This is a genomic window from Tautonia marina (assembly GCF_009177065.1).
GTDB lineage: Bacteria > Planctomycetota > Planctomycetia > Isosphaerales > Isosphaeraceae > Tautonia > Tautonia marina.
In genome coordinates this window covers 57,672-173,014 of sequence record NZ_WEZF01000002.1, presented here as the reverse complement: position 1 = coordinate 173,014, position 115,343 = coordinate 57,672, and the positions used below count along the sequence as shown (strand labels likewise).

At 61.8% G+C, this 115,343-nt stretch carries 89 protein-coding genes (2 of these 89 cut by a window edge); 48 read left to right on the top strand and 41 right to left on the bottom strand.

Translation table 11 applies throughout. The features are described from left to right. Positions 1-33: the beginning of an HAD-IIA family hydrolase gene (locus GA615_RS03205; protein WP_152049820.1), read on the bottom strand. 762 nt of this gene lie to the left of the window's left edge; the window shows 33 of its 795 coding nt (coding positions 1-33); it begins with the start codon at positions 31-33; the stop codon falls past the left edge of the window. Positions 34-274: 241 nt separating this feature from the next. On the opposite strand from GA615_RS03205, the gene GA615_RS03200 reads away from it, so the two are divergent. From GA615_RS03200 to GA615_RS03180, 5 genes are all read left to right on the top strand, one after another. Further along, positions 275-1,921: a M20/M25/M40 family metallo-hydrolase gene (locus GA615_RS03200; RefSeq protein ID WP_152049819.1), complete on the top strand. Its 1,647-nt coding sequence runs from the start codon at positions 275-277 to the stop codon at positions 1,919-1,921. Positions 1,922-2,716: 795 nt separating this feature from the next. Then, positions 2,717-3,784, top strand: coding sequence for a DUF1559 domain-containing protein (locus tag GA615_RS03195; RefSeq protein WP_152049818.1), 1,068 nt, complete (start codon positions 2,717-2,719; stop codon positions 3,782-3,784). 44 nt (positions 3,785-3,828) lie between these two features. Continuing rightward, positions 3,829-4,056, top strand: a complete 228-nt coding sequence (locus GA615_RS03190; RefSeq protein WP_152049817.1) for a hypothetical protein — start codon at positions 3,829-3,831, stop codon at positions 4,054-4,056. Positions 4,057-4,099: 43 nt separating this feature from the next. Further along, the gene (locus GA615_RS03185) at positions 4,100-4,363 is read left to right on the top strand and encodes a hypothetical protein (protein WP_152049816.1); all 264 of its coding nucleotides are present in this window, start codon (positions 4,100-4,102) and stop codon (positions 4,361-4,363) included. 18 nt (positions 4,364-4,381) lie between these two features. Beyond that, the gene (locus GA615_RS03180; protein ID WP_152049815.1) at positions 4,382-7,081 is read left to right on the top strand and encodes a Kelch repeat-containing protein; all 2,700 of its coding nucleotides are present in this window, start codon (positions 4,382-4,384) and stop codon (positions 7,079-7,081) included. Here the strand turns inward: GA615_RS03180 and GA615_RS03175 are convergent. Both GA615_RS03175 and GA615_RS03170 read right to left on the bottom strand, forming a co-directional pair. Next, positions 7,060-7,965 carry a PP2C family protein-serine/threonine phosphatase gene (locus GA615_RS03175; protein ID WP_152049814.1) on the bottom strand — a complete coding sequence of 302 codons (906 nt, stop codon included), beginning with the start codon at positions 7,963-7,965 and terminating at the stop codon, positions 7,060-7,062. The genes GA615_RS03180 and GA615_RS03175 overlap by 22 nt on opposite strands. A 263-nt stretch (positions 7,966-8,228) precedes the next feature. Further along, positions 8,229-8,963: an SGNH/GDSL hydrolase family protein gene (locus GA615_RS03170; protein WP_152049813.1), complete on the bottom strand. Its 735-nt coding sequence runs from the start codon at positions 8,961-8,963 to the stop codon at positions 8,229-8,231. Positions 8,964-9,401: 438 nt separating this feature from the next. On the opposite strand from GA615_RS03170, the gene GA615_RS03165 reads away from it, so the two are divergent. Together GA615_RS03165 and GA615_RS03160 are read left to right on the top strand one after the other, a co-directional pair. Further along, positions 9,402-10,418 carry an SDR family oxidoreductase gene (locus GA615_RS03165; RefSeq protein ID WP_152049812.1) on the top strand — a complete coding sequence of 339 codons (1,017 nt, stop codon included), beginning with the start codon at positions 9,402-9,404 and terminating at the stop codon, positions 10,416-10,418. 166 nt (positions 10,419-10,584) lie between these two features. Further along, positions 10,585-11,814: a glycosyltransferase gene (locus tag GA615_RS03160; RefSeq protein WP_152049811.1), complete on the top strand. Its 1,230-nt coding sequence runs from the start codon at positions 10,585-10,587 to the stop codon at positions 11,812-11,814. Between the two features lie 28 nt (positions 11,815-11,842). On the opposite strand, the gene GA615_RS03155 is transcribed toward GA615_RS03160, so the two are convergent. Further along, positions 11,843-12,784, bottom strand: a complete 942-nt coding sequence (locus tag GA615_RS03155; protein WP_152049810.1) for a bifunctional riboflavin kinase/FAD synthetase — start codon at positions 12,782-12,784, stop codon at positions 11,843-11,845. Positions 12,785-13,380: 596 nt separating this feature from the next. On the opposite strand from GA615_RS03155, the gene GA615_RS03150 reads away from it, so the two are divergent. The 6 genes from GA615_RS03150 (at position 13,381) to GA615_RS03125 (ending at position 22,607) form a co-directional block, all read left to right on the top strand. Next, the gene (locus GA615_RS03150; RefSeq protein WP_152049809.1) at positions 13,381-15,999 is read left to right on the top strand and encodes a heavy metal translocating P-type ATPase; all 2,619 of its coding nucleotides are present in this window, start codon (positions 13,381-13,383) and stop codon (positions 15,997-15,999) included. 115 nt (positions 16,000-16,114) lie between these two features. Next, positions 16,115-19,099, top strand: a complete 2,985-nt coding sequence (locus tag GA615_RS03145) for a DUF1553 domain-containing protein (protein WP_152049808.1) — start codon at positions 16,115-16,117, stop codon at positions 19,097-19,099. Positions 19,100-19,130: 31 nt separating this feature from the next. Continuing rightward, the gene (locus tag GA615_RS03140; RefSeq protein WP_152049807.1) at positions 19,131-20,426 is read left to right on the top strand and encodes a DUF1501 domain-containing protein; all 1,296 of its coding nucleotides are present in this window, start codon (positions 19,131-19,133) and stop codon (positions 20,424-20,426) included. Positions 20,427-20,843: 417 nt separating this feature from the next. Further along, a complete protein-coding gene (locus tag GA615_RS03135; protein WP_152049806.1) occupies positions 20,844-21,848 on the top strand; it encodes a DUF1559 domain-containing protein in 1,005 nt (334 codons plus the stop codon). After that, the gene (locus GA615_RS03130; RefSeq protein ID WP_152049805.1) at positions 21,838-22,257 is read left to right on the top strand and encodes a hypothetical protein; all 420 of its coding nucleotides are present in this window, start codon (positions 21,838-21,840) and stop codon (positions 22,255-22,257) included. Before GA615_RS03135 ends, GA615_RS03130 begins: the two co-directional genes overlap by 11 nt. An 86-nt stretch (positions 22,258-22,343) precedes the next feature. Beyond that, complete coding sequence (locus tag GA615_RS03125) at positions 22,344-22,607, top strand: hypothetical protein (protein ID WP_152049804.1); 264 nt, start codon at positions 22,344-22,346, stop codon at positions 22,605-22,607. A 72-nt stretch (positions 22,608-22,679) separates the two neighbouring features. Here GA615_RS03125 and GA615_RS03120 read toward each other — a convergent pair whose 3' ends face one another. The 12 genes from GA615_RS03120 to GA615_RS03065 form a co-directional block, all read right to left on the bottom strand. After that, complete coding sequence (locus GA615_RS03120) at positions 22,680-23,402, bottom strand: DUF1990 family protein (protein ID WP_161602139.1); 723 nt, start codon at positions 23,400-23,402, stop codon at positions 22,680-22,682. Between the two features lies 1 nt (position 23,403). Continuing rightward, on the bottom strand, positions 23,404-24,030 hold the full coding sequence (locus GA615_RS03115; protein ID WP_152049802.1) for a DUF1990 family protein: 627 nt from the start codon (positions 24,028-24,030) through the stop codon (positions 23,404-23,406). A gap of 77 nt (positions 24,031-24,107) precedes the next feature. Then, positions 24,108-25,163, bottom strand: a complete 1,056-nt coding sequence (locus GA615_RS03110; protein WP_235905042.1) for an extracellular solute-binding protein — start codon at positions 25,161-25,163, stop codon at positions 24,108-24,110. Positions 25,164-25,348: 185 nt separating this feature from the next. Beyond that, positions 25,349-26,431 (bottom strand): twin-arginine translocation signal domain-containing protein, encoded by a 1,083-nt coding sequence (locus GA615_RS03105; RefSeq protein ID WP_152049801.1) that lies wholly within the window; start codon positions 26,429-26,431, stop codon positions 25,349-25,351. Between the two features lie 180 nt (positions 26,432-26,611). Then, positions 26,612-27,010, bottom strand: coding sequence for a hypothetical protein (locus GA615_RS03100; protein WP_152049800.1), 399 nt, complete (start codon positions 27,008-27,010; stop codon positions 26,612-26,614). 203 nt (positions 27,011-27,213) lie between these two features. Then, positions 27,214-28,572, bottom strand: a complete 1,359-nt coding sequence (locus tag GA615_RS03095) for a DUF1501 domain-containing protein (RefSeq protein ID WP_152049799.1) — start codon at positions 28,570-28,572, stop codon at positions 27,214-27,216. A 187-nt stretch (positions 28,573-28,759) separates the two neighbouring features. Beyond that, complete coding sequence (locus tag GA615_RS03090) at positions 28,760-29,593, bottom strand: metallophosphoesterase family protein (RefSeq protein WP_152050091.1); 834 nt, start codon at positions 29,591-29,593, stop codon at positions 28,760-28,762. Between the two features lie 14 nt (positions 29,594-29,607). Beyond that, positions 29,608-30,864 carry a DUF790 family protein gene (locus GA615_RS03085; protein ID WP_152049798.1) on the bottom strand — a complete coding sequence of 419 codons (1,257 nt, stop codon included), beginning with the start codon at positions 30,862-30,864 and terminating at the stop codon, positions 29,608-29,610. Between the two features lie 63 nt (positions 30,865-30,927). Further along, a complete protein-coding gene (locus GA615_RS03080) occupies positions 30,928-31,371 on the bottom strand; it encodes a hypothetical protein (RefSeq protein ID WP_152049797.1) in 444 nt (147 codons plus the stop codon). 58 nt (positions 31,372-31,429) lie between these two features. Next, complete coding sequence (hemW, locus tag GA615_RS03075; protein ID WP_235905040.1) at positions 31,430-32,614, bottom strand: radical SAM family heme chaperone HemW; 1,185 nt, start codon at positions 32,612-32,614, stop codon at positions 31,430-31,432. Positions 32,615-32,768: 154 nt separating this feature from the next. Continuing rightward, positions 32,769-33,044 carry a NifU family protein gene (locus tag GA615_RS03070; protein ID WP_235905038.1) on the bottom strand — a complete coding sequence of 92 codons (276 nt, stop codon included), beginning with the start codon at positions 33,042-33,044 and terminating at the stop codon, positions 32,769-32,771. A 106-nt stretch (positions 33,045-33,150) separates the two neighbouring features. After that, positions 33,151-33,525, bottom strand: a complete 375-nt coding sequence (locus GA615_RS03065; protein WP_152049796.1) for an RNA recognition motif domain-containing protein — start codon at positions 33,523-33,525, stop codon at positions 33,151-33,153. A gap of 553 nt (positions 33,526-34,078) precedes the next feature. Between GA615_RS03065 and GA615_RS03060 the strand changes: the two genes are divergently transcribed. From GA615_RS03060 to GA615_RS03030, 7 genes are all read left to right on the top strand, one after another. Next, positions 34,079-35,305 (top strand): DUF1573 domain-containing protein, encoded by a 1,227-nt coding sequence (locus tag GA615_RS03060; RefSeq protein ID WP_152049795.1) that lies wholly within the window; start codon positions 34,079-34,081, stop codon positions 35,303-35,305. Positions 35,306-35,524: 219 nt separating this feature from the next. Further along, on the top strand, positions 35,525-37,108 hold the full coding sequence (locus tag GA615_RS03055) for a multiheme c-type cytochrome (protein ID WP_152049794.1): 1,584 nt from the start codon (positions 35,525-35,527) through the stop codon (positions 37,106-37,108). 160 nt (positions 37,109-37,268) lie between these two features. Then, on the top strand, positions 37,269-37,601 hold the full coding sequence (locus GA615_RS03050; protein ID WP_235905035.1) for a DUF962 domain-containing protein: 333 nt from the start codon (positions 37,269-37,271) through the stop codon (positions 37,599-37,601). Positions 37,602-37,820: 219 nt separating this feature from the next. Beyond that, on the top strand, positions 37,821-38,204 hold the full coding sequence (metG, locus tag GA615_RS03045; RefSeq protein ID WP_235905032.1) for a methionine--tRNA ligase subunit beta: 384 nt from the start codon (positions 37,821-37,823) through the stop codon (positions 38,202-38,204). A 48-nt stretch (positions 38,205-38,252) separates the two neighbouring features. Further along, positions 38,253-38,999, top strand: a complete 747-nt coding sequence (locus GA615_RS03040; protein ID WP_152049793.1) for an alpha/beta hydrolase — start codon at positions 38,253-38,255, stop codon at positions 38,997-38,999. A gap of 12 nt (positions 39,000-39,011) precedes the next feature. Continuing rightward, complete coding sequence (gene recN / locus GA615_RS03035; protein WP_152049792.1) at positions 39,012-40,763, top strand: DNA repair protein RecN; 1,752 nt, start codon at positions 39,012-39,014, stop codon at positions 40,761-40,763. Positions 40,764-40,766: 3 nt separating this feature from the next. Continuing rightward, the gene (locus tag GA615_RS03030; protein WP_152049791.1) at positions 40,767-42,521 is read left to right on the top strand and encodes a hypothetical protein; all 1,755 of its coding nucleotides are present in this window, start codon (positions 40,767-40,769) and stop codon (positions 42,519-42,521) included. Between the two features lie 162 nt (positions 42,522-42,683). Here GA615_RS03030 and GA615_RS27335 read toward each other — a convergent pair whose 3' ends face one another. Next, on the bottom strand, positions 42,684-43,358 hold the full coding sequence (locus tag GA615_RS27335) for a hypothetical protein (protein ID WP_201750096.1): 675 nt from the start codon (positions 43,356-43,358) through the stop codon (positions 42,684-42,686). Between the two features lie 101 nt (positions 43,359-43,459). On the opposite strand from GA615_RS27335, the gene GA615_RS27330 reads away from it, so the two are divergent. After that, the gene (locus GA615_RS27330; RefSeq protein WP_161602137.1) at positions 43,460-44,050 is read left to right on the top strand and encodes a hypothetical protein; all 591 of its coding nucleotides are present in this window, start codon (positions 43,460-43,462) and stop codon (positions 44,048-44,050) included. 844 nt (positions 44,051-44,894) lie between these two features. Continuing rightward, positions 44,895-46,523, top strand: a complete 1,629-nt coding sequence (locus GA615_RS03020) for a DUF6541 family protein (protein WP_161602136.1) — start codon at positions 44,895-44,897, stop codon at positions 46,521-46,523. A gap of 219 nt (positions 46,524-46,742) precedes the next feature. On the opposite strand, the gene GA615_RS03015 is transcribed toward GA615_RS03020, so the two are convergent. Further along, complete coding sequence (locus tag GA615_RS03015) at positions 46,743-48,128, bottom strand: MBL fold metallo-hydrolase (RefSeq protein WP_152049788.1); 1,386 nt, start codon at positions 48,126-48,128, stop codon at positions 46,743-46,745. 278 nt (positions 48,129-48,406) lie between these two features. Here GA615_RS03015 and GA615_RS03010 point away from each other — a divergent pair, with 278 nt between their 5' ends. Further along, entirely contained in the window at positions 48,407-48,931 is a 525-nt protein-coding gene (locus GA615_RS03010; RefSeq protein ID WP_152049787.1) for a hypothetical protein, read from the top strand. Between the two features lie 116 nt (positions 48,932-49,047). Then, the gene (locus GA615_RS03005) at positions 49,048-49,887 is read left to right on the top strand and encodes an Ldh family oxidoreductase (protein ID WP_161602135.1); all 840 of its coding nucleotides are present in this window, start codon (positions 49,048-49,050) and stop codon (positions 49,885-49,887) included. A 108-nt stretch (positions 49,888-49,995) separates the two neighbouring features. On the opposite strand, the gene GA615_RS03000 is transcribed toward GA615_RS03005, so the two are convergent. After that, the gene (locus tag GA615_RS03000) at positions 49,996-50,445 is read right to left on the bottom strand and encodes an ACT domain-containing protein (protein WP_152049785.1); all 450 of its coding nucleotides are present in this window, start codon (positions 50,443-50,445) and stop codon (positions 49,996-49,998) included. A 215-nt stretch (positions 50,446-50,660) separates the two neighbouring features. After that, positions 50,661-53,207: a hypothetical protein gene (locus GA615_RS27760; RefSeq protein ID WP_201750095.1), complete on the bottom strand. Its 2,547-nt coding sequence runs from the start codon at positions 53,205-53,207 to the stop codon at positions 50,661-50,663. Positions 53,208-53,623: 416 nt separating this feature from the next. On the opposite strand from GA615_RS27760, the gene rsgA reads away from it, so the two are divergent. After that, positions 53,624-54,778, top strand: a complete 1,155-nt coding sequence (gene rsgA / locus GA615_RS02985) for a ribosome small subunit-dependent GTPase A (RefSeq protein WP_152049784.1) — start codon at positions 53,624-53,626, stop codon at positions 54,776-54,778. Positions 54,779-54,801: 23 nt separating this feature from the next. Here the strand turns inward: rsgA and GA615_RS02980 are convergent, their stop codons facing one another. Beyond that, positions 54,802-55,794 carry a sugar phosphate isomerase/epimerase family protein gene (locus tag GA615_RS02980; protein WP_152049783.1) on the bottom strand — a complete coding sequence of 331 codons (993 nt, stop codon included), beginning with the start codon at positions 55,792-55,794 and terminating at the stop codon, positions 54,802-54,804. Positions 55,795-56,601: 807 nt separating this feature from the next. On the opposite strand from GA615_RS02980, the gene GA615_RS02975 reads away from it, so the two are divergent. Next, positions 56,602-57,891, top strand: a complete 1,290-nt coding sequence (locus GA615_RS02975) for a Gfo/Idh/MocA family protein (RefSeq protein WP_152049782.1) — start codon at positions 56,602-56,604, stop codon at positions 57,889-57,891. A gap of 258 nt (positions 57,892-58,149) precedes the next feature. Here the strand turns inward: GA615_RS02975 and GA615_RS02970 are convergent, their stop codons facing one another. Further along, positions 58,150-58,473 (bottom strand): RNA recognition motif domain-containing protein, encoded by a 324-nt coding sequence (locus tag GA615_RS02970; protein WP_152049781.1) that lies wholly within the window; start codon positions 58,471-58,473, stop codon positions 58,150-58,152. A gap of 513 nt (positions 58,474-58,986) precedes the next feature. On the opposite strand from GA615_RS02970, the gene GA615_RS02965 reads away from it, so the two are divergent. Further along, positions 58,987-59,517 carry a hypothetical protein gene (locus tag GA615_RS02965; protein WP_152049780.1) on the top strand — a complete coding sequence of 177 codons (531 nt, stop codon included), beginning with the start codon at positions 58,987-58,989 and terminating at the stop codon, positions 59,515-59,517. A gap of 186 nt (positions 59,518-59,703) precedes the next feature. Here GA615_RS02965 and GA615_RS02960 read toward each other — a convergent pair whose 3' ends face one another. Next, on the bottom strand, positions 59,704-60,123 hold the full coding sequence (locus GA615_RS02960; RefSeq protein WP_201750094.1) for an RNA recognition motif domain-containing protein: 420 nt from the start codon (positions 60,121-60,123) through the stop codon (positions 59,704-59,706). Positions 60,124-60,548: 425 nt separating this feature from the next. Between GA615_RS02960 and GA615_RS02955 the strand changes: the two genes are divergently transcribed. The 3 genes from GA615_RS02955 to GA615_RS02945 all read left to right on the top strand — a co-directional run bounded on the left by GA615_RS02955 (position 60,549) and on the right by GA615_RS02945 (position 62,881). Further along, positions 60,549-61,694 (top strand): NAD(P)/FAD-dependent oxidoreductase, encoded by a 1,146-nt coding sequence (locus tag GA615_RS02955; protein WP_161602134.1) that lies wholly within the window; start codon positions 60,549-60,551, stop codon positions 61,692-61,694. 155 nt (positions 61,695-61,849) lie between these two features. Continuing rightward, on the top strand, positions 61,850-62,212 hold the full coding sequence (locus GA615_RS02950; RefSeq protein WP_152049778.1) for an STAS domain-containing protein: 363 nt from the start codon (positions 61,850-61,852) through the stop codon (positions 62,210-62,212). A 219-nt stretch (positions 62,213-62,431) separates the two neighbouring features. Further along, complete coding sequence (locus GA615_RS02945) at positions 62,432-62,881, top strand: YybH family protein (protein ID WP_152049777.1); 450 nt, start codon at positions 62,432-62,434, stop codon at positions 62,879-62,881. 133 nt (positions 62,882-63,014) lie between these two features. On the opposite strand, the gene GA615_RS02940 is transcribed toward GA615_RS02945, so the two are convergent. The 5 genes from GA615_RS02940 to GA615_RS02920 form a co-directional block, all read right to left on the bottom strand. Continuing rightward, positions 63,015-63,857, bottom strand: a complete 843-nt coding sequence (locus GA615_RS02940) for a 3-keto-disaccharide hydrolase (protein WP_152049776.1) — start codon at positions 63,855-63,857, stop codon at positions 63,015-63,017. A 168-nt stretch (positions 63,858-64,025) separates the two neighbouring features. Next, complete coding sequence (locus tag GA615_RS02935; RefSeq protein ID WP_152049775.1) at positions 64,026-64,604, bottom strand: HD domain-containing protein; 579 nt, start codon at positions 64,602-64,604, stop codon at positions 64,026-64,028. 31 nt (positions 64,605-64,635) lie between these two features. After that, positions 64,636-65,952: an amidohydrolase gene (locus GA615_RS02930; RefSeq protein WP_152049774.1), complete on the bottom strand. Its 1,317-nt coding sequence runs from the start codon at positions 65,950-65,952 to the stop codon at positions 64,636-64,638. A gap of 129 nt (positions 65,953-66,081) precedes the next feature. Beyond that, a complete protein-coding gene (locus tag GA615_RS02925; protein WP_152049773.1) occupies positions 66,082-66,402 on the bottom strand; it encodes a tetratricopeptide repeat protein in 321 nt (106 codons plus the stop codon). Between the two features lie 219 nt (positions 66,403-66,621). Continuing rightward, positions 66,622-68,979, bottom strand: a complete 2,358-nt coding sequence (locus GA615_RS02920; protein ID WP_152049772.1) for a carboxylesterase family protein — start codon at positions 68,977-68,979, stop codon at positions 66,622-66,624. A gap of 473 nt (positions 68,980-69,452) precedes the next feature. Here GA615_RS02920 and GA615_RS02915 point away from each other — a divergent pair, with 473 nt between their 5' ends. Then, on the top strand, positions 69,453-70,034 hold the full coding sequence (locus GA615_RS02915; RefSeq protein ID WP_152049771.1) for a hypothetical protein: 582 nt from the start codon (positions 69,453-69,455) through the stop codon (positions 70,032-70,034). 134 nt (positions 70,035-70,168) lie between these two features. Further along, a complete protein-coding gene (locus tag GA615_RS02910; protein ID WP_152049770.1) occupies positions 70,169-71,875 on the top strand; it encodes a glycosyltransferase family 39 protein in 1,707 nt (568 codons plus the stop codon). On the opposite strand, the gene GA615_RS02905 is transcribed toward GA615_RS02910, so the two are convergent. Next, positions 71,864-73,843, bottom strand: coding sequence for a S9 family peptidase (locus tag GA615_RS02905; RefSeq protein WP_152049769.1), 1,980 nt, complete (start codon positions 73,841-73,843; stop codon positions 71,864-71,866). The genes GA615_RS02910 and GA615_RS02905 overlap by 12 nt on opposite strands. 213 nt (positions 73,844-74,056) lie before the next feature. Here GA615_RS02905 and GA615_RS02900 point away from each other — a divergent pair, with 213 nt between their 5' ends. Together GA615_RS02900 and GA615_RS02895 are read left to right on the top strand one after the other, a co-directional pair. Further along, complete coding sequence (locus GA615_RS02900) at positions 74,057-74,338, top strand: hypothetical protein (RefSeq protein WP_152049768.1); 282 nt, start codon at positions 74,057-74,059, stop codon at positions 74,336-74,338. Between the two features lie 143 nt (positions 74,339-74,481). Further along, complete coding sequence (locus GA615_RS02895) at positions 74,482-77,292, top strand: heparinase II/III family protein (protein WP_152049767.1); 2,811 nt, start codon at positions 74,482-74,484, stop codon at positions 77,290-77,292. On the opposite strand, the gene GA615_RS02890 is transcribed toward GA615_RS02895, so the two are convergent. Then, positions 77,275-78,192, bottom strand: a complete 918-nt coding sequence (locus GA615_RS02890) for an alpha/beta hydrolase (RefSeq protein WP_152049766.1) — start codon at positions 78,190-78,192, stop codon at positions 77,275-77,277. The two genes, GA615_RS02895 and GA615_RS02890, sit on opposite strands and share 18 nt — an antisense overlap. A 29-nt stretch (positions 78,193-78,221) precedes the next feature. Continuing rightward, positions 78,222-78,893, bottom strand: a complete 672-nt coding sequence (locus tag GA615_RS02885) for a class I SAM-dependent methyltransferase (RefSeq protein ID WP_201750093.1) — start codon at positions 78,891-78,893, stop codon at positions 78,222-78,224. 260 nt (positions 78,894-79,153) lie between these two features. On the opposite strand from GA615_RS02885, the gene GA615_RS02880 reads away from it, so the two are divergent. The 5 genes from GA615_RS02880 (at position 79,154) to GA615_RS02860 (ending at position 87,458) form a co-directional block, all read left to right on the top strand. Next, positions 79,154-79,756 (top strand): FHA domain-containing protein, encoded by a 603-nt coding sequence (locus GA615_RS02880; protein WP_152049765.1) that lies wholly within the window; start codon positions 79,154-79,156, stop codon positions 79,754-79,756. A 415-nt stretch (positions 79,757-80,171) separates the two neighbouring features. Then, positions 80,172-81,458, top strand: a complete 1,287-nt coding sequence (locus GA615_RS02875) for a hypothetical protein (protein WP_152049764.1) — start codon at positions 80,172-80,174, stop codon at positions 81,456-81,458. A gap of 198 nt (positions 81,459-81,656) precedes the next feature. Further along, a complete protein-coding gene (locus GA615_RS02870) occupies positions 81,657-82,658 on the top strand; it encodes a 3'-5' exoribonuclease YhaM family protein (protein WP_152049763.1) in 1,002 nt (333 codons plus the stop codon). A gap of 74 nt (positions 82,659-82,732) precedes the next feature. Continuing rightward, entirely contained in the window at positions 82,733-85,006 is a 2,274-nt protein-coding gene (gene rnr, locus GA615_RS02865) for a ribonuclease R (protein WP_152049762.1), read from the top strand. A 1,090-nt stretch (positions 85,007-86,096) separates the two neighbouring features. Further along, a complete protein-coding gene (locus tag GA615_RS02860) occupies positions 86,097-87,458 on the top strand; it encodes a hypothetical protein (protein WP_152049761.1) in 1,362 nt (453 codons plus the stop codon). A gap of 93 nt (positions 87,459-87,551) precedes the next feature. Here the strand turns inward: GA615_RS02860 and GA615_RS02855 are convergent, their stop codons facing one another. Beyond that, positions 87,552-88,751 carry a DUF362 domain-containing protein gene (locus GA615_RS02855; protein WP_152049760.1) on the bottom strand — a complete coding sequence of 400 codons (1,200 nt, stop codon included), beginning with the start codon at positions 88,749-88,751 and terminating at the stop codon, positions 87,552-87,554. Between the two features lie 45 nt (positions 88,752-88,796). Beyond that, entirely contained in the window at positions 88,797-89,657 is an 861-nt protein-coding gene (locus tag GA615_RS02850; protein WP_152049759.1) for a M28 family metallopeptidase, read from the bottom strand. A gap of 404 nt (positions 89,658-90,061) precedes the next feature. Here GA615_RS02850 and GA615_RS02845 point away from each other — a divergent pair, with 404 nt between their 5' ends. From GA615_RS02845 to GA615_RS02820, 6 genes are all read left to right on the top strand, one after another. Then, on the top strand, positions 90,062-90,700 hold the full coding sequence (locus GA615_RS02845; protein WP_235905029.1) for a TetR/AcrR family transcriptional regulator: 639 nt from the start codon (positions 90,062-90,064) through the stop codon (positions 90,698-90,700). Positions 90,701-90,726: 26 nt separating this feature from the next. Continuing rightward, positions 90,727-92,130, top strand: coding sequence for an efflux RND transporter periplasmic adaptor subunit (locus tag GA615_RS02840; RefSeq protein ID WP_152049758.1), 1,404 nt, complete (start codon positions 90,727-90,729; stop codon positions 92,128-92,130). Positions 92,131-92,333: 203 nt separating this feature from the next. Then, positions 92,334-95,531: an efflux RND transporter permease subunit gene (locus tag GA615_RS02835; RefSeq protein ID WP_152049757.1), complete on the top strand. Its 3,198-nt coding sequence runs from the start codon at positions 92,334-92,336 to the stop codon at positions 95,529-95,531. 86 nt (positions 95,532-95,617) lie between these two features. Next, positions 95,618-96,538: a PP2C family protein-serine/threonine phosphatase gene (locus GA615_RS02830; RefSeq protein ID WP_152049756.1), complete on the top strand. Its 921-nt coding sequence runs from the start codon at positions 95,618-95,620 to the stop codon at positions 96,536-96,538. A gap of 172 nt (positions 96,539-96,710) precedes the next feature. Further along, entirely contained in the window at positions 96,711-98,924 is a 2,214-nt protein-coding gene (gene nuoL, locus GA615_RS02825; protein ID WP_235905026.1) for an NADH-quinone oxidoreductase subunit L, read from the top strand. A 47-nt stretch (positions 98,925-98,971) separates the two neighbouring features. Continuing rightward, complete coding sequence (locus GA615_RS02820; protein WP_152049755.1) at positions 98,972-100,666, top strand: complex I subunit 4 family protein; 1,695 nt, start codon at positions 98,972-98,974, stop codon at positions 100,664-100,666. 101 nt (positions 100,667-100,767) lie between these two features. Here the strand turns inward: GA615_RS02820 and GA615_RS02815 are convergent, their stop codons facing one another. The 4 genes from GA615_RS02815 to GA615_RS02800 form a co-directional block, all read right to left on the bottom strand. After that, positions 100,768-101,418 carry a queuosine precursor transporter gene (locus GA615_RS02815; protein WP_390622213.1) on the bottom strand — a complete coding sequence of 217 codons (651 nt, stop codon included), beginning with the start codon at positions 101,416-101,418 and terminating at the stop codon, positions 100,768-100,770. 255 nt (positions 101,419-101,673) lie between these two features. Further along, positions 101,674-101,925, bottom strand: a complete 252-nt coding sequence (locus GA615_RS02810) for a DUF4175 domain-containing protein (protein ID WP_161602133.1) — start codon at positions 101,923-101,925, stop codon at positions 101,674-101,676. Between the two features lie 22 nt (positions 101,926-101,947). Continuing rightward, positions 101,948-102,307, bottom strand: a complete 360-nt coding sequence (locus GA615_RS02805) for a PspC domain-containing protein (RefSeq protein WP_152049752.1) — start codon at positions 102,305-102,307, stop codon at positions 101,948-101,950. A gap of 236 nt (positions 102,308-102,543) precedes the next feature. Continuing rightward, positions 102,544-103,983, bottom strand: coding sequence for a Gfo/Idh/MocA family protein (locus tag GA615_RS02800; RefSeq protein WP_152049751.1), 1,440 nt, complete (start codon positions 103,981-103,983; stop codon positions 102,544-102,546). A gap of 176 nt (positions 103,984-104,159) precedes the next feature. Here GA615_RS02800 and GA615_RS02795 point away from each other — a divergent pair, with 176 nt between their 5' ends. Beyond that, on the top strand, positions 104,160-105,422 hold the full coding sequence (locus GA615_RS02795) for a DUF6807 family protein (protein WP_161602132.1): 1,263 nt from the start codon (positions 104,160-104,162) through the stop codon (positions 105,420-105,422). Positions 105,423-105,455: 33 nt separating this feature from the next. On the opposite strand, the gene GA615_RS02790 is transcribed toward GA615_RS02795, so the two are convergent. Beyond that, positions 105,456-106,763 carry an SGNH/GDSL hydrolase family protein gene (locus GA615_RS02790; RefSeq protein WP_161602131.1) on the bottom strand — a complete coding sequence of 436 codons (1,308 nt, stop codon included), beginning with the start codon at positions 106,761-106,763 and terminating at the stop codon, positions 105,456-105,458. 157 nt (positions 106,764-106,920) lie between these two features. Between GA615_RS02790 and GA615_RS02785 the strand changes: the two genes are divergently transcribed. Then, positions 106,921-110,424, top strand: coding sequence for a glycosyltransferase (locus GA615_RS02785; RefSeq protein ID WP_161602130.1), 3,504 nt, complete (start codon positions 106,921-106,923; stop codon positions 110,422-110,424). 28 nt (positions 110,425-110,452) lie between these two features. Here the strand turns inward: GA615_RS02785 and metF are convergent, their stop codons facing one another. Continuing rightward, positions 110,453-111,376 carry a methylenetetrahydrofolate reductase [NAD(P)H] gene (gene metF, locus GA615_RS02780; protein WP_152049747.1) on the bottom strand — a complete coding sequence of 308 codons (924 nt, stop codon included), beginning with the start codon at positions 111,374-111,376 and terminating at the stop codon, positions 110,453-110,455. A gap of 369 nt (positions 111,377-111,745) precedes the next feature. On the opposite strand from metF, the gene GA615_RS02775 reads away from it, so the two are divergent. Continuing rightward, positions 111,746-113,251 carry a phenylacetate--CoA ligase family protein gene (locus GA615_RS02775; protein WP_152049746.1) on the top strand — a complete coding sequence of 502 codons (1,506 nt, stop codon included), beginning with the start codon at positions 111,746-111,748 and terminating at the stop codon, positions 113,249-113,251. Here the strand turns inward: GA615_RS02775 and GA615_RS28635 are convergent. Together GA615_RS28635 and GA615_RS02765 are read right to left on the bottom strand one after the other, a co-directional pair. After that, positions 113,187-113,684 (bottom strand): diacylglycerol kinase family protein, encoded by a 498-nt coding sequence (locus GA615_RS28635; protein ID WP_152049745.1) that lies wholly within the window; start codon positions 113,682-113,684, stop codon positions 113,187-113,189. The two genes, GA615_RS02775 and GA615_RS28635, sit on opposite strands and share 65 nt — an antisense overlap. Further along, positions 113,681-115,343: the 3' portion of a hypothetical protein gene (locus tag GA615_RS02765; protein ID WP_152049744.1), read on the bottom strand. It continues 2,033 nt past the right edge of the window; the window shows 1,663 of its 3,696 coding nt (coding positions 2,034-3,696); its start codon lies off the right edge, out of view; it ends in the stop codon at positions 113,681-113,683. Before GA615_RS02765 ends, GA615_RS28635 begins: the two co-directional genes overlap by 4 nt.

Sequence of the window (115,343 nt, the reverse complement as noted above, 5' to 3'; positions counted from 1 at the left end):
GCCATCCATGTCAATCACGAAGCTGACGGGCATGAGCCGGAATTCTCCAGACGGATCGGCCGCCCTCCCGCAGGAAAGGATCAGGGATACCTGCTCGACGGCCGGTGCTGGCCCTTATCCTAGCCGAACCGTGCCGGGGCCACCACGCCCCGTTCCGGTCTTCACCAATGCGTCATGATTGCGGCCGGGGACTGTTGGAACAGCCGAACCGCTCGATATCCTAGGAGCTTCGGATTCTCGACGCCGTCATCTCAACCGGAGTGAAACACCCCTGATGCACGTTCCAGTGTTACCCCGTCTCGCGCTCGTCCTCGGGGTCTGCGTCCCCTTCGAACCGCTCCGAGCGGATGCCCCCGTCGTTTCCGAACCGGCCGCGCTGGTCGAGGCGGCTCCTGCGACGGAAACCATCATCGAGCCGGAACTGGCCGGACACCTGCAATTTCTCTCGTCCGACCTGATGAAGGGGCGAGACACGGCCAGCCCAGAGATCAGGATCGCCGCGGAGTATCTCGCAACCCGCCTTTCAACCCTCGGAGCCGAGCCCGTCGGTGACCTCGACGGCGACACCCCGACCTACTTTGCCCACTTCCCGCTCGAATTCACGACCCCAGAACTCGAAGGAACCGAGCTGACCCTCACCATTGAACAGAATGGTGCAGTCCGAGAAATCGCGGGGAAGGTCAAGGACGATTTCATTTTGGTCCCGAGAAATCTGGCCCCGGGAGCGATCGAGGCTCCGGTGGTCTTCCTCGGCTACGGGCGAACCGGCACCGGTGATGAGCCGAATGATTTTGATGCGGTGGAGGTCAAGGACCGAATCGTGCTGGTCCTGGACGGGCTTCCTCCCGGAGAGAAGCCGGAAGATCAGGGCCGCCGCAATGCTCAGGTGTCTGGGGCCAGTTCGTTCACCAAGCTGCAGGCGGCCCGGGAGCGAGGAGCGCTGGCCCTGCTGGTCGTTCATCCGTTCGATGCCGAGGAGCCTCGTCCCTACGCGGAGTCGAACCCCTTCGCCCTCCGGATGTTCGGCCGCCGCTCGATGACGCTCGGCGCATCGTCCAACGAAGGGACCCCGTTGTTGTTCCTCGAAGACCATCTCCGCGATGCGATCCATGAGTCGCTCACGCTGGCCGACGATCCCCTCACCCCCCGAGAACTCGACGGCACGCGGGCCCGCTTTTCCTTCGCCAGCACGGTCGAGCTGATCGAAGACCGCAACGTGATCGGCATGTTCCCCGGTCGCGATGAGGAGCTCAAGCACGAGGTCGTCGTTTATAGCGCCCATTACGATCACGTGGGCGTGGTCAACGATGAGATCCACAACGGAGCCGACGATAACGGATCGGGGACCAGTGCCTTGCTGGAGGTCGCCCAGGCAATCGCCCAGGGACCAAGGCCCCGACGCTCGGTTGCGTTCCTCTGGGTCTCGGGCGAAGAAAAAGGGTTGCTCGGCTCGCGCTGGTGGAGTGAGCACATGACGCTGCCCGAAGGATTCGAAGTCGTGGCGAATATTAATATGGACATGGTGTCGCGCAACGATCCGAATCGGGTGAGCCTTACCCCTTCTCCAGAGCATCCCGACTACTCGACGATCATTCCCGCCGCCATCGCCGCGCTTGATCTGGAAGGGATGGAAGCTGACTTTGACGCCGACCAGTTCTACGCCAGAACCGACAGCTTCAACTTCGCCCGCCTGGGGATTCCGGTCATTTTCTTCTTCGCCGGAATCCACGACGATTACCACCGCCCCGGAGATGATTTCGAAAAGGCGGATGTGGGGAAGGCTATTCGCATTTCCCGAGCCGCGTACCGGCTTGGCTGGGCGATCGCCGAAGCTGATGAACGACCTCGAAAAATTTCCCCAGCCACCGAGGAGCAAGACGCCGAGGCCGCGCCGGGCGAGGAAGTCCGTGGGGATCGTTGACCCACGAATGGTCCCATCCTCATGAGCCGTCGCATCGTCCTTCATCCCACCACGACCGATCGAGAAACCCACCTCGGTCGGGCGTGGTGTTTTTTATTGATCCCCGCCCCACCGGTTATCAGCCCTGGCCTGTCTACCGTTCCCCCCCGAGCCTTCGGACGCCATCGCCCCTCCATTTTTCCGATCTCAGGAACTCCCTCATTGACAGGGGAGGGGGAAGGATCGTATCGTACGAACTCGTTGAGACTGAGTCTCAGTATTGCGGTGAGCTCTGGGGCGTTTCCGCTGCGATGACATCGTGGCTGGGAGACGTTCGCAAGGCAATCGCGTTCCATGACGGTTTCGAACCCGATGTTGGCCTCTCGGGGAGCGCTCCGGAGGCCCTTCTTCAGGAGTTTTGTTGAGACGAAGTCTCAATGTCATCGTTCGGGGTGAAATGATTCGGTGCTGGTCCCGCCGGATTGTGAGCATCCCGGAGCGTTGGTGAGGAACGGTCATCTTCATCGACACACGCGACACGCGGAGACGAGGTTTGAGCGTGTCGACCCCTGAGCCACCGTCATGCTGCCGGAGCCATCCGGTTTCGTGACGGCCGGCACGACTGCCGGGGAGGCATCCGGCCCGGTTGTTCCGGGAGGATGCGGGACCACTCCCCGGCGGCGTGCCTCCCGGGCCGATCAGGCCGGTAGAGGCTTCAGGAGCCGTTGCATCACGGTCCCGAGGGTGGGCGTTGCATGACGCAACGACCCAAGATGATTCAAGCAGATCCCCAAGTGATCCCTCGGAATCAACACGATGAACACACGTTGGACGCGTCATCGAAGCGGTTTTACGCTGATCGAGTTGCTGGTGGTGATTGCCATCATCGGGGTGTTGATTGCCCTGCTCCTTCCGGCGGTCCAGTCGGCCCGAGAGGCGGCTCGGCGGGCGCAATGCGTCAACAATCTCAAGCAGATTGGTCTGGCATTGCACAATTATGAGAGCACCAATCAGGTCTTCCCGGCGGCCATGCACGGCGGGTTTGGCCGCGTTTACGGCAATTTCACGGGGTTTCATTCGATCTTGCCCTTCCTCGAACAGTCGGCGTTGTCGTCGGCCTTCAACTTTGATCAGGGGCTCTACGCCGCCGGGATCGGAACCTATTTCGGATGGTCGCTCCCCGATCAGACCACGGGCATTGCCACGCAGGTGAGCACCTTCCTCTGCCCGTCGAACCGGACGCAGGGCGACGTGGGATCGACCTTTCAATTCGGGGCGGTTTCCTGGGAACTGAGCCAGGTTGCGGTGACGGATTACGTGTTCAGCGCCGGGTCCGACAACTACGTTTCGCAACCCTTTCTGAACCGGAACCTCCGAGGCATGTCGGGAATTGACGTCTTCACCCGGCTGTCGGACGTACGAGACGGGACGAGCCAGACGATGCTCATGGGTGAGGCCGCTGGCGGAAACGACGCCAACCCGTTCGTTGCCGTGGGCTTTGCCGAGAACCGGGTCTGCGTCCCCCTGGAACAGTTCGATCAGGCTCAGCACTTCGACAACGTGATGTTCATGGCGTTTGGTCGTCGACGAAGCTGGGGATCGGAGTACATCGTCGGGGGGTTGATGGGCAAAACGACCGACCGACTGGGGACTTTTTACGGCGTGAACGATTGCGGATATCCTTCGACAACCGATCATTTCGCTCCTGCCAACACGCTTTCCGGGCAAACCTTGCCGAACTTCCGGAGCGTGCATCCCGGGGGAGCGAACTTCTTGTTTGGTGACGGAAGCGTGAAATTCATTAAGGACACGATCAACCCGCTGGCCTACACCGCACTGTCCACGGTCGCGGCGGGTGAAGTGATCTCGTCCGACCAGTATTGATTCCTCGGTCGTTTCGCAATTCGCATCCTCAAGGATTTGCCTTCATGAATGATCGAACCTCAAAGGTTGGCCTGATCGGTGTGATCCTGCTGGGGCTTGGCGCCTCGGGATGTGGCGATGCTGCCGGGAGCGGGAATCGTTCGCCACGATCCGACGAAAATCCTGCCGCGTACGAGCAAGCGATTGCTCAGGCAGAACAGACCGAGCGGGAGGCTCGTGAGGCGGAAGCAGCCGCCCTGGGGAAGGCGGCCCAATCCCTGCCAGAAGAGTGACTTCGAAGATCACGGTCACACTCCCTGAGAGGATGAATTAGGCATGAACATCTTCCGGTGTCTTCCTGCCCTGGCAATCGTCCTGAGCCTCGGTTCCGGTTGCGAGCCACGTGTGGGATCGCGGTCGCCGACTCCCGATCAGGATCCCGCCCGTTATGCTCGTGCCTTGCAAGACGAAGCCAGGGCGCAACGTGAAAATCAGCAAAACGAGGCGCGATTCCTCCGAGGGCCGAACCTCAAACTCGCCGATGCCGATTCTGCGCCGACTCCCTCAACGTCTCGCCATCCCCTGACCGATACCCCCTAACGCACCAGAGGTTTTTCCATGAATCGATCAGTCAACCGGCGGACCACGATTCCGCGGGTCATCGCCCTTCTCGCGCTCCTGACGACGGGGCCATCAGCCTCGGCACACTTTCTCTGGCTCTCGGCCGAACAGGAGCCGAGTGATTCGGTGGTTGTTCATGCGTTTTTCGCAGAGCAACCCGTTCCAGAACTGCCGATGTTTCTGAAGTATTTGGACAGGGCGCGTTACTCGATCAACGGCGAATCGATCACCCTTGATCGAGGCGAGGAGACCGAGTTCGCCCGATTCCCTGAGCATCCGCCTCGGGCGGTCGATGCCGAGCTGGAGTTCGGCCTCATGACCCGAGACGAGGTCACCTTCCGTCTCATGTATACCTCTCGACTTCAGCTCGGACCGGTTCCGGCCGGAGCGACCGAATCGAGCGGCGGCTTGCGGATGCACTGGGTCGGGGATCCGGAGACTCCGGGAATGATTCAGGTTCGATTCAACGGCGAACCTGCTCCTCGGGCCGAAGTCAAGCTGTTCCACGAAGATGGCGATCTGCGCACCTTGGTCGCGGATGACCAGGGCCGCATCCGTTCCCCCGAAGTCGTTCAAGGGAAAGCCGGTCTGCTGGCAAAGTGGGTTGATGGGATCGCCGGTGACCTGGACGGTGCCCCCTATACGGAATCGCGGCACTATGCGACCCTGACGGTGACTCCGATTCTCGACACCCAGGACACCCAGGCCGTGGCTGAGACCTGCCGACTGACCAGGCCCTTCGCCTTAATCCCCGAGCCGATCAATAGTTTCGGCGGGGCAGTCGTGGGTGATTCGCTTTATGTTTACAGTGGTCATACGGGGACCACGCATCGATACCACACTGGCACAACAAACCCGCACTTCTACCGGCTCAACCTCCGGGATCGAACCACCTGGGAGGAACTTCCCTGTGGTACCGCGCTTCAAGGGGTTGCGCTGGTCCCTCACAACGGCACCTTGATTCGGGTCGGTGGGATGCTGGCTCGCAATGACGAAGGGGAGCCGCACGATCTGATCTCCGTCGATGAGGTGGCTCGATTCGACCCCGAGACGAAGGAGTGGACCGAACTTCCTCCGCTGCCGGAACCTCGGTCCACGCACGATGCCGCGGTGCTGGGGGATCACCTGTATGTGGTCGGTGGCTGGTCGATGACTGGGGGAGACTCCAATGGAGCATACTTCCTTGATGATGCGTTGCGCCTCGATCTGACCAACCCCGAGGCCGGTTGGGAAGTCTTGCCGCCACTCCCGACCCCTCGACGAGCGTTGGCGGTTGCGGCACACGATGGAAAAATCTTCGTGGTGGGCGGCCTGCTGGAGAACAGCGACACGACGCGAGACGTCTTGATCTTCGACCCCGAAGCCGAGACCTGGACCCAGGGCCCAACGTTTCCTGGTGAACCGATTCAAGGGTTTGCTCCCTCGGCCTTCAGCGTGGGCGGCCGACTGCTGGCCAGCGGTGGCAACGGGACGGTGTACCGGCTTTCCGAATCGGCCGACGCCTGGGAAAGCGTTGCCGAACAGGCGGTTCCCCGGATTACCCATCGCCTTTTGCCTGGCATTGATGACGATGTTCTGATCGTCGGGGGGAACTCTGCGGGCGTCCCCATTCGATTCATCGAGTCGATTTCCCTTGAGGGTTCTGCGCCGGCGGCGAATGCGGTGACCTGGTCAATCCACCTGCCGGGAGAGGCGGCCCAATCGCACGCGGTCGGCATGATCGGATCACAGGTAATGCTTGCCGGAGGCAATCGAAGCACAAAACCACATGTGTTCAAGGCTGATCTCTTGACGGATGAGGTGTTTACGATCCGTCTTGATGGGACCGAAGCCGAGTCGAATGCGGCTCTTCCCTCGGCGAGGCAGTCAAGTGTTGTCGTTGCGGTGCCCGATGGCCGACGGTTCGACACCTATTTGCTGGGCGGAATCGCCGATGATGGCGAAGTGGTGCGGACGCTCGGCTCGGTCGTTCGACGGAAGGCGTCGGAATCGACGTGGGAATCCCTTGAGGTGACGATTCCCGATGATCGCGGCATGTTCGGCGCGACGGTGCACGACGGGGCAATCTGGGTATTCGGCGGCAGTCTCTTCGACCCCCGGCCCGAGGCCGAGAATCGGAGCTTCCCGACCGAGGTGCTTCGCTGGGAACTCGAACGCGAGGGAAGCACGTTTGACGTGACCGGCCATCGGATTCCGAGGGCTCGTCGATCCTTCGCCGGGGCCGAACTCGACGGGAACTACTACCTCGTCGGCGGACTGAGAGAGGATCAGAAGCTGGTCGAGGTTGGTGATGTGTTCAACTTTGAGACCGGAGCATGGCAGACCATTCCTGCTCCCAGGCATCCTCGCGTCTTCGCCGACCTGGTTGTTCTGGAGGGCAAGCTTTACCTGGGAGGCGGCTTCGCGGCCGACTCGACCGGTCACTTCGAGCCGGCCCAATCGATCGAGGTGTACGACCCCGAGACCGGGGTCTGGAGCACCATGCTGGAGGACCTTCCGATCGAGGTGAAGGCCGCTCGACTCATGACCACGAGCGATCGACTGCTCCTGTTCGGAATTGATGCGAACGATCCGACCCGAGCTCGCGTTGCCCTGTTGGCACCACAACCCCAGACGCAGGCAACCCTGGAAGTGAACGCGGCCTCGCCCGCCCCACGTCCCCGCAACCTCGGGAATCAGGACGACGCGACCCGATAATCGGCCACGATGACGGTAATGTTGTCCCGCCCGCCGGAAGCTAAGGCCGCGTCGACCAGACGGTCGCACGCGGCTTCCGGATCGGTTTCGTCGGCAAGAATTCGGGCGATCTCGGCATCATCCACCTGATCGCTCAGCCCGTCGCTGCAGAGCAACAGCCGGTCGCCGGAGTGCAATTCGAGCCGGTGAATCTCGGCCTTGATCCCCTGATCGGGTGAGCCGATGTAGTTGGTCAGCACATTCCGCATGCGGTGCGACTTGACCTCCGACTGCGTGATTCGCCCCGTGGTAGCCAGGTCCTGCGCGACGGTGTGGTCTCGGGTGATCTGCTGCAGGGTGCCACCGTGGGAGAGGTAGACTCGAGAATCTCCCACGTGAATCACGAACAGCCGAAGTCCCACGCTGTAGGCCACTGAAAGCGTGGTCCCCATGCCTTCCTTGGTAAGATCCTGAGAGGCCTGGGAATAGACTCGATGATTGATCTGCTTGATGTAACTGCGGCAGGTTTCGACCAGTTCCTCGATCTCATTGGGGCCGGAGACGTCCAGGTACCACTTGGCCGCGTCTCGGAGCAGTTCCAGGCCGGCACTGATTGCCAGGAAGCTCGCATCCTCGCCAGAGGCCATGCCTCCCATGCCATCGGCTACGGCGAGCAGGTGGCCGCCCTCCTCTCGGAGCAGAGGAATCCGCAAGGAATCAAGGTTCGTTGCGTCGATCTTGATCGCGCGGCGGAGCCGGGCAACGAGGAAGTGATCTTCATTATTCTGTCGAATTTTCCCGACGTCACTCCGAGCTGCCGAGGTCACCTCGACCAGCGGCGGCAACGCCGGGGGAACCGCGGGAAAGTCGCCTGTGTCGAGGATTTTCGGATCTGTCGTATCCATAAATTTCGAGTCCCGTTCCGTTCCCCGAGATGATGAGCAACGTCGCTCGGATTCATCTCGTCGGAACGGTTCGAACCGATTGTGTCAGGAATCGCCGGGAACGCAAGAGCATCGTTCAGGCTCGAATCGACCTGAGATTAAGATGGGTTCGAACGCGGTTCGCACGAGTTGGAATCCACCGAGACGCGACCACCGGAAACCACCTCCGGAGACGATCCATCCCTTGGGGTCGAGTGAGCGTCAGAGTCTGTCGTGCGAGTGCCTTAGCGGGCGGACGAAGGGTCGATCGACTCACTGAGCAGGGGAGCGACTGCATTGGCCCAGATGGCATATCCCTTGTGGCTCAGATGCAACCCATCGGCAACGTACAGTTCGGGGTTCATGGCTCCGTGATCGGTGAGCATCGGGCTGGCGACATCGAGATAGTGGAGGTGGTCGACGGTGTCGCAGGCCTCTTGAATGAGCGTATTCGCTTGTTGCATCGACGGCCAGTCATTTTTTCGGGCAAGACTCGGCTTGATGGAAAGAAAGACAACCGAGGCGTCCGGCGATCGGGAGCGAATGCGATCCGCAAGCGTGAGGAAATCATTCCGAACACGTTCTGGCGACTTGCCGGCCGCGATGTCGTTATCTCCCGCATACACAAACACCCGCCGAGGACGGACGGGAGTCACGAGCCGATCGGCGTAGTGAATCACGTCTGAGAGTTGCGAGCCCCCAAACCCTCGATTCACGAGCCCTTGCTCAGGGAACCAGGCATCCAGATCCCAGAGCTTGATGCTGGAGCTTCCGAGAAAGAGGATCGCACCCGGCTCGGGAGGACTGTCGCGGTCGGCTTGTTCGAACGCCTCGATTTCTTCGGCGAATCGCGAGGGGTCCGGGTTGGCGGGACCATCGTCTGCTCGAAGTGACGCGAAGGTCGGCAAGACCCAGACGAGCGTCCCGAGGACAACTCGCGAGAGCCGGACGGAGGGATGTGGATGGAGCGAATGCGCCATGGCCAGAAGATCCTCGACGAAGATCAGGAAGAGCGCTGATCCTTGGATGCCTTGAAGCGAGAACGATGAGCCGAACCCTCCTCAGGCGTTCGGCCCGACGGTCAAGGGTCGCGGGAGTGACCTTGCCCGATCGGTGGTGAACCTCTGCGACGTGACTCGCCTCCCTCATCGACCGCAGGTCCGAGCCCTGGGAGGCGTGAGAGCGTTCTCAAACGTGTCCCGCGAACCAATCGGGGCACGCGACTTGCTCGCATCATCCCCAAGTGCTTCGGGTTTCTGCAATGCCAAAACCAGGGATGCACCGTTTCCTCCGAAGGTTGCAAGCCCGTCCCCGTTCATCAATTCGATGTTCTGAACAAAAGGATGAACGGTCTTCGACATCTCTTGATCAACGAGAAGTGATGTTCCCGCGCCCTTTGAAATGATTGAAGGAACACAATGAGACACAAAGCAACACATGCGCCGGTCGTTGTGATTACCGGAGCTTCGGCCGGGGTGGGACGGGCCACGTCCCGAGCCTTCGCGGATCGGGGAGCGCGAATCGGCCTCATTGCCCGGGGCAAGGAGGGGCTGGAGGCGACCCGGCGCGACGTTGAACGTCGGGGAGGACGGGCTCTGGTTCTTCCTTGCGACGTGGCCGATGCCCAGGCGGTTGACGACGCGGCGGCGACCGTGGAGCAAGAGCTGGGGCCGATCGACGTCTGGGTCAACAACGCGATGGTCTCGGTCTTCTCCCCCATCGAGGAGATGACCCCCGACGACTACCGCAGAGTGACCGAGGTGACGTACCTCGGTTCGGTCCACGGGACGCTTGCAGCCTTGAAGCGGATGAAACCGAGGGATCGGGGCAAGATCGTTCAGGTCGGCTCCGCCCTCGCCTATCGGGGCATTCCGCTCCAGTCGGCCTACTGTGCGGCCAAGCATGCGATCCAGGGTTTCAACGACTCGCTTCGAACTGAACTCCTGCACGATCGGAGCAACGTGCGCGTCACTTCTGTTCATCTCCCGGCGATGAACACGCCTCAGTTTCGCTGGGTTAAAAGCAGACTCCCCCGCAAGGGGCAGCCGGTGCCTCCCATCTATCAGCCTGAAATCGCCGCCGAGGCGATCGTTTGGGCCTCAGAGCACGACCGCCGCGAGTTGCATGTCGGGTTGCCCACCATTCAGGCCATCCTGGGGAACAAGTTCCTCCCCGGACTGGGGGATTGGTATCTGGCCCGCAACGGAGTCGAGGCCCAGATGGGAGACGAACCCCAGGACCCGAACCAGCCGCACAACCTCTGGGAGCCGCTTCCCGGCGATCGAGGAGCCCACGGCGTGTTTGATGAGCAGGCCAGGGACCGCCGTTGGGAACTTCAGCTCTCGATCCATCGCAACGCGATTCTCGGCGGGCTTGCCCTGATCGGGGGGCTTGCGGCCGGTCTGGCGTGGTCCCGCTCCTCACCCACGACCTGACCGAGCCGACCGGGGGCCGTCTTGCCGATTGACGTGAAACTCCACGTGCCGGGCCTCGATCGCGGTTGACCGATCGGTTCGGTTGGGCAAGTCTAAGGGGAATCGAGGGCGTGCGAACGTCCCGGATGGGTTCTCCTCGGACAATTCGAATCGGACGGGACGCATCATGGACGAGACCCCGAATCGCTCGGAGGCCGGGGTTGCTGCCGATCCTGGATTCACGCTCTACATCGACGCCAACCCGCTGGCCGATCGGCACCTGACGGGAATCGGCCGCTACACGGCCCGAGTGGTGCTGTCGCTGGCGCGTCTCGTCCCGTTGCGGTTCTTCTCGAATGGGAAGGAACTGTTGCTCAAGGGGGAGCTTGACCCGAACCTCGACCAGGATCTCGGCGCCCTCGGTCGATGGATCTGGTCGAGCCGACGGGTTCCGCTCGCTCCTCCTTCGGCTCGAAGCGCGGGCCTGTTCGGCTGCCTGAGGCCGGTTGAGAAGCTTTTCCCGGTCGAGATGAGCATCCTGCACGACTTCACCCCGCTGGTGGTGCCCTGGACCCATTACGAGAAAACGCGGGGGATGTTCCGCGGCTTCTTTGCCAAGAGCCTGCTCTCGTCCGACTGCGCTCTAGCTGTCTCGCACGCGACCAAGGCCGACGCGGGCTGGCTGACGCCGTTTCCGCAAGACCGGATTGTCGTGGCTCACTCGGGGCCGAGTCTTTGCGTCGAATCCCACTGCGACGACGGCCCCGCGGAACGTCGGCCGGACGTCGGCCTGGTCGTTTCGACCCTTGAGCCTCGTAAGAATCCGTTCTTTCTGCTCGACTGGTTCCGCGATTCCGATGCCCTTCCCGAAGGGGCCGAACTCTGGTGGGTCGGGCCGCTCGGATGGCTCACCTCCCGCAAGGCATTGGAGAAGTACCGGCGCCTTCCCCGAGGCCGTCGGGTCCGGTTCCTCGGAGTCGTGCCCGATCGGGAACTTTGTCGGCTCTATCGAACGGTCGGTTGGTCGATCTATCCGTCGCTCTACGAGGGATTTGGGTTCCCGGTCCTTGACTCGCTCCGCCATGGCACCCCCGTGCTAGCGAGCTACAACAGCGCCCTCCGTGAATTCGACACGCCGGGCATTCACTTCTTCGATCCGTCCGACCCGAGCACCGTGGATCGCGCCTGGCACGACTTCCGGCGATCATCGCCGATCACCATTCCCCAGGCTCCGCTCGAGGCCCACTATCGCTGGGACCGGGTGGCGGAGACGATTGTGGAAACGCTGACCAAATTGTTGAGTCGTTCCGAACCGTCTCCCTCCGTGGTGGCAAAGCATCTTCGGGTCGATGCCGGGACGCTTGACGGCGGTCAATCGGTCGGGAGAAGTGCACGGGAGCGAATCGGTTCGAGTTGAGTCGAACCAGATCGGTCCAGAGCGTCGGTCAGACGAGCCGATGGTCGGCGATCACCTTGCGGGCCTCGGCCACGTCGCGGCCCATCTGGGCGAGCAGCGGGTCAAGTCCGTCGAAGGCCATCGACGGTCGGAGGCGGGCGAGCAGGTCGAGTTCGATGCGGCGGCCGTACAGGTCGGCGTCGAAGTCGAGCAGGTGGGCCTCGACGGTGCGGACCTCAGCGCCGAAGGTCGCATTGGGGCCGATATGAGTGGCCGAGGGGATCGGCTCGGGAACGCCGTCGAGCGTGGCGAGTGTTGCGTAGACGCCATCGGCGGGGATCAAGGTGTCGATCCCGCCCAGGTTGGCCGTTGGAAAGCCGATGGTTCGCCCTCGGCCCTCGCCCCGGACGACCGTCCCGCGAAGCCTGTGGGGACGGCCGAGCAAGATGCTGGCCTCGTCGGCCCGACCATCGAGAAGAGCATGACGAATGCGGGTCGAGGAGACGATCCGTCCGGTGTGCTCGGAGGGGGAGGCGATCTCGAACCGCAGTCCCGCATCGGCGCACCAATCATCGAGCGTTTCGACCGTTCCCACGCGATCGCGACCAAAACCAAACGTCGGCCCCTCGACCAGCCCAACGGCGTCGAACTGCTCCCGGATGACCCGGTCGAAGAATTCCCTCGCGGTCAGCCCGAGTAACCAGGGGCCGGTTTTGAAAATGGCAACCGCGTCGACGCCGGCCTTCGAGAGCAAGTCGGCCTTGCGTTCGGTCCAGGTCAGGGGGGCAGGGGCCTGATCGGGGCGGAGTACGGCAATCGGGTGCGGGTCGAAGGTCAGGGCGATTGCCGGAGCGTTCAGCGCATCGGCGACGGATCGAAGCTTACCGATCAACTCGGCGTGGCCGCGATGCACTCCGTCGAAGTTCCCGATCGAAAGGACCGAACGACGCAGCGAATCCGGGACGGGACGCAAACTCTCAAGGGTGATCACCAACCGTTGGTCCTCGTTTCGGAAACGGCAGGCAATGCCGATCGCAAGGGTGGCCAGCCCGGCGGAGTTCCAACACAGATCATCCGTCGGGTGGGGTGCAAGGTGGGTTGAACCGCCGTGGTTCGAGGGAAAACTATTATCGCGAGGCCCGTTCCGGCGGGTCAATGCCGCCCATGAGGGTTGAGCGGATCGTTCAGGCCTTTTTTCCGGTCACCGCTGGTCCGACGTCCTGAGCATCCGCAATAATAGTCTGGTCATTGGTGCAGCGGCCTGTCAGGCTTCCAACCCTTTTTCCCCCTTTTTCGCTGGCCGGTGATCGAACTGCTCAAAGCTACGGCCGCTTCAAAGGGACGCGATTTCCTCAGCGACCCCATCCCAATCGGTACTCTGCCAGGGAAGCGGGTTCCGGTCTGGAAGTTGCAATCGCCCTGATTCACGGGACGACCACGGACAGACCTCAGACCAGCGAGCCTGAATCGCAAGACTGAGGCAGGTTTCCGGATTCCCAAATCGTTCAGGCACGTCGAGGCTATAGGACCGATGAGCGTGAGCGAGGGCGAGGGACTGCAATCGGGCCAACTCTCCTGGGAGGAGTCATGACCGAAACCGATGGGACGCTCATTCGCCTGAACATCTCAGGCATGACCTGTGACCATTGCGTCCGGGCGGTTCGCAAGGCCATTGAAGCCGTTCCGGGCGTGCGATCGGCCCAGGTTGACCTGAGTTCCGGGTCGGCCCAGGTCCGAGTCATGCCGGGATGGGTGGACAACACCGGCCTGACCTCGGCCGTGTCCAAGGCGGGTTACGAGGCCCAGATCGACGCCTCCTCGGGCTCCGACCATCCGGTCGATGCCTCCGAGGGCGGCGATTCGGAAGCCGGCGCCGAGGACCCCGACCCTGACGGAAAAACTCCAGCTCCCGTGGCAAACCAGCCGCTTGTCTCGATCGGCCTGGTCCCCCAAACCCCTCGCTCCGGCGGGGCCGAGCATGACGATGAGGGCTCGGCCCAGGAACTGGCCATCTCGGGCATGCATTGCGCCAGTTGTGTTGTTCGCGTGGAGCATGCGCTGGCCAGCGTTCCCGGAGTGAGCGACGCCCGGGTGAACCTTGCCACCGAACGAGCCTCGATCCGCATCGACCCCTCCCGATTCGATCCCCGATCGCTCGAACGCGCTGTCTCCGAGGCCGGTTACGAAGCCCGTCCGATCGACACCAGCGCCGACCCGACCCAGACCGCCGCGGCCATGCGCCGGGAACGGGAGGAACGGATTGCGTCCTGGCGACGCCGGCTGATCGTTGGGGTGATCTTCGTGACCCCCTTGATCATCCTCGGCCTCGGCCCGATGCTCCTTGGCGGTGCCTGGCATCATGCGAAATGGGTGGGATGGGCCATGCTCGTTCCCGCCACGATCCTTCAGGTCTATCTCGGGGGGCCGTACATCCGAGGTGCCCTCGGCCGGCTTCGGCACGGATCGACCAACATGGACACGCTGATTGCCCTAGGCACCTCGACGGCCTTTGTCTACAGCCTGTATCACCTGCTGATCGGTGACACGCGGCAGGCCCACTTCTTCATGGACGCCGGGATCATTCTGACCCTCATTACCCTTGGTTCGTTTCTGGAGGCCCGATCGAAGGGGGCCGCGGGGCAGGCGATTGAGCGCCTGCTCGACCTCGCCCCCAAGACGGCCCGGATCGTCCGTGATGGCGGGCGAGAAGAAGACGTGCCGCTCGCTCAGGTCACCCTCGGAGACGTCGTCCGCGTCCGTCCTGGCGAGGCGATCCCGGTCGATGGCGAGGTGGTCGAGGGTGCGTCGGATGTCGATGAGTCGATGCTCACCGGCGAGTCAATGCCTGTCTCCAAAGGGCCCGGCGACCGTGTGGCCGGAGCCTCTCGCAACGCCGAGGGAACGATCCTCGTTCGCGCCACCCGCCTGGGCAAGGACAGCGTGCTGGAGCAAATTGTCACCCTGGTTCGGGAGGCTCAGGGGTCGAAGGCCGGAGTCCAGCGCCTGGCCGACCGGATCTCTTCGGTCTTCGTGCCGGTCGTGCTGACGATCGCCGTACTGACCTTGCTCGGCTGGGGAACGATTCGGGGAGACTGGCGGTTCGGGGTCTTGAACGCCGCGGCCGTCCTGATCATCGCCTGCCCCTGCGCCCTTGGCCTGGCGACACCGGTGGCGGTGGCGGTGGCAACGGGCAGGGGGGCCCGTGAGGGCCTGCTCGTTCGAGACGCCTCGGCCTTCGAACGGATGGACCGGATTCGGGCCGTCGTGCTCGACAAGACCGGCACCGTCACTGAGGGGAAGCCGACCCTCGCCGAGGTCTTCCCCCAGCCCGGTTGGGACCACGACCGCTTGCTCCAGATCGCCGGCGCCGCCGAACGCGGTAGCGAGCATCCGCTTTCCCACGCCCTCGCCGAGTATGCCGGAACCGCCCGGGTCGAACAGTTTCGGGCCGTCCGGGGAGGAGGGGTCGAGGCCACGGTCGATGGCGCTCGCGTCCTCGTCGGCGCGCCGGCGTTTCTCGATCAGGAAGGCGTCTCCGTGCCCGAGCCAGAGGACCTGGGCCACGGTCGAATCGTCGTTCACGTGGCCGTGGATGGAGCCTATGCCGGTTCGATCACCTTGACCGATGCTCCCAAGCCCCACGCCCGAGAGGCCATCACCGCGCTTCGTGACCAGGGAGCTGAGGTTTACCTTTTGACCGGCGACCACTCCTCAACGGCCAATGCCGTGGCCGAGGAGGTTGGGATTCCGATCGATCATGTTTTCGCCCGCGTCCTTCCTGATCAAAAGGCCGACCGCGTGGCGTCGCTTCGTCGTGAATCGGCCGGGTCTGATGCGTCGGCCAAGGCCCGAGAGCGCCGGGTGGCGATGGTCGGCGACGGCATCAACGATGCTCCCGCCCTCGCCGCGGCCGATGTGGGCATCGCGCTCGGTTCCGGCACCGACGTGGCCAAGGCCGCGGCCGATGTGGTGATCGCCACCGGAGACTTACGAGGCGTGCCCCGCGCCCTGGCCCTGGGACGGGCCACCTTGCGAGCGATCCGCCAGAACTTGTTCTGGGCCTTTTTCTACAACGCGGTCGGGATTCCGGTCGCGGCCTTTGGCCTGTTCGGTACCTACGGCCCCATGTTCGCGGCTCTGGCCATGTCGCTCAGCTCGGTCACGGTGGTCACTCGTGCTCGCCTGATCAACTTGGCACGGCTTTGATGCCCTTCGGTGCCTGTTAAACACTTGGGTGACACCGATTGCTCCTTCGGTTATCATTGAAGCTCTCTGATGTCCTCCTCGTGCGAACCTGGATTTTTTCTTGGGAATCAATCGGATGTTCGACCCCTTGCGCCTCGGGCGACGGTGCCTGCTTCCTCTGATTCTGGCCGGGCTTGTCCTCGGATTGCTTGGCCGTGATGGGATTCGGGCAGAGGAACCCACTGCTCCGCCGGTCGATATTGCCTCGGTTCCCTCCGATCTCGTTCGGGTCGAGTTGTGCGAGGATGGCATTCCGGCAGACCGTGAGTGGCCTTCCGGTCATCCCGGGTCTTCAGAACAGTACGAGATTCCCGCCTTTGGGATTTTTCGGCTGCCCCATCGCTACATTGAAACCGGGGTTCGAGCCGACCGCGCCAACCCGCTCCTAATTCGTGCCAGTGCCACCGTGACCTTGCCGGAAGGGCGGCATCGCATCCTGCTGCGGGCTCGGGGAGCATCGCGGCTGTTTGTGGATGGAGCGCTCCTGCTTGCGACGCCCTTCCCGCCCCCGATCACCGACGGTCATTCGCCGATCCCGGACGACTTCCTTAATCTCGGTCCTGACTTCCGCTTCGCCCCTCCCGGTAACCGCGAAGACTGGACCACGATCGAAACCCCTGGCGGTACGCATCTCGTCATTCTGGAAACGCTCATCGGCGGCCGTCGAGGGAATAATCCGTTGCGTCCCGAGCCGGGGGAGACCGTCGTGGCCTGGTCCCCCGAGGGTTCGGAATCGTTCCGGTTGCTCACTCCCGATGCCGAGACGACAATCCCGTACAACGATCTCGGGTGGACTGCCTTTGCGGAGGAGGAAGAGGCCCGGCTCAGCCAGATGGACGCGGAACGCCGAGCGATGGCCTTCCAGCAACACGCCCCGGAGTGGGCGGCGCGTCGCGATCATGCCCGCCGATGGCTTGAGGCAACCCCCGAACCGACGATCCCCGATTGCCCCCCCGGTTATCCCGCGTCGAACGCGATCGACCACTTCCTGGCTGTGGCCCATCAGGCTGCGTCAGTCGGGGCTTCCACGACTGGGACGATCGATTTTCCGACCGAAATCCGCCCGATCCTCGCCGCTCGGTGTTTCTCCTGTCACCAGGGCGAAACGGTTCGCGGCGGCCTCCGGCTCGACACCGAGGCGGGAGCCCTTGCCGGGGGTGATTCCACCTTCCCGGCCGTTGTGCCCGGCGATCCCGACGAGAGCGAACTGATCCTCCGCGTCACCAGCGACGAGGATCTGGATCGCATGCCACCGACCGGACCTCCGCTCAGTGAGGCCGAAATCAACAGCCTTCGGACCTGGATTCAGGAAGGGGCGTCCTGGGCGGCTCAATCGGCCCCGATTCCGTTCACACCTCCGGCAGACGACCTCGCTTTTCTCCGTCGGCTCTCGCTCGACACGGTGGGGGTCATCCCGACCGAGGAGGAAGTTTCCCAGTTCCTCGCCGATCCTCCCGACACCCGGCGCACCCTGGCCATCGACCGCCTGCTCCATGATCCCCGATGGGCCGATCACTGGGTCGGCTACTGGCAAGATGTTCTGGCGGAGAACCCGAACATCCTCAACCCGACGCTCAACAACACCGGCCCGTTCCGCTGGTGGATTTACGAGGCGATGCTCGACAATCGCCCCGTCGATCAGTTCGTCACCGAGCTGATTCGGATGGAAGGGAGCCTCCGCAACGGTGGCCCGGCCGGCTTTGGCATGGCCACGGAGAACGATGTGCCGATGGCCGAGAAAGGAATTATTCTCGGCTCAGCATTCCTCGGCATGAACATGACCTGCGCCCGTTGCCACGACGCTCCGGCCCATGAATGGACCCAGGAACAACTCTTTTCGATTGCCGCCATGCTGGCCGAGGAGCCGATTACCGTCCCTCGCACCAGCAGCGTGCCGAAGGACGCCCTGCACGGTCTGGGCCGTGCTCCACTGATTGAGGTCACGCTGGAACCCGGCACCGAGGTTTCCCCCGCCTGGGCATTTCCGAAACTGATTCACGAAGATGCGTTGCCGCCCTGGCTCTCGAACGACGCTGGCCCTCGGGATCGCCTCGCCGCGTTCATCACTGCCCCCGAAAACGAGCGCTTTGCGCAGGTGATCGTCAACCGCCTCTGGGCCCGGCTCATGGGTCAGGGACTCGTCGATCCGGTCGATGACTGGGAAAAAGCAGAGGTGTTGCATCCTGAGTTGCTCGAATTCCTCGCCCGAGAGCTTGTTCGAGGCGGTTACGACCTGAAACATCCGATCCGGTTGATCCTTCAGTCCGACGCCTATCAGCGGGCCGCCAATCCCGACCTGACGGAGCCCGACCCCACCTTCGCCAGCCCTCCCCGGCGTCGGCTCTCGGCCGAGCAGATCGTCGATTCGCTGTTTCTTGCCACCGGCAAACCGTTGAAGACCGAGGAGATCAACCTCGACGTTGATGGCGGACGACCAATCATTAGCTCGATCAGCCTTGGTGTCCCAACACGAGCCTGGCAATTCGCCTCGACCTCGAACGAACGCGACCGCCCAAGTCTGGCCTTGCCGCGTGTTCAGGCCGTGGTTGACGTTCTTCAGGCGTTCGGCTGGCGACCGACGCGGCAAAATCCGCTCACGGTTCGGGAGACATCACCCAACGTCCTTCAGCCGGCCATTCTTGCCAACGGTACCGTGGGTGTCTGGCTCTCTCGACTCTCCGACGACCACGGAATCACCGCCCTTGCGCTCGAAGATCAACCGATCGAAACCCTTGTTGATCGGCTGTTTCTCCGCATGTTCACCCGTGCCCCCACGCCCGAGGAACGCGAGGAATTTGTCTCGTACCTGAGCCCCGGTTATGACACTCGGATTGTCGATCCCATGCCCTCATCCGGCCCGGCTCCAGCCCGGACGCCCCCCCGCTACGTCTCCTGGTCAAACCATTTGACCGAGGAGGCCGACGCCATCCAGCGGCGGCGGGAAGCCGAGGCTCGTCTCGGAGCCCCGCCCACCGATCGACTTGATGCCGACTGGCGTCTTCGCCTGGAAGACGCCCTCTGGTCCTTGATCAATGCTCCCGAATTCCTGTTCATGCCCTGATCGGTTGTTTCGACCGAGGAGATCCTCCCCCATGCGTCCGACCCTCCCGGCTCCCGACCGCCGATCGTTTCTCGCCGCGTCCGCCGCTGGGGCCATCTCCGCCGCGCTTCTGCCCGGTGCCTCGGCCCGAGCGGCCCTCGACACCACTCCCCGAGGATCGGCCGAGCATTGCATCTTCCTCTGGCTTGCCGGTGGTATGGCTCAGATCGACACGTTCGATCCCAAAGGACTCGGTGATCCCAAAGAGCGGAAACCCGGTTCCGCCTACGAGTCGATCCCAACGGCGGTGCCGGGCGTCCGTGTCTGTCGCTTCCTCGAACGAACGGCCCGCGTGATGGATCGCGTCACGGCCGTCCGCACCGTTCATCATGAGATGATCGACGAACACGCCGCCGCGACCAACCTCGTGCACACCGGCCGCCCGACGATCGGAACGCTCATGTATCCGTCCATCGGCTCCGTCGTCGCGCACCAGCGCGGAGCGGCTCAGGATGGAGTGCCGCCGTATGTCCTGATCGGGTTCCCGAATGTCAGTCGGGGGCCGGGCTTCCTGGGACCGGATGCCGGATACGTTTACCTCACCGAAACCCGATCCGGCCCGGCCGGTTTCCATCGCCCCGAAACCGTCACCGACGACCGCCAGCTCAATCGGGAACGCCTCCTCGGTGTGCTTCGCCAGAACGCCCAGCACGACGAACCCCTGGCCCAGTACGATCGTGCCGTGGCTGAGAGCTTGAAATACACTGGTCCACGCTTTACCCAGGTCTTCCAGCTCGACCAGGAACCCACCGAGCTCCGGGAATCGTACGGGGGCGAGTTCGGTCAGCGTTGCTTGCTCGCCCGTCGGCTCGTCGAATCTGGCGTCCGCTTCGTTGAGGTTTCTCACAATCTCGGTTTTCTCAACGGCACCGGCTGGGATACCCACAACGAAGGGCAACTGAAACAACATCTCCTGATCGAGGAACTCGACTCGGCCCTCTCAGCCTTGATCCTCGATCTGGAACACCGACAGATGCTCGACAAGACCTTGATTGTCGTCGCCAGTGAATTCGGGCGCCCCGCCGGGTTCGATGCCGGTGGTGGTCGGGGGCACCAGAGCGCAGCCTTCACGCTTGTTCTCGCCGGAGGCGGTCTCAGACATCAAGGTGCCTTCGGCACCACCGACGACCTCTCAAAGACGATCCTCGACCACCCGGTCTCCCTCCCCGATTTCCACGCCACCATTCACGCGGCCCTGGGCATCGACCCCGAAACCATCCTTTCCGGCGGTCCCCGTCCCGTTCCCATCACGGACGGGGGCCAGCCGATCCGCAACCTTTTCGCCTGATCTCCCCGCCTCCGTTTTCAGCGTCCACTCCAATCTGCCCTGTCAAACGCCCGACGTTGCCCGTCGGGCGTTATTGTTTCCTCCGATCGGGCGGACCGATCACCTTTGTCGTGCACCTTTCTCGGATCTCGGAGGTCACTCCCTGTTGACCAAGGTTGGGGCAAGCCCTTGTTCGCATGCGAGGAATGCCGAAAAGATTTTTTGGGTCCCCAAAAAGTTTTTCTTTCTCTTAGAGAGAATCCGGGTATCATGGACCTGAGACCTGCTCAATTCATAAGGGCAGTTGTCGGGTGATGCTGCAAGGAGGCGTCGGGGGCACCGACGCGATCGTTCGAGCGATTCGAGACGGAGGCGTCGACCAGCAACCCTTGCGAGTCATCCGACGCTGCCGAAAGACTCCTCCGATGGAACCTTCACATGACGATCCCACACCATCGTGACTCAGTCGAGAAACGGCGGCGACCGATCGCGCCAGGCTTCACGCTGATCGAGTTGCTGGTGGTCATCGCGATCATTGGCATATTCATCGCCCTCTTGCTCCCTGCGGTGCAATCGGCTCGCGAGGCAGCGCGTCGGGCGCAATGCACCAACCATTTGAAGCAAATTGGTCTGGGTATGCACAATTATGAGTCGGCGTTTGGATGCTTTCCGCCAGGCTATCTCACACGTTCCGGTGGGGGTGGGGTGCATGGTGTGCCCGATCCGGCCACGCTCGATGCTGGGCCGGGATGGGGATATGGGGCGGTCCTGCTCCCTTATCTTGAGCAACAACCGCTCGCTCAGGCGATGAACTTCGACCTGCCGTGTGCGTTCCCGGAGAACATCACCGCAACAACGACTTCGGTGGAGACGTTTCTGTGTCCGTCGGTCAGCGAACCCAGTCGACGCTTCGACGTGCTCGACCAGCCTGGAACCGTACTCGCGCGGTTCGCTCGGTCGCATTATGTCCTCAATTCCGGTCGAGACGAGGCCTGGACCTACACGATCGAGGACCAGGGGCGGATCGCCGATGGTCCCTTCTTCCGCAATTCCAGCACCACCGTCGCCGAGATTCGCGATGGTCTTGCCTACAGCATGTTCATGGGTGAGCATTCACCGATTCTCAGCGACAAGACCTGGGTGGGTGTTGTTCCTGGTGCAGTGGTTTGCCCAACGCCTCGGTTTGCCTTTTCCGTGTGCGACTTTGCTGCCACGCTCGTGTTGTCTCACAGCGGGCCGGCGTCGGAGGAGGATTTCGTCATTCACCCGCCGAATTCACGATCTGCTCACGTTTGTCAGATGTACTCGGAGCATCCCGGAGGCAGCAACATCCTCTTCGGTGATGGAAGCGTTCGATTCGTCAAGGAAACCTGCAACCAGCTTGCCTGGGCGGCAATCGCCACGATTCGAGGAGGGGAGGTCGTCAGTGCCGATGAGTTCTGAGCTCAGGCCCCACAGAGTTGATCTGCGGCGAAGGCGAACCCGGTCGGTCATTCTCCCCCTTGTGATTTTCCTTCCGCCGGCCGTGCTGGGGGGCGGATGCTCCCCTCCCCAGGTCGACCCGGAGCATCGCGAACTGATTCTTCGTCTGGCCACTGCAACCTCGGCAAGGGATTCGCAACTGCTTGAAGCCGTGGCAGAGGACCTGAAGGCCCACCGCGCGGCCGGAACCCTCGGTGGGGCTCAACACGCCGCCTTCGAGGCAATCGTCACTGCCGGCCGCACCGATGATTGGGACCAGGCCCAGCGCCGGGCGTATGCGTTGCGTGACGCTCAGCGACCGACTCAGGCCGAGGTTGATCGCCTCAAATCCCGCCCGCTCCCTCCTCCCAAACGTCTGAACGACGGGTGATGATTGTTGTCTTGGCGCGGGGTTTGCAATGAAAAGCAAAGCGACAATGCCTGTCATCTGCCCACGTCTCAGGAGGTTCCGAGACCATGACCCCGCCGCGCGCCGAGTTCGAGATGAGTGTTTACCCTCATCAGCATGAGGAGGGTTATCTGACCAAGGTCATCGAGCATTACACCAGCATGGTGCCGTCCGGCGTGTATCTGGCAACCGCCTTTGGAGCCGTCGGCCTGTCACTGGGCCTGCGACTGTCGGGACACCGCAACGCTGCGATGTACGTCGGTCTCTGGCCTCCGACGATTTTGCTCATGGGTGTTTATAACAAGATGGTTAAGTTGCACGGTTCTCAGTAGGTGCTGCCGCTCCTTTGAACCGGAGTTTGCACGGGGGAGCATCGACGGCTCCCCCGTCATGCTTCCTCCCCCTCAGTCCGACAACGGCTCCGAGCTGCGTTGCGGGGTCAGGTCGCCTCGATGGGCGAGCATGCCAGGCTCGGACAGAGGTTGTGTGTTTGCGTCTCTGGCAAGGTGACGAAGCCGAGCAGGGGCCCTCAGCCGCCAGCGATGGCGATACCGTTCGCCGAGGATTCGGAATCCGAGCCGGCTCCACCAGTTCGGAAAATCCCCCAGGCGCCAGTGGGCCTCGATTCGGAAGTGGATCTCACCGGTCTGGTGATCCTTGGTCAGCAAGAACCACTCGAAACCACGTTCGATGTGCCCGGCCAGGGTATCGTAGCGAAACCCGAAGGCGGTCATCCCCTCCTCGGTTTCCTCTCGAAGATGAGTGATCCGACACCCTCCGAGAAACCGGAAGCCGAGGACCTTCAGTTCGAGCAGCATATTTCGACCCTGGGGATCGGCCTCCGGGTCGAAGTGACCTTCCACGATCGTCGGATCGGAAAAATCATAATTGATCAGCCCGGCTCGGGCATGAGCGTACAGCCCCTTCACCAGGGGAGGGCCTTCCGGCTCGAAGCCGAGGCTGTCGTGCGATCCATCCACCGTCCAGCCGTGCTCAACTGTCATCTGCTCGGGTGGGTCATCGAAGTTGACGGGCCGGTGGGCCAATTCGTCGAGCATTGTCCGCAACTCAAGCTCCGACCAGCCCCGACCAAATCGCCAGGGCCAGGGCGCGCATGCTCGCGCCATCTCATCCTCCCTCAACGGTCGTGGGGCAGGTCGGCTCATCCGGACCTCCGGGACGATCGGCAGGGGTCTCCTCGACCGACACCGTGCGGACCTTCACGGCGTCGAGTACCCGCCCTCCGCACGCTTCGGCCAGGTTGCCAATGAAGTTGATCCAACAACGCGACTGCATTTGCTTGCCCATCAACAAAAAGCCGGTGAAATTCATGAGCCCATTGGCTCGGGTCCGGCTGACAATGCTGAAGCTCGGTCTTCCCTGGTCATCGCGGCCGGCGACAAAGGTGATCCGGCCCAGTTCGGGATGCCCGCTCATCGTCCGCAGCGTGAGGCTCCGATCGTCGACATGAACCACCTTCACACGGCAATCACCAACCAGGGAAAGCCGGATGTCGAGGACGTCTCCCACCTTCAGCGGTTCGCCCGCTGTGCTCGATGGGCACTCGAACCGAGCCGTCTCGGGAGGTGCAAATGTGACGAAGTCGGTCCTGACGCGATCGGCAAGCTCCTCGGGCGTGCAGTCGATTCCGTCGAACACGGCAACGTATTCGCGCTTCAGCAGGGGACCGTAGCCCTGTGAGGCAAACACGATCCCCTGGTCATTGGGCTGAGCCTGAGTCAGGCGGAACACCATCGGGTCTCCGGCGGGGCGGTACGATCAATCCATCATCCGCTCCCATCCTCAGCAACTTGTGGGCCAAGAGGCGCCGGCTATTGCGTGGCAAATTCCTCTCGGATGAACTGCGCGACCTCGTCCCAGCGGGCCGCGGCGGCCTCGAAGTCGACCGTCATGGCCTTGATCGTCCTCGGCGTCTCGACCCGAGCCGAGGCATCGGTCGTCTCAATCAGCGGGATCTGAGCGCTCGGCCCCGCAGCTAGAATGGCCTCGACCTCCGGGCTGATGATCGCGCTGGCCAGGTCGTTGGCGGCCGATGGGTGGGGCGACCCCTTGATCCTCGCCAGGGTATTCGGGATGAACAGCGTTCCGAGCCCGCCTTCGCCTTGATCTGGGTAGACGATCGTGACCGGAGCGCCCAGTTGCTCGATCATCACCATCGCATCATCCGTGTCCGTCATGCCGAAGGCAAACCGGCCGGAGGCGACATCCTGCGCCACCTGCTTGTTCCCGGCGAGAATGGCCACGTCATTGGTCTTCAGATCGTGAAAATACCGCTTCGCTTGCGATTCGCCCCAGACCTCAAACAAACAGGCCGCGTGCGAGGCGGTGGTCCCGAACAGTGGCTTGGCGATGGCGGTCTGTCCCTTCCACCTCGGATCGGCCAGATCACGAATGCTTGTCGGTCGATCCGATTCCGGCACCAGGTCCGTGTTGACGATCAGGACCCGGGCCCGGCCGGCGAAACCGTACCAGGTGCCGTCGTCGGCCTTGTACTGCTCGGGGATCGCCTCGGCGTGTTCCGGGGTGAACGGCTCAAGCAAGCCGAGGCGATGGAGCCGGAGTGTGTTGAGGATCTCATTGTTCCAGAACAGATCGGCGCGGGGTCGATCAGCCTCGGCAATGATCGCGTTGGTCAGGCCGACCGTCTTGGTGCTCTCGACATCATACTTCGCATCGACCTGAACCCCCGATTCCGACTCGTACTCTCGGAGGATCGGCTCCGAGAATTCCCGGTCGAGCGCGGTGTAGACAACGACTCGACCGGTCTCATTCTCGGATGTCGATCCCGTGCAACCGCAAAGTCCCACGACCGAGAAGAGCACCAGCACCGGACAGGCCAATCGGGTGAGTCTCGTTCCCCTCATCATGACCACTCCTCAGCAAGACTCCGCCGACCGACACGGCCTCACCACCCACCGGCACCTTCCCGGAGGGAATCGTACCTCCAGTCTCAATCAGGACGTGGTCTGTGTCAACGAATTCGTTCGGTGTCGAGGGCCAATCCGAGCGACTCCGATTGGCCCTTGAGTCCACCGAAGCGACCCCAGCGACTTCAGGACAGGCGGCGCAGCTTCGAAACCCGGCCGGTTCGAACCCATTCGGCGACGAAGATATTCCCGTCCGCGTCGAAGCTCGCGTCATGCGGGTGAACGAAGCGGCCGGGCCGCCAGCGATCCGGCTGCGTGCGGACTTTGAAGCCGTCGAGAACCTCGGCGGTCCACTCAGGGTCGTATCCCAGGTGGTTGATCACGTTGTTCTCGCGGTCAAACAGGCTGACCCGAGCATGCAGGTCGGGCACAAGCAGCAGATCCCCTTGAATGTCGAAGTGGGCCGGGAAACTGACCTCGTCGAGGATCGATCGGAATTCCCCCTCGGGAGAGAAATACTGGAGCCGAGCGTTCGCGCGGTCGGCGACCACCAGTTCGGGCGTTCTGCCGGCGCGGTCGTCGAACCAGAGGCCGTGAGGGGTGCGCATCAGGCCGGGTTCCTCGCCGGTCCCTCCCCAGGTCCGAACCCATTCGCCCTTCTTGTCATACTGATGGATGTAGTTCGATCCGTATCCGTCACCGACATAGAATCCACCGTCGGGCGCGAAGGCCACGTTCGTCGGGCTAAAGCGAGCCTCGGGATCGGCATAGACGCCGGGTTCCTCAGGCTTCTCCTTGATCCAGACCACCTCCCCCTTCAGGTCGGTTTTCACCACGAGGTTGACCGGGAACATGAAGGCAAGATAGAGATATTCCTGCCCGTCCTCCTCGCGGATGTCGATGCCGTGACCCCCGCCGTGGTACTCCTTCCCGAACGATCGGACAAACTTCCCGTCGGGATCAAAGACCACGATGGTGTCCTGGGCCATCTCCGGAGACGACGGCCGATCCGCCCCCGCCCGATGGGTGATGTAGATCAGGCCGTCTCGATCCACCGCAACGCCATGCGTTTCAAACCAGCTGATATGATCGGGGACCTCTCCCCAGCCGTGAATGCACTCGTACTGATACGCTCCCGAACCGACCACGGGCCGGGACGAATCGGACGGCTTGTCGTGACCGAACGAAACCTTCCCGGCGGTGGCGGCCAGGCCGGCGGCTCCTGCGACCTTGAGAAACGATCGGCGGGACGGGTGCGGGCTGATCATCGTCGGAAGCTCCCTGGGCATGGGTGATCGTCGTCGTTGTTGCTGCGGAGTGAAACCGCCTCGGACGGCCCGATCGTACCCGACGCTCGAGGCTTGCGGGAGAGGCTGCCCGCGGCCTCTCTTTGTGCAGGTCGGCCCGGTCTGGTCGGCTCGGGTCCGGGGCAAGCGTTCCCACGCCGGTCAGGCCGTCAGCAGCTTCACCCCGACGAAAATGATCGGAGTGAACCCGACCAGCGACGCCACCACCCCGAAGATCGTCCAGCGATCGACTATTCCCCGGACCACGATCCGAGTCGCGCACATCAGCCCCCCAACCACCGAAAGCGTCAGGCTGGCGGCTCCCCCGGCAAGGACGACCACGACCGAGCCCAGACTGCTGGTGATCCCTTGCAAGAGCAGCACGTCCGTCGTCTGATCATAATTCGACCAGATCAACCGAAGGATCAGGCCGATCATTCCCCATCCGACCAGGCCCAGCGCTGCGAGCAGCGGCCCGAGTCGCTCCTTCGAGGCGGAGGAAGCGTGGCTGAACCCGGCCACCAGATCCTCACGGTCACGCGGCGAGGGGGGATATCCCATGACTCCCTGTCTCCAATCTTCGAGAATGAACGGTCTCTCCGATTCGATCGTACCGTTCCTTCCTCTCTTTCTGGGACAGGCGAGGGATTCTGTGCCAGGCAGACCCTCGAACTTAAAAAAAAACGAGTCGGCAGCCCCAAAGGCTCGCCGACTCGTTTTCGATCATTGCACGGCAAGGTCGGAGGACCGGAGCCGACCTCAGGTCAGACCAGTTCCCGGATGGCGGGCATGTCCACCGGATACTGCGGACGGCCCGCCGGGTCGATGACCGTGTCACGCTCGACATCGATGCCGAGGCAGTGGTAGAGGGTGGCCAGCACTTCCTTGAAGTGGACCGGACGTTCGACGGCCTGCTCACCCAGGCGGTTGGTGGCGCCGATCACCTGACCAGTCTTCAGGCCGCCACCTGCGATCCAGGCGGCTCCGACCTGCGGCCAGTGGTCGCGGCCGGCCTGGGGATTGATCTTCGGCGTCCGGCCGAATTCGCCCCAGGCAATCACGACAGTGTCGTCGAGCATCCCGCGAACTTCCAGGTCTTCGACGAGGGCTGAGAGGCACTGGTCGAGTTTCGAGCCGTGATCCCGAACCAGGTCGAAGTTCGCCCCGTGGCTGTCCCAGCGGCCATAGCTCAGGGTCACGCAGCGGACCCCCGCCTCGACAAGCCGACGAGCCATCAGGAGCTGATCGTTGCAGGTCGGGGCACCATCGTACTGATACTGGTACGGTTTGCCGTCGCCGTACCTGTCGCGGACGCGCGGATCTTCCTTCGACAGATCGAGCGCGTCGACGAGCTTGCTGGAGCTGAGCACGTCGAAGGCCAGCGAGGTGGCCGAATCGACCCCTTCCAGCGCTCCGGTCGCATCGACATGGCGACGCAGTTGATCAAAGCTGTTGAGGAGGCTGCGGCGGTCGGCCAGACGCTCGGACGTAATGCCGTTGAGCGTCATGTTTTGCAGCGCCGAGCCATCGGGCTTGAACGGGGCGTACGCCGGGCCGAGGAACCCGGCCTCGCCGGCGTCGCTCCAGGGAACGTGCCGGGTCGTCTCGGCCAGGCCGACGAAGGGCGGGACGGCCGGATCAACCGGCCCGTGCATCTTGCTCACAAACGAGCCGATGCTCGGCCAGCCGCCGATGGCCTGCTGGTCATCGAACTTGTAGCCGGCGTTGCACTGATACAGGTCGTGCCGTCCGGTGGCACCGACGACCGACCGAATCAGGGCCGCGCGGTCCATCAACCCGGCCAGCTTCGGGAACGTTTCTCCAACGAAGATGCCGGGCACGTTCGTCTCAATCGGCTTGAACTCGCCTCGGATCTCCTCCGGAGCCTCGGGCTTCAGATCCCACATATCCTGGTGCGGAGGTCCACCGGCCAGGAAGATGTTGATGACCGCCTTGTGCCGTTTCGCCGGCTTGCCCGCCAGGCGTGCCGCTTCCTCGGCTCGGAGAATATCCGGCAAGGTGATGAGGCTCGACCCGAAGGCCAGCCCACCGATTTTGAGGAATCCTCGACGACTGACGCCGTCGCAGTAGCCGCCCGATTTCCGCCCGAAGATCGTCAGCATCAGGAGTCGGTCCTTTCTTCTGGCGGGCCGTGCCTGTGTCACCGTTCGGCCCGTTGACCCCAACGCCCTTCCCTCGAACGGCGCCGGGATTCTCACTCTTGATGTTTAACCTTTATTGTCCCCGTCTGTCAACCATCGACATCGGATTCTCTCCGAGCGAACTCTCCTCTTTTTCGTTCGTCGGGGCCTACGCTCCGGCATGGTGGAACACCGCGTCGAGGTCATCCGGGACGCTGAACACTCGCATGATTTCCGGTTTCCGGTACTCGGCCGAGCCGGTCAGGACCACCAGATTGGGCAGAATCTGGGCAATTCCGGAAGAATGGACATGGCCACAGAGGACGAGTACGCGCCGGTTGGGGTGATCAGCCATGATTTCCGCCAGTGCTCGTCCCACGGCCGCACAACTGAAATGCGGCATCCATTCGTCGTTGGCAATTCTCCCCTTGAACACACACGCCTCCCGGAACGGTGGGACGTGCGTGGCAACGAGGACCGTCTCATGCCGTTCGAGCACTCGGGGTAAGAGACGCCGGAGGTGGTCCGCCGCCTCGTCTCCCAGCTGGCCGAGGGTCTGCCCGAGCCGAGCGAGATCGAGACCCGCCAGATCGCCAATCAACCGGTAGTCATTCAGCCGGATCGTCGAGCGCGCGAAGTCTCCCAACCGAGCGTCTCCCCAGCCATCGTGACCGATCAAGGCCACTCCCGCGCCGAGATCGATCACCCCCGCTTCCGGCAACCAGTTGAGGCGCGGAATCATCCGGGTCGTTTCGGCCATCGCGGCCCGGACATCCGCAATCCGCCCGCCATAAAAGTCGTGATTGCCCAGCACGAAGTCGATCGGCGTGTCGAGCCGGTCGGCCATGAACCCGAGCCACGGACCCAGATCGTGGGACTCGGCAATGTCTCCCGTGATGAGCAGCCGATCGGCCCCGGTGCCTGCGACCGCCTCGCAAAAGCGAGCGGCCTCGACCTCAGACACGAAATTCAGATGGATGTCCGTCGCCCAGGCCAGTTTCATCCGCATCCCTTCAGTCAATCAATCAGCGAACGCTGTTCTGCTCCGGGAAGAAATCCTTTGAGCAAGCCAAGCATTTCCCGAGCGTTCGGAATCTCCTTGAACCGGAGCACCGGACCTTCCAGATCCTTCGCTGCTCCTTCATCGACCTTCATCGAGTCGGAGATCGCCAGGACATACCGCGGAGGGCCGTGGTGCGGCAAGACTCGGAGCAGGCGATCCAACGCCGACCGTTTCCAGAAGCCAAGAATCTCAACGATCACATCCGTTCCTGTCGGAACGTGAACGAACTTGTAATCAGGAACCCACACCCCGTCTCGTCCCAGATCGATCAGCTCGGTTGTCTCGGTCACCTCCCAGTCGGGGGCGACCTGCCGAAAGCGGTCCAGAAACGCCTGGATCTCGTTCGGAACGTATTGCCCCGTATCCTGGTAGTGAGAAACAAGCCCGTCCGAGGCCTCCAGATGAAAGGTCCTTGGCTGTCGCTTCGGTCCCCAGCGCAGCTCGGCATCGACCCGGAAATCCGAACAGCGCAACAGAGCCGGCAAGAACAGCGCCATCTGCAAACCGTAGCGGTTCGTCGCCATGAACAGGCTCATCGGCCCGTCCAGGTAAAACGTATAACCGCCGGCCATCGACCCCTTGACCTGATACAGCAAGCGGTGAAATTTCAAGAATCGGAATAATTGTCGATACCGCGCAGGCTTTTCTCCTCGAACGTTCGCTTCAAGATGGACCGATCGCAGCAGGACCGCCTGCGCCAGCGCGACGTTGTAGCGGTCGATCAGGCCGATGGCCGACAGGTCGTCGAACGTTAAAAGCCGGTTCTCATCTTTCAGATCGGCAAACATGCCCGCAACGATCTGATCGGCCGAGAGCCCCATCTCCCGGCTCACGAGGTTCAGCACCTCGTCGCGGCGGAACGGGTCGCGCAGACCGGGTTTCGACGAGTGGGCGAGCTGCTTGCGTTGCTCGGCCGCCGCGGTAAACACCTTCTCGCGAAGCTGTTCGGGCGGTACGTCGGCGACCACTTCAAACTCGGCGCGATCTTCGAGAACCTTCGCCAACCCCTGATGCACCAGCGACGCCATTCCCTTCCCGATCACTGCCTCAATCTCCGAGGCGATCTCGCCTCGGGTCATGCCGACCCCTTCTCGGAAGATCAGCAAGAGGCTCTCGGCCACCTCCAGCCAGTAGCTGTTGTCGCGGTCCAGGTACTGAGGAATCACCCGATTCTTGGAAACCCGAACGCGGACCAGGTTGCCGGTGAGCATCGCGACTCGTCTCAAAAGGTGCAGCGCGGCGAGGCTTGATTCGGCTGACCAAACCCAGACCGATTAATCGCAGGACACCCGAGCAATCGGCGCCCATCCTTGACGATGATACTCCATCCACCCGAGCCGATGGAACGGCAGCACATCGACGAAGAAGTGGCCCAGCAGGCTCCGCTCCGGGGAGACGAAGTCGGGCGTCCCGGCGGCTGGGCCCGCGGCGATCAGCCGACCGTGACGATCGAAGGAACACTGATTGCCCGCCATGCGATCGGTGTCCGGGTCGAACACGCGGTACGTCACGAAGGCGCCGGGATGATACTTCGCGGTGGCGTGGTCGGAATCCCTGGAAATGATCGCCCGAGGATGATCGGCCGCAATCACGGCCAGTTCCTCAACATCGCAAGGGCAGGGGATGACCCGACCGGCCAGCGGTTCCCGGTGCCCCGGCAGCGAGGCACAGCCGGAAAGCCACAACAACAGGGCAGAGGCGGCGGCGATCCGAGCCATCGGGAAGTCCCCTCCTTGGGACACTCGGGCGGGCCTGGCGAGTTTGGGTCTGATCCGATCAGAGCAGATCGCTCATGACTGTATCTGCCAGAAAGAGGCCCGTTCTGGAGAGTTTCAGGCGTCGGCCGTCGTCGATCAGCCAACCTCGCGCCACGGATCGCGCGAGCGATTCGCCGCAGAGCGCGTCAAGGTCGAGGCCACAGCGGGTTCGGAAATCCTCCCGGTCAATCCCCAGGTCGAGCCGTCGGAGCATCAGAACCGCCGTCTCTCTGGCTCGTTGCTCCAGGTCGAGCCGCTCGGTTGGGCCGGTGGCCTCCTGGCCTTGTTCAATCCGGCGAAGATAGGCGAGTAAATCCCTTGTATTCGAAGACCGGACCCCATTCACGTACCGCGTAGCCCCAAGCCCGAAGCCGTAATACGCGTCGTTCGCCCAGTAGACGAGATTATGCTGCGACTCGTGCCCAGGACGGGCGAAATTGGAGATTTCGTAGTGCCGGAGCCCCACGTGGGTCAAGCGATCGATCGTCATGGCGTACATGTCATGTTCGACATCCTCCGCCACGGCTTGCACCTCGCCGGCGTTCCACTGTTTCCAGAGCGATGTGCCCTTCTCGTAGACCAGACCGTAACAGGAAAGATGGGATGGTCCCAGAGCAATTGCACGCTCCAGGTCGTCGCGCCACTGGTCGAGGGTGGAACCCGGCGCGCCAAAGATCAAGTCGAGCGACCAGCGCTCGAAGCGATGCTGGATCAGCGCGACGGCTCGGGGCACATCCTCCGGGTCATGGTTGCGTTCCAGGGCCTTCAGGGAGCTCGGCTGGAACGACTGCGCCCCCAGACTGATCCGGTTCACCCCTCCCTCGGCCAGAACCGTGATTTTGCGATCGTCGAGCGTGCCCGGATTGGCTTCCACGGTCCACTCGCCACCAGGGGTCAATTCGACCAGATCCCGAATCCGCACAAGCAACCGCTCTAGTTGCCACGGCTCCAGTCGGGTCGGCGTGCCTCCCCCGATGAAAATGGTCTCGACACGGGGGCGCCCCTCGAGCCCGCGCCGCATTTCCTGATCGAGCGCATCGAGGTAACGATCGGCCAGGTCATCAGCCCCGGCGAGTGACGCGAAGTCACAATAGCCACACTTATGCGCGCAGAATGGGATATGGACATAGACCGATCTCGGCCTGAGCCAGGGGGGCTCGCCGTCCGATCGGACGTCCCGAGAATCTTGCGAAACCATCGTCATGACGGATGAGCACCGAATCAGGTCGTCAAAGGGGTCCAGAAGCGCGAGCACCTCAATGGATTCTACGCATCGCGACCTGGAACCGCACGCTCAACACGACCCTGTGAGGGGTCATCCGTCGGTCAAGGAGGACAATCAGACTGACACAAAGATCTCAGGGGACTGGTTCAAGGAACCGGATTTCGGGAATCTGTGCTTTCACGACCGACTCGATTTGCATGGCCAGGACGATCGCGGCCGACGAACAGCCCTGGCACGCACCGGAGAGGCGGATTTGCACAATTCGATCCGGGTCGATGCCGACGACCTCAACATCACCGCCATCGGCCCGGAGATCAGGACGGACGTCATGGTCCAGCACGGCTTCGAGCCGCCCTCGCAGGTCGAGGAGGGGGTCGATCGAGGGACTGGGATCAGGGTTTGCCATCATCAATGATGGGCCACCGCGGGACCCACGGGGCCGAGAGGTTGAGGCCGGGCGAGCCGGGCCGAAGCACAAGGGCCAAATCGATCCAACCCGCCAGGACGGGATCGGCTCAATAGCGATCGTAGCCGCCGCCGCCACCACCGCCGTAGCCGCCGCCACCGCCGTAGCCGCCGCCACCGCCGTAGCCACCACCACCACGGCCGTAGCCGCCGCCACCGCCGCCGTTGCCGCCAGGCGTCCGAGGTCGGGCCTCATTCACCGTCAAACGACGACCAGAGTGGTCCTGACCGTCCAGCGCGGAGATCGCGTTGTCGGCCTCGTCATCGTTATCCATTTCAACAAAGCCGAAGCCGCGGCTCCGGTTCGTTTCACGGTCTTTCAAAACCTGCGCGGAGCGGACCGCACCATATTGCTCGAACAGGGCGAGCAGGTCCGCATCGTTGACCGTGTAGGCTAGGTTCCCGACGTAGAGTCGCTTCGCCATGACGTTCGCCTGGGTCTGACTCAGGCACTCCACCGAGCGCAAACGGAGATGGGAAATCGGAATGTGCCGGGTGCGGAACACACGCCAGCACAGGGACGGAAGAAATGTGAGATCATGACGTCGCGAACGCGATCCGACGTTCCTCCCGGCCAGTCGGGGAAAACTCCCCGAGATGGCCATCGCAGGCGAGATCGCTACGATGGCAATTTGAAGATGTAACGCCTCTTGCCACTCGTGTCAATCCATTGCCGTTCGACTTTAAGAAAAATCTTTCGTCGATCGGGATATGAGTCCCTGTGCTTGACCCCCTTCCGAACCGACCTTTACAATTGCTGCGGAATCGGCCGGGTGTCCACTTTCGGTCTGGTCGATTCCGGTGTGTTGGGTTGGCGGTCGTGCCTGATCGTCGTCTCGGTGGTTTTCCGAGGATTCGAATACGTGTCAACCGCGTGGCAGTGGCCTGCCAGAGCCGGCACCCAGGTCGAATCGTCGGAAATCGTGCCGCCGCCCGGCCTTCTTCTTTGATCTCTCCTCGCCACGGAGCTGCTCGATCATGATCCGCTGGATCATCCTGGCCGTGCTGATTGTTGTCGTGGCGGCGGCCATTCCGTTGGCTGTCAGCTACCTGCCGGCCGACGTGGCCGGGCCGGTCCCCTCGGCTCGGTTCGACGAAGAAACCGGACCGCCTCCCGTGCTGGTCTTCGATGACGAGCCAACCCATGATTTTGGGTTGATGAGCGAGCAGGATCGGGGCTCCCGCGCCTGGACCCTTCGCAACGAGGGGGAGGGAACGCTCCAGCTCCGCTTCATCGATAAACCCTGCACCTGCACCGGGGTGACGGTCGGCGAAGAGAAGCAATCGCTGACCGAAGGGGGAACCGTTGAGATCGAACCCGGCGAAGAGGTCGAGCTGGCCGTCGCCTGGGAAACCCGCGACAAGATCGGTCAGTTCAGCACCTATGCGCGGTTCGCCACCAACGATTATGAACATCACCCGACCCTGAGCTTCATGGTCAAGGGAGTCATCACTCCGGCCGTCGTCGTCGACCCGCCCCGGCTCGACTTTCCGTCGGTCCCGAGCGACGAGGAAACCTCCTTGTCGACCATCGTCTTTTCTCCCACCTATCCCGAGCTGACCATCGAGCCGAATCCGGCCAGCTCTCGCCCCGGCGTGATCGACGCCGAGGTACGGACCCTGACCGAAGAGGAGTTGGAGGCCTTCAACGCCGCCCGGCTCGAATCGATTGTCGGCCACTCGCACGGCCCCGGAAGCCCCCCCTCTGACCACGATCACGACGAGGAGCTGCCTCCCGTGACCTCCGCCTATCGGGTCACGGTTCTCCTCAAGCCCGGACTTCCTCTGGGGCGATTCGCGGATCTCATCACCCTCAAGACCGACCACCCGATCCGGCCCGAGGTCGAGTTGCCCATCAGCGGCCAAATTGTCGGACCGATCGCCGCCATGCCCGAACGACTCTACGTGCCGGGCGTCGATCGCTCGCAGGGGCGAACCGTCACGGTCATGCTCAACGTCCGGAACCACGATCAAACCACCTTCACCGTCCGCGTTCCCGACTCGCTTCAGGGGATCGTCGAAGGAACGGTCGAGCCGGTGTCCGAGGTGAACGCCTCGGAGCAATTCCGTCAGTACCGCTTGCAGGTCAGCGTCCCCCCAGGGGCCAAACCCGGCATTCATAAGGGGGTTCTGATCCTGGAAACCGATCACCCTCAGGCCGAGGAAGTGAAGGTTCCCGTCGAGGTCCTGGTGCGAGGCGGCTGACGCGAGCTCCGCCCGTATCTGGAGCGTCAGAATCAGGGGGCCGGCACTGAGCCTTCGAGGTGTCTCGCCCTGGTTCCCGGTCGTTCCCCTGACCGTGAATTCTCCCCCTCGGCACGAAACGACTCGTGCCGAGGGACGTTGAGACCTTCGCCGGTTGCCCTCCGGGACGGGGGCAGCATTCTTCCGCAACGGACGAACCGAGACGGAGCGTTGGAATTGATGACTGACAGTCGGAGCCCCTGGAGGGCGGTGGCCTCGGTCCTGGTCGGGGCGGCCATCCTGGTCTATGTCGGCTGTTCCTCGAACAATGCTCCTGAGACTCCCGACATCAAACCGGTTCCAGCTCCTCCGGATGACGACCTGGCCGAAGATGCGCAGGATGACGACCGACCGGCCGACGCGGTGCTGCTTGTCTCCGGCCAGCAAAACGGCTACCTCGAACCCTGCGGCTGCACCGACGGCCAGACGGGCGGCCTGGGACGACGGGCCGACCTGATGAACCAGCTCCGTGAGCAGGGCCAGGACCTCGTCCCCATCGACCTCGGAAGCATCATTGCCGATCCGGCGGGCTCTCGGGCGGGGCCCGACCAGATCCGCATCAAGCAGGGAATCGGACTCGAAGCGCTCGCCCGCCTCGGCTACCAGGCGCTTGCCCTGAGTCCCGACGACCTCGAAATTGGCATGGGCGAATTCCTCGGTCAGTATCTCAACGTTCCGGATGCTCCTCCCCTCGTGGCCACCAACATTCAACCGGCCGAGGGGCTTGAGGAGACCTTTCGCGCGTCGATTCGGGTCGAGGCCGGGGGCCTTTCTCTGGGCATTCTTGCCGTGGTCGACCCTCGCGCAATCTCGGCCCTGGCCGATCCGGAGCAGGACTTTTACATCCAGCGCGTCCTCGACCCGATGGAGTCGATCCAGGTTGCTCTGCCCTCGCTCCAGTCGGAAACCGATGTGCAGATCCTCATGGTTCAAGGCCCGAGTGATCTGGCCCGATCGCTGGCCGAGGCCTTTCCCGAGGTCGAGATCGTCGTGGGCAAATCGGAGTTCGAGTTGGCTCCTGCCCGTCCCGAGCGGTTGCACGATGGCTCGACAACTCTGGTCCTGGTCGGCAAGAAGGGCCAGCAAGTGGGCTTGCTCGACCTGTTTGCAGACACTCCCGGCCGCCCTCGATACCGTCGGGTTCGTCTCGACTCCCGCTACGACGATGTCGAGCCGATCCGTTCCTTGCTCGGGGAGGAGTACCTGAACCGCTTGGCCCAGAACGAGGTGGTGGAAAACTACCCGCGCCGTCCTCATCCCTCGGGAGCCCGCTTCGTCGGCGCGGAGACCTGCAAAAACTGCCATCCGAACACCTATCAAAAGTGGTCCACCACCAAACATGCCTATGCCTTGGCTGCCATCGAGTCGGGGCATCGCGGCAATCGGACCATGGACGCCGAATGCGTCAGTTGCCACACCACCGGGTTCGAGTTCGACTCGGGGTTCGTCAACGCCGCGACCACTCCTCACCTGAGCAATCAGCAGTGCGAGAACTGCCACGGCCCCGGCTCGCTGCACGTGACCGACCCGATGAACTGGGAGTACCGTTCCCAGATGGTCCTGACTCGCGAAGAAGCCGAGCAGACGCTTTGCATTCGCTGCCACGACAGCGACAACGACCCTCACTGGGATTTCTCGAAGCGATGGCCGATGGTCGCCCACCCCAAGCTTGACCGCTACGACGATCCGAAGGTCCGAGAAGGGCTCGACCCCAGCACGCTGCCGACCCCTTCCGGGCGGGACGATGCCGAGGCGGGGGATTGATGGGGCCAGGAGAGGCTTGCCCCGGAGAATCGGACTGACCTTGGAGCGTGACGGGCTGGAGGATAGTCTGAGAGCGTTTCCGGTCGTCCCATGTTCCAGGGACATGCTGGTTCCATCCCCATCTCGCTCCCAAGAGTGCGCAAGGAAGGAGTGCTCGCTGATGCCGTCGTTCATGCCCTCGGTGTCTGGTTCCCCCAGGATGGCCCGGCTGATCGAAAAGTATCGCCAAGATCATTCCCACCCGATCAACCATGTGTTGCATGTCGGAGTGGGCTGGCCGATGGTCGCGGCGGCAATCCTTCTGCTCCCATTCCGCCCCCTCTGGTCGCTGGGCCTTTTTCTTGGCGGTTATGCGTTCATGTTCGCAGGTCATTTCCTGTTCGAGCGCAATTTACCGACGATTCTGACCCGTCCCAGCACGCCGTTTGTCATCGCCTGGGCGGTGATCCGAGATCTGGGTCGAGGGCTTGCCCGGCTGGTCTCCCCTCGATAATTCCTTGAGGCGCAGATTGAGAATCGATTGTCCCCTGCTTCCGTGGTGCTCCCACCGAAAGCAACGGGAGAACCACCCGAGACGTTGCGCCGGTGGCTGGCAACATCCTGAGCGAATTGTGAACGCAAGTTCAGACTGACGGCTTGACGAGCCGATGAATGGGGCGATAGGATGCTCGACGAGGGGCACGGGTGTCGTGCCCCGACCGAGGTGCCGAACATGCCGGTGGTCGATTCTCTGGCCACCGAGGCGCAGCCAATCGAGTCGACGATGGCCGATCCGATCACTTACGACCAGTTTGCCAAGCTCGACCTCCGCATTGCCAAGGTGCTGGAGGCTCGTCCCCATCCGAATGCCGACAAGCTCTTGCTGTTGCAGGTGGACCTCGGCGACGAGCAGAAGCAGATCGTCGCGGGCATTAAACAGCACTACGCTCCCGAAGACCTTGTCGGTCGTTTGATCGTGGTGGTCAACAATCTGGAACCGGCCATGCTCCGGGGAGAGTCGTCGAACGGCATGTTGCTTGCGGCCAGTTCGGGCGATAAGGTCGTGCTGCTGACCCCGGCCGATCCCGAGTGCCTGCCGGGTTCGAAAGTCAAATAGGCCCGATCGCACGAGGTGCGATCCCGGCCGCCCACGGAGGCCGACCGGATGGCGTTTGCCACGATCCAGTATTTCAGCCAGGCCTTGCGCAAGGCATCGGCGTTCAACATCGTCTTTCCGGACGATCCGAGGATCGACCGCCCCTGGTCGGTGTTCTATCTGCTGCACGGCCTTTCGGATGATCATACGATCTGGATGCGTCGGACCAGCATCGAACGCTATGTTGCTGGGTTGCCGATGGCCGTCGTCATGCCCGATGGCGGTCGTGGCTGGTACTCCAACGCAGTCGAGGGCGCGGCGTACGAGGATGATCTGCTGGAACTCGTGTCGTTCGTCGATCGTACGTTTCCAGTGAAGGCCGAACGCTCGGGACGGGCGATTGGCGGCCTCTCGATGGGAGGATACGGCGCAGTGAAGGTCGGGGTGAAGCATCACGACCGATTTGCCAGCGTCAACTCCCATTCCGGGGCCCTCGGTTTTGTTCATGGGATTGGTGAAGGGAGAGCGTTGAGCCCCGAGTTTGGCCGGATCTTCGGGCCTGATCCCTCGGGGGGACCGGAGGATCCCTTTACCCTGGTCGAGCAAATCGATCACGGAATCTTGCCGAAGCTGCGGATCGATTGCGGGACCGAAGACTTCCTGCTCGATCAGAACCGAGCCTTTCACACACATCTGAACGACTTGCAGATCCCGCACGAATATGAGGAATTCCCCGGCGGTCATGACTGGGCATACTGGGATGCCCACGTCCAGGAGGCCGTGGAGTTCCATGCCCGGAACCTGGGGTTGCGCTGATCGGCCCGGTCGATGCCGGACTCGATCGGTGGTGAGGACAACCGGAGGTCGCTCGCCGTGCTCCGAGAACTGTCGGTCCAGAATCTGGCGTTGATCGAGGATGCCCGGGTCGAACTGCGAGAGGGCTACTGTGCCTGGACCGGCGAGACCGGGGCGGGTAAGAGTCTCTTGCTGACGGCCCTGGGCCTGGTGCTCGGCGGCAAGGCCTCGGCCGAGCTGGTCCGAGACGGTAAGGATGAGGCCCGCGCGGCGGCCGTCTTCGACCTGTCGGCCGATGACGAGCTGAGGGCTGAGGTCGAGGGGATCCTCGGCGGACCGATCGATGATGACCAGTTGATCGTGACCCGTCGGATCGGGGAGAACGGTCGAAGCTCGGCCCATGCCAATGGCTTGCCGGTGCCGGTGGCGACCCTGAAACGGCTTGCTCCTCGCCTGATTGACGTGCACGGGCAGCACGAGACGCAGACCCTGCTCGATCCCGACCGCCAGCGGAGTCTGCTCGATGCCTACGGAGGGCTGGAGCGCGTGGTGGCGGCGTATCAGGAGGCTCGCTCGACGCATGAAGCAATCCGCAAGCGTCGTCTGGCCCTGATCGACGCGGCGGATCGTCGCCGACGCGAACGGGAACTGCTGGAGTTCGAGCGAGATGAGCTGGCCTCGGCCGAGCCGAAGCCCGGCGAGTACGACGACTTGAACCGAGAGGCCCGCCGGTTGGCTGGGGCCGAGTCGATCCGGGAGGCCGCGGCCGAGGGATTCGCCCTGCTGTACGAGGCGGACCGATCGGCTCAGGCAATGATCGGCAAGGTGGCTCGTCGGCTGGAACCGCTGGGAGAGGCTGTGCCCGAACTGGGCGAGGCCGCCGCGACGCTTGGCCGACTGGCCGATGAGGCGAGGGAAGTGGCCTACATGCTCCGCGACCTGGCCGACGAGTCGGGCGAGGATCCGGGGCGTCTCGAACAGCTCGAAGCCAGGTTGGCATTGTATCGCAAGCTCAGTCAGCGGTTCCGTTGCGAGCCGGATGGCCTGGCCGCGCGATGGGATGAGGTCGAGGATCAACTGGCCACCATCGAGCGGGACGAGGCCGACTTGCAGCAACTGGATGCTCCGCTGGCCGAGGCCTGGGCCGTGCTTCGGGAGGCGGCTGAGGAGCTGACCGAGGCTCGCCGCAAGACAAGCCAGGCGTTTGCCAAGGCGGTTCAAGGGCACTTGAAAGACCTGAGCCTCGGACAGGCCAAGCTTCAAGTGCAGGTTGAGGCGCTGCCGATGGGAGACGATCCGACCGCCACGGCGCCGCCGGATGGGGGGGCCGATCGGGTCGAGATTCGCTTCGCTCCGAACCCGGGAGAACCGCCGAGACCCTTGCGAAAGATCGCCTCGGGAGGGGAGCTGTCTCGCCTGACGCTGGCGATCAAGACGGTTCTGGCCGGGGTCGATCGGGTGCCGACGCTCGTCTTTGACGAGATCGATACGGGGGTCGGCGGCCGGCTCGGAGCGGTGCTTGGGAAGAAGCTGGCGGCATTATCGGAACATCATCAGTTGATTTGTGTCACTCACTTGCCTCAGATGGCCAGTTATGCGATGCACCAGTGGGTCATTCGCAAGCAGACGACGAGGGGACGAACCCGAACGACGATTGAACAACTGATTGATCATGATCGGATTGATGAGCTGGCCGCGATGCTCCGGGGAGATTCGGCTGCGGAATCGACCAAGCAGGAGGCATTGGCCATGCTCGCCGAGGCCCAGGCTGTGGGGGCTCGCTGACCAATGGCCGAGCTTGCCGAGTGTCGCGATCTTCGGGCCGATGACGAGCCGGGGGCAGGGTGGTTCGCCTGGGGAACCTGGCTGGTGATGTCGGTCGCGGCGTTCGGCTTTGTGTTGCGGTTCGGGCCGATTGTCCCCTTTTATGATGATTTTGCGATCGTTCCGGCACTGGTGGGTGAGCAACCGGTGACGCCGAGCTATCTCTGGTCGCAGCACTTTGAGCATCGGGTGCCGTTGCCGAGACTGGTGTTGCTGGGAGCGTATCGCCTGGCGAATGATGACTTCCGAGCGGGCATGGTGGCGGTTGTCGCCTGTCTGTCGATCCTGGCCGCGGGCGTGATGGTGGCGTTGCGGGCGGCTCGGGGGCGTTGGAGTTATGTTGATGCATGGTTTCCGATCCTGCTCCTGAACTGGGGACACCACAACAACATGCTCTGGAGCTGGCAGATTGCCTTCGGGCTTTCGACCTTGCTGGCGGTCGGGGCGGGGGCATTGATCGCGAGCCGGGCGGGATCGGTGCGATCGGGAACCCTGATCGGTCTGGGAGCGGTGCTGGTGTTGCTGCCGCTGTGCGCGGCGAGTGGGCTGGTGATGGTGCCGCCGCTGGCGGCCTGGATGATTGGGCTCGGTCTGGTTCGATTGCGGTCGGGGACGGCCGGAGGCTGGACGGCGATTGCGGCGGCGGTGCCGGGCGTCCTGGTGACGATCGGATATTTCGTGGGATACGAACGGCCGCCGCAGATCGACCGGGCGCCAGGGATCGGGGCGGTGGTGCGGACGGGATTGCAATTTCTGGCGATTGGGTTCGGGCCGATTGCGGGAGACGCCTGGCGACTCGGTGGGGCGGTGGTGCTGATCCTCTCGGCTGCCACAACGGTCTTGCTGGGCCTGACGGCCTGGCGGAATCGTGAGGAGCGGGCACGAGCGCTCGGAATGCTCGCGGTCCTGGCCGGATTCGGCATCCTGGCGGCAAGCCTGGCGTGGGGGAGATCGGGCACGAACGATCGGGGAGGCTTGGAGCCGCGGTATGTCACCCTGGCGGCACAGATTCCGTGCCTGGCGGGCCTGGCTTGGGCGCGGTTTGGTCCGAGGGTGTCGGGGCGGCTGGTGCTCATGGTTCTGTTCGCGGGTAGTCTGGTTCTGCTCTGGCCGAACACGGAGATTGGCCTGGAGCAAGGCCGACAACGGAGGATCGATTCCGAAGCCGTGGTGGCCGACCTGCGCCTGGGCTTGCCGCCGTTTGCCATCGCGGCGCGGCATACGGGGTTCTTGCACTCCTCGCACGATGATCTGGGCAAGGGGCTGCCCTTGCTGGTCGAGGCGAATCGGGGGGTGTTCCGCGGGGCACGTCCCAATCCGCCATTCCAGGAAGTGCCGGTCGGGCCTCCGGAGCGATTCAGTCTGGCGCGTTGGGAGCCGCAAACCGGGACGATCGAGGCAACCGGGGTCGATCCCTGGGCGACGTTCGAACTGCCGGAGCGAACCTTCGTGGCCGGCATTCGGATTCGGTACGACCTGGAGAACGGCCCGGCGACCTCGGCGCGGTTCAAGCTCCAGTGGAAGCGATCGAACCAGGACCGATTCCCCGAGGACCAGCAATACCAGCAGTGGACGCTCCCGGTCGGTCCGGATCGGGAGATGGTCGTCTGGATCGCCGAGCCGATCGACAGCTTCCGCCTCCAACCCGACAACCAGCCGAGTCGCTACCGGATCGAGGAGATGGTGCTCCTGGTCCCGGAAGGACAGGACGGGTTCTGATCAGAGGCGATTCGGGTAGGTGTCATGGCCGGGTGTGGGGACGGAGCATTGAGCGAAGGCCACGGCCTGGGTGTTGCTCGTCGAGGGAGGGCGCGCCCTGTCAAGCAGGTCGGCACCGGAGCAGGGACGAGCGGAACGAAACCAGGGGCGAACTGGATCGGTTCAGGTGCGGTTCGGAGGTCGGAGGCGGTCGGTCAGGGGTCGAACGTTGGGGCGGGAGCGCTCGGGACGACGCGGAGACGGTTCAGAGGAGTTTGGGCGTAACTTGTTTTCCGGGTTGTGGTTCGGCGAAATTTCGATTGGGGAGGATGGCTCCGCAGTGGGTTCGTTCCGTGAGATCGTGAGGGGGTCGGGATCGGGGGATGCCTCGTCGGGAGCGGGGGATGAGTTCGGTGATGGGGCGAAGCGATTGATGGGTTGGTAGCCAGGAGGGGAGGCGTTGGCGTCTTTCTCGCGCCACCAGCCGCCGCCGACGTTGATCCGCTCGATCTGGTGGTCGCGGGCCTGCTTGCGGTGGTGCTCGGCCAGCTCGTCGCGCCGCTTCCGGATGCGGATGAGCATGGTGATGGAGCGGAGCAGGGCGTTCTGGGCGTCACGGTCGTAGCGGTGGCGAAGCTGGGCCTCGGGGCCATCGTCGCCAGAGAGACTGCGAGCGATGACCGCGGCGCGTTCCGGCCCTTCGACGGCGTCCCAGGAGGCGACGGCTCGTTGTTCGAGCTGGTGAGCCGATCGGCAATCAGCGCGCGGAGGGCGAGCCGGGCTGCGGCCGGGTCGTTGGGCTCGCCGTCTTCGAGGGGTTCGACCTCCAGGCCGGACGCGAGACGGCCGAGCCGCCACATCTGCCGGGCCTCGGGAGCGCCGTCGGGACCGGGAGCGACGGGGACGTAGCCGATCAGGCGCATGCTGGTTTCGCGGTCGTCGTCGGACCAGCCGAGACCTTGCTCCAGCACCCGGTCGAGGGCCGACCAGCGACGAATGAGCCATTCGCAGCCGAAGGCGGAGTCTTCGAGATCGAGGAGGGTATTGAGGGGATCCGTTTTCAGGGCGCAGGCACGCTTGCGGGCGGCATTCTGCTTGCGGAGCCGCCAGCGATCGACGGCCGATCGGGCGGTGGATTCGAGGTTCTGCTCGGTCGCCTGCTCACAGCGCTGAAGGCGAACATCGGCAACGGCCATGCGGCGGATGACGGCTCGCTCGGCAACGTTCTCGGGCCAGACCTCGTGGTTCCATTCGGCGACGGCGGCGGCTACGGCGCCGCGGTCGGCTTCGGGGACAAGAACCTCGGCGGCCAGACCATGCCGGAGGGCATTGCGGCGCGATCGGGCCTTGCCTTCGGCGGTTTTCGGGCCGGTGGATTTCTGAGCGTTGCGGCGGTTGGCTTCGGCGCGGCGGTTTGTGGTTGCGGGGTCCATGATGACTTCTCCAGGATTGGTCGCACGTTCGGGGTGCAGGACAGGGGGCGAAACCTCGATCGGGGCTTGCTCAAGGGCTCTCTGAGGTCGCGCGGAGGAGGATGGATTCGGGTTTGAAGCGTCTCGGAACGAGTCGCGCGGTCGGGGCGGGTCATCGGACGCTCAGAATTTCATGGAAGGGTGCGTGGTAGCGCGATTGATTCATCTTGCGAGTGTTCAGCAGAGCCTCCGCGCAGCAGCCGAGATCATCCCCTCAGAGTTAGCATCGTGAAAATGGGGAGGTTGTAGTGACTTTATTGTGGGGCGTGGGGGAATTTTTTTTGAACGATGAGCGGACCAATGGACGGAGAGCGAGGCGAAGGAGGCAGGGGGCTCACGACCGGTTGAAGCGGGTCGATCGCACTGGGGCAGCCGTGGGAGGTTGGGTGAGATGGGGGGCAAAGGGTGATCTGGAGGACGTTGATGGCGCATTTTTCGATGAGAATGAACTGGACGAGGTGTCCGGATCGGTTTAGGGAATGGGGAAGTCAACCCAGTAGGGGGCGGAAGTCGGGACCACGAAGGGGCATTTCGCGGAGTCGACCGGAGATGACGGGGACTGACTTCGAGTCGAGGTCGAACCAATGAAGTTCCGGCGATCGGGTGGTCGAAGCAACCTGATAAGCCGTTCGAGGCCCATAGGACGTGACGGGAAGGATTCCGGCTTGCCTTGCGATCGTCCGACGCGAGAGGGTTCGAACGTTTCGGGAACAGGAGCGGTTGCCTCGATCTGCTTCGCCGGGGAGGACTTCAGTCGCTCGGATCGTTTCAAACAGGTGCCGATGGGGTTACCGAGACGGTCGAAAGGAGATCCTCTCACATCACCTGATGTCTGTGCTCAGTCATGCTGCGAAACATCACCACGCTGACAGAATTGGCTCGTCAAGAATCTCAGGGCGTTCCGAACTCAACCGAGGGTGAGTTGTTCGGCAATCCTGCCCTGATTCGAAGGGCAACGCTCGGGTTCGTGTTGCTTGGGCTGGGGCTTCGACTCTTTCGATACCTGTCGGATTTTCCGCTCTGGTGTGATGAATCGAGGCTGGCCGCGAACCTGATCGCCCTGGCGGATGGCGAGGCCGGGTTTTTCGGACCCTTGCGCTATGCGCAGACGGCGCCGGTGGGATTCCTGCTGGTGGAGACCGGGGTGATCCAACTGATCGGGTTCTCGACCTGGTCGCTTCGGCTGGTGCCGTTGCTGTGCGCGCTGGCGAGCGTGCTGGTGTTCCGGCATCTGGCGGGGCGATTGCTGAGCGGGTACGCCTTGCTGTTTGCCGTGGCGATCTTCGCGGTTTCGTGGTGGCCGCTCGGGTTCGGCTCGGAGGTGAAGCCGTATGCGAGCGACCTGTTCCTTGCGTTAAGCTTACTGGCGATTACGTTGGAGTGGCTGCGCAGTCCGGAGCGGGTTGGGTGGCTCTGGGCGTTGGCGGTGGTGGCGGTGCTGGCGATTCCCCTTTCATTTCCGTCGGTGTTTGTGATCGGCGGGGTCTGTCTGGGGCTTGCGGCTCCGGTGGCTCGGAGAGGAGGTGTCGGGACCTGGGCGGCGTACCTGACGTTGCTGGTGATTCCGGCCACGATGTTCGCCGTGCTGCTGCCGATGTATCAGATTGAGCCGGGTGTTCGGGCGTACCTGGATCAGTACTGGGCCGATGCCTTTCCGCCGATGGATCATCCGGTTCGGGTCTTCGGTTGGCTCGTCGGAACGCACACGGGGATGCTGTTTGCCTATCCGATCGGGGCTCCCTACGGTGGGAGCGTACTGACCGCCCTGTGTGTCGTGGCCGGGGCTCGGGCGCTCTGGCTCCGAGGCCATCGGACGTTGGTGGTGGTTTGCCTGGCCCCGCTGGCACTCTGCTTTGCAGCCGCGGTCTTGCAGCGGTATCCGTACGGCGAGAAGCCGCGCACGATGCAATTCATCGTGCCGGCAGTCTGCCTTCTGGCAGGCCAGGGGCTATCGAGTCTGCTGCGGCGAATTCAGAACCCGGTGCGACGGCAACGGTCTGTTCGGATCGCGCTGGTCGCCCATGCGGCCCTGGCGGTGGTCTTTGTGATCGTGACCGTGGTGCATCCGTACAAGCTCCGGCGCGATTTGCAGGCCCGGGAGTTTGCGAGCTGGTTCTGGGAGAACATGGACCACGAGGCGGAAGTGGTGTGCGCTCGGGACGATCTGGGGATCATCATCGACCCGAGGCACTGGAACGGCGCGTGGAGTGATTATTACCTGTGCTACCGAGAGATTTACTCGGAGCGTCATCGGGAAGATCGGCCGGTGAAGTTCGAGCGGATCACGAAGGAGAATCCACTGAAGTGTGTGTTCTTCTATGAGAGGCCCGACGGGGCCCCAGTGTTTGAAGATTGGATGAAGGAAATGAAGCAATCGTTTGTGCTGCGGGATGTGGAAGAGTACAAGGTGAGAGGATGGGACCCGGGCGCTCCGGATTTTGAAACGAACTATTACGTTTATGAATTTATTCCAAGGCGAGGCGTGATCGACTCGGAGATTCCGGTGATGGCGTCGAGGTCAGCGGAACCGTGGCGGACGCGGAACGACTGACGTGGGTGCGTCGGCGCGGGGAGGAAGCACCCTGTCGGTTTCCGACAGGGGCGCTCGTGATTCTCCGCTCATTTCTCCGGCAGTCGTCCTGGGCTGGAGGCCGGGGTGGGGGCATGGACGAGATGCCTGGCTCGGCTCGAATCGCCAAGGACCCCTGACCTCAACCGACGCCCCGCGAGCGGGGAGAGGGGGTCAGAAGTGGTTGGGCGGATGCTCGCGTTAAACGTCGAAGCTCTGGCCTTTTTCGGGAATGACCACGGGGTTCTGGACGTACGGTTGGAGGAGAGGGGAGAGGGCTTCCATGCTTTCGGGTTCGCCGTGGACGAGGAAGGCGGATTGGATGTTGCCTCCGGTTTGCTCGTACCACCAGGCGAAGTCGTTGCGGTCGGCGTGGCCGGAGAAGCCGTCGAGGACGTAGACGGCGCAGTTGAGGTCGTGCCAGCGGTCCATGATCTGGATGCGTTCGGCCCCTTCGGCGATCTTGCGACCGAGGGTTTTCTCGGCCTGATAGCTGACGATGACGATGGCGTTGTCGGGGTCTTCGACGGCGTGGCGGAGGTGGTGTCGGATGCGGCCGGCCTCGCACATGCCGCTGGAAGCGATGATGATGAGCGGGCCGTTCAGGTAGTTCAGGCGTCGGGAATCGTCCCAGGTGGGGCAGAAGTGCAGCTCGGGAGCGTTAAAGAGGGAGCCGTCGGATTCGAGGAGCTTGATGGACTCGGGGGTGTAGCAGGAGGGGTGGTCGCGGTGGACCTCGGTGAGGCGGGTAGCGAGGGGGCTATCGACGTAGATGGGGACCGGCTTGACCCGGTGCTCGTGGAACAGTTCGAGGAAGCTGTGGATCATCTTCTGGGTTCGGCCGAGACTGAAGGCCGGGATGATAATCTTGCTCTGGAGGCGGATGGCACGCAGGACGATGGCGTGGAGCTGCTTCAGGAGGGTGTCGTAGATGTCGAGTTCTTTGGCGCCGTAGGTGCTTTCGGAGACGAGGACGTCGATGTCCTTGACAACGGTAGGGTTGTGGAGCATCCCCATGTCGCGCCGGCCGAGGTCGCCGGTGAAGAGGAAGCGGCGCTGCTGGTCCCCTTCCTTGAAGTCGAACTGGACCATGGCCGAGCCGAGGATATGGCCGGCGTCGTGGTAGGTGAGGGTGATGCCGGGAAGCAGTTCGGCGGGCTGTTCGTAGGGGAGCCGAACGAGCCGTTCGATGACCCACTCGACATCGGAAAGCTCGAACAGGGGGCTGAGGGGTTCGGAGTCGGGATTCCGGAGCTGGGCGTTGCGGGCATCCTCTCGCTGGATGCGGGCGCTGTCGCGCAGCATGATGTTGAGGATGTCGGCGGTGGCGGGGGTGGTGTAGATCGGCCCCTTGAAGCCGTGCCGGATGAGGACGGGAAGGCGACCGATGTGGTCGTTGTGGGAGTGGGAGACGACGACGGCATCGAGTGACGCGGGATCGAAGTCGAACTGGCGGTTCGGGCTTTCAGGGTTGAAACGGTCGCTCTCGAAGAGTCCGCAGTCGAGCAGGATGCGGCGATTGTTGATCTCGACGAGATGGGCACTTCCCGTGACCTGCTTCGTCGCGCCGTGGAACGAGATACGCAAAACGACCCCTCCTCCCTCCGTCCAAACCGGGCCCCAGGGTCGGGGCTCACCCGCCAACACGGAGGACACGGAACATTCGATAACCTCTCATCATGCCACGAGTTCCATGTTGCTTCAAGGGAGCGCTTCGAGAAGGAGGGGTTTGGAGAAAGGGTTGTCCGATTCGGAGGGTTGGCGTAGGATTTGCATGGCCGAGCGACGCGCGGTTTTTCGAGACAGGCCAGGTCGTTGGTGTGCCTCGATCGTTTCCGTCCCCCAGGGTGAGGAGCGCCCGAACCATGACGCGAGACGTTTCCGATCGCCATCCGTTGCATCGAATGTTTCGGGGGATTACCGAGAACACGTTTCAAGGAGAACTGGGTATCGCCGACCCGCATCTGGTGGGATATGTGGCGGGCTTGCTGGCGCGGTTTGTGCCGTCGCAGGCGATGTATCCGATTGCCGACGGACAAGGACGCCGGTTGACGGAAGTGGTGGGGATGATTGCCGAAGCGGAGTCGTCGAGCGACGAGGAACGCCGACGCGAATGTCATCGCCACGTCGGGGATTTCACCCTGTTCTGGTCGGGAGTGTATCCGGAGGCGTTACCGAAGCTTCGGCGGGCGCTGGCGGTGGATCATCTGATCGATTTCCAGGAACAAGGAAAGCGATCGTACTATCTGGCAAGCACTTACGAAGGGGATCAGGCCCCGGTCTTGAGGCGATTGAGCGTCGAATTCGAACTCTGCGCCTTTGGGCTGTCTCGGGTCCGCCGCGAGTGGGAACGGGGCGAGGGGGCCGAGGGATTGATCCTTGAGGCGTGAGCCGTGGCGAGGCAAGGCGGGGGGGGATTGGGCATTCGGGCGTTCTGCGGTAAACTGGGAAGGAGTGGCGATCCGCGTGTCATCCTTTGAGTGAACCGCCCTGGAGCGTGACGATCGTGAGCGAATCCCCCCGCTATCGGCCGGACGACCTTCGGCGAGTGGCCACCGAGTTGCTGTCACGGGCGGGCCTGGCCCGAGAGCGAGCCTCGGCGCTGGGGCGGTTGCTGCTCTGGTATGATGCGGTTGGTGCTCGCGATTTCGGCATCGTTGGGCTGAATGACTGGCTGACGCGGCTGGATCACGGAGATTTTGATCCGAAGCAGACGGGGCGGGTTGGGCCGGAGCATGCGTCGACGGCGGTGCTGGAGGCCGAAAGGGGATTGCCGCCACTTTTGCTGGCAAGGGCGGCGGAGATCGCGGGTCAGAAGGCGAGAGATACAGGGGTGGGGGTTGTTCGGGTGATCGGCGTGCCTCCTTCGGCGGGGCCGGCGGCGGCGATCGCGGCCGAACTGGCGATCGGCCCTTTTCTGGGTCTGGTACTGGGGCCGGGGTCAGCGCAATCGGCGGCGATTCCCGCTCCCGAAGGGATCCCTCTGATCTTTGACTCGATTCTGGGGGATGCCGGAGGCGAGGACGAGTCGCCGACGACCGATGACGAGCCGATGCGGATGGTCGTCGATCGGGTGGCGCCCTGGCTCCTGCTCTCAGGAAACCAGGAAGTGGTGGTCGTGGCCCTGGCCGTTGCGGCCTTCGAGTCGCTCGGCTCGTTCCACCGACGGGTCGCTGAGGCTCTGGAAGGGCAGCGCGCTCCGGCGGGATGGATCTTTCCGGAAACGTGGGAACGGCACCGTTCGGAGACGCAACGGCGCGGAATCGCCTTGCCTGAGTCGGCGGTGGGACCGCTTCGAGAACGATCGGCACGGGCCGGTGTTGGATTCCCCGATCCGCTGGCCTGATCCGCTCACCCGATCGCGGCGTGGAGTGAGGCCCTCGGGACCGTTTTCGGCGATGGCCGGGCTGGGCGATCCGGAGGGCCGGTATTCACACCGGGGCGATCCGGTTCGTTAGCGGGTATGGAGCGGCCGACGGCCACTCTCGCGGTCTGAGCCGTTTCCGGAGTGAGAGGCGATGGACAGGACCTGAGCCGTTTTCTTGGGGTTATCGGTCTGGAAGATGCCGAGGGCCCGCCCCTGTCCGATGGCCGACGTGTAGGCATATTCGATGTTGATATGCTCGTCGGCCAAGCGCTGGAGCAGCTTGGCGAGGGCGCCGGGCTTGTTGTCCAGCTCGACGGCCATGACCTCGTGGAACTCGGCCTCGACGCCGAGCGAGGTGAGGACCTGTTGCGTGGAGTCGACCGGCTCGGCAATCATCCGGAGCACGCTGCGCTCGCCGGAATCCATGACGCTCATGGCTCGAATGTTGATTTTTTCATGAGCCAAGGCCGCGCAGATCTTGGCGAGCCGACCGGGCTTGTTTTCGAGTCGGGCGGTGATTTCGGTCACCAATTCCATCAGACGCCTCCTGTTGCGTGACGCAAGCATTGAGGATCGGAGGGCGTGATTGACACGGAACGAACGACGGTTTCGATCTCAGGAGATCGTGCGGGAGCCGGGCTTGAACGACCGGCTCCCGCAAAATTGAACGGACAACTCAATCTCCTTAGCTCGCAAATGCCTTCGCAGCAACCATCGAACCGCGAAGCCGGCTGCGCATCCCGTCGGGACGATTAATTCCGACCGCCTGGGGCAATCGAAACCGGGAGTGAAAGCGAGGCGCCGGAGCCCAGGCCCCCCAGGCTCCACTGACCGGGCAGGGTTTCCCGAGCCTCGATCCGGATGCCGGCGTCATCGGCCGAAACCGAATAGACGGCGGATTCCAGGTAGCGTCGGAGGGAGTCGGGAGAAGGAAGCAACGACGGGGCCAAACGGATCGTGGTCGGGCCGGCTTGATTCTGAGAAGCCCCGGGAGCGCCTGGAGGTGAGGCCATTCCTGGAGCTCCTCCATATCCGGGGCCGCCTGGTTGACCCTGGAAGCCGCTCGCGCCGGGAGGAGGAATGTCTCCGGGCTGACCCTGGAAGCCGCTCGCACCGGGAGGAGGACTGATGCCGGGTTCTCCAGGGAAGCCACTCGCGCCGGGAGGGCCACCGGGGCCGGATCGCATGCCGCCGCGCTGGGGCTCGCCCATCTCTGCTGCGGCACCACCCGAGGGTCCACCAGGGTCGGCCATTGAGGCGGCGGAGGCCATCGCGGCGTTCAGGGACGCAGGTAATCCGGCGATGGACGCGGGAAGGGACTGGCTGGGATCATTGACCACGAGCATGGTCAAGTTACCAGGCAAGCGACCGGCGAGGTCGGCGGGGGGTGACCAGCGTTCCGAGCCTTCGGCCTGTTCCAGCTCTCGGCATTGACGGGCCGCCACCGGATTCGAGGCGAAGATGAGATGGTTTTGTCCCATCGTGATGGTCGGCTGATACCCGGTCAGACCGTAGAGGCCCTCGGGAAGCCGGAGCAAATAGGTTCGGGGTTCGGCCAGGGTCATCGAGAACTTCGGAGGCTCGGGGGGTTCTTCCCGGTTCCGGTCGCCGCCGGGTTGACCGGGAGGACCTCCTCCCTGTCGGCCTTGCTGACCGCCGGGGGCAAAGGCCCCGGGATTGGCTTCTTCGGCAGGTGGGGGGGGAGGCGGTAGCAGCTCGGCGAGTTGATCATTGATGGCGAGGATCATTCCGTCGAGTTTGCTGGTGAATGCCGAGCCGTTTTGCAGCTCGATCGCCACGACGAACTGGGGAAGGCCGAGCCCGCCGAGGGCGTTCATGATGCCGGCCAGAGGGTTGCCCGAGGCCGGCTGAGAGGCGGGCTTCGGCAAGGTGTAGGCGGCGATCTTCGGGCCGAGTTCGGAGAGGACCTCGTCTCGGAATTCGAGCCGTCCGCGCGTGCGGACGGATTCCTCGAAGGCTCGCAGCGGCGCAGCGAGCGGGGGAAACGACTGATCGGCGAATTCGATCAACGCATCGTACATTCCCGAGGGATTGACCGAAAGGATGGTCAGGTTCTCGACATCACGAGGGATCGGCGGCAGCTCGCTCATGGCGATGCTTGGTTGATCGAAAATGGTCATGAACCCTTTACGGGGGGCCGGAGCTTCCAGGCCCACGACCGTCAGGGAATCCGAGCCGTCGAATCCCCACCGGAGATCAATGCGGGTCAGACCATTTGCCTCGACCATCGAGCGTTCGGCCTCGTCGGCTCCGGGACGATCGAACCGGAGCGAGCCGACGGCAAGGGGGCGAAACCCATTCTCGACGGCCATCAGTTGCTGACGCACGGGGTCGTTCTCGGCGTTCGGAGCTTGGCCGTCGATGACCGAAATAATCTGGTCGGCGGCATCGGGGCCGTTGAAGACAAACACGAGGTCGTCTCCTTCGATCCACCAGACCCATTCATTCACCCTTTCCATTGCCTTGGGTGGGGTGTCCATGACGACGACACGGCGATCACCGGTTTTGCTAACCACCTGCGGATTGGCGCCTTCGGCGGCGATGGTGCCGATGAGCTTGCCGAAAAGGGGACGGACCTCTCGGTGCGCGGCGCCTCGAAGAACGAGGATCGTCTCGGACACCTCGTTTTCCGCGTTCTGGGGCGAGGCGATCACGAGCCCATGCCGGGCGAGGTGTTCCAGCACGGCAGCCACTTCGGGGCCGGTCATGACCCCGGCCGGAGCGTTGGGAGCGGCCTCGATGAACTGAGCGATCAGTTCGCGGAGCATTTCGCCAAGGCTCGTCTCGTTGAGCAGGGCATAAGCCGAGGACCCTTGCCAGGCGTCGGCCGCGGCGTTCAGGCCGTTGAATTCAAGAAAGGCTCCGTACGCATTTTCCGGGATGTAGCGAGCCAGCGGAGCGGTATCGACCGGAACGGCATCGAGATCGACCGGGGCTTCGCGAGTGGTCGCACCGGCATCCTCGGACGAGGGGCCAGGCTGTCCCGGAAGACCGGGCTGTCCGGGAAAGCCGGGCTGTCCGAAGCCACCTGAGGCACCGGGAGGCCCATAGCCACCTGAGGCACCGGGAGGCCCATAGCCGCCCTGGCCGGCCGCCTGACCGCCGGCGGGCCCACCCGCGGGACCACCAACGCCAGCCGCGGGCGGGGCTCCCCGTTGGAATGCGCCGCCCGGAGCGGCGGGACCTTGAGCGTTCGCACCGTAGGGCGAGCCCGCGATCGCGAGCATCGCGACGAACCAAAGGGCGAGGGCAGGGGCTCGGTTCGGGTCGACGCGCACGGGACCGTCCTTTCGTCTGGATCGACTCCGGGGCTGGAAGCGGATCGAGGATGGTCGTCCGCTCCGGCTCGTGTGATTTGATCAGATGCCTTGATGGTATCCGTGCCGTTGAGGTCGCGCCAACAACCGGGCGGTTCCGCGACGATTGGAGGCAACCTTCTCGGGCTGTCGCTCATAAAGGAAGGGGTGAACTCTCGAACCGATCGGGGCGGTTCGGTGTCTCCTCGCATCAGCGTGGTCTCGGACTGATCGCTTCGATCAGGAAGGAGGGGTTGGTGCGGAGATTGCGGGAAGTTGCGGGAGGACTGGTCCTGAGTGATTGACACTGGCTCGGGCCGCTCCATACCCTTCCTTTCGTAAGGGGATCTTTAGGTCGTCTCACCGATGCTCAATGAACCTGGGGGCTGTTCCGAACCGTGTCGAAAAAGAAAAAGGTCCGCGTGGCGTTTCGAAAGAATCGCCAGACCCGCACCCGATCGAACGATTTGACCCGCCGATTCGAAGGGGGGGAAGTTCGAGGGGCCGACCCGGTCTCGGCCGAGCGCGTGCGGGCGAAAGGGGCATTGTCGCGCCATCGGACCGTGATGCAGGAAGTGGATGGGCAGTCGCCCGAGTCGGGATCGGGAGACGATCCGCTGGGCGCTCTGGCGGTAGATCTGTCGGAATGCCTGTCCGGTCGGGTGCTTCGGGTGCATGGCCTGGAGTCGGTCGTGCAGGCCGAGGACGGCAGGCGGTACCGGTGCGGGGTTCGTCGGGTTCTGAAGAATCTGGCGATCGACGGACGGAACGTGGTCGCCGTCGGCGACCGGATCTGGTTCCGACCGAGCGGCGAAGACCAGGGGGTGATCGAGAAAGTGGAACCGCGGTCGGGGACCGTCACGCGAGGCTACCGGCACCGGGAACACGTGATTGTTTCCAATGTCGATCAACTGCTGATTGTCTCGGCTTTTGCCGAACCGGAACTGAAGCTCCCATTGATTGATCGGTATCTCATCTCGGCGGAGAAGGGGGAAGTGCGGCCGATCATCGTCTTGAACAAGGCGGATCTGGTCGATTTGGCGGATTATCAGTGGGTGTTTGGGTTGTACGCGCAGCTTGGATATGAAGTGATTCCCTGTTCGGCCAGCAGTGGGCTGGGCATTAATCGTCTGCGGGAGGTGCTGGGGCAGGGGACGACGGCGCTTTCGGGGCAAAGCGGTGTCGGGAAAAGCTCGTTGCTGAATGTCGTGCAGCCGGGCTTGAACCTGAAGGTCGGCGAGGTGTCGTCCTGGACGCGCAAGGGGAAACACACAACGACCTATGCGGAACTCTTACGGTTGGAGCAAGGGGGGTACGTGGTCGATACCCCGGGCCTTCGGCAGTTTGAACTGTGGGATGTCGAGCCCTGGGAACTGGAGCAGTATTTCATCGAGTTTCGAGCGTATATTCCGCACTGCAAATTTCCGGATTGCTCGCATATTCATGAAGCGGACTGCGCCGTGAAGGATGCTCTTGCACGCGATCAAATTTATGAGTGTCGTTACGAAAGCTACCTCAAGCTCTACCTAGAGCAGCCGATCGAAGGGGAGTAAGGGACCGGACGGGGGGTGGTGCCTCAAGAGGTCGGCAGGTGGGAGCGAAGGAAGGCCGCAGAGCGGGTGATCCAGGCTTCAGCACGCTCGGGCCAGGGAAGGGCCTCGACCTCGGTCGGGTGGGGCATGCTGCCATCGGCGAATCGGCGCTCGCAACCCTCCGCGAGGTGAACGACGGCGGCGAGTGACGCGGGTTCGAGGGTGGGGAACCAGGCCAGCCAGGACGGGTCGAAGATCGGCAGGTCGTAGGTTCTCGGGTGTAGCTCGATGGAGAGGTTGAGGCCAGGGTTGTGCCGGTGAAGCAGGTCGAGCATGGCGGGGATCGGGATACATCCCTCGCCGACCGGGCGAGCCTGCCAGCAGAGGCCGCGATCGGTGAAGGCGAGGACGGCGTCCTTGGTGTGGGTCATCACGACCAGAGGGGCGAGTCGTTCGGCGGCGAGGAGGGGGTCATCGAGACGCATGGGCAGATTGCCGGTATCGAGCGTGACCCCGAGGATGTCATCGCCGACCGTGTCGATGAGCCGGAGCAACTCGTCGCAGGTCAGATCGGCATGGGTTTCCACCCCGAGTCGCAGCCCGAGGGCCAGCAAATCGGCCCGCATGGCGCGGAGCGTTTGCGCGGCGGCCTCGCACTGCCGCGACCAGGGGACATCGGTTCGAAATCGGTCATGACGATTACCGATGAAAATGCGGGCATGAGGGAGGCCGAGAGCCGCGACGGCTTCCAGGTGGGGACGGAACCAGGAGGCGCGCTCGGCCGGGTCGATCGGTGCGGTGGGGGGGCTGAGCTGTCCGAACGGGTTGGGACTGGGCAGGCCGAGTTCGAGGTAAAGGTTGAGGGCGTCGGCATCTCGACGGAGCTGTTTGAAGCGGTCGGGGGCAAGGTCGGGAACGAGGGCCGCAGGTTCGAGGAACTGGACGCCGTCGAGCTGGAGCGACGCGGCGAACTGAAGCGAATCGGCCGGAGTGAGGCCCAGGTGGCTCACGGTGTAGCAATCCAGTCCAATGCGCATGGGTTCGCTCCTTGATTCCGGGGCTCCTGGGACGATGGTTCACCTTGACGTTTGGGAGCAGTTGGGACAAGACGGGCACCGTTCCGATGGTGTCGAGTCCACGAACGATTCGGAATCCAATCTTGTTGAAACCCCGCGCGGAGACCTGAGAGACGGCGATCAGATGGGGCAATGATCGCCAGGGTAGGTATCCGAAAAATTGTTACAAAAGACTTGACGGTTTTTGAAACACGTCGTACTTTGGCAATCGTCATTCGGGGGAACACCGACGAAAGATGCCAGGTCAGGTGCTTCAGTTCAAGAGGTCCCCGATTGACGATGGCGTTCATGCGATCTGCTCGGATCTGCCGCGAATCGCTCGCGGGGCTGAACGAATTCCGCATTGCACGAAAAAAAGAACGGAACGCTCCCGGACTGCAAGGACGCGCTGTTCGGGGTCTGTTCCGTGAACGCGCCGAAGCGGGGGATTCCCCTCGTCTTCATGGGTTCGTGGCGTGTTCGAGAAGCCCGATCCGGGGCCGATCACTGGCAGGATGCCGCGATCGGCTTCGGGTCAAGGCTTTCGTTGCTCGCGACTTAAGCTTGGCTTAATTAAAAGATTTATGTGCAGGAGTCGTCCTGGACGTTTTTCTTAATTAATTCGTTCGGTGTGTTGCCGCGCGGGTTGGTCGTTGGATCGCGTGATGCTGGACTTTGGGGGCTCGACCGCGTAGCCTGGCACCTTGATGCCGGGGGATTCGCGTGCCGATCGCGGATTGTCCGGCCTGAGTCCGATTGAGACACGACGCGATCTGGAGGGCAGCGACCATGACCGGTTCGATCAATCGTCGGGGGTTCCTGGGGGGCTCGGGAGTTGCCGTGGGCTCCCTGGCGTTCACAGCGGCCAAGGGTTGGGCGAGCGGCAATGCGCCGAATGATCGGGTGACGGTTGGGGTGATGGGCCTGAGCCGAGGCCGAGCGCTGGCGACCGGCTTTGCCAAGACCCCGGGCGTGACGGTCAAGTATTGCTGCGATGTGGACCAGGATCGGGCCGACGCGGGCGCTGACGCGGTTCGCAAGACGGTTGGCGATCAGAGCCCGGAAGCGATTCAGGATTTCCGACGCATTCTCGACGATCCGGACGTTGATGCATTGGTCTGCGCGGCTCCCAATCACTGGCACGGGCCGGCAACGATTCTCGGTTGCAAGGCCGATAAACATGTTTATGTGGAGAAGCCGGCCTGTCATAACCCCTGGGAAGGGGAGATGATGGTCGAGGCGGCCCGCAAGTACAACAAGGCCGTGCAGATGGGCTCGCAGCGACGGAGCAGCCCGCAGTTGATCGAAGCGGTGGAGGCGATCAAGGACGGCGCGATCGGTCGGCTCTACCATGCGAGGTCGTTTTACAACAGCCGTCGCGGCTCGATTGGCTCTGCCGATCCCTCGGAAGCGCCGAGCCAGATTGACTACGAACTGTGGCAAGGCCCTGCCCCTCGGAGGCCGTTCAAGAGCAACGTGGTGCATTACAACTGGCACTGGTTCTGGCACTGGGGCAACGGCGAGCTGGGCAACAACGGCGTGCATGGGCTCGACCTGGTGCGCTGGGGTCTCGGCGTGGATCTGCCGATTTCGGTGGTGAGCACCGGCGGGCGCTACGTCTTTGACGACGAGCAGGAGACGCCGGACACCCACACGGTGTCGTTCGAGTTCCCGAACCGGATCTCGGCCGACTGGCAGGGGCTGAGCTGCAACGGCAACGCCCCGGCGCCGTTCGTGATCTTCTTCGGGACCGACGGTGCCCTGGAGATGTTCGGCAACGGGTCGTACACGATCAAGGACAACGCGGGCCAGGAAGTGAAGTCGGTGCGAGGGGTGCTGGGCGAGCCTGAGCATCTGACGAACTTCGTCAATGCGATCCGCAACGACACGCCGCTGGCGCTGAACGCGGAGATCGAGCAGGGGGTGAAGAGCACCTTGCTCTGCCACCTGGGGAACATTGCCCATCGGGTCGGCCGGTCGCTGAAGTGCGATCCGTCGAACGGCAAGATCCAGAACGACGATGAGGCGATGTCATACTGGAAGCGCGAGTACGCCGAAGGCTGGGAACCGACGGTCTGAGTCGCTTGTGAACGCGTGATCAAGCTAATCGAGCCGGGGCATGCGAGGCATGTCCCGGCTTGTTTTGTGTTCGAGCGAGCGAGCGTCCGCTGCAGGGCGAAGGGGCCGGAATGTCCGGCCGGAAAACGATCGAGGCCCTGGTCACCCGAATTGTGAAAGCGGGGTGACCAGGGCCAAGTTGTTGTGAGAGCGAGTCAGGTCGGTGGCTCGACTCGAGCGATCCCCGAGTCAAGCAACTGACCGATGGGTGGGTGCGGCTCAGTAGCGGCGACCGCCACCACCGTATCCGCCGCCGCCACCGTAGCCGCCACGACCACCGCCACCGGTGCGGGGCTCTCGGGGCTTGGCTTCATTGACGGTCAGACGGCGACCACCGTATTCGTAATCGTGCAGGCCATCAATTGCGGCTTGCGCTTCGTTCTCGGTGTCCATCTCGACGAAGCCGAAGCCTTTGCTTCGGCCGGTGTCGCGATCCTGGATCACCTGGGCGCTCTGAACCGAGCCGAAATGAGCGAAGAGGGTTTCGAGAGAAGAATCGTCAACCTGGTAGCTCAGGTTGCCGACGTAGAGCTTCTTTGACAACAGACCACCCCAGAAAGGAGGGGGAATCGACCCCGCAAGACACGTCCCGGGCCGAGGGGGACGGGGCTCTCAGCGATCGGAGCCCGAGAGGCAGGAAAGACGAGAGAGGGAAGCGAGAAGCGTGCTTGAAGAGAACGGATACGCTTGCTCAATCATTCAACCAGCCGAGATGAATGGTACCAGGGAACCCCGACGGGGGGAAGAGGCTTTTTTTCGAATTCGAAAATTTGATTGAATGGCTCTGTGCGGGAATGCGATGAACGAGCAAGGAGATCTGTTGAGAAAGTAGTTGAAAACTTATACATCATCCTTTATTAGAATCTATTTTATGTTGCGGTGATTTGGAGCCGCGGGTGGTTCGGTTTGGGAGGGAGGCGGGTGAGGTGGCCGTCTTGGTGCGGAAGTTGCAGATATTCTCGGATGGGTTTTCAAGCCCGGATGGTCTGAACTGGCGTCCCCGATCGTTGGGGACTCCTGGTGGGATCATCTTGAGACACGCAAAGGAGGAGCAGCATGATGAGCACCACGACGCAAACGATGGTCAGCGCCCTGTTCAAGGATCGGGCGAGCGCGGACAAGGCGTATCAGGCGGTCCTGGATCGAGGATACAGCCACGACCGAATCAGTACGGTGATGACGGATGAGGCAAGGAAGCGTCATTACCCTGAAGGAACGGTCGGCACGGAGGAAGGGAACAAGGCGCTGGAGGGTTCGGGAGTTGGTGGGGCGATCGGCTCGATTACGGGGGGATTGATTGGGGCGATCGCGGCGATTGGGACCAGTCTGATTCTTCCGGGGCTGGGGCTGGTGGTAGCTGGACCACTGGCCGCGGGTCTGGCCGGCGCGGGGGCCGGTGGGCTGACGGGTGGCCTGGTCGGGGCGCTGGTGGGCTGGGGGATTCCCGAGGACCATGCGAAGGAATACGAAGCCGGGGTGGCCGAAGGGGGGATTGTCCTCGGGGTTGAGTGCGCTTCGGAGGCCGATGCCCGGGCGATCGAGTCGGACTGGCGCACTGCGGGTGCGGCACGGATCGATCGCTATTGATGGACTCGTTGCAACAACCCTGCGCAAACGAAACGCCGGAGCCTCGCAAGGATTGCGAGGACTCCGGCGTCGTTATTTCGCAAGAGTCGGACGAATCGGACCCCACGATCGAGGATCAAACGACCGAAGACAGTTGGTGATCGAGCCAGCCTACTGTGATCGGATCGAATTGGTCACGCGGTTGGATTAATACCGACCACCACCGCCGCCGCCGCCGTAACGACCGCCGCTGAAACCACCACCGCCGCCGCCGCCACCGTAGCCGCCACGACCACCGCCGCCGCCGCCACCGTAGCCGCCACGACCACCGCCGCCGCCGCCACCGTAGCCGCCACGACCACCGCCGCCGCCTCGATCCTCGCGAGGACGGGCTTCGTTGACGGTCAGGCGACGACCACCGTAATCGTAATCGTGCAAGCCGTCGATGGCGGCCTGAGCCTGCTCATCGGTGTCCATCTCGACGAAGCCGAAGCCCTTGCTGCGGCCGGTGTCGCGGTCCTGGATGACCTGGGCACTCTGGACGGTGCCGTACTGCGAAAACAGCTGCTCGAGCTCGGAGCTGTCGACCTTGAAGGTCAGGTTACCGACATATAACTTCTTGCCCACCAAAGATCTCCTGGGCATTGAGCATTCAACGACCCCCAGTGGAAGGTCCCGGGTCGAGTGGGACGGGGCTTCAGTCGCCCGATCGGCAGGAAAGGTGGGAACGGGAAAGCAGAGGCGAGCTCTGAGAGAACCTGCATCGCTTGCTCGATCATCCAACCAGCCAGGATGATTATAGCCAAGCCTCCCAAAAAAAATAGAGACATTTCCGCCGGATCGCGGATTCGAAGATGGGCCGGCTTCGACCGGCTCGGATCGTGAGGAAGACAGGTCTTTCAAGAGGGCGGAAATCTGCGATTCTCAGGTGGTGTGAGCGGTGTCGAACCCACGGGGCGGTGGCGGTGACAGGTAGGAATCGATCGGTGTTGCCACGGACGGCGCGGATCGAACCAGGAACGGACTCAACACCAATAACGGAGGGGAGGGGCATGAGCACGCAAGGGCGGGTGGCAGTGGTGGGTGCAGGGGCGTTTGGAGGCTGGACGGCGTTGAACCTGCAGAGACGGGGGTGTGAGGTTGTTCTGATCGATGCCTGGGGACCAGGGCATGTCAGGGCGAGTTCGGGAGGGGCCACGAGGGTTTTTCGGCAGTCGTACGAGAACCCGGACATGGTTCGGCTGGCAGGCAGGGCTCGACAGCTCTGGATGGAGGAGCAGGAGCGATCGAGGCGTCGCCTGTTCGACCCGATGGGCCTGGTCTGGCTGGCGCCCAAGCGCTCGGAGGTGGAGCAGCGATTGCTTTCGAATCTGACGAATGCGTCGGTGCCGCATGAATGGCTCGACGCCGATCAACTGGCGGTCGCCTATCCGCAGATTCGAACTGACGACCTGGAGGGAGCGATCCTGGAACCGGGAGCCGGAGCGCTTCGGGCCAGAGAAGCCTGTCAGGTGGTCAGAGACGCGCTCGTTACCGAGGGGGGATCGTATCAATCGTCGTGGGTGGAGCCGGGAACGATTCGATCGGGCCGGATGGACGATCTTCGCCTGGCGGATGGTTCACGGGTGACAGCGGATGCATTTGTCTTCGCCGTGGGGCCCTGGCAAGGGGCCGTGCTCGATCGTCTGCTCGGCTGGTCGTTACCGGTGACTCGACAGGAGATCTTTGTGTTTGGGACGCCACCGGGGGATGATCGGTTCGGGCCGGGGCGATTGCCGGTGTGGGCGTATCACGGAGCGCGGTTCTGGTACGGCGTTCCTGGCGATGGAGACGTCGGGGGCTTCAAGGTCGCGGACGATCACCGTGGTCCTGCCTTCGACCCGACGACCGGGGACCGAACGCCCTCGGCCCAGGGACTGGACGATGCGCGGTCTTTTCTGGCGACTCGGTTTCCCGGAATGGCGGATGCACCCTTGATTGCCGCGTCGGTTTGTCAGTATACCGAAGCCATCGACGGTCGATTCCTGGCCGATCGGTTGCCGGGGTTGAACAACGCGTGGATCGTCACGGGCGGCTCGGGGCACGGCTTCAAGCATGGGCCGGCCGTGGGGGAAACGGTTGCCTCGTTCGTGATGGGAGATCAACTCCCGGGGGCGGAACCAGCCTTTTCCACGTGTTCGGAGCGGCGATCGGGGTGAGTTGAGAGGGGCAACGCCCTCGAGGCCAGGGATTGAATGCGGTGAGCTGTGGCATTCGCCCGGGGAGACCCGGCACCTGGGAGGTTGCTGAGGTCGGCCAGAGCGACTCAGGGCCGATCGGGTTGAGTCTTCGAGACGTCTGACGAGGATGGATCATGATGAGCCTTGCTCCAGCGGGAAGCGTCGAGGACTCGTATCGCGTCTCCCAGCAAGACGGGTTCGTGCAGATTGTGTTGCTCACCCCCAAGCTGCCGGAGGAACTGGGCGCGGTCTTGATTAAAGAAGCGATGGTTCGGCGCTGGTCGGACCTGGTGCTCGATTGCTCCCAGGTCGAATTCCTGTCGAGCCTGGGGCTTGGTTCCCTGATCCGTCTGGATCGCCAGCTCCGGCCGTCGGGTGGAAGGCTCAGGCTCTGCGGTCTGAATCCTCATCTGAGAGAGTTCTTTGCGATCACCCGTCTGGATCGGGTCATGCTCATTTCCGAGGACGACGCCATCGCAGGGGCTTCGAGTGACTGACTCGACCCTGCGAAGCCGTTCAGGAGAGAGCGCAACGGGAAAACCATCCTGGCCGCCCGACCAGATGGGGGCAGAGGATTTGAGTGGTGATCCGAGGGTCGGTCAGGGTCGTGACATGGGTTCCCGGTAGAGATGCGAAGACGTTGGGATTCCTAGCGGGAGGGGTGTATGATGAGATTTACAACCACTTCCTCCCCATCAAATCGGAGGGTTCCTCTCATGGCATCGTTGACACTAAGCGTTTTGTTGCTGGCCTGGACCGCTGCTCCGGCCCAGGATGCCACAGCCACCGCGACCCAACTTTTGGAAGCGGGGGCTGCGACCTTCGATACCAAGGATGCCGCCGCAATGGCGGCAACCTACACGGATGATGCGGTCATCACGCTGTATTCGAAGACGGACAGCAGTTTGGAGACGCAGCATTACCAGGGGAAAGAGCGGATTCAAAAACTCTATGCCGACCTGTTCAAGGATTCGGCTCAGACCACGTCACGAAACGTGGTCGAATATGCTCGATTCGTCGGGCCGGAGATGCTGCTGATCGGCGGAACCTTCGAACCGGATCTCGGCGGTTCGCTCATCTTGCAATTCGTGCAAGTCCGCGTCCGGCAGGACGGCGGAGTCTGGCGCATTCAGAACTTGCAACTGTTCCCGATCCCGAACTCGTGAGAATCGCACGTCCCGAGCCGATCGGCAGGCTCAACGCTTGCGATCTCCGCAGTGAACTGAACGGGGACGGTGACCACCTGGGCGTGGTGACCGTCCCCGTTTTTGCGTTTGGGAAACGAGCGGGCCAGAGGGCTCAACCCTCGTCGTAGCCCTTTAGTTCCCGGATCCAGATGTTGCGGAATTGGACGGGGTTGCCGTGATCCTGAAGCATCAATGGGCCTTTGGGGCCGTGGGGCTGGTACTGAGCAACTGCTCGGAAGGCGACAGCGCCGAGGAGCGGCGTGTGGTGGTGTAGCAAGACGCCGTTGTGGAAGACGGTCGCGTAGGCCGGTTCGGCAACGGAGCCGTCGTCATTGAACTTCGGTGCCTTGAAGATGATGTCGAAGGTCTGCCACTGACCGGGAGGCCGAGAGGCGTTGACCAGGGGCGGATACTGGCCGTAGATCGCTCCGGCCTGGCCGTCGGGGTAGGTCTGATTCTCGAAGCAGTCGAGCACCTGAATCTCGTAACGGCCGAAGAACATGATGCCGCTGTTGCCGCGCCCCTGGCCCTCTCCGGTGGCGGGCTCGGGACTGGCGAATTCGAGGTGAAGCTGGCAGTCGCCGAATTCCTGCTTCGTCTGGATCGATCCGGTTCTCGGCGCAATCACCATCGAGCCGTTTTTGATGTCCCAGGGGGCCTCCTGACCGTTCGGCAACTCCCAGGCAGACAGGTCGGAGCCGTCGAAGAGAACGACCGCATCGGACGGGGGCTGACCGGGCGATTCCTGGGTGCTGGAGGTCCCGGGGTCGATCACGGTCGGTTGGGGACGGGTGCCGTCATGCACGCGGTAGGTGCCGCCCGGAAGGAACGGAGTATCGTCGTAGCCGAGCTTTGGGGCATCTTGCTGCGACGACATCGCGGCCTCCAGGGCGAGAGTGCCCCCGGCGATCAGGCCGAGGGCGGCGAGGGTGCGGAGGGTCAGGCTTGGGAACATCGCGGTCGGCTCCGGTTGAGCGTCGAGGGAGAGTCTTGAGGCCGCGACGGGATCGGCCAGGCGATCGCCGTCCTCGGCAAGGGACCGAAGAAGGCGATTCTAATGGGCCGAATCGGGCGGGGCTACCGAGTGGCAGAGGTGATCTGATCCGGAGCAAGACGAGGAACGTCAGGAATCGCGGGGAGCCCGGGGACCGATGCCGAAGTCGATTGCGTGGGGGGTGAGGGCTTCGATGATGAAGCGGATGTGATCATCGAGCGACACCCCAAGCTGTTCGACCCCAAGGCGAACCTCGTCACGATCGACCTTTGCGGCGAAGGAGCGATCCTTGAGCTTCTTCTTGACGCTCGATGAACCGAGGGTGGTGATCCCCTCGGGCCGGACGAGGGAGCAGGCGACGATGAAGCCGGTCAGCTCGTCGCAGGCAAGCAGAGCGCGATCGAGGGGAGTCTCGGCGGGGACTCCCCAGCGGGTGAAATGGGCCGAGATGGCGTGAGCGATCTCGGGCTCGTCGCGCTCTTGAAGCCAGGAGACGATTCGGCGGGGGTGCTCGTCGGGCCAACGGTCGTAATCGGCATCATGCAGCAGGCCGGTGATCGCCCAGCGCTGCTCGTCGTCGGCACCGCGACCATAGCGGTGGGCCGCCTGAATCATGACGGCCTCGACCGTCTTCGCGTGCAAGAGCAGCGAAGGGGACGAAGTCCAATCGTGCAGCAGGTTCCAGGCCTGGTCGTACGAGACACTCATGGGACTTGGTGAACCCTCGATTCGGTAGAACTCAGCGGTTCTCTGCTCCACCCCGGGGAAGGAGTTCGGCCACGGCCGCAGTCATGGAACGGACGCCGGTGGCGACGGCCGGGTGAGCCTCGGGGGCGAACAGGGGGGAATGGAGTGAGGGAAGGGGATCGCCACCATTTTGAGCGGCGGCAACGCGATCGGCCGAGGCGGTGCCGAGCCAGAACATGAAGCCGGGGATGGCGCCATCGAGGCTGAAAAGGCCGAAGTCCTCGGCTCCCATGACCGGGTCGGTTGGTACAACGCGGTCGGGGCCGAGGGCGGTTTCCAGGGCCGGGACGACCCGAGCGACGAGATCAGGGTCGTTGACGGTCGGCGGGGTGGAATCGCCAACGGTGATGGTGGGCTCGGGGGCGTTGTGGGCGTGGGCGAGCCCGAGGGTACGGCGCTGAATGCCGTCGAGAAGTTGATCCATGACCTCGGATTTGTAGGAGCGAAGCGTGAGCTTGAGCGTTGCCTCGGGAGGGATGATGTTGTGCTTCGAACCTCCCTGGAACGAGCCGACGGTGACGACGGCCGGATCGGTTGGGGCGACCTCTCGACTGACGATTGTCTGCAATTCCATAACGAGTGAGGCGGCCAGCACGATTGGATCAACCGTTCGGTGAGGGAACGCGCCGTGGCCTCCTTTTCCCTTGACGGTGATATCGACGCTGGACACGCTCGCCAGGGCCGGGCCGGCGCAATACGCGACACGGCCACTGGGAAGATCGGAGGCAACGTGCAGGGCGAGGGCGAAATCGGGGCGGGGGAAGCGATCGTATAGGCCGTCGTCGAGCATGGCTCGGGCGCCGCTGACGCGTTCCTCAGCCGGCTGGGCGACGAGCAGGACGGTGCCCGACCAGGCGTCTCGATGGTCGGAGAGCCATCGCGCCGTGCCAACGAAGCAGGTCATGTGCACGTCGTGTCCACAGGCGTGCATCACGCCGACCGTCTCGCCGGCGTCATCGGTCGTGGTGACAGTGCTGGCGTAAGGTAATCCGGTCTCCTCAACGACCGGAAGAGCGTCGAGATCGGTTCGGACGAGGACGGTCGGGCCTTCTCCGTTGCGAATCACACCGACGACCCCGTGGCCACCCACGCCGGAGGTGACTTCATCGACGCCCGCCTCTTGAAGCTCCCGAGCGATTCGAGTGGCGGTTTGCTGCTCGAAGTTGGAGAGCTCGGGATGCTGGTGGAGATGCTGGTAGAGGTCGATCAGCCCGTCGATCTCGGCTTCGATCCAGGCGGCATCGGCTCCGGAGGGGGGGGCGATCGGTCCGGGAAGCGAGGCGAGCAGAACCACGAGGGGGGCGATCATCGACGGGGCTCCGGGATCGAGGGGCGAATCAACGGGGTGGAGATCAAGCAATCTGGTCTGGCGCTTCCCGTAGGAGGATGGCGAGGAAACCTCGCGCGTCACGCATGGAGCGGGTTCGGAGGACGGAACTTAATCGAGCCCCATTTGCATCATGCGGGCTTTGGCCAGTGCGTCTTCCGCTTCCGGGATACGTCCGCAGCGTTGGCAGATGACGGACAGGGCGGTGTAGCTGAAGGGATCTTCCGGTTCGAGTTCCACGACCCGACGGGCGTGCAGGATGGCGTCGTCGAACAGGCCGAGGTCAACGCAGAGGCGGGCCAGGAGGCCGTGAGAGAGCGTATGGTCGGGTTCGGCCTCGACGGCTTCCTTCAGCTTGGTGACGGCGGTTTCCTTGTCTCCTGCGTCTCGCAGATCGACAGCCTGATCGTACAGTTCATTTGCCGAGGGCATGGATCGCTCCGGATCATCCGGGACTGAATCGAGGCGGGGTGGTGAGCCAATGGCGACCATTGTACCGATCGCGTCGCCCGGTGCCAGGGAGGGAGCGATTGATCGAAATTGATGGATGATCGGGCCACCGCCGGCTTGCGACCCGACGGGGTACGAAACAGACCACCGAGGGAAGGCGGGCTCCTCCCCTCGGTGGTCTGGAAAACATGCGAGGGCCGATCATCCGGGACGCTTGCCGCCGAGGGGCAGTTTGGCCCAGTAGAGCTGGGTTCGGTCGCCTCGGATGCGGACGTCTTCGAGCAAGGCGCGGAGGTCGGGCTTGACCCGATCGTAAAAGAGGCGTTTGCCGTTGATGCGAATCTGAATGCGCTCGTTAAAGTCGAAATATTCAGGGGCAAGCCAGATGTCGATGGCGTTCATGCCACTGACGGTCAGGGCCATCAGGTTGCTCAGGGTGCTGGTTTTACAGGTGATGGTGGCTGGGTCGAGCTTCGTGCCGAGGGGATCGACCGCTTCCGGGGCAGGAGTGCGGCCGGGGAGGAAGTCTCGGATGACGAGGCCGTAGTAGCGGTCGTCGCTTGATCGGGAGGCGACGACCTCGAAGTCCTTGCGATGGGTTTCCCGAGTTCGATGCTTCATCCAATCGAAGACGGCGGGAAGCTCTTCGGGAAGGGGCTCAAGGCCGCGTTTGAGGTATTCGACATAGGTTACATCCCAGGTCTTGCTGATCATGGACTTGGCCAGATCGAAGACGAGGCTGTCGGTCGAGGCGGTGGCCAGGTCGCCAATGACAATCAACATGGGCACGTAGGCGCCGTGGGCTCGAGTCCGGGCGACATGCTTGGCGGGAATTCCCGAAAGGGTGGCGACTCCGGCGAAGACATCGGGGTGGGCCAGGCCGATGTCCCAGGCGGCATTGCCTCCGAGCATCGAGCCGCCGAGGAAGATGCGGTCGGGATCGATGGAGAAACGCTTGCGGGCGTCGCGGAGCGAGAGGAGGACGGCGGCGTGTTCGTCGGGGGAGTAGCGGTAATCAGGAGATTCGGACGGGGCCATGTATTCCGGGGCGATGACGACGAAGCCGTTACGGGCGGCTTCGGGGCCCCACCAGTCGAGCGCCGATCGGGCTCCTCGACCGTCGTGCAGGGCCACGACGGCCGGATACGATCGCAAGGGGTGGTACTCGGGCGGGAGAAGGATGGCGTACTCGGTTGGGGTCGGGTTCACGTCGTCAATCACGCGGCGGATCAAAGGGACACCACCAGCGGGAACGTCGCCCGAGGCGAAGGGGGGGGGCAGGTGCCGGATGATCCGGGAGATCCGTTCCAGATCGGCCGGCTCGGGGCCGTTTCCTTCGTCGTCGGTCGAACCGCCCAGGAGTTCCGCGAGCAGGCGATCACGCTCGGAAGGGTCGGTTGAGGAGAGGTAATCGAGAATGCTCGCTCGGGTTTGCCAGAGATCACGAACGTCTGAGGGATCATCGACGGCGTACTCGGCGCCGACGACCCAAGAGGAGAGGGCTCGGCTGAGGCGGACTTCGGGAGGGATGGGGGAACCGTCGGCCTCGGTGACCGCGCGGCCTGGCGAGAGACGGGGAGCGGCGGCGTCGGGAACGTCGGCAAGGGCCTGGAGAATCTCGAACGTCTCGGAGCGGAGATCACGTGAGATGGATTCGGGAGCATTGTCGAGGAGCGATCGCAGATCCGAGGCGAAGACGCGGTGCGATTCCTGGGAGGCTTGAAGCTCTCGGAGGGCCTTGGAAATTTCATCACGGAGTGTGATTGAGGCCCCTTCGGAATCGAAGGTCGTGAGCAGGGCTTCGGCGGCCCGAGGCTGGCCCACGGTGACGAGCCGATTGGCCTCGTCGAGGGCCCGCTGGGTTTGAAGGTCGCGTACCGTGAGCCGGACGTTGGCGATGGTCGAGGAAAGTTCGGGGAAGGAGGAATCGAGGCGGTCGAGCTCGGCCAGGGCCTCGTCGTACCACCGGGCCTGGATGAGAAAGCGAGCGACCCGCAAGCGTTCGTTCTTGTTGGTCGGATCGACCCGGTCGAGGAGGCCGAGGATGACGTCTCTGGGAACCTCGTCGGTGGCGATCTGACCGAGCCAGAAGCCGTCGATGCCTCGGAATTTGACGATGTCGGGGCCGATCTCGTTGATCGCCTGTTTCATCCGTTCGGCGCGGAGCGATCGGCCGGTGTATTTTGAGAATTCAAAGAGTCGCTGGCCGAACTCGTCCCAGGGGGCGGTTCGAATGCGGAGCGCGTGAGAGGGCATCTCACCGCCGTGGACCTCGATCGGCTGGACGAGCGAGAAGCGTTCCAGTTCCTGGCGGGCGGTGGGGGGTTCGGGTGAAATCTGCTCGATCTTCGTTTGACGGATAACGGTGCGTTTCAGGCCGTCGTAAACGGTGACGATGGCGTTATCGCGCTCGACGATCCCGCGGATCAAGCCTCCGTTTTTCAGGACGACCTGATCGGCCCCGGCCTCCGGCAAGGTCCACCCGCCTAGCGCGGCCATCGCCACGATGGGGAGAGCACGGTCGAGAAACCGCCGGTACCGTCGCCGGATTCGATCCATCTTGGGGCCTCCCTGTTGGTCCAAGTTCGTCCTCAGGTCGCCCCGGTTGGCAAAACAAGCGACGGGGTCAAACCACGGTCCCGGTCAGGCCGAGCGATTATGTCTCATTCCGAACCGATCTCGACCTGAATCGCCACCCGAGGAGGACCAGAGAGAACTTCGGGCGGTGCGAGTCGAGCGGTCCCCCGGGGATTCGACCGGGCCGTTGAGACGATATGTCGGTTCGATGCGTCCGTCATCTTGGTTTCATTCTGTCGGAATGCCGGGCACGGTCAAGCGTTGGGAGCGGTCCGAGGCGGTCTGCTGGCAGTGGGACGTGACCGGTCGTACTCTGAAGGACGATGGAACCGTGGCGATTATTTCGTTGGGAACGATTCTGAGGTACGTTCGGCATGCCCTCCGAGCCGTTGAAATTTCGATGTGATCGGTGCGGTCAACTGCTTGGGGTCGCTCCCTCGCGGATCGGTCGGGCCGTGAACTGTCCGAAGTGTGGAACGACCCTGGTCGTGCCGGAACCGATGGCCGGGGGGGCTCCGCCGGGTTCAGGAGGATCGGCACCGAAGGATTCGTCCGGGCCAACGAGCGTTTCGCCGGATGCGAACCTGGAGGAACATCAATCGTCCTCGGGCTTTTTTGATGCGGTCGAGCTGAGTTCAGACGAGCTTCGAAACCTGTTTCCGGAGGAGACGGGTGAGACTCAGGAAGAGCCCGAACGAGATCAGGATGACCCAGCGGCGGGACAGGCCGGTTTTGATCCGGAGCCGGGGCGTCGTGTGACCGAACCTGGTCGGGTCGAAGCGGTCGAAGCGCCGGCGAACGAGGCGATTGGGTTGAAGATTCAGGAGCCGTCTCCGTCCCTGGGACCCCAGGTCCTGACTGAGTCGCCGGATCCGGGGGGGCCGAACGGGGCGATGATGCGGCCTCGGGTGAGCCGAGACGTGGTCATTCCGCGACTGGCGGTCCTCTCGTGGTCGTTGTTTGTGCTGATCGCACTCTTTCTGGCTTTTGTGGCGGGGCTCCTCGTGGGGCATTTCGTCTGGGACCGTCCGGGGTGATTGGTTCTGAGCTCCGGTCGAGAGTAATTCGGGATGCGAGATTCACGACGATCGGGTAAAGAACCGTTTGAGCCCTTGGCAAACGCCCCGGAAACGGACTGGGGGGTGAACTTCTGCGGACCGGAGGCAACACGGTGGAGACGTCTGCCGAAGGAGTCCGGCGGACTCGTCGGTTCCGGCCGAGCCGAGACTTCGGGGCCGTTGAGCCGGTTGCGGCCGAACCGGTGGAGCCACACGATCGAATCCTCTTGATCAATTGTGCGCTGGTGGGATTCGTGGTCTTCGGCGTCCTGATTCGGTTGGTCCGCTCTCTGGCGGATCGTCCGTTGTGGGGCGACGAGGCGATGGTTGCGGTGAACTTGCTGGGACGAGGGTTTGGGGAGTTGATGGAACCCCTAGCCTTCGCTCAAGTTGCGCCGATTGGGTTCCTGTGGGTCGAACGCCTGGTGGTGGTCCTGCTTGGTCCTTCGGAGTGGTCGCTCAGACTGGCTCCGGCGGTCTGCGGAATCGTCGCGGTTCCTGGCTTTGCCTGGCTGGCGAGGCGGGCGTTCAATCCGGTGGCGGCGTTGCTGGCGGTTGCGGTGTTTGCGGTGTCGTACGCGCCGATTCGTCATGCGGTGGAGGTCAAGCCGTATGCTTTCGACCTGCTCGCGGCGATCGTTCTGCTACTCCCGGCGATTGTCTGGCTCAGGCAACCGGAGCGGACCGGGAGTCTCTGGCTTCTGGTCCTGCTGGCTCCGGTGGCAATGATCTGCTCGCATCCGGCGACGTTCGTGGCAGGGGGGATCGGCGTGGCAATGGTGCCGACTCTCTGGGCTTGGGCCGTGAAACGACCGGATTGGAAACTGCTAAGGCTCTGGGCGGTCTATCTGGGAGTGGTCGGCCTGGCGTTTCTGGCGGTTTATACGCTGAGCACGGGAGAGCAGAGCGACGCGGTTTCCTCAACCTATCGAGAAGGATACTGGGCGGCGGCCTTTCCACCGTTCGACGAACCGCTTCGATTGCCGCAATGGTTGCTGATGACCCATGTGGGGGAGTCCTTCGGCTATCCGATCGGAGGGGAGAACGGGGCGAGCCTGGTTTCGACAGTACTGGCGGTCGCGGGCGTGATCGCCCTCTGGAGGGGGGGGAATCGAGGGCTCGTGGCGGTCTTGCTGGCCCCGATGGGAATGACCTTCCTGGCGGCGATGTTGGGGCGATATCCGTATGGTGGGTCGGCCCGGACGATGCAGCACCTCGCGCCGAGCCTTTGTCTGTTGATCGGGGCCGGGGCCGCAAGCATCCTGAACCGAACCGTGTTGGAAGGTGGCCGTGATCGACGGATTAAGCAAGTCCTGGTGGGTCTGGTCCTGATCGGGGCAGGATTGTTCACGACGGATCTGGTCATGCCGTATCGGACGCGAGAGGATCAGCGAACCCGCGATTTCGCTCGATGGTTCTGGCCCGAAGTGGCCCGAGGGGCGGAGGTCGGTTGTAGCAGGGCAATGCGGGGAACGACGTTTGACGGCACATACTGGCGGCTCGGTCGGCTGGAACTGTACCTGGCGAACCAGGCGATTGCCTTGCCGGCGGATCGGGACACGGCGCGACCGAGGCTTGATCGTGTGTCCGAGGATCACCCGCTTCGGATTGTGATCTACAACGACGACCCCCGCTTCGACCTGGGCCTGGCGGCCTGGCTGGACGTCATGAGTCTTCACTTCCAGCTTCGAGACGTGCGTTCGTACACGGTCAACGGCGGGATCATCGATCACGGGATGGGTCGGGAAGAGCGGTTCCTGGTCTTCGAGTACGTGCCCTTCCCGGAAAACACCCGGCTCGCGCGACGATCAGGGGGCTGAGGGTTCGGCGTCGTCGGGTGGCAAACGGGTCTTGCGAAGATGCTCGACCAGAAACGTTGCTTCGACGGCCCGAAGGTATTCGAGGTTCTCGGCGCGGGAATAGCCGTGCCCCTCGTTCTCGGCGAGGACGTACCAGACCGGGACGCCGTTACGGCGAACAGCATCGACGATCTGTCGGGCCTCGGCGACCGGAACGCGCGGATCGTTCCGCCCTTGAACGACGAGCAGGGGGCTGGTGATCTGGTCGGCGCGACGGAGCGGGGAAATGGTTCGAAAAAAGGTCTGGGTGTTCGGGTCGCGTTCGTCGCCGAATTCGAGTCGAAGGAGTTCGAGCCGCAGCGCCGGCTGATCGGCCATGAAGGTTTCGAAGTCTGAGATGCCGGCGAGGTTGATGCCCGCGGTGATCTGGTCGCCGAACCGGGCCAGCGAGGCAAGCACGAGATAACCGCCATACGAGCCTCCCCGGACGATGAGTCGGTTCGGGTCGTACTCGGGCTGTCGGGCGATCCAGTCGAGCAGGGCACCGACATCTCGGACGGCATCTTCACGATGGTCGCGGTCGTCGAGCTGTAAGTACGAGATGCCGTAACCGCTCGAGCCCCGGACATTCGGAACCACCAGGGCGATGCCCAGTTCGGTCACGATGTAGGCGTCGGGGCCGAGGAACGAGGGGCGGGCCTGGGCCTGCGGACCGCCGTGCAGGTCGATGAGAACCGGTCGAGGACCGGGAAATCGGCGGGGATCGGGGTGATAGACGAAGGCCGGAATCTCACGACCATCGAACGACGGATAGCGAATGCGTTCTGGAGGGTCGGGGAGGCGAACGCCTGTGCTCCCGGGCAGGCTCCGCGTCCATCGAACGACTACCCCCGTGGGCACGATTACGGAGTAGACCTGAGACGGCTCTCGGGTGGTTTCGAGGTTAAAGGCGACCTCGGTGGAACCGGGACGAAAGCTTAGGCTGTCGATCTGGCCGCCGGGGAGGTCGGGACGAGACAGCTCTCGGCCGCTTTCGGCGTCAAGAATCCGGAGCGAGGAATACCCATCGTCATGGACCGTGACGGCGAGCGTTTTCCCGTCGTCGGCCACGGCGAAGGACTCGACGTCCGTCTCGATCGTGTTCGAGAGAATTGTGAGGCGGTTGGAGGCGAGGTCGAGCCGGGCAAGGCGTCGGAATTCACCACCGTCGTAGAGGGTTAGGAAGATCGACTGACCATCGGCGGACCACCGAGGGGAGGCCGGGCTATGGACGCCAGAGGTGCCGGGGCCGGGAACAAGGACGGTTGAGGCTCCCGTTTCCACGTCAATTGTTCGCACCCGAACGTTCTGGCCGGCGTTGACCTCGACCACAAGCAGAGCGCGGTCGTCGGGAGACCAGTCTTCGACGGTGACCAGTCCTTCGGCTTTGGCCAGAAGGGAGGGTGACGGGTCGGGGTCATCGGGTCGAATCAGGTACACGTCGAAATCGCGGCCGTTGCGTGCGTCGCTGGTCAGGGCAAGGGTCTGACCGTCCCGGCTCCATCGGGGGTCGGCGTGATGGGAGTGACCGTCGGTCAGACGGCCACGCAGGCCCGTTCGGGTGTCGCTCAGCGCGAGTTGAACGGATTCATTCCCTTCGGTGTCGTAAAGTAGGACGAACTGATTGCGCCCAGGCCGAGGCTCAACTCCGAGCAATCGCGCCGAAAGCCGTGAAAGTTGCCGAGGGGCCGCTCCCGGAGTGACGACGCTGAAGACCTGCCCCGAGGGGGCGGCTCCGGCTCGAATGAGCAGTTCCCGACGGTCGCCAAGCCATCCTCCGAAGCCAAAGCCGGGAACGGTCCGGTACGGCGCCAGCGAGCGCTCGAGGGCCTTGGAGATGGGCGGAACCCCCTCGGTCGAGATCGCTGGCGGAGGATCGACCTGGCCGATCTGAGCCGGAATGGTCAGTCCAAGACACCAGAGGAACGGGGTCATCCACAGACCATCCATGAGGTCGCCTCCTGAATCAAATGATCTTCGGCACCCGATTCGCGGTCAGGTTGAACTTGGGAGATTGGTCGAGTCGTTCTACAATTGATGATGACGGGGTTCCGCAGTTGCTGCCACGTCTGTTCATGCCCCCCGTCGCCGCGTGGTTCTCGGCCCAATCGGAGGACCGACACGCATCGCGGCAAACGGCTCGTCCGAACGAGGACCAGACCGATGAGCCATCCGAGTCTGTTTTATCACTATACGCCTGTTTGCAATGTTGAGGGCTGTGATCGGCCCGCCATCCACAAGGTCGCCGCGCCCTGGACCGACGGAACTCAAAAGGAGCTGAGAAACTACGGGGTTTACTGTTCGATCCATTCCGAGGGACAGCTCGAACGGGCCAGGGACCGTCAAGCGAAGGTCAAACTCGGTCCGGGGGAAAAGGTTGGACCCGTCCGGCTGTACGAACTCATCGAGGGCCGTCTCGATGCGGAATTGATCCCTGTGGCCTGATCGGCATAATCGTTTCGAACTAAATCTGATTGCCGGGCAGTTCAGGACGGACTGCCCGGAGACCGTCCGGCGATGCGTCGCTGCCTGAGGTTGCTCAACCCGGACGGTTTGATCCCCTCAACATCTGGGAAGGATCCCGCTCCATGACCTTCCAGCCTCCGCAGCGTCGTGGCCCGAATTCGATCTCCGCTCGGTCGGTTCGGGGCTTGGTCGTGTTGACCGGTCTGATTCTTCCGGGGATTTGCCAGGGGCAGTCGGCCCCCTCGATTCCCAAACACGATCCCTTCGCCTTTTTCGCGTTGCCGACGGCCTGGCAAGATGAGTTCTGGGCCGATCCGGACGTGGAAGCGCTGCTGGCGCTCGAACCCAAGGCGGTGGCCGACCTGGTCCCCAAGCAGGCGGGATTGTATTACGTCCGCTGTCCCTCGTGTGATGCCGTTGAGACGGGGGAGACCTTCTCCTGGTCGGTCCAATCGCCGGAAGCACTGACCTGCCGGACCTGTGAGGCGACATTTCCGAACGATGCGATTCCGGCGAAGGTGAACAACGCGGTTCCGTCGCAGGCGGTTGAGGTGCTGCATGGTGTGACGCACCAGTATCCGTATCACCTCGTCGAAGCAACGAAGGCCCGCTATCCGCAGGAACGGATTTACCTGGATGCCAAGCGAGACGATCTGGCCCGGACCTTTCTGGCACGGTTCGCGCTGTATGCGGCGGTTCGGCACCGCGATGCCTTGCCTGACGAACGTGATCCGAAGATGGTCACCCTGGCCGCGGTGATCTTGCTGCGATTTGCCCAGGTGTACCCGGAGTACGCGGTCCACTTCGATCATCCGAGCCAACCGAAATATTTCCAGCCCGCAAACCTCAAACCACCCTACCGAGAGGGGTTCCGATCTGCGAAGTGGGACCGATCCGGGGCGCTGAATGTTCCGATGAATCTGGTGATCGCTTATGCGATTCTTCGAGACGACCCGGCGATCGACGAGGCGGGCACCTTGCTGGACGAACCGGACCCGGGTCGGGCGATTGAGGAGGATCTCCTGCGCGCCTCAGCGCAGTTTCTTCTTGGGCATCCCGACCCGCACGACGAGCAGTCCATTTACGCGGCGAGAGGGTTGCTTGCCGTCGGGCACTTACTGGAAGACTCGGCCTTGAAGGAGGCGGGTCTTCGGACACTTGACGCACTGGCTCGGCGGGGGTTTTATCACGATGGGCACTGGAAATCGGCCGATCCGGAGGCACACTGTCGTGTGGTCGGCTTGATTGATGGCTGGTTTCAGGGATTGGTTCCGGAACTGGGTTCTGTCGGAGTACCAGAGGCGGTGGGGAGCCTCGATGGTGCGATTGGAGCGGAGCCGATCGACCTGGCGGCGGCTCGGGATGACGATCGCCCCGGAGCCTCCCTGGCGGCCGTCATTCCGCTGGCAAGGAAGGCCGGCGACGCGGCACTTCTGGACCCGAACGTGGAACAGGTTCAGCAAGTTTCGTGGCCCGCGACCCCGCTTCGAGAGCCTACACGCGCGCCGACCTTGCTGGGAGGGGCGGGACTGGCGAGGCTTTCGGCAGGGGAGGGAGAGTCGGCCATTGATCTGGAGCTTCGAGGCTTCGCCGATTACGGCGAGGCGCGCTATGATCGCCTCGGGCTTCGCCTGGCCTTCGGCGGGCAGACCGTCCTCGGCGACCTGGACGACTACGGACCCACGCCGAGTGGCTGGGAACGGTCCTCGGCGGCGCACAATCTGGTGATCGTCGACGGCTTGAACCAGCGAGAATCACCGGCCGAAGCGAGAATTCCCGTTCCCGGCAGCGACATCCTGTTTTTTGCGGCGGAACCGGACCTGCAAGTGGTCACGATGAGTGACCGAAGGGCCTATCCGTCGAGCAGTTCCCGATACCGGCATACCCTGGCGGTGGTTCACGACGAGCATGTTCGGTTCGCGGTCGGCGTGTTTGAGGTCCACGGGGGCCATCAGCATGATGCGATTTTTCATGCGCCTCCGAATTCGTCGGCACGGTGGCGGACGCTCCAACCACTCGAACCGGGACCAAAGACCTTGCTTCCAGCCTCGATTGTCTATGTCCCTGATGCCAGGGTGGAAGATGGACGTTGGTTTCTCCAGGCCTTTGGAGCGTTTTCAGCGCTTCAGCAGGGGCGGGTCGAGGGCCCCACGCTCGCCGAGTTGCACGGGCCATCGGGCCCCCTGGTCCGATTGCATCTGCTCAACACCGGTACAGCGGCCCTCTACACCGGGCTTGCTCCGGATCGCTCAGAAGAGGACCGGGGAGTCTTGATCCTTCGGAAATCGTCGAGTGATGAGGAGGAACTGAAGTCGTCGTTCGTGACCCTTTACGAACCTGCGGAGCATTCGGGAATCCGGCGGGTGGGGCGGGTGGAATCGCCTGAAGGCACGATCCTGCTCGTGCTGGAGACGGTCACGGGCCTTGAGTACCTTCTGTTCAACACAAGTCCCGGGTCGGCGCGATCGATTCGATTGACGGACGGTAAGGTCTTGAACACGGACGGATTGCTCGTCCGGGTGCGCTCCGAGGGCGTGACCCTGGTGGGCGGCACGTTCGCGGAATACGAGGGGCATCGAGCCGAGCAACAACGCGTCGAGGGGAGAATTCGGGCGGTCGTGCGATCGTCCGGTCCGGAGGGGCCGGGATGGTTCGAAACCGAGGGGCCTCTGACTGATCCGGAACGCCTGGCGGGCCGGACGCTGATCATCTCTCATGGGGGTGAAGCCGCGCGAGCCTGGACGATCGACCATGCCAAGAACGGCCCGGATCGACGGGCTCGGATTGTCGTTCGGGAGGAGCCGGGTTTTCTGATCCATCCGGAGACCGGAGCGGCGGAATACTACCAATTTCCGAACGGCAGCTTGCGCGGGCCGCACCGCTTTATCGTACCCAGAATCGCCCGATCGGCAGGTTCAGGATCGAGTCGATGAGTCGGCGAGGTCGGGCGTGTCGTTGAACGGTCGGGGGGCTAAACATCGTGTCAAGATCCAACTGGCGAGCCCCTGGTAGATCAGCCCCCGATCTTTCTCGAACAGCGGATCGTGGCGAAATCCCGGAGGGGCAAGCAACGTCTTTTCGGATCCGCCATAGCGGTCGTAGAACGCACGTCCGGTGTCGGGATCGATGATCGGATCGTCGGGGCCGAGGATGAGGAGCAACGGTAGTTGGAACTCCGAGGCCCGTTCCAGCGTATTCTGACCGGCGTTGAGCATACCGAAGAACAGCGGGGCGCCGACTCGGGTATGGATGAGACGATCGGAAGCGAGTTGAAGTTGCTGAAGGGGGTCTCGGGAGAGGTCCTCGATAGGTAACGCACCGTTGATCGTGATCCAGGGGGCGAGCAGTCGCAGGGTGTGGCCAACGGCGAGCTTGTGCCAGGGGGGCTGATATTTCAATTGAATCGCGGGGTTGGAGAGGATGAGCCCATCGACCGCGAGAGGGAGACGCAGGACGGTCTGGGCGGCGACCACGCCCCCGTTGGAGTGACCGAGGAGAAATCGAGGAAGGCCGGGGCGCACGCGTTTCGCCCAGAGGATCGCTGACTCCAGGTTGTCGATCAGCTGCTCATATCGAGCGAGATGTCCACGACGGCCGGGGCTTCGGCCATGCCCTTGAAAGTCGACGCCGAGGACATCGATGTCCAGCGTGGCCACAAGATACTCGGCCAATGCTCGGTAGAGACCGGCATGTTCACCCAGGCCGTGGGAGATCAGCAGGATGGCTCGGGGTTGTGGGCTGCGCCAGTGCCAGGCTTTGAGGTTCGAGCCCCCAGGGCAGGGGAGGGTCAGGTCGTCGGGGGTCGGGAAGACAGGCACGGGGATCGAAGCCATGACGGGGCAACTCCAGGCGGTGGGACTTGTTATCGGATCGGCCGCCGCCAGGTCCAGGTCCAGTGGCGATCGGAGGACATTTGAACTCCGTCGCGGGGCAAGCCCAGTGAGGCGACCATCTCTCGGACTTCGTCGAGTGCCAGCGAGGCGTGGAGGGAGTCTCGAAACATGGCCCGAGCCCGTTCGGGTTCCTGGCCGGCGTAGACCTGGACCAGGTGGTCAAGCTCGTCCCGGCTGTTCGGTCGAGCGAGATCTCGGACGAAGAGCGTGCCCCCAGGGGCGACGAGTCGGACCATCTCGCTCATGACGGCCAAAGGGTTCGGGATATGGTGGATAATCGAGTTACTGAGGACCACCTCGAAGGACTGGTCGGGGTAGGGCATGGCCTTGGCATCGACCCGGTCGAGTCGGATGCGTTGACCCAGTCCCGCGTCGTTGACATTCTGCTGCCCGAGCAAGAGCATCTGTTCTGCGAGGTCGGTGCCGAGAATCCGGCAATCGCTCGTCTGTTGACACAGCGTGATGGGGATGAGCGCTGTTCCGGTCCCCACGTCGAGCCAGTCTCCCGAAGCGGGGCGGCCATGAACGGTCAGGAGGTCGGCCACGAAGCGGGCATTGACCTCGGCGTGATTCATGGCGTTGTAGTCGTGAGCTTCCTCGGGGGTGTCCATCACTTCGGGTTCAAGCACTCGCGGAAGCACGCCGGGGTCCTCTTGGTGCTGCAAGGTTGGTGAGAGGGCCTTCGGAAGGTCCTCGAAAAAAAGTGTGTCCCGACCGTCCGATCTCGTCGTAGAAAATCGTACTGACCATTGTCTGTCGATCCAACCCTCAACACGTCATCCAGAATGGGTGCCTGAGGGTTGCCTTGATTGACGGACGCAGGCTAGCCTGGGAATTCGAGGGCGCTACGGCGTCGATCGTCAGAGCTGATTGGAGCCTCTGCGACATCGGGAGCCAGACGATGCATGACGAGAAACTTCTAGGTCTGATGAAGCCCCTCGGCGGTGGCGACCCGATTCCGTTGAAGAAGAAAGAGTTGACGATTGGTCGTCGACCTTCGAGCGATATTCGACTCGATTTTGAGAACATCTCGGGTCGTCATTGTGTTCTCTCGTTCATCAATGGAACCTGGCACGTTCGCGATCTCGGAAGCACCAACGGCACGAAGATTAATGGACAGAAGCTCAATCGCGTTCAGGGGATCATGCCCGACGACGAACTGGCGATTGCGAATCACCTGTTCCACATCGACTATGAGCCGACCGCGCCACTCATGGACAGTCAGCAGTTTCTCGAAGAGGAAGAGGCGATGCGGGAGGCAGAGACCCGCAAGCCAACGTCCTTGATGGAACTGGCTGGGTTCTCCGAATCGAAACGACCGAGGCCCAAGCAGGAGCCTTCTCGGCCGAAGTCTGAGTCGTTCGCGCCTTCGGCTCCGGAGGGCTTCCCCGAGCCCGCTCCCCTGGACGAGGTGGCCGAGGCGCCGCAGTCGAACGCCGCTCCGCTCGAAGATGATGATTTCTTCAAGTTGATCGAGGAAGAAGTACGCCCCGATCGGCGCTGAGGAGCCCGTATCGGGGCAGGGGGCTGCGACATGTGGTTGACGACGCTCGGGGGCGTTTATCGGGAGGGATCACGCCCCGAGGGGATGAGGGCAGGGGGCGAGTGTCGGTAAAATCGGTGGTGATGTCGCAATCGGGTTGATCGGGGCATTCGGTGTTGACGGTGCCTCGCAACCTGTTGGCAGGAAACGAACTTCGGCCGCCCTCGTTTCAAAATTCGGTCCAAGTTGCCCGGCTTGATCGGACGAACCAACAGACGAGCAGAGAAATGTTCGTCGGTTCCGGGCCAATCGGCACGACGCTGTCTGGCTTGACAGGTTGGATCGCCGTCCGGGCTGACTCCCCCTAGAGATTCGAGCGACTTGGAGGGACGGGGGCGTGTTGCCCCCGGCCGCCGGGAAGTGAGAGGTGGTTGCAATGACCGAGCGACACCCGCGGCGGGGCAACGAGCGGAAAACCCGACGGCGATCGGCCCCGGTCGCGCTGGAGAGCCTTGAAGGCCGGCAATTGCTGGCCTATACCCCCCTGGGATTTTCGATTCCGGATCTGGCGATCGCAGACGCCTACACCGGGCCGGTCGGGGCTTATGGAGGACCGATTTCGGTGACGGTCGAGGTCTCGAACCTCGGACAGAGTTCGATTCCCGAACCGCTTGCCCAGTTTCCAGGGTCGGCAAGCACCGCCGATGCCGGCCCCACAGAGATTGCGGTTTACTTCAATAGCCGAGGTCATGGTCCGGCCCGGAATCGCGTCTTGCTGGGAACCCTTGATGTTCCCGCGATTCCTCAGAACCGACTTGCTCAGGTGACGGGAACCTTCACCCTTCCCGACATGCCACCGATGGGGTTCCCCGGCCTGGGGCAGACCGGATTCATCACGCTGGAACTGGACCCGGATCGACTGATTCGAGACCTTGACCGCACCAATAACGTGCTTCGCCAGGCCGAGACGTTCCAGATCGTGCCCAACCAGCCACAATTGCAGGCGATCGCGCTTGGTCTGCCTCCGGTGATGAATCCGGGGGACACGATTGTCCCGCAGGTGAAGGTTGCCAACTACGGCGCGGCCCCCTCGAACGTGGAAGGTCCGGCGATCGTGCAGGTCGTCGCGTCGCAGGACACGACCTTCAGCCCTGATGACATCGTTCTGGGAACCTTCACGGTCGACAACATCTTGCCGTTGTCGCAGGCTCCCACAAAGAACTTTGTGCCGGGTGACGTGAACCTGGTGGATCCGCCGAACGTCGTCTTGCTTGACGCCGTGCTCCCGGTGGCCTTGCCCGAAACCGGAGCGCCCTATTACGTGGGGGTGGTGATCGAGCCGGTCGCGACGATGGAGGTTGCTCAGGCTTCCCATCACGGGGATGGGGTGAGGTTGCAACTGCCTCAGATGGTGGCCGACTCTGGCCTCGGACTGCCACCGGCCGGTGTGGTGGGACTTCCTTCCCCGCCGGATCGCCCCTTCCCGTTCCCGCCGTTCGATACGCCGACCGGCACACCGACTCCCTTCCCGACCGACGGATCCCCCGATCCGATCGAGCTTCGCCAGGCCTTGCGTCGGGTCCCGAACTTCGAGCGTCCGGTCAATCGATTCCCGAACCGGGAGTCGATCGCGCCGATCGGGGCGGCTCGTCCCCGACCGGTTGATCTGGCGGCTCGGCTCGCTGCTCGACAGGCCCTGCGGGATTCGCTCGGGCGTCGTTGATCAGTCACGGCCTGTTCCCTGCCCCCGGAGTTCCTTCCGGGGGCGGGACCTGGTCGGCTTGACCCACTGGTTCCGGCGGGCCTAGAATCAGCCTTCCGATCGCGTCGACCCCGACCCAGGCTTCAGGGGCTTCGCGACCGGGGACTGATTGTCCCGTCGCGATCCGCCGCCGCACTGCCCCAACCGACTGCCCGCACCATGACGCGCCGCTACGTCAAAGAGCTCACCAACGGTGAGTCGGTCGATGAAATCTTCCTCGTCGCCGAGAAACAGCTTCGATCGAATCGTCAGGGACAACTCTACCTGCAACTCGACCTGCGAGACCGATCGGGAACGATTAGTGCCCGGCTCTGGAACGCGTCCGAGGAACAGGCTCGGAGTTTCGAAACGGGCGACTATGTGAAAGCCAAGGGAAAGGTCCAGCTCTTTCAAGGGTCGGTCCAGCTCATCCTCTGGCAACTGGAACCGACCCCGTCTGAGTCACTCGACCTGGAGGAGTTTCTGCCCCAGGCCTCCCGAGGAGTGGCTGAGATGACGGCAAGGCTTCGTCAGCTCCTCATGGGCGTGTCCGATCCTCACCTTCGGGCCCTGGCGGAGTGCTTCCTGATCGACGATCAGTTCCTGCATCGCTTCACCAGTGCTCCGGCCGGGGTCAGGGTCCACCATGCGTACCAAGGCGGGCTCCTGGAGCATGTCTTGACGATGATGGAAGTGGCCGATCGGATTGCGGACCTGTACCCGGCATTAAATCGAGATTTATTGATTTTGGGGATCTTCTTGCACGATGTGGGGAAGATTCTCGAACTCGACTATGGGCGGGCGTTTGGCTACACGGATCAAGGTCAACTGATTGGACATCTGGTCCTGGGGATCGGATTGCTTGATGAGAAAGTTCGCCAAACGGTCGACCTGACCGGCGAGCGCTTTCCCGACGAACTCCTGATGCGGCTGAAACATATGATCGTCAGCCATCACGGGCCGCCGGAGTTCGGCAGTCCGAAACCGCCGATGACTCCTGAAGCGATTGCCTTGCACTACCTCGACAATTTTGACGCCAAGGTCTTTGCGTACTGCCGACAGATTCGGGATGACCCGGCGGCGGGATCGACCTGGACCTCGTTCGATCCGAGCGTTGGGCATCGCTTGTTCAAGGGATCGCCTCCCCCAGAAACTGACCCGACCGACGAGGACGCGTTCTGAACCATCGTTCGAGCCGGTGGTCGGACCGTTTGGAACGTGGCTTCGGTCCATCCCGCGACCCGAAGGGCGAGATCATGTCGATCCCGGATTATGAGTCGAGGGTGATCGGGGCCGTCTCTCGTCCCGACTACCAACCCATGACGGTCAAGGCCCTCTTCCGCTCGTTCAAACTCGCACCCGACGAATACACCGAGTTTCGTAAGGCCGCGAAACGATTGGTCCGACGGGGGACGCTCGTTCTCGCGAAGGACAAGACGTTGGAAAAGCCCGCCGTCGCCGCAACCAAGGGGGCGAAGGGGGCGATCATCGGAACCTTCCGGCGCACTTCGAAGGGGTTTGGCTTTGTCCGGCCGCTCGGAGCCACGGATCGCGCCGATCATATCTTCATCCCGATCAAGGACTCGGCCGACGCTTCGACCGGCGACGAGGTCGCCGTCAAGATCACCCGGAAAGCTCGGACTCCGGGGATGAATCATCAAGGCAAGATCCTGCAGGTGGTCGAGCGGGCCTCTGGGGTGTTTGTCGGGACCTACGAGGAGCGAGATGGTTTCGGCGTGGTCCGGGTGGACAAGACGACCTTCCAGGAACCGATCTTCGTGGGAGATCCGGGTGCCAAGGGGGCTCGACCGGGAGATAAGGTGGTCATCGAAATGGTCCGCTTCCCCTCTGCCGAGATGGAAGGGGAAGGGGTGATCACCGAGGTCCTCGGTCCACGAGGCCAGCCGGGTGTCGATACCTTGATGGTGCTTCGGGCTTACAATATTCCTGATGAGTTTGATGAAGAGGTTCTTCACGAGGCTCGGTCGAAGGCCCGAGACTTCGACGAGGAGGACGTTGAGGGAAGGTTCGACCTCCGGGACGTGCTGACGGTGACCATCGATCCGGCCACCGCCCGCGACTTCGATGATGCGATTACCCTGAAGCGGGATGAGCGGGGATACTGGGAACTCGGGGTTCATATCGCGGATGTTTCCCATTTCGTGCCCCCAAATTCTGAGCTGGATCGGGTGGCAAAGCAGCGGGGAAATAGCGTTTATTTGCCCGATCGCGTCGTTCCGATGCTCCCCGAGATCCTTTCGAACAGCCTCGCCAGTCTTCAGCAGGGGAAGACACGCTACACGTTGAGCGCGCTCCTGGAATTTAACGAGGATGGAGTTCGCACAAACGCGCGATTTGTCCGATCGGCGATCCGGGTCGATCAGCGCTTCAGCTATGAACAGGCGTACGAGGCGATGATGAATCCGGACCGGCCGATCGAAGGGGTCGCTGCCGAGGTCCATAGCCAGCTTTGCCAGATGCTCACGCTCGCGATGATCTTGCGCAAACGGCGATTTGCGAAAGGAGCCCTTGAACTCAACATGCCCGAGGTTGAGGTTGAGCTTGGCAATGAAGGGGAGGTTATCGGGGCTCACCTGTCGAAAGATGACGAAAGCCACCAGGTCATTGAGGAGTTCATGCTCGCGGCCAACGAAGCCGTCGCCGAATTCCTGAACGAGCGCAAGATCGATTTCCTCCGCCGCGGTCACGATGATCCTCAGCCGGAGAAACTTCGGGACTTTGCCGAGTTCGCCAGGAGTTTGGGCTACACGATCGACAGTCCGCAAAGCCGCTTCGAGTTGCAGCGTGTCCTTGACGCTTCGGCCGATCAGCCGGAACGATATGCCGTGCATTTTGGCCTGCTGAAGAGCTTGAAACGAGCCCAATACACGGCGGAGCGGGCAGGGCATTACGCGCTTGCACTGGATGATTATTGCCACTTCACCTCACCGATCCGGCGTTATCCGGATCTTCAGGTCCACCGCGCCTTGCTCGCGAAGCTCTGTGGGAAGCGACCGAAAGAATCGGTGGAGGAACTGGTGGCGTTGGCTGAACATTGCAGCCGAACCGAACGCAGGGCCGAGGCAGCCGAGCAGGAGCTGATCCGGATCAAGCTTCTGACGTACCTCAGCAGTCGGATCGGCCAGACGTTTCACGCCGTGATTATCGGGGTCGAAGATTTCGGCTTCTTCTGTCAGCTTGTCGAACTGCCGGTCGAGGGGCTGGTCCATCTGACCAGCTTGCACAGTGACTACTATGATCTGGATCGGCAGACCCATACCCTGGTCGGGCGCCGTCGTGGTCAGCGGTTCCGCCTGGGAGATAAGGTGGAAGTGCGAGTCTGGCGGGTGGATATCGACCGCCGGGAACTGGATCTGGTCCTGAGTGGGGAGGTTCCCGACGACGAGTCCCTGCCAGAGTCACGTCGGCCGGCTCGTCGATCGCTCCGACGGGGATCCGTCCCGAGCAAACATCTGGGCGCGCGGTCACCGCGACCTGGGAAAAAAGGACGACGAAAGCGCGGTTCCTGACAAGACTTCAGGCCCCGGCCTGGAGCGTTCGGTCTGGCCCTGCGAGGGAGCGCGTGGGTTGGGTCAGACGGTTCAGTTCGGTTTCCGTGAGTTGGGGCAGTTCAATCATGAACAGTCGGGAGACCATTTCCGGCTGCTCGATGAGATACCATTGCCCACAGTCTCCACACGTCCCAAGGAAGCGGTGGGGTTCCTCCGAATCGGGCTGAGACAGAAGCAGTCGGCTCCCGCATTCCCAGCACTCCAACCATTCGATCAAGGAATCTTCCCGAGTATCCTCGAACGCCTCAATACGCACTGACAGAACCGTGGCCCGATCGTGCGACATCGCATCGCCCCCTTCTGAAGTTGCTCTCCCTCATCGGAGAGACCGGAGCAGATCGCTGGTATGCGGGCATTGTCATCACCCCGCAGTATAAAGCAGAAAATCGAGCTTTGGAAGACGGGTTTCAATACATCTTGAAAAAGTGCGGTCCACTTGGAATTGCGTTGCTCAACGATCCTGGCGCGATCGACGTCGCGTTGGGCTCTGATCGAGGAGCGTGATTTGCATTGAGGTGATGGATCGGGGCTCGTTCTTGTAAGAACGACACGAACTGGGATCGGTTGAATCGATTGAGGAGCCAATTCGATTCAACGGATTCGACTGAACCCATTCTTCCGCATGAAGATCGGAAATGACGGTGTGGTGGGGAGGCAGCTCGGGCATCCGGATTGCGTTCCATCCTAAGGTGCTGGGCCGAGGCTGATCCTTCGGATTGCTCCCCCAGCCAATTACTTCCTTCACTGCCCTGGAGTCCGAAACAGGACCGCAACACTCCGAAGAATGGGGAAAATGTGCGGCCTGTAGGGGTTAGGGGTGGTTCGAACGAGGTGTTTTCTCCCGACGATCCAAGTTGCCCATGTTATATTGGCTTGGAGAGTTCGATCCGATCATCGCATCGTACCGAAGGAATTCGGGGGAGCGTTGGTCGAGAGCGAGCGGAGACATCCTCCAGGGATGGTTCCGATTCTCCGATCGCACCAGAGTCTTGCCGACTAAGTGATGCACCAGCGAGGAGAGCCGCCAGGCGGCTCGGAGGTAACAATCATGTTAAAGAGTCAGGGATTGACGCGGCTCGCCGCGCTGGCCCTGCTCGTACTGGGGACGACGGCTCCGGCGAAGGCCACGTATTGTGGTGCCGCTTCCTATCGGATCTGTGCCGCGCCCGTGGTTCAGACGATTGACGTCGTGGCGATGGCACCGCGATATGAGACGGTGATGCAGACCGTTTACGAGACGGTCTACGAGGTCCAGCCCACCACGGTCATGCAGACCCGGTTTCGCACGGCCTACCGGACCGAGCAGTACCAGGTGATGCGCCCCGTGGTGGAAACCGTCGAGCAGGAACGGCGCTTTCAGGTGACACGGCCGGTGTACGAGACGGCCGAGCATGAGCGACGGTTTACCGTGATGCGTCCGGTCGTCGAGACCCAGCAACGCGAGCGGCGTTATCAGGTCATGCGTCCGGTGATCGAAACGGCTGAGCGTGAGCGACGCTATACGGTCATGCGTCCGGTCGTCGAGACCCAGCAACGCGAGCGGCGTTATCAGGTCATGCGTCCGGTGATCGAAACGGCTGAGCGTGAGCGACGCTATACGGTCATGCGTCCGGTCGTCGAGACCTCGATGGTCGAGCAGACGTACCGGGTCATGCGACCGGTTGTCACACAACGTGAGGTGGTCCAGGAATGCGGAGCGTTCGAGACGCAGATGGAGGTGGTCCCCGGACCGATCGTCCAGCGTCGCGTGCCGGTTCCGGTGGATCCGTGTTCTCGTCCTCATGGGTTGCTGGGGTGTCTTCATCACAAGAGGAAGGCCTTTGCAACCGTGGCGGTCCAGTGCCCTCCCCGTACCGTTTCGCGGCGGGTGTTTGTCTCCCGCCCGGTCGTACGGACGGTTTCGGAAACCTCTTACGTGGCCGAAACCCGCGTGCGACAGGTGCCAGTGCAAACAACTCGGATGGTGGCCGAGGAGCGTGTGGAACGCGTGCCGGTGACCACCTGCCGCTATGTGACCGAGGAACGGGTTGAGCCGTATCAGGTTCAAATGACCCGGATGGTGGCCGAGGAACGTGTGGAACGCGTGCCGGTGACCACCTGCCGCTATGTGACCGAGGAACGGGTTGAGCCGTATCAGGTTCAGATGACCCGGATGGTGGCCGAGGAACGTGTGGAACGCGTGCCGGTGACCACCTGCCGTTATGTGACCGAGGAACGGGTCGAACGCATTCCTGTCCGTCAGGTCCGCTATGTCGCCGAAACGGCTGAGCGGCAAGTTCCGTTCCTGGTGGAAGAACAGGTCCCGGTCACGGTTCAGCGTTGTGTGCCTCGTGTGGTGGCTCGCCCGGTTCCAGTGACCGTCACCTCGATGGTTCCCGTTGTGGTGCCCACGTGCCTAACGTGCCCGTAAGATGTGATGCTCGAAGTCGCGTCTGAACGCGGAAGGGCCCTGGCGAATTCGGTTTCGCCAGGGCCCTTTGTGATTTGGGAAATTGCGGTGGGCTCAGACAGTGAAGACGCGGTGATCGATCTTTTCCGGACGATATTCGCCAAGACCAAGGTAGCCGCACAGAACGACGTGTTGGGGTTGCCGCATGTCGAATCCTTCCCGTTCAGCATCGATGCCGAGCTTGCCGACAGCACCGACCGGAGCCAGACCCATCTGGCGTCGCTTGGTGTCGATCATATCCCATTCGATCCGGTCCATGGCGACCGGGTCGGTGGCGAGCAAGAGGGCGTTGTTCTCCCAGGTCCAGTGAGGATTCTCTGCTCGGGCAAAGGGGCCGCCCTGGTAGACGCCGACGATGCCGTCCATGATTTGCAGGACGCACTTCTTCCGAATGATCGGATGGTTTACGACCTCGGGGATGAACTGGTTGCAGACGTTTGCTTCCGCGGAGCTGTGCGACCGGGCGACATTGTTGACCAGACCGTGGCTCATGTTCTTGAGCGCGCCGGTAATGCCGGCCGAGCCGTGGTCCTTCAGGACCGGCAAGAGCACGACCTTGTTCACCTTGCGCGTGATGAGGGTGCCCAGGTGCGACCGGAAGGCGCGGTCGTCCTTGGGATCATGATCCTTGTGGATCAGGTTCATGGAGACATATTCGTCGGGGTCGTAGCCCGAAACCGCGTCGCCATCGGGCCAGGCGATCTCAAGCTGAGACGGGTCGTTGCCGTAGGTCAAGCCTCCCCAGGCGATGCCGTCGGGAACTCCTTCGTGCATTCCGGCATCAATGAGTTCCGATCGGTAGCGCTCGAAGACGAACATGTCTCGCGTCTTGACGCCGGCGGATTTGAGCCCCTCGACGACTTCGAGCATCAGCTCAGTCGAGCTGTTCGCCAGGGGACGGCCGACAGGATTCATCTTGATGGCGACAACATCGCCGGGCTCGAAGAACGATCGCCAGGCCGAAACGGCATCGTCCGCGCCGGTCAGCTCGGCCATGCCGCGATCGAGAGCACTCTTGATGGCGGCGCGATCTCGGACGCCGTTGGTAATCATGCCCGGCTTGCGGACTTCGATCACTCGGCCGGGGTAGGGGCCGGGGATGCCGAGCGGCCCGTCAAGGATGGCGGGGTCGACTGCCGCCCCCGGTTCTTGAGCCGAAGCCCTCAGCGCGCCCAGCGCAGAGAGAGCCGCCACTCCGGTCAGGAAGCCTCGGCGAGGGACGCAAAGTCCATCGGGTGCGGGATGATCGTGCATCGGCTCACTCCTGAATCGAGCAAGAGAAGGGGAATTCGGCAGGGCCTACCGACTGTTTTCCGGGATGTCTTCGGATCGGTCAAGTTCCAGGAGGTACTTGAGAACGAGGGCGTAGGTGGTTTCGTAGACCTCGGTCTCGACATTCTCGAAGCGATCCTTGTCTGAGTGGATCAGCTCGAAGCGATCGAGCGGCAGACCGTCGAAGGTGATGGTGGGAATGCCGACTTGATCGAAGGGGATGGAATCGGCCCCGACTCCCCGGATCACGTGGCTTTCGAGCGGGAGTTCTGAGGCCATCGCGACCCGGTGGGCAATGGCTTCGAGGTCGTCGTTCGAGCCGTTCGACCAGACAAACGGACCACCGGCGCCAAGGCATTCCAAGTTCACCATTGCCCGGATGGAGCCGACCCCTTCCTCGCCAAGTTCCTCGACATATCGTCGCGAACCGAGCAGGCCAAGCTCCTCGTGAGCAAACCCCATGAAGGCGAACGTATGCTGCGTGGGCACATCCTTAAGGGCTTGATAGAGATTGGTCGTCATGCAGGCGCCGGACCAATCATCAATGATCCCGTGGCCGGCTGGAACCTTGTCGAGATGGCCGCCGACGACGATGACCTTGTCGGTTGCTCCCGGTTTGGTTGCAATCACATTGTGAAGGATCGGGTCTTCGGGGGTCCGTCCAGGAACTTCTTGAAGCGAGATGGCCTCGGCGGGGGCTCCGGCCTGTTCGAACAGTTCCTTGAGCCGGAGGACCCGGTCAGGATTTTCGAGAGGAGCCGACGCCAACTCCTTGAGCAACTCGTCAGAAGACACGGGGATCGGCGCTGGTTCCTGTGCACTCGCGGGGAGCGCCGAGATCAGCACGAACAGGCCAGTCATGAGGCTGGCGGAACGGACACAAGGCATCGTGAGACTCCGAGGGACGTCGTCGGGCGAGGGCCTGGACCAGTGCGCTCTCGTTTCAAAGGGCGATCGGTTGATCAAGATCCTCGGGGCGGCCAAAGAGAAACGATCGCGGTGAACCTTGATCGCCGGGTCGCGACCGATGTTTTGTGGATCGGAACGCGGTCATGCCACGATTGGGCTGGATCTCGCTTCGAAGCCACGAGTTCATCCGAGCATAAGGAGCCTGGCGAAACAAGGACCCAGGCCAGACTGGCCATCTCCTGCCGAAACGGGGGGCCCATCCAGGCCGATCAGGGAATTCCCTCGTTCAACTCAGGTGGTCGGGCGAAACCAGGCAAAATCTTGACGAGGTTCGAGGAGGGAATCATACTACTTACCGTTCGGTATACACGCGGAGGTGAAGGGTGTCTGAACCTGCACGCACGATGGTTTCGGACGAACAGAAACGCGATGCGGCTCGTGAAATTCTTCGAGCCGCCGCTCGATTCTTCGCGGATCGGGGCTTCGACGCGACTTCAGTCCGGGAGATCGTCGAGGCGGCAGGAGTGACCAAGCCGACGCTCTACTACCACTTCGGGAGCAAGGAGGGGTTGGCGCAGGCCCTGCTTTCGCGACCGATGCGACGCTTGATTGAGGAGTTACGTTCGATCGCCGAGCGTCCGGGTGATCCGGTCGAAGCGCTCAGCGATCAGATCGAAGCGCATTTTGCGTTCTGCCGAGAGGAGCCGGATCGGGCACGGTTTGTCTATGCCCTGTTCTTTGGGCCGAATACGCCCGGGCTGTCGTCGCAAGTGGCGGTCTATGGCAAACAGATGACGGATCTCCTGAATGAAACCACGCGCCGCCTTGCGCGATCCGGGATGATCTCCGAGGATCGATCTCGGCGCTGTGCCGCGGTGGTTCAAGGGCTGATCACCATCTACACGGCGGATTATCTGTATCAAGGCGCGAACCTGGAGACGGGATTGGCGCGTCGCCTGGTTGAGGATTTGCTGCTCGGGTTTGCTGCGGATCGGACGGGTGTCGGGACGGGCAATGAGTGACGGGGTCTTCATTGATCGAGGAATCCATGATCGCGATCGTATCTCGGCGTTGGCGGGGAACCTCGGCTCATCTCGTGCCGCTGCTGGGCATCCTGGGGTTCCTGGGGTCGGGATGCGGGGAGGCCGGTGATCAATCGCTTGAGGGCTCGACCGAGCCGGTCGCTCCGGTCGTGGTGACAACAGCCCCTGCCCTCCGACAACCGGTTGAGCGTTCGATTGAAGTGGTCGGAACCCTGTTCGGCTGGGAAGAGGTGACGCTCGGTTCGAAACAGACCGGCCGGGTGATCGCCGTGAAGCATGATGTGGGAGATCGGGTGAATCCGGGCGATTCGCTGGTTGAACTGGACCCAGTCGATGCTCGATTCGCAGTAGAGGAGTCGCGGTCGAGGCTCCTTGGAGAGCTGGTGAAGCTGGGGATTTCGTCGGAGGTCGCGGATCGGTTCACCTCGCAGTATGGCATCTCGGAAGCGATTCTAGAGAATGACGAGGTCATCCGAATTATTCGGAACACCCCTCCTGTGAAGCAGGCTCAGGCGACGCTGGAACTGGCCGAAATCCGACTGAACCGCCAGCGACAGCTTGCATCGCGGAGCGCGGGGACCGTGCAGGAACTCCAGGATGCCGAGAGTGAGGTGAGGGTGGCCGAGGCCGCACTCGACAACGCCATCCTGACCGCCCGGACGGTGATTGCGAACGCCCTTTCGACGTATGTGGCAATGGAGCAAGCCACGGAAGTCCTTCGGGAGATGACGATCGAAGCTCCGAAGCCATCGGTTCTTCCGCCAGGAGTGGAAACGATGGATTCGCTACGCTATGCGATTAGTCAGAGGCACGTGGCGGAGGGGCAGTTCCTCCGGCCGGGTGACCCGGTGTACGACCTGGTGCTGGAACATCCCCTGCGACTTCGGGCGAATGTTCCCGAGCGATTCGGCGCCCGCGTCGCGGAAGGGCAGGTCGTGGAGATCTCCGTGGCTTCTTATCCTGGCAAGACGTTTCAAGGCACCATCTCCCGCATCAACCCGAGGATTGATCCCGTCAGCCGAACCTTTGAGGTCGAGGCAACGGTTGCGAACGAGGAATTGATCTTGCGCCCGGGGAGCTTTGCCAAGGCTCGGATCGTGACGCAGCGAGAGGATGACGCGACTCTTGTTCCGATCGAGGCGGTGGTCCGTTTTGCCGGCGTGGTCAAGCTGTTTCTGATCGATCCCGCAAGTGGAGGGGATCGGGTGAGCGAAGTTCAGGTGCGAACCGGCGTTCAGTCGGGTGACATGATCGAGATTCTCGACGGATTACCCGAGGGCTCCGTGGTGGTCACCAGCGGCCAGACCCGACTGGCCGACGGAAGCACCGTAGTTCTTCGAGAGAACCTGGATTCCAGGGCGAGCGAGAAGGACCGTGCTTCTGTCCCGGAACCGGACCAAAACGGCTAGGAATCTGCTGCGGAGCGCCCGGTCTCTGAGGAGGCAGGTCCTGGTTGATCCTGAGCACACGTGATGGCCAGGCGATTGGATCGAGTTGACTGGGGGCTGTGGACCAGCATCTGCAACTCGCGGCACGATTGGAAACGGTCCCTGCGGGAACGGCGGAATTCTTCGATCGCGACGTCACTCTTTGTTTCGAGGCCGGAACTGCCATGACCATCTCGGACGTTTGCATCAACCGGCCGGTGTTCACCTGGGTCCTTGTGTTGATCCCAGTCGTGCTGGGGGTGGTCAGTTACAACCGACTCGGAGTGGACCTGTTCCCCGATGTCGAGTTCCCGGTGGCGTCGGTCACGGTGGTCTTGCCGAACGCGAGTGTCGAGGAGATGGAGACCTCGGTCACGAAGCCGATCGAGGATATCCTGAACACGATCTCCGGGATCGAGGAACTTCGCTCCGTGACCTATGAGGGAATTTCGGTTCTCACGGTCCAGTTCGAGCTCTCAAAGGATGCTGATGTCGGGGTGCAAGAGGTCCGGGATAAGGTCAACGCGGTGCTTCCGATTTTGCCGGAAGGCATTGAGTCTCCAGTGGTTTCCAAGTTTGAAACCGACTCGATTCCGATTCTGACAATTGCTGTTTCGGGCCGACGAGATTTCCGGGAGGTGACGGAGATTGCTCGTCGACAGATCAAGGAACGGTTGGAGACGGTCAGTGGCGTGGGGGCCATCTCGCTTTTGGGTGGTCGCACTCGGGCGATGAACGTGATCGTCGATACCGATGCGCTGGCGGCGTTGAATCTCTCGATCGACGATGTGCGATCGGCATTGCTTCGGCAAAGCCTGGAGGTTCCGGGGGGGCGTGTGGATCGGGGAAGCCGCGAGGAAATTCTCCGAGTGCTGGGCCGGTTGGAGACAGAGCAAGAGTTTAACGACCTGATCATCACGACCCGGGGTGGGTATCCCATCCGCATTCGGGATGTTGGCCGCGCGGAAGACTCGATCGAGGAGCCGCGGTCGCTGGCGAGACTCGACGGTCAGAATGCGGTCAGCCTGGTGATCCAGAAGCAGTCGGGCACCAACACCGTGCAGGTGGCTCATGAGATCAAGGAGCGATTGAACGAACTCAGGGAAGCGCTGCCACCAGACATCGAGACGGTGACCATTCGAGACCAATCGCGGTTCATCGAACAATCCATCGAGGAGGTGAAATTTCACCTGGTCCTGGCCGGGATCCTCGTCTCGGGAACCATCTTGATGTTCATCCGAGACTGGCGAACAACTGTCATCGCGACCCTGGCGATTCCGACCTCGATCATTCCGACGTTCCTGTTCATGGATGTGATGGGATTCACCTTGAATAACATCACGATGCTCGGATTGATTTTGGCCATCGGAATCGTGATCGACGACGCGGTGGTGGTTCACGAGAATATCTTCCGACACATGGAGGAAGATGGAATGGATGGGATGACGGCGTCCCGGATCGGCACGAGGGAGATTGCCCTGCCGGTCTTCGCGACGAGCCTGTCCTTGATCGTGATCTTCCTGCCGATTGCATTCATTGGGGGAATCGTCGGGCGGTTTTTTGCGAGCTTCGGATTTGTCGTCGCCTTTGCGGTGGCAATGAGCCTGTTCGTCTCGTTCACCCTGACGCCAATGCTTTGCAGCCGGTTTTTGAAGCTTGAGGAGGTTCGAGATTCGGGACCAGCGAAATCGAAGGCGGGCTTTGTGTACCGAATCATGGATCGCAGCTACGGCTGGATTCTTGGTTGGTCATTGAGACACAAGGGAGCCATCGTGGCCCTTGCCTTCGTGACGATCGCCGCCACCGCTCCGATTGGGATGGCGACCGGATTCTCGTTGATCCCGAGAGACGATCAGAGTGAATACGAGGTGGTCGTCACGACGCCTGAAGGCTACACCCTGGATCAGACCGACCGCGTGATGCGAGAACTGGAGCAACGGATTCGCGCCTTGCCAGGCTCCAGGAACCTGTTCACGACCATCGGATCCCTCTCGACCGGCCAGCAGGTCAAGGGGCAGGGGGATGTGACCCAGGCATCAGTCTATGTACGGATGGAAGAACTATCGGAACGAGACATCAGTCAGTTTGAGGTTCAGGATCAGGCTCGGGAGCTGTTGAAGTCGTACCCCGATCTGAGGATTAGTGTCAACGATGTTTCGGCCTTTCAAGGGGGACGTCGAGCTCAGATTTTCCAGATGAATCTTGCGGGGCCCGATCTAGACAAACTGGCCGATTATGCGCAACAGTTGGTCGATCGGTTGGAGGCGCATGGGGACATTACCGACCTGGATACCACGCTCTCGCTGAGCAAGCCCGAGGTCCGGGTGGCGATCGACCGGGAACGGGCGGCCGACCTGGAGATTCCGGTGGCGACGATCGGCGACAGTCTTCGCGTGCTGGTGGGTGGCTTGCCGATCACCACCTTCCGTGATGGGGGAGAGCAATACGATGTCTGGCTTCGAGCCCAGCCTCAGGACCGAAATTCACCCGAGGCGCTCGAGAATCTCAATCTTGCATCTCCGACAGCCGGTCTGGTGAAGTTGACGAGTCTGGCCCGTCTGGAATCGGATCTCGGCCCGACCGAGATCGAACGGCTCGACCGAGAGCGTATTGTCACCGTTCTGGGCAACCCGACTGACACCATGCCACTTGGCCAGATTGTCTCGCTTTCTAATGAGATTCTCGACGAGATCGGCATGGAGCCAGGGTATCGAGCCGTTGTATCGGGCCAGGCAAAAACCCTTGAAGAGACGTTTGTTTACTTTACGGTTGCGTTTATCCTCTCGACCGTGTTCATGTACATGATTCTGGCCGCGCAGTTTGAAAGCTGGCTGCAACCCATCGCGATCTTGATGGCCTTGCCGGTCACGGTTCCCTTCGGTTTGCTCTCGATGCTTCTCTGGAACACGCCGATGGACCTGTACGCCATGTTCGGGCTCTTCATGCTGGTCGGGATCGTCAAGAAAAACGGAATTCTTCAGGTCAATGCCACGAACGATTTGAGAGGTGAAGGCTGGCCGAGGCACGATGCGGTCGTCGGGGCGAACCATTTGAGGCTTCGGCCGATCTTGATGACCACGGTGATGCTCGTGGCGGCGATGATCCCGATCGCGCTGGGCCAGGGGCCGGGGGCCGGATCGCGAGCGAGCATGGCCAAGGTGATTATTGGAGGCCAGATGCTTTCCCTGGTGCTGGCCCTGGTGGTGACGCCCGTGTTCTACGTGTTGCTCGACATGTGGACGAACTTCACCCGGCGAATCGGCATTCGCTTCTCGGTTCATGACGATGGCCGACTCCGGGATGAGACTCCTGTCGGTGCCGAGCCTTCCTCGGACTCAGGAGAACTGTCGGCGGTGTCTGCCCCAGCGTCGGAGCATCGTTGACACGTCGATCGTTCTGAGGCGAGATAAATCTCGGTGATCGACGTAGTGGTCTCTGGAGCCGAAACTTCCCCCCTGGAACTGTTGTGATGGCCACCACGATACCTGAAGATCGTTACCCGCCGATCGAGGACTCGACCGTCGAGTTCCCCGCAACAACCGGCCGGGGAAAGGTCTGTCTCCGGGTCCGCTGCGACGGACTGACCGACCAGGGGCTCCGTCGTTCGAACAATGAAGATAACTTCCTGATTGCCCGACTGACCAAGCGGCTCGATGTTTGTCGGAGTAGTATTCCGCACCGAGCTGATGGCCGGGCCGCCGAGGAAATGGCCCACCTCCTTGTGGTGGCGGATGGCCTGGGAGGCGAAGCGGCTGGAGAGCAGGCGAGTGCCCTCTCGATTGCGACCGTGGAAGACTTCGTCCTGAATTGCTTCAAATGGTTCCTTCACTTCGAGCCCGGCGAACAAGACGAACTCGTGAAAGAGCTTCGAGAAGCCTTGGAGCAGGCGGACCAGGAAGTCTACCGCAAGGCCCGATCTCATCGAGCGTTGACCGGAATGGGAACGACGTTGACGATGGCCTATTCGGTCTGCGAGACCCTGTACATTGCCCATGCCGGTGATTCTCGAGCGTATCTGTTCCGCGATGGGCAGCTGGCTCGCCTAACACGCGATCACACGTATGCGCAAATGTTGCTTGACTCAGGGGCGATTACCGAAAAAGACGCTTATCAATCAGGGCTTCGTAATGTCGTGACCAACGTGGTTGGGGGACCGAGCAAAGGGGTCTACGTCGAACTCCACAAGCTCCAAATTCAGGACGGCGATGCCCTGTTGCTGTGTACGGACGGATTGACCGAACCAGTCCCCGATGCCGTGATTGCTCAGGAGCTTTCCGAGCATGCTCACCCGGGTGAGGCGTGTCGAGCGCTGTTGCAACGGGCACTCGATGCCGGAGCGCCAGACAACATTGCCCTGATTCTGGCTCGGTTCTCGGTCAGTCACAGCTGATTCCAATGCGTTGAAGGGCTGAGAAGGTGCGACGAGGACTTGCAACGCGGGGCGGAATTGTGCCATTATTTTCCCTTCCTCGCTCCGTTCCCGGGCTCGTTGGACGATGGGGCGAGGCCCCCCGTCGGTCGCGGTACGAGGGGCGGTCGCCCGGTCCCCTCGAAGCGAGGCCATGATGAACCAGTGGCAAGGCTGGCTCTACGTCGCTGCCGTCTTGATCCCCCTGGTTGCGTTTGCCATCCAGATCTTGGCGAACCGGGGATTACGGCATTGGAACGCCTGGATCGCGTCCGGCGCGATTGGGGTGTCGTTCCTGTGTGCGGCAATCGGCTTCGTGGCGTACTTTGCCGAGACGGGTGGGATGCCCGCGCCGCATCACCATGACTCCTCGCTGGAGGAGGACGCTGCGACAGGCAGTCATGTCGAGAAGGTTGCCTGGGAAGGGCACTGGTCCTGGGTCGCATTGGGTGATCGACTTTCGGCCGATGAACGACCGCTGACGATTCCACTAGGAATTTACGTCGATCAACTGACGGTGATCATGTTCGTGATGGTCACGCTGATCGCGTTGTTGATTCATGTCTATTCCATGTCGTACATGGCGGGCGACCCTCGCTATCCAAGGTTCTTCGCCTACCTGTCGCTGTTTTGCTTCTCGATGCTCGGGTTGGTGGCAGCAGCCAATGCGTTCATGGTGTTCATCTTCTGGGAACTGGTCGGCATTTGCTCGTATTTGCTGATCGGCTTCTGGTATGAGGAGAAGTCCAACAGCGACGCCGCGAACAAGGCGTTCATCACCAACCGCATTGGCGATGTCGGGATGCTGCTCGGGCTGGGATTGCTCTGGACCCAGTTCGGCACGTTCAACATCGCGGAATTGAACGCGGGACTGGCGCATGTTGACGCCAGGCAAACGGACGCTCTGGGACGGATTTCGACAGACGATCCTGGGGAGATCGTACCGGTCACCGTGGGAGGTGTTGAGCGACTGATCCCCTACTGGGTGCTGGCACTTGCAGGCCTAGGGGTGTTTGCCGGGTGCGTGGGGAAGAGCGCTCAGTTTCCGCTGCACGTCTGGTTGCCGGATGCGATGGCTGGGCCTACGCCGGTTTCGGCCCTGATCCATGCGGCGACGATGGTGGCGGCAGGGGTCTACCTGGTCGGACGCTTCTTTCCCCTGTTCACGGCAGAGGTCTTACTCGTTATTGCGTACACGGGTGGCATCACCCTTTTTATCGCCGCGACAATTGCCCTGGTTCAGGTGGACTATAAAAAGGTTCTCGCCTATTCAACCGTCAGCCAACTGGGCTTCATGATGCTGGCGCTGGGGGTCGGGGGATGGGCGGCCGGGTTATTTCATCTGGTGACGCACGCATTTTTCAAGGCATTGCTCTTTCTCGGTGCTGGAAGCATTCACCACGCGGTTCACACGTATGATCTGCGACCGCTTGGGGGACTGCGGCGGAAGATGCCGATCACCGCGATGACGATGCTTCTGGCGACCCTTGCGATCTCTGGAGTCCCATTCTTCAGCGGATTTTACTCCAAGGATGCCATTCTCGCCTCGACGATTCACTTTGTGCGATCGGAACCAAAACATCTGCTGCTCCTGATTCTGCCTGCGGCGGGAGCAGCGATGACCGCGTTTTACATGTTCCGAATGTGGTTCCTGATCTTCACTGGAGAACCCCGACGATCGGCATCGGGGGCCGACGGCGACCAGATCGCCCATGCCCATGAGAGCGGCCCGTTGATCACCTGGCCGCTGCGAATTCTGGCGATCCCAACCGTGGTGATCGGCTGGCCGTTGACGATCCTGCCGCTGGCAATCTTCGGTCTGCCGTTTCATCCAGTGTTGGAGAACTGGCTGGCATACGGCGAACCGATCCCGGCCCAACCGCTGGGATCGGCGGAGGTATGGGCGGCATCCACCTCGCTCCTGGTACTGGTCGTCGGGGTCGGACTGGCGTTTCTGGCCTATCATCCGAACAAAACGATTCGGCGGATTGACCCGGCTCGCATGGCCCATCACTTCGGTGGGCTTTACACATTGTTTCTCAACAAATGGTATCTCGACGAGATCTACGGTGCCCTGGTGGTCAACCCCGTACTGAGCACCGCTCGCGGTCTGGCACGGTTCGATCGGGTTGTGATCGACGGGATCGTCGATGGAGCCGCCTCGCTTGTCGTGATTCTGGGTCGTTGGAATCGGGCCGTTGACCGCCTGGTCGTCGATCGGTTGGTCACACTGGTGGCTCAGTTGCTCGGAATCTTCGGCAGCGTTTTTCAACGGTTCCAGACCGGCAAGCTGCGAGGATACCTGATGCTGCTTTCCCTGGCCTTCGTGGTGTTATCGGTTGGTATTTTCGTCTGGATCAGCCGCTAGGATCCGCCAGCGCAACCTGTCCGGTCGAACCTGCTTCGAGATCGATCATGAGCGATAACGTGCTGTTGAGTCTGCTCTGGGCTGCCCCGGTCGTTGGCAGCGCGCTGGTCCTGATGTTGCCAGGCCGGAACGATCTGGCGATCAAGGCCACGGCGCTTGGCATTACGGCACTGACCTTCGTGGTCTCGCTCATGGCCTTTGGAGCCTTCCTCTCGCTTGGAGAAGGAAGTCCCGATGCCTCACTCCAGGCGCGGGCCGAACGAAATGTTCTGGCGGCGGACGCTCAGACCGGTTTTCCCACGGTGGACGAGGCCTCCGGCGATCTCGTCTATCGAGGCCCCTGGATTCCCTACTTCAAGATTCAGTATTTTCTGGGGCTTGACGGCATCAGCATGAGTCTGGTCCTGCTGACGGCGTTGATCAGTCTGCTGGCTTGCCTGGCCTCCTGGGGAATCGAAACGGGGATCAAAGGTTATTTTTCGCTCTTTCTGCTCCTCCTGGGCAGCATGATGGGGGTTTTCCTCGCGCTCGATCTGTTCCTGTTCTTTGTCTTCTTTGAATTTATGCTCTTGCCAATGTATTTCCTCATTGGGGTTTGGGGGGGCGAGAATCGGGAGTACGCGGCGATCAAGTTCCTGCTCTACACGCTCTTTGGCTCGGTCTTCATCCTGGTGGCCATTCTGATTCTCTACTTCTATGCACCGGAGGGAGCCGAGGCGCTCTATACGTTCGACGTCATTCGCCTGATGGGGGCCTCGGCGCACTTCTCGGGGACCATCTTCGGGTTCGGTGTGCAATCGGTGGTGTTTACGCTGTTCTTGATCGGTTTTTTGATCAAGCTGCCGTCCGTTCCTTTCCACACCTGGCTACCCGATGCTCACGTCCAGGCACCCACGCCGATCAGCATGATTCTGGCCGGAGTGTTGCTGAAGATCGGCGGTTATGGGTTGATCCGCCTTGCCTGGCCGCTCGCGCCGATCGGCGCCTACGAGTTGTCTTGGTTCGTCGCAGTTCTGGGGGTTGTGAGTATTCTTTATGGTGCTCTGGCGGCGATGGCCCAGTCAGACTTCAAGCGATTGGTTGCATATAGTTCGGTCAGCCACATGGGATATGTGATGCTTGGACTGGCGGTCATGAATCTCTTCGCGCCGCAGTATTACGCCTATGGGGTTAACGGGGCGATGTTCATGATGATTGCTCATGGCATCACCTCGGCCGGAATGTTCTTCCTGGTGGGTGTGGTTTATGACCGGTTGCACACCAGAGAACTCGGGCACATGGGAGGATTGATGAACGTTATGCCCGTTTATGGCGGAGTGTCGCTCCTCATCTTCTTCGGATCGATGGGATTGCCTGGTCTGTGTGGGTTTGTGGCCGAGGTGTTCGTCCTGCTTTCGGCATTTAACTACAGTTATGTACTGGCGCTGGTTGCCGCGGCTTCTGTCGTCCTGACGGCCGGGTACATCCTCTGGACCCTTCAACGAGTATTGCTCGGACGAAACGATGCACTTCGAGGTTTACCCGACCTCTCGATCCGGGAGCGGTTGATCGCTACCCCGTTGGTTGTTTTGACAATCTGGCTGGGAATCTTCCCGCAATCCTTGATCGGCTGGATGAGCCCCGCCGTGGATCGGGTGGTGGCAACGGTGGTTGAGGCGAACGGCTTCGAGCCCCAACCTGAGACCGAAGCCCTCGCCGATGATGCCGATCCTCTGGATTCAGTGGCGAATCGTGTTCCCTGACTCATCATCTGCAAGGCACGTCTTCCGTCCTGGAACGATTGGACGAGCGTGCGTGCTGGCTGGACGTTCGCTCACACAGGTTTTGAGGCCATGCAGACCGCTCAGGTTTCCAGTGAGAAGGGTGTGAAGTTCGTGTCACGGTCGTAATAGTCTTCGTGCTCGGCTCGTTTGAGGAATCCCACGACCGCGTAGGTCATTGGTGTTGCAACCACTTCCCACAGGACCTTCAACGTGTAATTCGCAATCATGACTGTGAGCACGTCGTCCCAGGTCCAGCCAGGGCGTCCGAGAAACGCGATCGGGTAAAAGAGCATCGAGTCGGCCGCTTCTCCAGTCAGGGTCGAGCCGATGGTGCGAGTCCAGAGATAACGCCCCTCGGTCCAGAGTTTCATCTTCGCCAGTGTGTATGAGTTGATGAACTCTCCTGCGAAGAAACCGGCCATCGAAGCAAGGATAATCCGCCAGGTGCCGCCGAAGACGGTTTCCCAGATCGCTTGATTCGGCCAGTTCGAGGCTGCCGGGAGCGCGATCACAACCTGACTGACCAGAGCCGCGAAGGCGAGCGCTCCGAATCCGGCCCAAACAACCTTGCGAGAGCGTTTGTAGCCGTAGACCTCGGTCAGGATGTCGTTGAACAGGTAGCTGATCGGGAAGAACAGGACACCTGCACCGAAGATGAACCCACCAATCTCGACTCGCTTTGGGGCCGAGATCAGGTTCGTGCAGAGCAGGACCGTCACAAAGGCGGCCATGATCAGGTCGTAATAACGATAAACTCGACCGTAACCCCTGGGTAGGATTCGGCCGATGGTGAGCGGGGACGCATGATCTCCCGTCACCGGCACGGGTCGGGAAGGCGCGGGATCATTCACTGACTCCATGAAGGGGTCCGTCCGAGAAAGGGCAGGCAGTTCAGGAACCCCGCCGTGGGATTCCCGATCGATCAGATGCTGACAGGACGGTGCCGGTCAACCGGGCGGAAGCGGAGTGGGAGAGAAGGGCGCCGATCATTCCGGACGAGCGGCATCACTGGGGCGTCTTGTTCGCCGGCCGGGACGAGCGGTACTGAGCCCGAGGCCAAGAGCCACCATTGCCAGGCCAAGGGCCACCCCGAGATAGAGCAGAGGCTCGACGGGTTGGCCAAACAGGGACCGATTGTGACCGAAATTGCCGAGCAACAGACCGATGCAGGCAATCTCCAGTACCGGACCGATCAGGCGCAGGGCGAGTCCGATCCGGGTGGTGGTCATGGCAATCAAGCAATGGCCCTCACTCAAGCAATCAATCGGTCCAGCGATCCGGGTCGTCTTCCATCGGAATCACCAGCGCCAAGATGATATACAGAATGATTCCCGGAATGCCAGCCGTGAAGAACGTGACCACGGCATACGTGATCCGAATCAAGGTCGGATCGATGCCGAGCAGGCGACCGAAGGCTGAGCAGACTCCGGCAACCATCCGGTCATGTTTTGGTCGGCGGAGCGTTCCCAAGCTCCAGCCGCCTTTGCCGGGCCCAACATCCCAGGCATGCGGGGATAAGGGGGAGGCGTTTCTTCCAGAATCGAGCCAGGTCAGGCAATGCTTGCACTTGATCGCGGCGTCCTGGATTTCCTCATCACAATAGGGGCATCGTTTGGACATTGAGTGCCAATCCTCTCCGAGCATCTGCGCGCTGCGAGTCAGGTCGAGAAACGATCTCGTTGGATCCTTCTTCAGTTCTTCGCTGAGGTCGGGAGAGGCTTGAGTGGTTCTTGCATACGATCAGGATGAAGTCTCGGAAAGGTCCCTCTCATCGCGATGGATGTAGAAGCCGGCCCCGACACCTTTTCCCCTTTGGTCAATTCGGAGGGGAAAGGTGTCGGGAAATCCCGCCCGGCTCAGGCCAGTGACTCGGGCACCACGAAGGGAGCGCGATAAGGGCGGGTCAGCAGTGCATTGGCACGATCGTCATCGATGAACCGCTCGGTTTCCGGGTTGAAGCGGAGCCGACGGCCCAGACGGTACTGCATCCCTTCAATCGCCAGAGCGTTGTCATCCTTGAGATGCTCAACCATTCGTTCGACTGTCTCCTGGACGGCTTCATCGGAGCCGATGGCCTGGTCGATGGAATCGAATGACTCGGGAGCGCCAAGTTGATAGGAGACGTTGGCCAGGTGGCAGGCGGCGCTGGAATAGTGCCCTTCCAGGATGTCGGCGTTCAGGTCGTCGGTCTTCCGGCTCCGGACGGCTTCGATGAAGTTGGCGAAGTGGCCGTTTCCGGGGCCTCGGTTTGCGTCAACCCTGGGAAGTGGCTCGCCGTCTCCCTGACCCTTCGGATAGAAGCGACCACCGGAGACGATCCCCTCCTCGTAGTGAAGGACGTTGCCGACTTTCTGGCCCTTGTAGTCGTCGGTCGGAAGGCCTCGGACCTCGAAGATGAGCATCGTGCCGTCGAAGTCCATGACGGAAACCTGAGTGTTGGCGGTTTCCCCTTGATCCTCGTAGCCGAATCGACCGCCCAGGCTCACGACGCTTGTCGGATGGGTTGCGTCGGGAATCATCCAGCGGGCGACGTCCATCTGGTGGACCCCCTGGTTGCCGATGTCGCCGTTGCCGAAGTCCCAGAACCAGTGCCAGTTGTAATGGACAAGATTTTCGTGGAACGGGGTTTCCTGAGCAGGGCCGAGCCAGAGCGAGAAGTCGACTTCCGACGGGGGTGTCTGAACCGGCTTGAAGCCGATGCTGGGGCGAGGCTTGTAGCAGAGTCCTCGGGAGACAAGCAACTTGCCGTATCGGCCGGATCGAGTGATTTCGAGCAGTTCGGCCCATGATCGGCTGGAGCGGCCCTGCGTGCCGTGCTGGACAATCCGGTCGTACTTGCGAGCCGCCTCGACGGCGATCCGACCTTCGTGGATGTTGTGGCTACATGGCTTCTCGACGTACACATCCTTGCCCGCCTGACAGGCCCAGATCGACATCAAGGCGTGCCAGTGGTTTGGCGTTGCGATCGAGATGGCGTGGACATCGGGGTTGTCGAGCACCTCGCGGATGTCCTGCACCGTCTTCGGGGTTGCCCCGCCGCGTTCGACCGTTTGCTTGACGCGCTTGTCAAACGTTCGGACATCCGGATCGACGAGGTGACTGAGGCGAACCCCTGGCATTCCGGCGAACTCGCCAACATGGGCGCCGCCTCGGCCGTTCAGTCCAGCGACAGCGAGATTGATGGTGTCGTTGGCACCAAGAATCCGGCCGGAGGCCTTGGTTCCACCAATCGCGAACCCGGCGCCGATCGCCGCTACCGAGCCCGAGAGGAATGTCCGTCGCGTCGTGCGAGCCATGAGCGGTCTCTCCCCGTGGTCGAATATCGGGGCGGCCTGTTCGCCCCGAAGCATTTCCCAGGATGACATCTCCAACAGCGATTGAAAGAAGATTTTTCAGATCGGATGGGCGACTCGTTCCGGGTGATGGGCTACGATGGCGGTTTGTTTGGTCTTGGAATCAGGAGAAGATTGCCATGCGTCGCCGTGTTACCGTGTCCCTGGGTGCCCTGCCGATCCTTCTGTTCTTGGCGTTGCCAGGGCTGGCTCAGTCGATCGCGATTGAGGTCGATGCCGGAACGCACGACCGCATTCGCACACCGGTTTCCGCCGTCCTGACGTTGCCCGAGGCGTTCGCCAAGGGCGATGTGGTGATTCTCAAGTCGATCGATGGCGAGACGCTGCTGGGCCAGTTGACCGAACCCTCGCTCTTAAGCCAGCCCGGCGAGCCTTCCGATGGCGTTGTCCGAGAACTTCACTTCATCCTGCCCGAACTGGCGAAGGGAGAGACGGTTCGCTTCGACGTTTCGGAATCCGGTGCCGACCTGAGCAGCATCCCGTCGTTCTCGTGGAAGACGTCGGACGAGGGGGATCTGCTCGTCCGGGGAGACCAGCCGATCTTACAACTCGTGCGACCCAAACTGGACGAGTCGAGCCCTGAGGCTCGCGAGTTGACCTACAAACCCTTCCACCACCTGTTCGCCCCCGACGGTCGACGCCTCAGCAAAGGGGCGGGTGGACTGTTCACCCACCACCGGGGCCTGTTCTTCGGGTTTAATCGCGTCAGTTACGGCGACGACAAGCAAGCCGACGTCTGGCACGCCCGTGGAAACGCCTTCCAGTCGTATCAGGAAACGCTTGCCGAGGAGGCCGGGCCGGTGCTTGGTCGTCATCTCATCACCGTTGGTTGGCATGGACAGGAAGGGGAAATCTTCGCTCTCGAATCCCGGGAGGTCACCGCCTACGCGGCGGAGGAAGGGTATTTCATCGACTTCGCCGCTCGGGTCGAAACCAAGGCCGGACCGGTGAAGCTCGACGGCGACCCTCAGCATGCCGGAGTCCACTTCCGAGCGGACAACCATGTGGCTGAAGTCTCAAAGGACCAGACGTATTACCTCCGTGTCGACGGCCCGGGGAAGCCTGGAGAAACGAGAAACTGGGAACCGAAGACGGGCGAGGGCCCGGTAAATCTGCCCTGGAACGCCATGAGCTTCGTGATTGACGGTGACCGCTATTCCGTCGCGTACCTCGACCATCCCGAGAACCCCAAAGAGGCCCGCTATAGTGAGCGGGATTACGGCCGCTTTGGCTCGTACTTCGAGTACCTCCTGACCGAAGATCAACCACTGAACGTTCGCTATCGGCTCTGGTTGCAAACCGGAGAATTGACCCTCGATCGGGCCAAGGCCCTCGATGCCGATTTCGACGACCCGGTCAGTGTCCGGGTCGTCAAAGAGTAACGGTGCAATGGGGCCGGTCCGATCGGAGCCTCGTTACGGTGTCTGGTTCGCGACCGGCTCAATTCGCAAGCGAAGGTTGCGTGGCTGGCACTGCTCGCGGATCGGCCGCATCATATCATCATCCTCACCGGGTGGAGGAATGCTCGAAGGTTCCCCGCTCTTGATCGATTCTCTCCAGGCCTGGGCCTGAGCGGATCGATGGGAGGCGACCGCTTGCAAAATCCCCTGAGCGGCAACGACGGTTGGAAAGTCCGCGATGCTCGTCAGGTCGATCCCTTCGGCAAGCTCTGAAGAGCTCACGACGAGCATCGGTTGAGGCTTCCCCGATCCCGACTCGGAGGCAAGCAGGCGGTAGTGGCCTTCCTCCAACCCCGTGACGGTGAGGCGGTAACGGTTTAGCCGATCAACGACCTGTTCGAGACGGATCGATTCCGGGTCGCAGCGTGGGTCGATGGGCATTGGCAAGGGGGATCGCCAGGTGAACGAGAGCCCTCCATCGCGTCTCGTGAGGTGTGCCACCTGATCGGATGAGGTTTGGAGCGTCTTGGCGTCGATCTGGACCTCGGCGACGATTGATGGGACATTCCAGGCTTTGAGTAAGGTCTGGGCGATGAGCCAATGTCCGGTCGGGTTGGGATGCACGCCATCGGGCATGATCGTGAAACTGACCCGATCGGCCCTCCGCTTCTCAACATGTTTGGCCAGCGAGGTATTCACGTCGGCGACGAGGAGGTGATCACCGGCCAACGATCGCAGCCAGGCCGCATAATGGGCCAGGACGGAATCGTAATTGACCACAGGGAAGCGGTAGCCGAACTCCCTGGCATCCGGGTCGCTGACCTGTCGCTGGTAGGGGTCGTAGGGTGGAGGGGTGAGCAGGTCAATTCGCGCTGTTGCATCGGTTTGAGACCGATCGATCAGTCGAAGGATGCCGCGTTGATACGGCTCGAATCGCTCGGGAGCGAAGGGGTGATAAATCCCATCGTTCATGCCGTAACACGCGACGACGATGTCGGGATTCCAGGCGGTCACGTCGCGATCGAATCGATCGTGAATCCAGGGGCGAGGAAACGGGTGATCCGGTTCACTGGTTCCGGCCGCGGTTTCGCTGCTCAGACCGTGGTTGATCACGGTGATGGTACGATCGGGAAATCGCGTGAGCAGGAACGTCTCGAGGAAAACAACATAATCTCCGGCTTGCGTGATGCTGTCGCCGATCACCACCACGCGGTTTCCATCGGCCGGGATGAGAGACGAGCCTTCGAGTTCGGGCAGACCTGAACCGAGGGGGAAGGCCGCCAGCAGGCTGAGCAGACCAACAAGGGCAGCAGGTGCGCTCACAACGAGTCTCCTGGATGAGATGGACCGACGTGCTAGCGTCGGTTCGGATTGACCCCATTCATTATTCTCGGTATGCCACCAGGGATCGACCTGGCGGTCTCCTGAGGATCGCTTGCTCCCAACATCCGACACGACCCCCCGAATGGAGTCGCCGGTCATGTCCGATCAGGTGCATCTGCCGAACAACTCGGCAATGAACACCAACGCTCGGCGAGTCGCCGATCCCAAAATGGACTCGCCTTGGCGACAACCCAGTTCGGACGAATGGATCGATCGGATCGAAGATCAGATCAACCATGGTCTGGACACTCACCTGACGGAACAGGCCCTGAGAATTTTGACGGCAGACTCCCGCCGGGTCGAACGAGATCGATTGATTCGGCTGCTGCGAGGCCAACTGATCGAGCGCAAGCTGTATGCCACCTGGCTCGAATCGGAAGTCGAGTCGCGCAATCAACGCATCAGCGAACTGTTCGAGCAGTCCAGACAGGCCTCCGACGACTTCCGGCAAGCGGAGGCCGAATTGGCGGCGCTTCGATCATCCTTGGTCCGTCATGCCCTGAGTCAGACCCTTGAGCGGATAATTCGGGCGTTACGAGCGATTCGAAGACGAGTCCATATGCCAGGAACAGTGATGCGTTCGCTGCGTCAACGTCTTGGCTTGCTCCGCTCGCCTGGCGACAAATCGATTGCGCCCGATGTGCCGGTTGATGACGCGAATGCTTTGGAGCCATTGAAAGCACCGACGATCGAGGAGTGTCCGGCGAGGGTCGAGCAAGAACGTCCTGTGGTGACGCGAGATCGCAATGACATTCTTCAATGGATTCCACCTCGGCGAGACCCCTACGAACTCTGGCTCCAGAATCAATCTTCTTCCATGGAAGAACAGATTGCGCATTGGAAGCAGCTCGAGAATCGACCCACCTTTTCGGTGATCGTTCCGCAGGACCACACCAATCTCCGTCAACTCCGAGAAACGGTGGCGTCAGTGCGAAGGCAAAGTTATCCGGATCGAGATGTGGTGCTCGTCGGTGGTTCCGAGTTGGCTGCAGTCATGACGGATGGTCAGACAACCGTTGTCAGCGATGATCCCCGGCGTGTTGAATCAATCCAAACGGCAACGGAACAATCTGCGAGTGATTATCTTGTTTTTGTGAACCACTGCGCGATTCTTCATGAGGAGGCTCTCCTCGAGTTCGCTCGAACGATTGACGCAACCCAGGAGCCTCTTGATCTGATCTTCGCGGATGAAGACCGGATCGAGGCAAACGGGCATCGATTTGATCCCAGGTTTCGCCCAGAATGGTCTCCTGAACTCATGCTTGCTTATCAGGCAGTGGGAGGTATGTTCGCAGTTCGTCGATCAATCTTCGAGATGGTCGGTGGATTGCGACCTGAGTTTGGGCAGGCTTGGCCTTACGATCTGGTCCTGCGGATCGCTGAGCAGTCTGACCGAATCGTGCGAGTGCCCAGGGTTCTTAGTTCGGTGCCAGCGAATCGAACAGCAGAGGATCCGGTTGACTGCTGCTCTGTGGAAACCATCCGTCATTCCGCCCTTGCTCTGGACAGTGCACTTCGTCGGAGGGGGATTGATGCTCGGATCGCTCAACCTGCCTGGGCTTCACGATTACGTGTGCCGGCGTTTGAGTTGGATTTTCCGGATCGAGGTCCGAAGGTTGCCATCCTGATTCCAACGCGGGACCGGGTGGACCTGCTCCATCGCTGTCTAGAATCCATTCGAGAGCGGACAACCTATCAGGATTACGAAATCGTTGTGATCGACAACGGAAGCCAGGAGGAAGAAACCCTCGAATACTTTGCCCAACTCGACTCGCGATGTCGGGTGATCCGCATTGAAAATGACGAAAGTGGATTCAGTTACGCAAAAATTCATAATCAAGCAATTGAGAACCTCGAAAACACAATTGAGTTTGTTGTTCTTCTCAACAATGATACAGAAGTTGTCCGATCCGAATGGCTGAGTCAACTGGTCGGTTACGGAAAGCTTCCCGGAGTGGGGGCGGTGGGAGCGCGATTGCTTTATCCGGATGGACGACTTCAGCACGTTGGGATTGTGACGGATCTGTTCGACGGTGCTCCCGGTCATCTGTTCAAGGGGCTTCCGTGGTGGCACACCGATCTTCAGTTTTTTGAGCGGGTTGCGCGGAATGTCAGTGCCGTAACGGCAGCTTGCCTGCTTGTCAAAAAAGACACCTATTTGAAAATCGGCGGATTCGACGAGCACCAGTTCGCTGTTGGGTTCAATGATGTTGATTTTTGCTTGCGGCTTGCGGAGATTGGGCTTCGGTGCGTTTATGCGCCGAGGGCCGAATTGTTCCATTTTGAGGGAGCCTCACGAGGATTCACACTAGACCCCCAAGAAGAGAAGCGTTTTCTGGAACGCTGGGGACATCGAACCGACCCCTATTATCATCCGGCGCTGATCCGGGACGATCATCAGCCGGGGATCAGTACGCGGCCGATGGCAGCTCCGGAGTCACTCGGGGATCAACCAATTCGAGTTCTGATCGACCTCGGTCGGCTCGATGGGCGTGGGTCGTCACGGTTCGTGAGAAACCTGATCGAGGGATATCGTCATCGGGGCAAGCTTGCTGCGGAAGTCTGTTGTCGGATCGACGGAGCAATGGGGACCATGCTCCGGAACGAAGGCTTCCCAGTTTCTGTCGTGCCGATCGACGACCGTCAACCGATCGCGGACAGGATTCAGATCCTCGCTGATCACTTTGACCATCACGATTATGATCTCATTCACGTCATCGGGCTCGATCAATATTCAACTCTCCATGCCGCGCGGCTTGCAAGAATCCCTTCAATCTGGACGATTCGGGAAGCAGTTGATTTTCGGGATGCTTTTCTGACACTCGATCGCGATGGGGCGCACACAGCAATTCAAGCATTTTCCGAGGCGTCTCGCGTGGTCTTCCCGGCCCGGCGAATTCGCAATCTCTACACGCCTCTCGAGACGTGCTGGAATTTTGAGACCGTTCGAGAGGCTGGGCGACCTGTTTCCGAGTTACCGGAACGAGATGACGCACGCCGTTGGTTCGGTCTCTCTCGATCGACGATCGTTTTGGCATGTCTGCACGATACTGAGGAAGATCAGATCGGGATGTTCCTCGATCAAAGGGCAAGACTTGTCCGTTCAGATCGAGATGTTGTCGCTCTGATCCTTGGTGTTCCGGAACTGGGGCAGTGGCTCACTCGAACCGAACCGTCTCGGCTTCATGGGAGTCGAGTTCGATTTATCTCAATGTTCGAGGATTTTGTCGTAAACAATGCACTGGCTGCTGCTGATGTGATTGTGGATGTCTCCCAGCGTGATCTCAGTCCAGAGATTGTTTCAATCAAGAAGGAGCTTTGTAAGCCCTTGATTCAGAGCGAGGTGATTGGGATCGACGAGTATGTACGGGCGGACCCCACCGTCGTCGTGTTTGATCCAACCCAGCCTGAGACTCTGCTCGCCCGCTTGGAATCGATTCTCGATTCTCCCCCACTGGAACAAGCTTGGAGACGAGAAGGCAGGAAAGATCGCGAGTACGAGAAGATGATTCTGGCATACGAGCGACTTGCCTTAGAGGCAATTTGGACGAACGCCAAGCGGTCGCAATTCCCAGAGCGGAGAACGCTTGGCGTAGCCTGATCAAGCGGTGGAGTAGAACTTGAGACGATTATACCGGAGAACTTCGGAGGGCAATCGAGTCTTTCACGCCAAGATTTTCGTATATTTGACGGGTCGCGTCACTCTTGTTCAGTGTGTAAAAATGGATGCCTCGGACGTGTGCATCGAGTAAGTCTCGACACTGCTCCGTTGCCCAATGGATGCCGACCTTGGAAACCTGCTCGGTCGAGTACTCGGGTGCACATCGCTCGATTGCACGAATGAGTCGGGCCGGAAACCGTGCTCCAAGTGCCAGATCAGCCATCCGGATCATTCCCTGGCGAGACGTGATCGGCATGATTCCGGCGATGATTGGCACAGTGATTCCAGCCATCTCACAGCGTTCTCGAAAGTCAAAAAAGTCTCGGTTTTCGAAGAAAAGTTGTGTGCAAATATATTGTGCTCCGGCGTCAACCTTCCGTTTCAGGTAGTCAAGCTCATGAAGGCGATTCGGGGTTGAAGGATGGCCTTCCGGAAAGCCGGCGACGCCAATCCCGAAGCCGCGGGGATCGGGCGGGTTCGGGTGGCTGGCGATAAACCGAACGAGTTCCTCGGCGTATTGGAACGCGTCGTTCGCGCGGTCGTATCCTGACAGATCGCGGGGCGGATCTCCGCGAAGCGCCAGAATGTTTTCGATCCCCGAGGCGGCGTAGCGATCGAGGATCGCCACCAGTTCCTCTCGGGTGTGGCAGACGGAGGTCAGATGCGAGACGGCGGTCAGGTTCGTCTCGTTCTGAATTCGAACGATCAGCTCATGAGTCCGATCTCGGGTCGTGCCACCGGCGCCATAGGTGACCGACACAAACGAGGGTTGCAGCTCCTGGAGCTGGCTGATCGTCTGAAAGAGTTCTTCCGAGGCCTTGGAGGTTTTCGGAGGGAAGAACTCGAAGCTGAAGGTGGTCTGGTGCTGATCAAGGATGTCGCTGATGTGCATCGTTGCCGTCGTCCATTCGGAAAAGGGACCATTCCTCGATTCGCTCCATCACCGAGGGAGGTCTTTGATAGGGTACTCGCTGCACCTCTCCCGGCCAAGGGAGATTCGGACGCGTGTCCTCTGGCTCCATCACTTCCGAGGGGGTCTCGAAGACCAAGGATCAGCGTTCGCCTCGTCGAGTTTCGTCGCGATTGTGCCGATGATTGAACGAGGGTACGACATTCTCGGCACAGACGAGTCATTGCGGGACTTGATCACGACGCGAGTCCGACCGTCTGGAGTCTGAGCCGTACACATCGCTCGGGGTGTTTCATCCTGGGTTGACGGGACTTCGGAAACGAGGGAACGAGGAATGGTGAGGGATAGTCGATGATTCGATTCACCGTACGATCACTCTTGCTGAACCGAATTCCTCGGCTTCCCGAGGATCGAGTGATCGAACTTCAGCGTCGGCGACTGCAATCACTCGTAACCCATGCGATCACGCATTCTTCATTCTATCGTTCGAAGTACCGAGGGATTGATCCGAACAATGTCCGACTGGAGGAACTCGCGCCTACGAATAAGTCGGAACTGATGGCCCATTTCGATCAGGTGGTCACCGACACGGCCATTCGAAGGGCCGAGCTTGAACGATTTCTCGACAACCCCGCCAACGAAGGTCGGCCATTTCTTGGCCGATATCTTGCGAGTCATACGTCGGGGAGTCAGGGCCAGCCGATGCTGATCGTTCAGGACCGGCGTCTTTCCGAGTTGATGTTTGGTCTGCAGATGACCCGCGGGAATGCTCGGAAGGCGACCCCGATCGAAGCGATGCGGCGCGTGATCTCACCGGCTCGGCTGGCGATCGTTACGTTAAAGCGAGGATTTTATCCCTCTGCGACTGTCTTCGAGTCGATTCCTCGGGCGGCTCGGGTGTTCATGAAAGTCCTCTGGCTTTCTCAGACCGATCCGGACGTCATTGATCAGCTCAACGACTTTCGCCCGACCATCTTGACCGGCTATGCGGGCGTGCTTGAAGAACTTGCACTGAAGGCTGATTCTGGGCAACTCAGACTTGCTCCCGGACTTGCGCAGGTGGTCAACAACAGCGAGGTGTTGACCGATCGCGCCCGATTGCGCATTGAAGCCGCCTTCGGATGCCACGTCATGAATAATTACGCGACTGGAGAATGTACCTTTCTGAGCAACGGTTGCTCGACTGACGCTGGCGCTCATGTGAACAGCGACTGGGCAATCCTCGAAGTCGTTGACGCGGAGAATCGCCCGGTCCCTGCAGGCACTCCAGGGTCGAAGGTCCTGATCACCAATCTTGCTAATCGAACGCTCCCATTTCTTCGGTATGAAGTCGGGGATGTGGTCACGATGGCGACCGAGCCCTGTGGGTGTGGGAGTCGGTTGCCTCGGATCGAACGAATCGACGGTCGATCGGCTGACACCTTCTGGATCAAAGATGAGGGACAGTACCGTCAGTTGATTTCAAGTGTGTTCAAAAATGCGTTTGACTATGCCCGGGAAGTCCGTGAATGGCAAGCGGTTCAAGAGGACCGCAACCGATTTCGTCTGCGGATCGAGTTGCTACCAGGCGCCACCCTCGATGAACTTCATCTCCAGGATGCCCTCAATCGGCAACTAGAGATGTACCGATTCCGAGACATTGTTTCGATCGCGACCGAGGTGGTCGATCGGCTAGGTCCAGATCCGAGTACTGGAAAATTCCGGAGGATTGTGAGCAAGGTTGGTCCTCCTTCCGATCTGGAACAGCGTCTCAGGGTTGACCCGGGACATCAGTCCCCACGCCCGAATTCGATCACCAACCAAGCATCTCGCTCAACTTCGCCGACAAGACCATCACCGTTAGACATCCAGAGGTGATGGAGGCGAAAAGCAAGCCGCCCGAGGCGATCTCCCGAGCACCTCTCGCTCGGGGATCTCCCGGATCGGCCATCAGATCAAGAGTCGCGATAATGGCACAGCGGAAGGTTTCTGCGACGAGCACCAATGCGGCCGAGATGATCAGAAAACACCATCCGGTGGCCGAGACTCCCAGGATCACCGCACAGATGGCGATGAGCAGCCCTCGATAAGCATGGGCGAAGAAACTTGACTCGGCGCGGATGGCCAGCTTGATCCCACGAGCCCCTTCGTCGAATTTTAAGCGAGTGGTCGCGTGTCTCGGTTCTGTAATGATCTGAGCTTCTCCGGACGAGTCCGCGAATTCTTGTTCAAGAACTCGAGTGTGCGGCTCGGAGCCAATCGCTTCGTCATCAGAATGGGTCCCGGTCAGAGAGAGATGCGGTTTGCTCATTGGATTGGTGCGAACCGGAGGTCGGGTCGGAACGGTACCCCTGCCGCCGAGCCAATGCGAGTTCTCGGGCTGAACCGAGGGACCATTTCAAAGACGAAGGAGTAATTGTCTTGCAACGGGGTGTAGTTGAAACCCACCGTTGTGAGAAAGTCTGCCCCAATGCGTGTGAGAGAGAAGGTCGTTGACAAGAGCATTCCCTCGCCAAAATCGTAAAGTCCGCCGAAGGTTCCGTACCACTTGGGACTCATCCAGTATCCAAAGCTTGTATTGAGTGCAGAAGTGTTAATGGGGCCGGTGTTCAGGATCGAGTACGCCACAAACATGCTTCCTCGGGGGGGGCGGCTAATGTTCACTCCGGCTGTCACAACACTGATCCCATCAGTGTTGTTGTTCGGAGATCTTGGATCACCAACGATGTCGAAATAGTCGAACCATCCAGAAGAAACGATGCTGGTTCGATCGCCGAGGAACCACTCGTATTGGTACTGCGTTTGACCAAACGGAACCCCGAAATTGTCGCGCTGAGCTTCGGGATAGTAGAAGGTTGAGAGATCGAGTGTCATGAAATCGATGATTCTGCGATCATCAATTGGACCTCGTTTCGTCTGAAGCCGCTGAAGGGTGCCCAGTCGAACTGTCTGGATGCTGTCCTGCACATCAACTGAGCCCGTGATGGGTGAGGTTGTGCGACGGAGAGACAGCAACAACGGATTATACTGGGCGGGCAGGACTCCAGTTCCGTACTCGTTCAGTGCGAAGTACCGCCGAACGAGTTCATACGTGTTGTCGTCCAGTTCCTCCTGAACGCCGATCCGATTGAGCCCGAGCGTGGAGTATGCGTTTCGGTAGTCCGCATAAAGGACGACCTTGTGCATCAGTCCATGAAGGTTGAACAGATCGTTTTCGACGTCCGAGAAGACACGGTAAAAGGAGAGGTCGGCTCGCGCGCCGTAGGCCCCCCAGGCACGTCCAAGCATCGATCCCTGGGGTCCGCGGATATAGTCTTGTACTGCCAGGGAGGGATCATATCCGAGCGCAGGCAGAGGATTTGTATATTGATTGTCCCAGCCGATCAGTTGCCCTTGGACATACGGAGTGACGCGGACCGCTTGAAACTGGAGGGGCAGATCGATTTCATGATTCGTGTACAAGCGGCCGGTTCGGAAGGGACCGCTGGTCGAAGTGGTTGGGTCAAAGGGCAAGAATCCGAAGAAGATTCCCGGGTTGTTCACCTCGGCGGCGGTATGGGTGTTTGCGTAGCTGACCCCGGTTCGCTGGTAGTACGTGAAAAATCGACCAAGTCCGAGTGGAGCGTCACCGAGTCGGAAATACTCGACCTTGGGATACCACTGCGACTGGGTGAACCAGTCGAGTGGCATCGCCTCGGCCGTCGCCGTGATTGCCTGGTTGCGCCACTGGCGAATTCCGTAAACGCGGGTACGTTGATCGAGCCCCGAGTCGAACAAACGCTTGAAATACTGTTCGAGAAAGTGACGATCGGAGATGTAGGCCGCTTCAAGCTGGACTCGAAAATCGTCGAGGGGATCGGCATCCTTGGCCAGGAACGACTGCATGTGGCGGTAGAGAACCCGACCACGGAAGTCCTGGAACGGAGGAACACCGTTTCGGAAGGCAACAAACAGGGGGGGACCATTGGTC

Bases quoted from the DNA above. Each gene is read 5' to 3' on its own strand.
- GA615_RS03200 (WP_152049819.1), top strand. From the start codon at position 275: ATGCACGTTCCAGTGTTACCCCGTCTCGCGCTCGTCCTCGGGGTCTGC.
- GA615_RS03195 (WP_152049818.1), top strand. From the start codon at position 2,717: ATGAACACACGTTGGACGCGTCATCGAAGCGGTTTTACGCTGATCGAG.
- GA615_RS03190 (WP_152049817.1), top strand. From the start codon at position 3,829: ATGAATGATCGAACCTCAAAGGTTGGCCTGATCGGTGTGATCCTGCTG.
- GA615_RS03185 (WP_152049816.1), top strand. From the start codon at position 4,100: ATGAACATCTTCCGGTGTCTTCCTGCCCTGGCAATCGTCCTGAGCCTC.
- GA615_RS03180 (WP_152049815.1), top strand. From the start codon at position 4,382: ATGAATCGATCAGTCAACCGGCGGACCACGATTCCGCGGGTCATCGCC.
- GA615_RS03175 (WP_152049814.1), bottom strand. From the start codon at position 7,965: ATGGATACGACAGATCCGAAAATCCTCGACACAGGCGACTTTCCCGCG.
- GA615_RS03170 (WP_152049813.1), bottom strand. From the start codon at position 8,963: ATGGCGCATTCGCTCCATCCACATCCCTCCGTCCGGCTCTCGCGAGTT.
- GA615_RS03165 (WP_152049812.1), top strand. From the start codon at position 9,402: ATGAGACACAAAGCAACACATGCGCCGGTCGTTGTGATTACCGGAGCT.
- GA615_RS03160 (WP_152049811.1), top strand. From the start codon at position 10,585: ATGGACGAGACCCCGAATCGCTCGGAGGCCGGGGTTGCTGCCGATCCT.
- GA615_RS03150 (WP_152049809.1), top strand. From the start codon at position 13,381: ATGACCGAAACCGATGGGACGCTCATTCGCCTGAACATCTCAGGCATG.
- GA615_RS03145 (WP_152049808.1), top strand. From the start codon at position 16,115: ATGTTCGACCCCTTGCGCCTCGGGCGACGGTGCCTGCTTCCTCTGATT.
- GA615_RS03140 (WP_152049807.1), top strand. From the start codon at position 19,131: ATGCGTCCGACCCTCCCGGCTCCCGACCGCCGATCGTTTCTCGCCGCG.
- GA615_RS03135 (WP_152049806.1), top strand. From the start codon at position 20,844: ATGACGATCCCACACCATCGTGACTCAGTCGAGAAACGGCGGCGACCG.
- GA615_RS03130 (WP_152049805.1), top strand. From the start codon at position 21,838: ATGAGTTCTGAGCTCAGGCCCCACAGAGTTGATCTGCGGCGAAGGCGA.
- GA615_RS03125 (WP_152049804.1), top strand. From the start codon at position 22,344: ATGACCCCGCCGCGCGCCGAGTTCGAGATGAGTGTTTACCCTCATCAG.
- GA615_RS03120 (WP_161602139.1), bottom strand. From the start codon at position 23,402: ATGGCGCGAGCATGCGCGCCCTGGCCCTGGCGATTTGGTCGGGGCTGG.
- GA615_RS03115 (WP_152049802.1), bottom strand. From the start codon at position 24,030: ATGGTGTTCCGCCTGACTCAGGCTCAGCCCAATGACCAGGGGATCGTG.
- GA615_RS03110 (WP_235905042.1), bottom strand. From the start codon at position 25,163: ATGATGAGGGGAACGAGACTCACCCGATTGGCCTGTCCGGTGCTGGTG.
- GA615_RS03105 (WP_152049801.1), bottom strand. From the start codon at position 26,431: ATGATCAGCCCGCACCCGTCCCGCCGATCGTTTCTCAAGGTCGCAGGA.
- GA615_RS03100 (WP_152049800.1), bottom strand. From the start codon at position 27,010: ATGGGATATCCCCCCTCGCCGCGTGACCGTGAGGATCTGGTGGCCGGG.
- GA615_RS03095 (WP_152049799.1), bottom strand. From the start codon at position 28,572: ATGCTGACGATCTTCGGGCGGAAATCGGGCGGCTACTGCGACGGCGTC.
- GA615_RS03090 (WP_152050091.1), bottom strand. From the start codon at position 29,593: ATGAAACTGGCCTGGGCGACGGACATCCATCTGAATTTCGTGTCTGAG.
- GA615_RS03085 (WP_152049798.1), bottom strand. From the start codon at position 30,864: ATGCTCACCGGCAACCTGGTCCGCGTTCGGGTTTCCAAGAATCGGGTG.
- GA615_RS03080 (WP_152049797.1), bottom strand. From the start codon at position 31,371: ATGGCTCGGATCGCCGCCGCCTCTGCCCTGTTGTTGTGGCTTTCCGGC.
- hemW (WP_235905040.1), bottom strand. From the start codon at position 32,614: ATGACGATGGTTTCGCAAGATTCTCGGGACGTCCGATCGGACGGCGAG.
- GA615_RS03070 (WP_235905038.1), bottom strand. From the start codon at position 33,044: ATGATGGCAAACCCTGATCCCAGTCCCTCGATCGACCCCCTCCTCGAC.
- GA615_RS03065 (WP_152049796.1), bottom strand. From the start codon at position 33,525: ATGGCGAAGCGACTCTACGTCGGGAACCTAGCCTACACGGTCAACGAT.
- GA615_RS03060 (WP_152049795.1), top strand. From the start codon at position 34,079: ATGATCCGCTGGATCATCCTGGCCGTGCTGATTGTTGTCGTGGCGGCG.
- GA615_RS03055 (WP_152049794.1), top strand. From the start codon at position 35,525: ATGACTGACAGTCGGAGCCCCTGGAGGGCGGTGGCCTCGGTCCTGGTC.
- GA615_RS03050 (WP_235905035.1), top strand. From the start codon at position 37,269: ATGCCGTCGTTCATGCCCTCGGTGTCTGGTTCCCCCAGGATGGCCCGG.
- metG (WP_235905032.1), top strand. From the start codon at position 37,821: ATGCCGGTGGTCGATTCTCTGGCCACCGAGGCGCAGCCAATCGAGTCG.
- GA615_RS03040 (WP_152049793.1), top strand. From the start codon at position 38,253: ATGGCGTTTGCCACGATCCAGTATTTCAGCCAGGCCTTGCGCAAGGCA.
- recN (WP_152049792.1), top strand. From the start codon at position 39,012: ATGCCGGACTCGATCGGTGGTGAGGACAACCGGAGGTCGCTCGCCGTG.
- GA615_RS03030 (WP_152049791.1), top strand. From the start codon at position 40,767: ATGGCCGAGCTTGCCGAGTGTCGCGATCTTCGGGCCGATGACGAGCCG.
- GA615_RS03010 (WP_152049787.1), top strand. From the start codon at position 48,407: ATGACGCGAGACGTTTCCGATCGCCATCCGTTGCATCGAATGTTTCGG.
- GA615_RS03000 (WP_152049785.1), bottom strand. From the start codon at position 50,445: ATGGAATTGGTGACCGAAATCACCGCCCGACTCGAAAACAAGCCCGGT.
- GA615_RS02980 (WP_152049783.1), bottom strand. From the start codon at position 55,794: ATGCGCATTGGACTGGATTGCTACACCGTGAGCCACCTGGGCCTCACT.
- GA615_RS02975 (WP_152049782.1), top strand. From the start codon at position 56,602: ATGACCGGTTCGATCAATCGTCGGGGGTTCCTGGGGGGCTCGGGAGTT.
- GA615_RS02965 (WP_152049780.1), top strand. From the start codon at position 58,987: ATGATGAGCACCACGACGCAAACGATGGTCAGCGCCCTGTTCAAGGAT.
- GA615_RS02955 (WP_161602134.1), top strand. From the start codon at position 60,549: ATGAGCACGCAAGGGCGGGTGGCAGTGGTGGGTGCAGGGGCGTTTGGA.
- GA615_RS02950 (WP_152049778.1), top strand. From the start codon at position 61,850: ATGATGAGCCTTGCTCCAGCGGGAAGCGTCGAGGACTCGTATCGCGTC.
- GA615_RS02945 (WP_152049777.1), top strand. From the start codon at position 62,432: ATGGCATCGTTGACACTAAGCGTTTTGTTGCTGGCCTGGACCGCTGCT.
- GA615_RS02940 (WP_152049776.1), bottom strand. From the start codon at position 63,857: ATGTTCCCAAGCCTGACCCTCCGCACCCTCGCCGCCCTCGGCCTGATC.
- GA615_RS02935 (WP_152049775.1), bottom strand. From the start codon at position 64,604: ATGAGTGTCTCGTACGACCAGGCCTGGAACCTGCTGCACGATTGGACT.
- GA615_RS02930 (WP_152049774.1), bottom strand. From the start codon at position 65,952: ATGATCGCCCCCCTCGTGGTTCTGCTCGCCTCGCTTCCCGGACCGATC.
- GA615_RS02925 (WP_152049773.1), bottom strand. From the start codon at position 66,402: ATGCCCTCGGCAAATGAACTGTACGATCAGGCTGTCGATCTGCGAGAC.
- GA615_RS02920 (WP_152049772.1), bottom strand. From the start codon at position 68,979: ATGGATCGAATCCGGCGACGGTACCGGCGGTTTCTCGACCGTGCTCTC.
- GA615_RS02905 (WP_152049769.1), bottom strand. From the start codon at position 73,843: ATGGATGGTCTGTGGATGACCCCGTTCCTCTGGTGTCTTGGACTGACC.
- GA615_RS02900 (WP_152049768.1), top strand. From the start codon at position 74,057: ATGAGCCATCCGAGTCTGTTTTATCACTATACGCCTGTTTGCAATGTT.
- GA615_RS02895 (WP_152049767.1), top strand. From the start codon at position 74,482: ATGACCTTCCAGCCTCCGCAGCGTCGTGGCCCGAATTCGATCTCCGCT.
- GA615_RS02890 (WP_152049766.1), bottom strand. From the start codon at position 78,192: ATGGCTTCGATCCCCGTGCCTGTCTTCCCGACCCCCGACGACCTGACC.
- GA615_RS02880 (WP_152049765.1), top strand. From the start codon at position 79,154: ATGCATGACGAGAAACTTCTAGGTCTGATGAAGCCCCTCGGCGGTGGC.
- GA615_RS02875 (WP_152049764.1), top strand. From the start codon at position 80,172: ATGACCGAGCGACACCCGCGGCGGGGCAACGAGCGGAAAACCCGACGG.
- GA615_RS02870 (WP_152049763.1), top strand. From the start codon at position 81,657: ATGACGCGCCGCTACGTCAAAGAGCTCACCAACGGTGAGTCGGTCGAT.
- rnr (WP_152049762.1), top strand. From the start codon at position 82,733: ATGTCGATCCCGGATTATGAGTCGAGGGTGATCGGGGCCGTCTCTCGT.
- GA615_RS02860 (WP_152049761.1), top strand. From the start codon at position 86,097: ATGTTAAAGAGTCAGGGATTGACGCGGCTCGCCGCGCTGGCCCTGCTC.
- GA615_RS02855 (WP_152049760.1), bottom strand. From the start codon at position 88,751: ATGCACGATCATCCCGCACCCGATGGACTTTGCGTCCCTCGCCGAGGC.
- GA615_RS02850 (WP_152049759.1), bottom strand. From the start codon at position 89,657: ATGCCTTGTGTCCGTTCCGCCAGCCTCATGACTGGCCTGTTCGTGCTG.
- GA615_RS02840 (WP_152049758.1), top strand. From the start codon at position 90,727: ATGATCGCGATCGTATCTCGGCGTTGGCGGGGAACCTCGGCTCATCTC.
- GA615_RS02835 (WP_152049757.1), top strand. From the start codon at position 92,334: ATGACCATCTCGGACGTTTGCATCAACCGGCCGGTGTTCACCTGGGTC.
- GA615_RS02830 (WP_152049756.1), top strand. From the start codon at position 95,618: ATGGCCACCACGATACCTGAAGATCGTTACCCGCCGATCGAGGACTCG.
- nuoL (WP_235905026.1), top strand. From the start codon at position 96,711: ATGATGAACCAGTGGCAAGGCTGGCTCTACGTCGCTGCCGTCTTGATC.
- GA615_RS02820 (WP_152049755.1), top strand. From the start codon at position 98,972: ATGAGCGATAACGTGCTGTTGAGTCTGCTCTGGGCTGCCCCGGTCGTT.
- GA615_RS02815 (WP_390622213.1), bottom strand. From the start codon at position 101,418: ATGGCCGCCTTTGTGACGGTCCTGCTCTGCACGAACCTGATCTCGGCC.
- GA615_RS02805 (WP_152049752.1), bottom strand. From the start codon at position 102,307: ATGTCCAAACGATGCCCCTATTGTGATGAGGAAATCCAGGACGCCGCG.
- GA615_RS02800 (WP_152049751.1), bottom strand. From the start codon at position 103,983: ATGGCTCGCACGACGCGACGGACATTCCTCTCGGGCTCGGTAGCGGCG.
- GA615_RS02795 (WP_161602132.1), top strand. From the start codon at position 104,160: ATGCGTCGCCGTGTTACCGTGTCCCTGGGTGCCCTGCCGATCCTTCTG.
- GA615_RS02785 (WP_161602130.1), top strand. From the start codon at position 106,921: ATGTCCGATCAGGTGCATCTGCCGAACAACTCGGCAATGAACACCAAC.
- metF (WP_152049747.1), bottom strand. From the start codon at position 111,376: ATGCACATCAGCGACATCCTTGATCAGCACCAGACCACCTTCAGCTTC.
- GA615_RS02775 (WP_152049746.1), top strand. From the start codon at position 111,746: ATGATTCGATTCACCGTACGATCACTCTTGCTGAACCGAATTCCTCGG.
- GA615_RS28635 (WP_152049745.1), bottom strand. From the start codon at position 113,684: ATGAGCAAACCGCATCTCTCTCTGACCGGGACCCATTCTGATGACGAA.